This window comes from Paenibacillus sp. J31R122 (assembly GCF_056269185.1).
In genome coordinates this window covers 1-115,343 of record NZ_JBWDNM010000013.1, presented here as the reverse complement: position 1 = coordinate 115,343, position 115,343 = coordinate 1, and the positions used below count along the sequence as shown (strand labels likewise).

At 45.2% G+C, this 115,343-nt stretch carries 104 protein-coding genes, 1 tRNA gene, 2 pseudogenes and 2 other annotated features (1 of these 109 running past the window's edge); of the genes and pseudogenes, 19 read left to right on the top strand and 88 right to left on the bottom strand.

Features of this window, described 5'->3' with window-relative positions:
- The 4 genes from AC0YN7_RS20880 to AC0YN7_RS20865 form a co-directional block, all read right to left on the bottom strand.
- A protein-coding gene (locus AC0YN7_RS20880; protein ID WP_475811962.1) for a cation diffusion facilitator family transporter crosses the window boundary here: on the bottom strand, positions 1 to 639 show its 5' portion. The gene continues 279 nt to the left of window position 1, outside the view; 639 of the gene's 918 nt are visible here — the first part of the coding sequence; its start codon is at positions 637 to 639; its stop codon lies off the left edge, out of view.
- A 98-nt stretch (positions 640 to 737) separates the two neighbouring features.
- Positions 738 to 1,652 carry a protein translocase subunit SecF gene (gene secF / locus AC0YN7_RS20875; protein ID WP_475811961.1) on the bottom strand — a complete coding sequence of 305 codons (915 nt, stop codon included), beginning with the start codon at positions 1,650 to 1,652 and terminating at the stop codon, positions 738 to 740.
- Positions 1,642 to 2,892 carry a protein translocase subunit SecD gene (secD, locus tag AC0YN7_RS20870; RefSeq protein ID WP_475811960.1) on the bottom strand — a complete coding sequence of 417 codons (1,251 nt, stop codon included), beginning with the start codon at positions 2,890 to 2,892 and terminating at the stop codon, positions 1,642 to 1,644. The genes secF and secD overlap by 11 nt, the downstream gene beginning before the upstream one ends.
- 82 nt (positions 2,893 to 2,974) lie before the next feature.
- A complete protein-coding gene (locus tag AC0YN7_RS20865; protein ID WP_475811959.1) occupies positions 2,975 to 3,214 on the bottom strand; it encodes a post-transcriptional regulator in 240 nt (79 codons plus the stop codon).
- Between the two features lie 253 nt (positions 3,215 to 3,467).
- Here AC0YN7_RS20865 and spoVB point away from each other — a divergent pair, with 253 nt between their 5' ends.
- A complete protein-coding gene (gene spoVB / locus AC0YN7_RS20860) occupies positions 3,468 to 5,024 on the top strand; it encodes a stage V sporulation protein B (protein ID WP_475811958.1) in 1,557 nt (518 codons plus the stop codon).
- Positions 5,025 to 5,073: 49 nt separating this feature from the next.
- Here the strand turns inward: spoVB and AC0YN7_RS20855 are convergent, their stop codons facing one another.
- Positions 5,074 to 5,865, bottom strand: coding sequence for a YetF domain-containing protein (locus AC0YN7_RS20855; protein ID WP_475811957.1), 792 nt, complete (start codon positions 5,863 to 5,865; stop codon positions 5,074 to 5,076).
- Positions 5,866 to 6,045: 180 nt separating this feature from the next.
- Between AC0YN7_RS20855 and AC0YN7_RS20850 the strand changes: the two genes are divergently transcribed.
- Entirely contained in the window at positions 6,046 to 6,450 is a 405-nt protein-coding gene (locus tag AC0YN7_RS20850; protein ID WP_475811956.1) for a TIGR04086 family membrane protein, read from the top strand.
- A gap of 45 nt (positions 6,451 to 6,495) precedes the next feature.
- On the opposite strand, the gene yajC is transcribed toward AC0YN7_RS20850, so the two are convergent.
- From yajC to AC0YN7_RS20690, 32 genes and pseudogenes are all read right to left on the bottom strand, one after another.
- The gene (yajC, locus tag AC0YN7_RS20845) at positions 6,496 to 6,816 is read right to left on the bottom strand and encodes a preprotein translocase subunit YajC (protein ID WP_475811955.1); all 321 of its coding nucleotides are present in this window, start codon (positions 6,814 to 6,816) and stop codon (positions 6,496 to 6,498) included.
- 15 nt (positions 6,817 to 6,831) lie between these two features.
- A complete protein-coding gene (gene tgt, locus AC0YN7_RS20840; protein WP_475811954.1) occupies positions 6,832 to 7,965 on the bottom strand; it encodes a tRNA guanosine(34) transglycosylase Tgt in 1,134 nt (377 codons plus the stop codon).
- A 22-nt stretch (positions 7,966 to 7,987) separates the two neighbouring features.
- A complete protein-coding gene (gene queA, locus AC0YN7_RS20835; RefSeq protein WP_475811953.1) occupies positions 7,988 to 9,034 on the bottom strand; it encodes a tRNA preQ1(34) S-adenosylmethionine ribosyltransferase-isomerase QueA in 1,047 nt (348 codons plus the stop codon).
- Between the two features lie 10 nt (positions 9,035 to 9,044).
- On the bottom strand, positions 9,045 to 11,165 hold the full coding sequence (locus tag AC0YN7_RS20830) for a SpoIID/LytB domain-containing protein (protein ID WP_475811952.1): 2,121 nt from the start codon (positions 11,163 to 11,165) through the stop codon (positions 9,045 to 9,047).
- Between the two features lie 54 nt (positions 11,166 to 11,219).
- Positions 11,220 to 12,221, bottom strand: a complete 1,002-nt coding sequence (ruvB, locus tag AC0YN7_RS20825) for a Holliday junction branch migration DNA helicase RuvB (RefSeq protein ID WP_475811951.1) — start codon at positions 12,219 to 12,221, stop codon at positions 11,220 to 11,222.
- A 19-nt stretch (positions 12,222 to 12,240) separates the two neighbouring features.
- A complete protein-coding gene (ruvA, locus tag AC0YN7_RS20820; protein WP_475811950.1) occupies positions 12,241 to 12,876 on the bottom strand; it encodes a Holliday junction branch migration protein RuvA in 636 nt (211 codons plus the stop codon).
- A complete protein-coding gene (gene ruvC / locus AC0YN7_RS20815; protein WP_475811949.1) occupies positions 12,873 to 13,376 on the bottom strand; it encodes a crossover junction endodeoxyribonuclease RuvC in 504 nt (167 codons plus the stop codon). Before ruvC ends, ruvA begins: the two co-directional genes overlap by 4 nt.
- Positions 13,377 to 13,680: 304 nt before the next feature.
- Complete coding sequence (locus AC0YN7_RS20810) at positions 13,681 to 14,319, bottom strand: BofC C-terminal domain-containing protein (RefSeq protein ID WP_475811948.1); 639 nt, start codon at positions 14,317 to 14,319, stop codon at positions 13,681 to 13,683.
- A 203-nt stretch (positions 14,320 to 14,522) separates the two neighbouring features.
- Positions 14,523 to 16,463, bottom strand: coding sequence for a LysM peptidoglycan-binding domain-containing protein (locus AC0YN7_RS20805; protein ID WP_475811947.1), 1,941 nt, complete (start codon positions 16,461 to 16,463; stop codon positions 14,523 to 14,525).
- 193 nt (positions 16,464 to 16,656) lie between these two features.
- Positions 16,657 to 16,809: pseudogene (locus AC0YN7_RS20800) on the bottom strand (aminotransferase class IV); the annotation flags it as partial.
- Positions 16,810 to 16,826: 17 nt separating this feature from the next.
- A complete protein-coding gene (gene pheA / locus AC0YN7_RS20795) occupies positions 16,827 to 17,699 on the bottom strand; it encodes a prephenate dehydratase (protein ID WP_475811946.1) in 873 nt (290 codons plus the stop codon).
- Positions 17,696 to 18,673: a homoserine kinase gene (gene thrB / locus AC0YN7_RS20790; RefSeq protein ID WP_475811945.1), complete on the bottom strand. Its 978-nt coding sequence runs from the start codon at positions 18,671 to 18,673 to the stop codon at positions 17,696 to 17,698. Before thrB ends, pheA begins: the two co-directional genes overlap by 4 nt.
- A gap of 5 nt (positions 18,674 to 18,678) precedes the next feature.
- Positions 18,679 to 19,965, bottom strand: a complete 1,287-nt coding sequence (locus tag AC0YN7_RS20785; RefSeq protein WP_475811944.1) for a homoserine dehydrogenase — start codon at positions 19,963 to 19,965, stop codon at positions 18,679 to 18,681.
- A 24-nt stretch (positions 19,966 to 19,989) separates the two neighbouring features.
- A complete protein-coding gene (locus tag AC0YN7_RS20780) occupies positions 19,990 to 20,427 on the bottom strand; it encodes an ACT domain-containing protein (RefSeq protein ID WP_475812078.1) in 438 nt (145 codons plus the stop codon).
- Between the two features lie 168 nt (positions 20,428 to 20,595).
- Positions 20,596 to 21,921, bottom strand: coding sequence for a GTPase ObgE (gene obgE / locus AC0YN7_RS20775; RefSeq protein WP_475811943.1), 1,326 nt, complete (start codon positions 21,919 to 21,921; stop codon positions 20,596 to 20,598).
- 13 nt (positions 21,922 to 21,934) lie between these two features.
- The gene (locus tag AC0YN7_RS20770) at positions 21,935 to 22,672 is read right to left on the bottom strand and encodes a Spo0B domain-containing protein (RefSeq protein WP_475811942.1); all 738 of its coding nucleotides are present in this window, start codon (positions 22,670 to 22,672) and stop codon (positions 21,935 to 21,937) included.
- Between the two features lie 222 nt (positions 22,673 to 22,894).
- Positions 22,895 to 23,191, bottom strand: a complete 297-nt coding sequence (gene rpmA, locus AC0YN7_RS20765; RefSeq protein ID WP_475811941.1) for a 50S ribosomal protein L27 — start codon at positions 23,189 to 23,191, stop codon at positions 22,895 to 22,897.
- A 154-nt stretch (positions 23,192 to 23,345) separates the two neighbouring features.
- On the bottom strand, positions 23,346 to 23,681 hold the full coding sequence (locus AC0YN7_RS20760; protein WP_475811940.1) for a ribosomal-processing cysteine protease Prp: 336 nt from the start codon (positions 23,679 to 23,681) through the stop codon (positions 23,346 to 23,348).
- 12 nt (positions 23,682 to 23,693) lie between these two features.
- On the bottom strand, positions 23,694 to 24,005 hold the full coding sequence (rplU, locus tag AC0YN7_RS20755; RefSeq protein ID WP_475811939.1) for a 50S ribosomal protein L21: 312 nt from the start codon (positions 24,003 to 24,005) through the stop codon (positions 23,694 to 23,696).
- Positions 24,006 to 24,020: 15 nt separating this feature from the next.
- Positions 24,021 to 24,109, bottom strand: a sequence feature (ribosomal protein L21 leader region).
- A 79-nt stretch (positions 24,110 to 24,188) separates the two neighbouring features.
- A complete protein-coding gene (locus AC0YN7_RS20750) occupies positions 24,189 to 25,424 on the bottom strand; it encodes an Rne/Rng family ribonuclease (RefSeq protein ID WP_475811938.1) in 1,236 nt (411 codons plus the stop codon).
- 37 nt (positions 25,425 to 25,461) lie between these two features.
- Positions 25,462 to 26,343, bottom strand: coding sequence for a M50 family metallopeptidase (locus AC0YN7_RS20745; RefSeq protein ID WP_475811937.1), 882 nt, complete (start codon positions 26,341 to 26,343; stop codon positions 25,462 to 25,464).
- Entirely contained in the window at positions 26,336 to 27,247 is a 912-nt protein-coding gene (locus AC0YN7_RS20740) for a peptidoglycan DD-metalloendopeptidase family protein (protein ID WP_475811936.1), read from the bottom strand. Before AC0YN7_RS20740 ends, AC0YN7_RS20745 begins: the two co-directional genes overlap by 8 nt.
- Positions 27,248 to 27,377: 130 nt before the next feature.
- Positions 27,378 to 28,526 (bottom strand): FtsW/RodA/SpoVE family cell cycle protein, encoded by a 1,149-nt coding sequence (locus AC0YN7_RS20735; protein ID WP_475811935.1) that lies wholly within the window; start codon positions 28,524 to 28,526, stop codon positions 27,378 to 27,380.
- A 7-nt stretch (positions 28,527 to 28,533) separates the two neighbouring features.
- Positions 28,534 to 29,325, bottom strand: coding sequence for a septum site-determining protein MinD (gene minD, locus AC0YN7_RS20730; RefSeq protein ID WP_475811934.1), 792 nt, complete (start codon positions 29,323 to 29,325; stop codon positions 28,534 to 28,536).
- A gap of 3 nt (positions 29,326 to 29,328) precedes the next feature.
- Positions 29,329 to 29,994 (bottom strand): septum site-determining protein MinC, encoded by a 666-nt coding sequence (locus AC0YN7_RS20725; RefSeq protein WP_475811933.1) that lies wholly within the window; start codon positions 29,992 to 29,994, stop codon positions 29,329 to 29,331.
- A gap of 65 nt (positions 29,995 to 30,059) precedes the next feature.
- The gene (gene mreD, locus AC0YN7_RS20720) at positions 30,060 to 30,584 is read right to left on the bottom strand and encodes a rod shape-determining protein MreD (RefSeq protein ID WP_475811932.1); all 525 of its coding nucleotides are present in this window, start codon (positions 30,582 to 30,584) and stop codon (positions 30,060 to 30,062) included.
- Positions 30,581 to 31,444 carry a rod shape-determining protein MreC gene (gene mreC, locus AC0YN7_RS20715; RefSeq protein WP_475811931.1) on the bottom strand — a complete coding sequence of 288 codons (864 nt, stop codon included), beginning with the start codon at positions 31,442 to 31,444 and terminating at the stop codon, positions 30,581 to 30,583. Before mreC ends, mreD begins: the two co-directional genes overlap by 4 nt.
- 58 nt (positions 31,445 to 31,502) lie before the next feature.
- On the bottom strand, positions 31,503 to 32,531 hold the full coding sequence (locus AC0YN7_RS20710) for a rod shape-determining protein (RefSeq protein WP_475811930.1): 1,029 nt from the start codon (positions 32,529 to 32,531) through the stop codon (positions 31,503 to 31,505).
- 40 nt (positions 32,532 to 32,571) lie between these two features.
- On the bottom strand, positions 32,572 to 33,261 hold the full coding sequence (radC, locus tag AC0YN7_RS20705; RefSeq protein ID WP_475811929.1) for a RadC family protein: 690 nt from the start codon (positions 33,259 to 33,261) through the stop codon (positions 32,572 to 32,574).
- 54 nt (positions 33,262 to 33,315) lie between these two features.
- Positions 33,316 to 33,945: a Maf family protein gene (locus AC0YN7_RS20700; protein WP_475811928.1), complete on the bottom strand. Its 630-nt coding sequence runs from the start codon at positions 33,943 to 33,945 to the stop codon at positions 33,316 to 33,318.
- Between the two features lie 52 nt (positions 33,946 to 33,997).
- On the bottom strand, positions 33,998 to 34,240 hold the full coding sequence (locus tag AC0YN7_RS20695; RefSeq protein WP_475811927.1) for a DUF4321 domain-containing protein: 243 nt from the start codon (positions 34,238 to 34,240) through the stop codon (positions 33,998 to 34,000).
- A gap of 61 nt (positions 34,241 to 34,301) precedes the next feature.
- A complete protein-coding gene (locus AC0YN7_RS20690; protein ID WP_475811926.1) occupies positions 34,302 to 35,846 on the bottom strand; it encodes an SPOR domain-containing protein in 1,545 nt (514 codons plus the stop codon).
- A 1,735-nt stretch (positions 35,847 to 37,581) separates the two neighbouring features.
- Between AC0YN7_RS20690 and AC0YN7_RS20685 the strand changes: the two genes are divergently transcribed.
- A complete protein-coding gene (locus AC0YN7_RS20685; protein WP_475811925.1) occupies positions 37,582 to 37,938 on the top strand; it encodes a VOC family protein in 357 nt (118 codons plus the stop codon).
- 25 nt (positions 37,939 to 37,963) lie between these two features.
- Positions 37,964 to 38,719 (top strand): class I SAM-dependent methyltransferase, encoded by a 756-nt coding sequence (locus AC0YN7_RS20680; RefSeq protein WP_475811924.1) that lies wholly within the window; start codon positions 37,964 to 37,966, stop codon positions 38,717 to 38,719.
- 187 nt (positions 38,720 to 38,906) lie between these two features.
- On the opposite strand, the gene murC is transcribed toward AC0YN7_RS20680, so the two are convergent.
- From murC to AC0YN7_RS20610, 14 genes and pseudogenes are all read right to left on the bottom strand, one after another.
- The gene (gene murC, locus AC0YN7_RS20675; protein ID WP_475811923.1) at positions 38,907 to 40,301 is read right to left on the bottom strand and encodes a UDP-N-acetylmuramate--L-alanine ligase; all 1,395 of its coding nucleotides are present in this window, start codon (positions 40,299 to 40,301) and stop codon (positions 38,907 to 38,909) included.
- A 7-nt stretch (positions 40,302 to 40,308) separates the two neighbouring features.
- Positions 40,309 to 41,691: a bifunctional folylpolyglutamate synthase/dihydrofolate synthase gene (locus AC0YN7_RS20670; RefSeq protein ID WP_475812077.1), complete on the bottom strand. Its 1,383-nt coding sequence runs from the start codon at positions 41,689 to 41,691 to the stop codon at positions 40,309 to 40,311.
- Between the two features lie 33 nt (positions 41,692 to 41,724).
- On the bottom strand, positions 41,725 to 44,367 hold the full coding sequence (locus AC0YN7_RS20665; RefSeq protein WP_475811922.1) for a valine--tRNA ligase: 2,643 nt from the start codon (positions 44,365 to 44,367) through the stop codon (positions 41,725 to 41,727).
- 55 nt (positions 44,368 to 44,422) lie between these two features.
- Positions 44,423 to 44,661 (bottom strand) — a binding site (T-box leader).
- A gap of 213 nt (positions 44,662 to 44,874) precedes the next feature.
- Entirely contained in the window at positions 44,875 to 46,278 is a 1,404-nt protein-coding gene (locus AC0YN7_RS20660; RefSeq protein WP_475811921.1) for a LysM peptidoglycan-binding domain-containing protein, read from the bottom strand.
- A gap of 105 nt (positions 46,279 to 46,383) precedes the next feature.
- Positions 46,384 to 47,370 carry an RluA family pseudouridine synthase gene (locus AC0YN7_RS20655; protein ID WP_475811920.1) on the bottom strand — a complete coding sequence of 329 codons (987 nt, stop codon included), beginning with the start codon at positions 47,368 to 47,370 and terminating at the stop codon, positions 46,384 to 46,386.
- Positions 47,371 to 47,418: 48 nt separating this feature from the next.
- Positions 47,419 to 48,723, bottom strand: coding sequence for a glutamate-1-semialdehyde 2,1-aminomutase (hemL, locus tag AC0YN7_RS20650; protein WP_475811919.1), 1,305 nt, complete (start codon positions 48,721 to 48,723; stop codon positions 47,419 to 47,421).
- Positions 48,724 to 48,727: 4 nt separating this feature from the next.
- Positions 48,728 to 49,726, bottom strand: a complete 999-nt coding sequence (gene hemB, locus AC0YN7_RS20645; RefSeq protein ID WP_475811918.1) for a porphobilinogen synthase — start codon at positions 49,724 to 49,726, stop codon at positions 48,728 to 48,730.
- 16 nt (positions 49,727 to 49,742) lie between these two features.
- On the bottom strand, positions 49,743 to 51,296 hold the full coding sequence (gene cobA, locus AC0YN7_RS20640; RefSeq protein ID WP_475811917.1) for a uroporphyrinogen-III C-methyltransferase: 1,554 nt from the start codon (positions 51,294 to 51,296) through the stop codon (positions 49,743 to 49,745).
- Between the two features lie 4 nt (positions 51,297 to 51,300).
- Positions 51,301 to 52,272, bottom strand: coding sequence for a hydroxymethylbilane synthase (gene hemC, locus AC0YN7_RS20635; protein WP_475811916.1), 972 nt, complete (start codon positions 52,270 to 52,272; stop codon positions 51,301 to 51,303).
- Positions 52,272 to 52,916 carry a precorrin-2 dehydrogenase/sirohydrochlorin ferrochelatase family protein gene (locus AC0YN7_RS20630; RefSeq protein WP_475811915.1) on the bottom strand — a complete coding sequence of 215 codons (645 nt, stop codon included), beginning with the start codon at positions 52,914 to 52,916 and terminating at the stop codon, positions 52,272 to 52,274. Before AC0YN7_RS20630 ends, hemC begins: the two co-directional genes overlap by 1 nt.
- Before the next feature lie 32 nt (positions 52,917 to 52,948).
- Positions 52,949 to 53,761 (bottom strand): cytochrome c biogenesis protein CcsA, encoded by an 813-nt coding sequence (ccsA, locus tag AC0YN7_RS20625; RefSeq protein ID WP_475811914.1) that lies wholly within the window; start codon positions 53,759 to 53,761, stop codon positions 52,949 to 52,951.
- Between the two features lie 34 nt (positions 53,762 to 53,795).
- Positions 53,796 to 55,178 carry a glutamyl-tRNA reductase gene (hemA, locus tag AC0YN7_RS20620; RefSeq protein WP_475811913.1) on the bottom strand — a complete coding sequence of 461 codons (1,383 nt, stop codon included), beginning with the start codon at positions 55,176 to 55,178 and terminating at the stop codon, positions 53,796 to 53,798.
- Between the two features lie 198 nt (positions 55,179 to 55,376).
- Positions 55,377 to 55,775 (bottom strand): adenosylmethionine decarboxylase, encoded by a 399-nt coding sequence (gene speD, locus AC0YN7_RS20615; RefSeq protein ID WP_076339082.1) that lies wholly within the window; start codon positions 55,773 to 55,775, stop codon positions 55,377 to 55,379.
- A gap of 312 nt (positions 55,776 to 56,087) precedes the next feature.
- Positions 56,088 to 56,201: pseudogene (locus tag AC0YN7_RS20610) on the bottom strand (DUF4309 domain-containing protein); the annotation flags it as partial.
- Between AC0YN7_RS20610 and AC0YN7_RS20605 the strand changes: the two are divergent.
- Complete coding sequence (locus AC0YN7_RS20605) at positions 56,176 to 56,412, top strand: hypothetical protein (protein WP_475812084.1); 237 nt, start codon at positions 56,176 to 56,178, stop codon at positions 56,410 to 56,412. The pseudogene AC0YN7_RS20610 and the gene AC0YN7_RS20605 sit on opposite strands and share 26 nt — an antisense overlap.
- Positions 56,413 to 56,822: 410 nt before the next feature.
- Here the strand turns inward: AC0YN7_RS20605 and AC0YN7_RS20600 are convergent, their stop codons facing one another.
- From AC0YN7_RS20600 to AC0YN7_RS20560, 9 genes are all read right to left on the bottom strand, one after another.
- Positions 56,823 to 57,413, bottom strand: coding sequence for a non-ribosomal peptide synthetase module (locus tag AC0YN7_RS20600; RefSeq protein WP_475811912.1), 591 nt, complete (start codon positions 57,411 to 57,413; stop codon positions 56,823 to 56,825).
- A gap of 211 nt (positions 57,414 to 57,624) precedes the next feature.
- Positions 57,625 to 58,212 carry a ribosome biogenesis GTP-binding protein YihA/YsxC gene (yihA, locus tag AC0YN7_RS20595; protein WP_475811911.1) on the bottom strand — a complete coding sequence of 196 codons (588 nt, stop codon included), beginning with the start codon at positions 58,210 to 58,212 and terminating at the stop codon, positions 57,625 to 57,627.
- A 29-nt stretch (positions 58,213 to 58,241) separates the two neighbouring features.
- Entirely contained in the window at positions 58,242 to 60,578 is a 2,337-nt protein-coding gene (gene lon / locus AC0YN7_RS20590; RefSeq protein ID WP_475811910.1) for an endopeptidase La, read from the bottom strand.
- Between the two features lie 37 nt (positions 60,579 to 60,615).
- Complete coding sequence (gene lonB / locus AC0YN7_RS20585) at positions 60,616 to 62,319, bottom strand: ATP-dependent protease LonB (protein WP_475811909.1); 1,704 nt, start codon at positions 62,317 to 62,319, stop codon at positions 60,616 to 60,618.
- A gap of 273 nt (positions 62,320 to 62,592) precedes the next feature.
- Complete coding sequence (ispG, locus tag AC0YN7_RS20580; RefSeq protein WP_475811908.1) at positions 62,593 to 63,702, bottom strand: flavodoxin-dependent (E)-4-hydroxy-3-methylbut-2-enyl-diphosphate synthase; 1,110 nt, start codon at positions 63,700 to 63,702, stop codon at positions 62,593 to 62,595.
- 93 nt (positions 63,703 to 63,795) lie between these two features.
- Positions 63,796 to 65,052 carry an ATP-dependent protease ATP-binding subunit ClpX gene (clpX, locus tag AC0YN7_RS20575; RefSeq protein WP_475811907.1) on the bottom strand — a complete coding sequence of 419 codons (1,257 nt, stop codon included), beginning with the start codon at positions 65,050 to 65,052 and terminating at the stop codon, positions 63,796 to 63,798.
- Positions 65,053 to 65,068: 16 nt separating this feature from the next.
- Positions 65,069 to 65,662 carry an ATP-dependent Clp endopeptidase proteolytic subunit ClpP gene (gene clpP, locus AC0YN7_RS20570; protein ID WP_475811906.1) on the bottom strand — a complete coding sequence of 198 codons (594 nt, stop codon included), beginning with the start codon at positions 65,660 to 65,662 and terminating at the stop codon, positions 65,069 to 65,071.
- Positions 65,663 to 65,990: 328 nt separating this feature from the next.
- Entirely contained in the window at positions 65,991 to 67,286 is a 1,296-nt protein-coding gene (gene tig, locus AC0YN7_RS20565) for a trigger factor (protein ID WP_475811905.1), read from the bottom strand.
- 88 nt (positions 67,287 to 67,374) lie between these two features.
- Positions 67,375 to 68,280, bottom strand: coding sequence for a hypothetical protein (locus AC0YN7_RS20560; RefSeq protein WP_475811904.1), 906 nt, complete (start codon positions 68,278 to 68,280; stop codon positions 67,375 to 67,377).
- 240 nt (positions 68,281 to 68,520) lie between these two features.
- Here AC0YN7_RS20560 and AC0YN7_RS20555 point away from each other — a divergent pair.
- Positions 68,521 to 68,597, top strand: a tRNA-Arg gene (locus AC0YN7_RS20555).
- 241 nt (positions 68,598 to 68,838) lie between these two features.
- On the opposite strand, the gene AC0YN7_RS20550 is transcribed toward AC0YN7_RS20555, so the two are convergent.
- From AC0YN7_RS20550 to AC0YN7_RS20540, 3 genes are all read right to left on the bottom strand, one after another.
- On the bottom strand, positions 68,839 to 69,528 hold the full coding sequence (locus tag AC0YN7_RS20550) for a phage tail spike protein (protein WP_475811903.1): 690 nt from the start codon (positions 69,526 to 69,528) through the stop codon (positions 68,839 to 68,841).
- A gap of 51 nt (positions 69,529 to 69,579) precedes the next feature.
- Positions 69,580 to 70,140 (bottom strand): acyltransferase, encoded by a 561-nt coding sequence (locus AC0YN7_RS20545; RefSeq protein WP_475811902.1) that lies wholly within the window; start codon positions 70,138 to 70,140, stop codon positions 69,580 to 69,582.
- A 1,042-nt stretch (positions 70,141 to 71,182) separates the two neighbouring features.
- Positions 71,183 to 71,791 (bottom strand): P-loop nucleotide/nucleoside kinase family protein, encoded by a 609-nt coding sequence (locus tag AC0YN7_RS20540; protein ID WP_475811901.1) that lies wholly within the window; start codon positions 71,789 to 71,791, stop codon positions 71,183 to 71,185.
- A 287-nt stretch (positions 71,792 to 72,078) separates the two neighbouring features.
- Between AC0YN7_RS20540 and asnB the strand changes: the two genes are divergently transcribed.
- Positions 72,079 to 73,923: an asparagine synthase (glutamine-hydrolyzing) gene (gene asnB, locus AC0YN7_RS20535; RefSeq protein WP_475812076.1), complete on the top strand. Its 1,845-nt coding sequence runs from the start codon at positions 72,079 to 72,081 to the stop codon at positions 73,921 to 73,923.
- A 101-nt stretch (positions 73,924 to 74,024) separates the two neighbouring features.
- Here asnB and rdgB read toward each other — a convergent pair whose 3' ends face one another.
- The 3 genes from rdgB to AC0YN7_RS20520 all read right to left on the bottom strand — a co-directional run bounded on the left by rdgB (position 74,025) and on the right by AC0YN7_RS20520 (position 76,630).
- Positions 74,025 to 74,681 carry an RdgB/HAM1 family non-canonical purine NTP pyrophosphatase gene (gene rdgB, locus AC0YN7_RS20530; protein ID WP_475811900.1) on the bottom strand — a complete coding sequence of 219 codons (657 nt, stop codon included), beginning with the start codon at positions 74,679 to 74,681 and terminating at the stop codon, positions 74,025 to 74,027.
- Between the two features lie 5 nt (positions 74,682 to 74,686).
- Positions 74,687 to 75,424 (bottom strand): ribonuclease PH, encoded by a 738-nt coding sequence (gene rph / locus AC0YN7_RS20525; RefSeq protein ID WP_475811899.1) that lies wholly within the window; start codon positions 75,422 to 75,424, stop codon positions 74,687 to 74,689.
- Between the two features lie 153 nt (positions 75,425 to 75,577).
- On the bottom strand, positions 75,578 to 76,630 hold the full coding sequence (locus AC0YN7_RS20520; RefSeq protein ID WP_475811898.1) for a GerMN domain-containing protein: 1,053 nt from the start codon (positions 76,628 to 76,630) through the stop codon (positions 75,578 to 75,580).
- A gap of 131 nt (positions 76,631 to 76,761) precedes the next feature.
- Here AC0YN7_RS20520 and AC0YN7_RS20515 point away from each other — a divergent pair, with 131 nt between their 5' ends.
- Both AC0YN7_RS20515 and AC0YN7_RS20510 read left to right on the top strand, forming a co-directional pair.
- Complete coding sequence (locus AC0YN7_RS20515) at positions 76,762 to 77,301, top strand: phosphatidylglycerophosphatase A family protein (RefSeq protein WP_475811897.1); 540 nt, start codon at positions 76,762 to 76,764, stop codon at positions 77,299 to 77,301.
- Between the two features lie 137 nt (positions 77,302 to 77,438).
- Entirely contained in the window at positions 77,439 to 78,119 is a 681-nt protein-coding gene (locus tag AC0YN7_RS20510) for a TIGR00266 family protein (protein ID WP_475811896.1), read from the top strand.
- 383 nt (positions 78,120 to 78,502) lie between these two features.
- Here AC0YN7_RS20510 and glpX read toward each other — a convergent pair whose 3' ends face one another.
- The 3 genes from glpX to AC0YN7_RS20495 all read right to left on the bottom strand — a co-directional run bounded on the left by glpX (position 78,503) and on the right by AC0YN7_RS20495 (position 81,499).
- Positions 78,503 to 79,471 (bottom strand): class II fructose-bisphosphatase, encoded by a 969-nt coding sequence (glpX, locus tag AC0YN7_RS20505; protein ID WP_475811895.1) that lies wholly within the window; start codon positions 79,469 to 79,471, stop codon positions 78,503 to 78,505.
- Between the two features lie 280 nt (positions 79,472 to 79,751).
- Positions 79,752 to 80,753, bottom strand: a complete 1,002-nt coding sequence (locus AC0YN7_RS20500) for an MBL fold metallo-hydrolase (RefSeq protein WP_475811894.1) — start codon at positions 80,751 to 80,753, stop codon at positions 79,752 to 79,754.
- Complete coding sequence (locus AC0YN7_RS20495) at positions 80,750 to 81,499, bottom strand: class I SAM-dependent methyltransferase (RefSeq protein ID WP_475811893.1); 750 nt, start codon at positions 81,497 to 81,499, stop codon at positions 80,750 to 80,752. Before AC0YN7_RS20495 ends, AC0YN7_RS20500 begins: the two co-directional genes overlap by 4 nt.
- Before the next feature lie 190 nt (positions 81,500 to 81,689).
- Here AC0YN7_RS20495 and AC0YN7_RS20490 point away from each other — a divergent pair, with 190 nt between their 5' ends.
- From AC0YN7_RS20490 to AC0YN7_RS20480, 3 genes are read left to right on the top strand one after another with little or no spacing between them, the layout of a single operon-like run.
- A complete protein-coding gene (locus AC0YN7_RS20490; RefSeq protein WP_475811892.1) occupies positions 81,690 to 83,015 on the top strand; it encodes a spore germination protein in 1,326 nt (441 codons plus the stop codon).
- Between the two features lie 2 nt (positions 83,016 to 83,017).
- Positions 83,018 to 84,118 (top strand): GerAB/ArcD/ProY family transporter, encoded by a 1,101-nt coding sequence (locus tag AC0YN7_RS20485; RefSeq protein WP_475811891.1) that lies wholly within the window; start codon positions 83,018 to 83,020, stop codon positions 84,116 to 84,118.
- Positions 84,115 to 85,209 (top strand): Ger(x)C family spore germination protein, encoded by a 1,095-nt coding sequence (locus AC0YN7_RS20480; protein WP_475811890.1) that lies wholly within the window; start codon positions 84,115 to 84,117, stop codon positions 85,207 to 85,209. The genes AC0YN7_RS20485 and AC0YN7_RS20480 overlap by 4 nt, the downstream gene beginning before the upstream one ends.
- 48 nt (positions 85,210 to 85,257) lie before the next feature.
- On the opposite strand, the gene fni is transcribed toward AC0YN7_RS20480, so the two are convergent.
- Positions 85,258 to 86,319: a type 2 isopentenyl-diphosphate Delta-isomerase gene (fni, locus tag AC0YN7_RS20475; protein ID WP_475811889.1), complete on the bottom strand. Its 1,062-nt coding sequence runs from the start codon at positions 86,317 to 86,319 to the stop codon at positions 85,258 to 85,260.
- Positions 86,320 to 86,568: 249 nt separating this feature from the next.
- Here fni and nagB point away from each other — a divergent pair, with 249 nt between their 5' ends.
- Together nagB and nagA are read left to right on the top strand one after the other, a co-directional pair.
- Positions 86,569 to 87,294: a glucosamine-6-phosphate deaminase gene (gene nagB, locus AC0YN7_RS20470; RefSeq protein ID WP_475811888.1), complete on the top strand. Its 726-nt coding sequence runs from the start codon at positions 86,569 to 86,571 to the stop codon at positions 87,292 to 87,294.
- Positions 87,295 to 88,485 (top strand): N-acetylglucosamine-6-phosphate deacetylase, encoded by a 1,191-nt coding sequence (gene nagA, locus AC0YN7_RS20465; protein ID WP_475811887.1) that lies wholly within the window; start codon positions 87,295 to 87,297, stop codon positions 88,483 to 88,485.
- A 77-nt stretch (positions 88,486 to 88,562) separates the two neighbouring features.
- Here the strand turns inward: nagA and AC0YN7_RS20460 are convergent, their stop codons facing one another.
- The 7 genes from AC0YN7_RS20460 to citZ form a co-directional block, all read right to left on the bottom strand.
- Positions 88,563 to 89,345 (bottom strand): DeoR/GlpR family DNA-binding transcription regulator, encoded by a 783-nt coding sequence (locus AC0YN7_RS20460; RefSeq protein WP_475812075.1) that lies wholly within the window; start codon positions 89,343 to 89,345, stop codon positions 88,563 to 88,565.
- 2 nt (positions 89,346 to 89,347) lie between these two features.
- Positions 89,348 to 90,304 carry a sugar kinase gene (locus tag AC0YN7_RS20455; protein ID WP_475811886.1) on the bottom strand — a complete coding sequence of 319 codons (957 nt, stop codon included), beginning with the start codon at positions 90,302 to 90,304 and terminating at the stop codon, positions 89,348 to 89,350.
- A 30-nt stretch (positions 90,305 to 90,334) separates the two neighbouring features.
- Positions 90,335 to 90,766, bottom strand: coding sequence for a hypothetical protein (locus AC0YN7_RS20450; protein WP_475811885.1), 432 nt, complete (start codon positions 90,764 to 90,766; stop codon positions 90,335 to 90,337).
- 192 nt (positions 90,767 to 90,958) lie between these two features.
- Positions 90,959 to 93,118 (bottom strand): DNA helicase RecQ, encoded by a 2,160-nt coding sequence (gene recQ / locus AC0YN7_RS20445; RefSeq protein ID WP_475811884.1) that lies wholly within the window; start codon positions 93,116 to 93,118, stop codon positions 90,959 to 90,961.
- 115 nt (positions 93,119 to 93,233) lie between these two features.
- Positions 93,234 to 94,178 (bottom strand): malate dehydrogenase, encoded by a 945-nt coding sequence (mdh, locus tag AC0YN7_RS20440; protein ID WP_475811883.1) that lies wholly within the window; start codon positions 94,176 to 94,178, stop codon positions 93,234 to 93,236.
- Positions 94,179 to 94,754: 576 nt separating this feature from the next.
- Positions 94,755 to 96,050, bottom strand: coding sequence for an NADP-dependent isocitrate dehydrogenase (gene icd / locus AC0YN7_RS20435; RefSeq protein WP_475811882.1), 1,296 nt, complete (start codon positions 96,048 to 96,050; stop codon positions 94,755 to 94,757).
- Between the two features lie 137 nt (positions 96,051 to 96,187).
- Positions 96,188 to 97,300, bottom strand: coding sequence for a citrate synthase (gene citZ, locus AC0YN7_RS20430; protein WP_475811881.1), 1,113 nt, complete (start codon positions 97,298 to 97,300; stop codon positions 96,188 to 96,190).
- 306 nt (positions 97,301 to 97,606) lie between these two features.
- On the opposite strand from citZ, the gene AC0YN7_RS20425 reads away from it, so the two are divergent.
- Complete coding sequence (locus AC0YN7_RS20425; protein WP_475811880.1) at positions 97,607 to 99,154, top strand: Ppx/GppA phosphatase family protein; 1,548 nt, start codon at positions 97,607 to 97,609, stop codon at positions 99,152 to 99,154.
- On the opposite strand, the gene ppk1 is transcribed toward AC0YN7_RS20425, so the two are convergent.
- From ppk1 to AC0YN7_RS20380, 9 genes are all read right to left on the bottom strand, one after another.
- Complete coding sequence (gene ppk1, locus AC0YN7_RS20420; RefSeq protein WP_475811879.1) at positions 99,126 to 101,189, bottom strand: polyphosphate kinase 1; 2,064 nt, start codon at positions 101,187 to 101,189, stop codon at positions 99,126 to 99,128. The two genes, AC0YN7_RS20425 and ppk1, sit on opposite strands and share 29 nt — an antisense overlap.
- Before the next feature lie 147 nt (positions 101,190 to 101,336).
- Positions 101,337 to 101,729 carry an FxsA family protein gene (locus AC0YN7_RS20415; RefSeq protein WP_475811878.1) on the bottom strand — a complete coding sequence of 131 codons (393 nt, stop codon included), beginning with the start codon at positions 101,727 to 101,729 and terminating at the stop codon, positions 101,337 to 101,339.
- Positions 101,730 to 101,882: 153 nt separating this feature from the next.
- Positions 101,883 to 102,347, bottom strand: coding sequence for an acyl-CoA thioesterase (locus AC0YN7_RS20410; RefSeq protein ID WP_475811877.1), 465 nt, complete (start codon positions 102,345 to 102,347; stop codon positions 101,883 to 101,885).
- A 120-nt stretch (positions 102,348 to 102,467) separates the two neighbouring features.
- On the bottom strand, positions 102,468 to 104,222 hold the full coding sequence (gene pyk / locus AC0YN7_RS20405) for a pyruvate kinase (protein ID WP_475811876.1): 1,755 nt from the start codon (positions 104,220 to 104,222) through the stop codon (positions 102,468 to 102,470).
- Between the two features lie 101 nt (positions 104,223 to 104,323).
- Complete coding sequence (locus tag AC0YN7_RS20400) at positions 104,324 to 105,397, bottom strand: acetyl-CoA carboxylase carboxyltransferase subunit alpha (protein WP_475811875.1); 1,074 nt, start codon at positions 105,395 to 105,397, stop codon at positions 104,324 to 104,326.
- Positions 105,387 to 106,253 (bottom strand): acetyl-CoA carboxylase, carboxyltransferase subunit beta, encoded by an 867-nt coding sequence (gene accD, locus AC0YN7_RS20395; protein ID WP_475811874.1) that lies wholly within the window; start codon positions 106,251 to 106,253, stop codon positions 105,387 to 105,389. The genes AC0YN7_RS20400 and accD overlap by 11 nt, the downstream gene beginning before the upstream one ends.
- 40 nt (positions 106,254 to 106,293) lie before the next feature.
- Positions 106,294 to 106,482 carry a glutamate decarboxylase gene (locus AC0YN7_RS20390; protein WP_475811873.1) on the bottom strand — a complete coding sequence of 63 codons (189 nt, stop codon included), beginning with the start codon at positions 106,480 to 106,482 and terminating at the stop codon, positions 106,294 to 106,296.
- Between the two features lie 97 nt (positions 106,483 to 106,579).
- Positions 106,580 to 107,074, bottom strand: coding sequence for a phosphatidylglycerophosphatase A family protein (locus tag AC0YN7_RS20385; protein WP_475811872.1), 495 nt, complete (start codon positions 107,072 to 107,074; stop codon positions 106,580 to 106,582).
- Positions 107,075 to 107,303: 229 nt separating this feature from the next.
- Positions 107,304 to 110,921 (bottom strand): DNA polymerase III subunit alpha, encoded by a 3,618-nt coding sequence (locus AC0YN7_RS20380; RefSeq protein ID WP_475811871.1) that lies wholly within the window; start codon positions 110,919 to 110,921, stop codon positions 107,304 to 107,306.
- Positions 110,922 to 111,400: 479 nt separating this feature from the next.
- On the opposite strand from AC0YN7_RS20380, the gene AC0YN7_RS20375 reads away from it, so the two are divergent.
- The 3 genes from AC0YN7_RS20375 to AC0YN7_RS20365 all read left to right on the top strand — a co-directional run bounded on the left by AC0YN7_RS20375 (position 111,401) and on the right by AC0YN7_RS20365 (position 112,634).
- Complete coding sequence (locus tag AC0YN7_RS20375) at positions 111,401 to 111,727, top strand: YtrH family sporulation protein (protein WP_475811870.1); 327 nt, start codon at positions 111,401 to 111,403, stop codon at positions 111,725 to 111,727.
- 3 nt (positions 111,728 to 111,730) lie between these two features.
- Entirely contained in the window at positions 111,731 to 112,246 is a 516-nt protein-coding gene (locus tag AC0YN7_RS20370; RefSeq protein WP_475811869.1) for a sporulation membrane protein YtrI, read from the top strand.
- Between the two features lie 85 nt (positions 112,247 to 112,331).
- Positions 112,332 to 112,634 (top strand): YtpI family protein, encoded by a 303-nt coding sequence (locus tag AC0YN7_RS20365; protein WP_475811868.1) that lies wholly within the window; start codon positions 112,332 to 112,334, stop codon positions 112,632 to 112,634.
- Positions 112,635 to 112,642: 8 nt separating this feature from the next.
- Here the strand turns inward: AC0YN7_RS20365 and AC0YN7_RS20360 are convergent, their stop codons facing one another.
- On the bottom strand, positions 112,643 to 113,947 hold the full coding sequence (locus AC0YN7_RS20360; RefSeq protein WP_475812074.1) for a DRTGG domain-containing protein: 1,305 nt from the start codon (positions 113,945 to 113,947) through the stop codon (positions 112,643 to 112,645).
- A gap of 142 nt (positions 113,948 to 114,089) precedes the next feature.
- Positions 114,090 to 114,563 carry a hypothetical protein gene (locus AC0YN7_RS20355; protein WP_475811867.1) on the bottom strand — a complete coding sequence of 158 codons (474 nt, stop codon included), beginning with the start codon at positions 114,561 to 114,563 and terminating at the stop codon, positions 114,090 to 114,092.
- A gap of 246 nt (positions 114,564 to 114,809) precedes the next feature.
- Here AC0YN7_RS20355 and AC0YN7_RS20350 point away from each other — a divergent pair, with 246 nt between their 5' ends.
- Complete coding sequence (locus tag AC0YN7_RS20350) at positions 114,810 to 115,157, top strand: helix-turn-helix domain-containing protein (protein ID WP_475811866.1); 348 nt, start codon at positions 114,810 to 114,812, stop codon at positions 115,155 to 115,157.
- Positions 115,158 to 115,343: the final 186 nt, after the last annotated feature.

The window sequence follows — 115,343 nt, the reverse complement described above, 5'->3', positions numbered from 1 at the left end:
AAGTTCTTCAGAGTCTTCTTCCTGTGAAAAAGCCTTGCCGTCGTTAAGACTCGCTTTCATTGCGGTGAAATAGCCGTTGTACATGATGATTACTGCAATAACCAGTGCTGCAGCCGGATCAAAATAATAAAGCGAAGGTATCGTCAGCAGCTTGCCGATGATAGCTCCACCCGCTCCGATCAATGCTGCCATCGAGCAGTATATCCCGGAAATACGTTCTTTTGAAGGGAAAAAGATTTCCTTTACGATGAGTCCCGCCACGATGCCTACTAACGATCCCCAATGAGGAGCATCTGTAATACCATTTGCAATATCTCGAACTGCTGAAATTCCGATTTCTAGCCCGATTAAAAGGAGGACGACTGCTACCAGAATGGTTGCTGCCGCTTCACCTCTCTTATTTTCGATTTCTGCTATTTGGTACGGTTTACTCGTTTTCTGGCGATTGCTTACACGAAGTCCAGACAAAGCGGCGAAGCCAGCTGCCGTTTCCGCCGCAGAGCGGAAAGCATCAGCTAGCAAGGCCTTGCTCCCGGACAGCCAACCTACAACACCCTTGAATAATGCCAGCAGTATGTTTCCCCATAAGCCAGCCCAGCTTGCGGACTCCGCTTTCGCATATCGCTGTGCGGTTGACATGATAACCCTCCTAAAAGGTTTTGCGAATGCAAAACCTACTTCATAAGCATGTACTTAGGTTTTGCGAATGCAATTCGTAAGCATGTTGATATAAATGACTATGCCGTTGCTTTAGCAACTTCCTTAGTCTTTTGTTTTCCTTTAAGAAGCAGCCAAAGCGGACTTGCGATACAGATTGAAGAATAAGCACCGCTCGACAAGCCGATAATTTTAGCCAATGCGAACAGCTTGATTGACTCGCTTCCGAAAAGGAATAGGCAAACCGCAACTATTAATACTGCCAAAACGGTATAAATATTACGTGCCATGGTCTGCCAGATACTCGCGTTTACCATTTCTGCCAATTGGTCACGATTTTTGAATTTACCGAAGCGGAGATTTTCTCGAATTCGGTCAAAAATAACGATCTTATCATTGATCGAATATCCAATCGTCGTTAGAACAGCCGCTATGAACGGTAGATCCACCTCCAAGCGGAATATCGAAAAGATCGCTACTACGACAAACGCATCATATAAAATCGCAATGTTTGCCGCTAGCGCGAACCGCCATTCAAAGCGGATCATTACATAAATCATAATCGCTACGCTCGCAATCAAAATTGCCCAAATCGTTTTGATACCAAGCTCCTGTGCCATATCGGGCGACACTACATTGACTTCTGCCGATACTTGGTCACCAAACTGTGCTTTGAACGCATTTTGAATTTCAACAATTTCAGGTTGAGTCAGTACCTCGTCGAACCTTGCGGTTACACGGTCATTATTGCTGCCGCCAACCGTAGGCGTAATGTCTGAGATACCTGTTTTTTCAATAATATCTTTCGCTTCCTGCTGGGTTATTTTCTTACCAACTGAAATATCCATATTCGTTCCTGCCTTGAAATCAACCCCAAAGTTAAGACTGAAAATAAGGAGCGACAGAATACCTGCTATAGTTAACGCGATAGAGAACAGAAAGAACTTATTTCGGTTTCCTACAAAGTCATAACGAATTTTAGTATTAAAGTTCACGAATTTCTGCCTCCTTCACACCGAAATAACTAGGTTTATTAAATAAGTTACTGCGAATAATCAGCATGATTAAAAATCTGGATAAGAAAATATTCGTAATCATACTAACTAGAATACTAAAGATCATCGTAAGCGCAAAGCCGCGAATCGCACCGTTGCCGATGTAGTACAACACGACGCTTGCAATAATATTAGTAATATTCGCATCCATAATGGTACGGAATGAATTTTTGGAGCCCGCTTTTAGGGAGGACATCAAGCTCTTACCACTTCTAATTTCTTCCTTAACCCGTTCATACATAATAATATTCGCATCTACCGCCATACCGATTCCGAGCACAAAGGCCGCGATACCAGGCAGCGTCAGAGTAGCATTCATTAAATTAAACACAACTAATAGCAACCACGTGTACGTTACAACGGTAATTGCCGCGATAACACCCGGAAGCCGGAACAAAATAATGAGGAAGATTAGTATGATCGACGTACCGATAATACCAGCCTCAACCGTATCCTTCAGTGATGCTAGTCCAAGCTTTGCGCCTACGCTTTGCGTATATTTCTCAACTAACTTCAGTGGCAGTGAACCAAGGTTGATCGTATCTCTCAGCTCTTTTGCCTCATCATTAGTGTAATTACCCGAGATCTGAGCTGATCCTCCAGCAATTGCGTAGTTTACACTTGGTCTAGATAATTCCACTTCGTCCAGATAAATAGCCAAATATCGATCTTCTATATTCGGAAGCTGGCTCAATCTGCCTGTTACCTCTTCGAATTTCTTCGGATCTTTTAATTCGATCGTAACAAACGGCTTGCCTAAATTATCATAGCCAACGCCAGCGCCATTTTGTTTGAAATCACCGCCATCAAGCTCAATCTTGCCGTCTGGTCCGCGGAATGTGAGATGAATTGGCTTAGCAAGAAGCTTTCTAACCTCATCCTCATTCTCCACTCCTGCAAGCCTCAGACGAATTCTGTTTGTTCCTTCAGTTGTAATTTCAGGTTCAACAATACCGAAATCATCAATACGCTTCTCAAGACTTCTAGCCGTTTCTTTTAACGACTCAGGGGTAACTGCTACTCCGCCCTCAAGCGGTTCCGCTTCGTACAAAACCTCAAATCCGCCTTTTAAATCAAGGCCTAGCCTAACATCTTTCACTAGTGATGGGCCTGTCCAAGCGATAACGCCAAACATAACGACAACGATCGCAAGAAAGGCAACTATTCTCTTCCCGAACATACGTATTAATCCTCCTTATGATCTCAATATTCCTATTATACAGACGCAGTAAAAACGAGTCAAAAAAAAAGAAACCCGCAGCCTAAAATTGGGTTCCTTTATATGCGCTTATTGTCATGAAATTCATAAATCCCATAGCCTTCAGCGATAAAATATCGTTCACCAATTGATGCAGCTCAGGCTGACCCGACTTCTTATACTTCGCACTAACGCATTCCCAAACTTCTTCCCCGGTTACATGCTCATATCCGATGAGCTGAAATTCCTCCGCCTTGCTGTTGCATAGCTCCTCGATCATACCGCTGAAGTCCTCGTCTGCCATGCTGCTTGTTCCCCCTAAAAGTTTTACATCGTAAAACTCGCTTTGTAAGCTTAATCATTTTCCACTACTTACAACTATTCGATGTACTTATGTGCTATTCCTGCTCCTTTCATTCAGATACCGTAAAATTGGCAGACATGGAACTGGACATGCCGCGCATAAAGATGAGTATACCTGCCTGTCTCATAGCTTCGTCTTTTAGCATAGGTAAGGATTGATTTGTTATTCTAAGAAAGAGAAGAGGGCAATCATAATGACGAAGCAAACGTTCATCAAAGGTGCTATGATATTGCTGGCCGCTGGAATAATTAATCGCATGCTTGGGTTTGTCCCCCGCATCATGCTGCCGAGAATCATTGGAGCAGAGGGGGTTGGTATTTACCAGCTCGTTTATCCATTTCTAACTGTTGTGCTTACCATAATAATCGGAGGCATTCCGTTAGCCGTTGCGAAATGGATTGCAGAGGCGGATACAAAAGGCGATTCCGCTCGCGTAAAATACATATTCAGAGCTGCGATGGGTATTGTCGTTATGATTGGAGTCGTTATAACAGCTATTATGCTGCTGTTCGCTTCTTGGATTACACAGCATGTGCTGCCTGACGCTCGTGTGTATCATACGTTTCTTGCCATGACGCCGCTCCCACTTATTATTGGGATATCATCGGTTTATCGCGGTTATTTTCAAGGGAAACAAAATATGGTTCCGAGCGCTTTATCGCAAATTATTGAAACCGTACTGCGTATATTCGCTTCATTGTCTTTTGCCTACCTCTTGCTGCCACTAGGTCTGGAGTGGGCAGCCGCTGGCGCGATGCTCGGTGCTGTTGTCGGTGAGCTAGGCGGCTTAGCTGTCCTACTCTGGAAATACTATTTCAATAAAAGCAGCAAGAAGCAAGCTATCAACGCCATACCCGCAACAAGCTCCAACAAAGAACCCGTTTTAAGACGCTTATTAAATATTTCCATACCTGTTACAGCAAGCAAGATGGTAGGCTCTTTGTCTTATTTGCTGGAATCGATTTTCACTGTACGCAGCCTTGTTGTAGCTGGAATCGCCACAGGCACGGCAACCGCTCAATACGGCGCGTTGCAGGGAATGATTATTCCGCTTCTGCTGCTACCTACAGCGCTGACCTATTCGCTTGCTGTTTCATTGGTACCTTCCTTATCAGAAGCTGCAGCCAAGGGAGATAAATCATTAATTCATAAACGGCTTCACCAGTCTATGCGTCTATCCCTAGTATCCGGTGCTCCATTCATTGTCGTAATGGCTTTATTCGCCGATCCAATATGCAGATTGCTATACAATCACGCTGATATTGCCCCTATGCTGCAGCTAATGGCGCCGATAGGTGTATTCATTTATTTACAAGCTCCTCTGCAAGCTGCTCTCCAGGCTTTAGATAAGCCAGGTACAGCACTAATGAATACATCAATTGGAGCTATTGTAAAACTTGTTCTTATAATACAGCTTGCCTCCGACCCCGATTTTGGCATTTACGGCGCGCTGATCGCAATTAATGTAAATATTATTCTCGTTACCTTATTACATGGCATTAGTGTCCTTCGCTTTATTGGCTTCCGTATGAATTTTTACGACTTCCTCAAAGTAGGCGCCGCCATGGTTATTATGGGAGCCGCAGCTAGATGGACCATGAAACAAGAGCCACTCTCCGCAGAATGGATTAATTTGCTGCTCGCTTGTGCAGCTAGCGTTATCATTTATTTAGTTCTTATGGTTGTGATGAAAATTATTGATCGTCATGATATGGCGCGTATCCCCCTATTGGGCAGATGGTTTGAATAAAATTAGGTTTAAATAAAAAAACCGTGTTCTAAAAGAGGGCTTCCCCTCTTTAGAATCGCGGTTTTCTGTTTTTCACATCTACAAACAACTTTCCTCTATGGTCTATCGTACAAAAGAATACATCTTTGAAATCATTAACGCCTTCATCTTGCAGCACGTTTTTGAGCCAAAACCTTGTTTTCTCAAGTTTTTCTAGACTTTCATTCTGAACCTTACCATCCATAATAAGCGGAATAGGCAAAATTTCAAAGCGATATCCAGGTGGAATTATTTTTTTCTTACTATCCTGTTTTTCCATTTTCCTCAAGCCTGATGGACTGCCGCCTAAATTGTTATTTTCTTCTTCATCACTTTCATTTGATGTCCCGGCGTCTTCCTTTGAAATGACGGATAGCTTTCCGCTCGTTTCCAAAATCGCAAATTCTACGTCGGAAACCGAGCTAATTCGATTTTCACGAAGCTGAAGCATTAGATCATCTAAATTGTACCTTTGCTTGTGCATGACTTCACTGTTTATTTTTCCTTTGTCAATAATAACGCTTGGTTTACCATCAAACAAAAGTCTTAGCTTACGATTTTTCATCGTCATAAATGCACTGCTAATTTGAATGAGCAACAAGGTGACCATAGGAAGAATCCCTTCCCACATCGCTCGTTTCGAATCCTCAACCACTATAACGGCAATTTCAGCGATCATTACAGAAATGACGAGATCGAACACGGATAGCTTGCCAATCTCCCGCTTCCCCATAAATCTAATGATCAGAAATACGACGAAATAAATGATCACCGTCCGGACCAACAGGCTCCAAAACTCCAGTGGAAACCGCCTCCTCGACATTGTCATGCCAGCTGATGTCAACTGTATTTGTACGTACAGCTATTCTGACCTACAGGTACAGACATCATACGAGAGAAGATACACGAATTTATGGCAATCGCTGATTTCATGAAGTTGTACTAATCCGACCAGCTTGACCATATGGATTAGTAATACGTTCATAACGAATGGGGGAATACGATGAGTTCGGTCAAAAGCTCGGTCAAACATGCTCCTAAACCACCTCTAATTACTTCACCATTACTTGCTGGGGTGCTTTTTTCAATGATATGGCTTGCAGTCGGGGCACTGCTGTTGTCTCTGCTTTTACACTTTTCGAGTATGAAGGAAGGAGATCTGCCTTCCTATGCACTTGCAATTCATGCCTTTTCTTCATTTGTAGGAGGTTTAACTTCTGGAAAGCGTTCTGAGAAAAAAGGCTGGTATAATGGCTCTTTGCTCGGATTATTATACGGGTTGATCGTATTAATAATTAGCTTCCTAGCGTCTAACGCATCGCTATCCTGGTATAGCGCTCTTCTACTGGGAGCCGTGCTTGCAGCTGGTGCTTTCGGAGGGATGATCGGGGTAAACCTAAAAAAATGAAATAAAAACGGCGGACATGGAAAATGTCAGCCGTTTTTTGATTCATTATTCTTTTTCAAGAGAAGTTGTCGGAGCAGAATTAATTATCGTACTCACTGCACTACGCTCATAAGTCATTTTTGTTGTATCATTAACGCGAAGCACAACAGTGTCATCCGTCAACTCTACAACAGTACCATGCAAACCGCCAATTGTCGAAATTTTATCGCCTTTTTTCAATTGGTTTAGCAAAGCAGTACGCTGCTTTTGTTTCTTCTGCTGAGGACGAATGAGAAGAAAATAAAACACCGCAAACATAAGAATAAACGGCCAAATCATATTAAAAATATTACCTGTGCCTGTACCCGCATCAGCTGCTAGCCACATCGAAATCCCCCCCTTCTAAAAACCTTTCTCATTATCGAACAGTCCGTAGCTTGTGAAGAAGGAGTCACGGAAATCAAGCAACCGATCTTCCATAATCGCTTCGCGAACGTCCCGCATGAGCTGTAGTAAGAAATGCAAATTGTGAGTAGTCGTTAATCTCATTCCGAATGTCTCATCCGCTTTGATTAAATGACGTATGTACGCTCTAGAATAGTTCGTGCATGTGTAGCATGAACAGTTCGGGTCAAGAGGACCAAAATCTTCAGCGTATTTCGCATTCCGAATGACAAGTCTTCCTTCGCTTGTCATGGTTGTCCCATTTCTAGCAATACGAGTCGGGAGAACGCAATCGAACATGTCGATACCACGAATGGAGCCTTCAATTAAAGCATCCGGTGAGCCAACTCCCATTAAATAACGCGGCTTATTAGCAGGTAAAACGGGAACCGTATAATCAAGCACCTCATACATCAGATGCTTAGGCTCTCCTACGCTCAGTCCACCAATAGCATACCCCGGGAAATCCATGGAAGTCAAATCCGTTGCGCTCTGAATACGCAAATCTTTGTGCATTCCACCCTGAACGATAGCGAATAAGCCTTGATCATGCGGTCTTGCATGTGCTTCCAGGCAACGCTCCGCCCAACGCGTCGTACGTTCAAGCGATTTTTTTACATAATCGTATTCCGCTGGGAAAGGCGGACATTCATCGAACGCCATCATAATATCCGAGCCCAGTGCGTTTTGAATTTCCATCGCCACTTCCGGCGATAGAAACTTTTTATCTCCGTTTAAATGAGAACGAAAATGTACGCCCTCTTCCGTTATTTTACGCATCTCACTCAAGCTAAACACCTGAAAGCCGCCGCTATCCGTTAGAATGGGTCTGTCCCAATTCATAAACTTATGGAGTCCGCCTGCCCGCTTTATAATGTCATGTCCCGGACGCAAAAATAAGTGGTAGGTGTTGCTCAAAATAATTTGAGCCTCCATTGACTTGAGCTCTTCCGGACTCATTGTTTTAACAGTAGCTTGTGTTCCAACCGGCATAAAGGTCGGTGTCTCGATAATGCCATGCGGTGTATGGACACGTCCAAGCCGAGCTCCCGATTGCTTGCATTGTTTAATTAATTCATATTTTACAGCCACAATTCACGCTTCCTATCCTTAATTAGTAAATGAACATCGCATCGCCGAAGCTGAAGAATCGATATTCGCACGCAATCGCTTCTTCATAGGCATGCATGACGGCATCGCGTCCAGCGAGCGCGCTCACTAGCATAACGAGTGTTGATTTTGGTAAATGAAAATTGGTGAGTAACGCATTAACAAGTTTAAATGAATACCCTGGAAAAATAAAGATCGAAGTCCAACCGCTGCATGCCGTAATAGGTTTATCCTCGAAGCGAGCCGCTACCGTCTCAAGCGTTCTGGACGATGTTGTCCCGACCGCAATAATACGAGCTCCACTCTCTTTCGCTGCTTGAATAATTTGTGCATTATGCTCGTCCAGCTCGTAATATTCTTCATGCATAGCATGATCCTCAACTAAATCAACTGACATAGGACGGAATGTGCCTAAACCAACATGCAGCGTAACATAGGCAAGCTTAACACCCTTTTCTTGCAGCTTTTGAAGAAAGTCTTCAGTAAAATGCAATCCTGCAGTCGGCGCTGCTGCTGAGCCTGCATGCCGAGAATAAACCGTTTGATAACGTTCCCGTTCCTCAAGTCTTTCTTTAATATATGGCGGCAACGGCATCTCGCCCAGACGGTCTAGCAGTTCTTGAAAGATTCCTTTATATTCAAAGCGAATCGTACGTCCACCCATCTCACCCTCTTGCTCGATGACCGCGCGAAGCAGTGGATTTCCGTTACCATCATCACCAAAGGAGAGCTCTGTTCCTACTTTTAGACGTTTGGCTGGCTTGCCTAACGTTTCCCAGCGATCTTCGCCCAGCTGTTTCAACAGCAGCAGCTCGATTTTTGCGCCAGTGTCACTTTTTATGCCTGTAAGCCTCGCGGGAATAACTCTCGTATCATTTAATACAAGCACATCCCCAGCTTCTACATATTGCTCTAAATCAGTAAATGCACGATGTGCAATTTCACCAGTTTGCCGGTTTAAGGTTAGCAGTCTAGATGCCGTCCGATCAAGGAGCGGTGTCTGGGCTATTAAATGCTCTGGTAATTCAAAATCAAACCAATCTACATTCATATCGTATCCATCATTCCTTAGCTATAGTTACATCTTTATAGTAGTATTTCAAAATATATTGATAGTCATACCCTTGCTGTGCCAGGCTAAGCGCTCCATACTGTGATAAGCCAAGTCCATGTCCATTTCCTCTGCCTACAAAACGGAAGGAAGGTTCCTTTGTCGCTGCGCGAAGTTGTCCGTTTGAGCTTAGTATGAATAAGTTGGCATTATTCGATTCTGAAACTTTGTCGCCAGCTCCAATCGTATATATCGTCTGAGTACTTGCTGTTTTTGTTTTTGCTGCTTGTCCTGCGCCAAGCATGCTGACTTTAGCCGTTTCTTCTATTTGGAACAATGTGCTTGGAAGTGAACCTTGCACACCTAACGTTGCACGAAAGGCGTCAGGATATTTCACATCCAGCAGCTGCCCGTTGACTGTTATTGCAGTGGCACGGCCAGATGGTCCGCGCTCGCTTACTTCCATTGTGACGGGAGGACTAGTAAGTTTAGTTATCGCGCGCGCATTAATTGCAGCATACATTTCCTGAGAGGTGTATGGCCCACGGACCCAATTCATCTGATTCGATTCAATCGTTTTCTCCAGTTCAATAACGGATTCACCACGGTTTAGTTGAGCAATTAACGGAATGCTGTCTTGGACCATTGGATGCTTACGAACCATAGTTCCATCCGCGTTTACCTTCATAATTCGGCTTCCCGCAGCTGTAATCTGACCGCTGTCGTCGAGCAGATCCTCGCGGATATACCCGATATCTCCACTCTCCAGTACTACCCTATACCAGCTATGAAGACCTGCCTCTGATGATTGATCCGGGCTGCTAATAGGCTTAAAATAGGAGACGGAGTTATTCCATATCTCCTTAGCGTCTGCCGTAATGCCGCCGCTGCTTGAGGAGAATAGCGCTTCAATGACCTTACCGTTATATAAAGCTACTTCTCCTGCTGTTTGATCTACCGCAGCAATGGTCGATGGACGTTCCCAGCTAGTTCCATAATAAGCTTGGCTTAAGACTGTATCTACTACATGCGCAATTTGAAATCCGAATCCTTTATTTAATGCGTATGTCCGCGCGGCTACCGCTTGAGCCTTCAACGCTTCCTCCGGCCATGAAGAAAACATCTCTGCCCCCGTAACCGAATATAAATACTGTTCAAACGGAAGCTCATTTACAACCGCCATACGGCCGTTCAGCACACTAAGCTCGAACACACCACGGTAAGTTCGGTTGCTGCGCTCATTTAGCTTGATGAAATCAGCAGTAATCGGTGAAACCATAATTTTCGTATCGGTTCCGGTATACGAATACAGCTCAGTGCTGTTTACGGCTTTGCTAATTGAATGCTCGTTGCGGATAAGTAAATATGGGGCCCCCGCATCGGCTGCCTTCAAACTGCTTCCATTAGGCGCTTTAGACGCCGCTGCCTTAATAATTTGCAGCTCCGCTTCTGTTGCCGCGGAGCCAACCATTACCGAATAGCTGACCGTATCCTTCTGCGAAGAGCGCATTGCAATGAAAGCGTCCAGTCCGATATTTCCAAACGAGTTTGCGGCTTCAGCCGCAGCAGCCTTGCTTGCAAACGGCGCGGTCTCAAGATGAAGCGGCCCTTGAATCAACGCTTTAAAACCACCAACCAGTTTTTTCAGCTCTGCGTCAGCAGCCCATTTATTTATGCCGGCAGTTGCCTCAGCGGCCGTCTTATAAGTGCCTTCTGTTACTTGATAAGTAATGACTCCTTTTTTGGACAATGATGTTATGTAACCGGAGCCCTTTGCTGCTTGCACTCTTTGATAAACAGCAAGAGCAGAAGCAAACTTATCCGATTCAAACAATTTTATTTTGTAGTCGTCTACAGTGAACCGACTTTGCTCATTCGCGGGAATTTTGAACCAATTATTAATACCGTCCGGCAGCCTTGTACCGATCTGCAAACCTCCAGCAGATGAAAAAGTTGCTGTTGCAGTCGTATCATTGAAGTTTTTCGCTGGCAATTGAGCAAATAACGCAACACGAATATTATCCAGCTTCGGTACTGCCGCTTGTGACGGCCAAGCTGTCCAAGCAGATACTAGCAATATACCTGCAAGGGTCAGTATACTTAGACGTTTCATCGACCAATTATTTGACATGATTGTTGTTCTCTCCTCTGTCTGGCTGTCACATGGCAACCACTCATCTAATTGCTACTTTCCGGGCATTGGAAGACCTAGATGTCGATAGGCGCTATCGGTCGCGATTCGACCGCGGGGTGTACGCTGCAAAAAACCAATTTGCATCAAATAAGGCTCATACACATCTTCAATCGTCTGGCTTTCCTCGCCTATGGTAGCAGCGATAGTATCCAAGCCCACCGGTCTGCCAGCAAAGGTTGTCATCATGGCATACAGCATTTTGTGGTCAATACTATCGAGTCCCATCGGATCCACTTGAAGCAGCTCCAGCGCTGATCTTGCGATCTCGTGCGTAATGACTCCGTCGCCGCGAACCTGTGCAAAATCACGCACTCGCTTTAGCAGGCGGTTCGCAATACGCGGTGTCCCGCGTGAACGCATCGCTATCTCCGAGGCGGCCTCCCCTACGATGCTGGCGCCCAAAATCTCGGATGTGCGAGATACTATAAACGAAAGCTCATCAATCGTATAGAACTCAAGTCGACTAACGACACCGAATCGATCGCGCAGCGGCGCTGATAGCAGGCCTGCCCTTGTTGTCGCCCCGATTAATGTAAAGGGTGGCAAATCCAGTCTCACCGAGCGGGCACTTGGGCCCTTTCCAATCATAATATCTAGCGCAAAGTCTTCCATCGCCGGATACAGTACTTCTTCTACCGTACGATGCAGCCGATGAATCTCATCAATAAACAGCACATCGCCCTCTTGCAGATTCGTTAATAACGCAGCAAGATCACCAGGCCGTTCAATTGCAGGTCCCGATGTTGTGCGAAGATTAACACCTAGCTCATTTGCAATAATATTGGATAACGTTGTTTTACCTAACCCCGGCGGTCCATATAAAAGCACATGATCAAGCGCTTCTTTGCGCATTTTTGCCGCTTCTATATAAATTTTCAAGTTTTCTTTGGCCTTTGTTTGCCCGATATACTCAGCTAAATAACGCGGGCGCAAACTAAGCTCTACCGTTTCCTCTTCCATCATTAGGTTTGCAGAAATGATTCTATCATCCACACTCGTTCAGCTCCTTCCGTCAGCCTTTAAAGAGCTGTTGCAAAGCCCGTTTCATCAATTTATCAACCGGTTCATCCGCCGTCACAGAATCCTGCAGACCGTTCCACGCTTGGTCAAGCTCTGCTGCGGTATAGCCAAGAGCCGACAATGCCTCACGCGCCTCTTTCCATGCTGTTCCAGCGCCTTGAGTACCTCCGCTGCCAACTTTAGAATCAGGATCAAGAACATTCGTCGCAAATAACCCTACTTCTGATCCAAGCCCCACAAGCTTGTCTTTTAAATCAAGAATCATACGCTGTGCTGTTTTTTTACCGATCCCCGGCAGCTTCGTTAAATACACAATATTTTCTTGTTGAACAGCGTTAATTACCGCATCAGGACTGCCAGCAGATAATATACCTAAGGCTACACGTGGCCCGATTCCAGAAACATCTAGCAGCTTCCGAAATAAAGTTTGCTGCTCTCTCGTTTCAAACCCAAACAATAATATAGCATCCTCGCGAACATGATGGTGGATGAATACAGTAACGGGCTCATCTTTGCCAGCGAACGCATAAGGACTCGGCGTAAACACTCGGTAGCCTATATCTCTAACATCTAGAACGATATATTCTGAATCTAAATGAACGACAGGGCCTCTTAAAAAATCAATCACGTACGCTTCACCTCATTAATTTTCTGAGTCATAACAGCGGAATGGGCATGACAAATGGCCACTGCAAGCGCATCAGCTACATCGTCGGGCTTTGGTACAGCCGAAAGCTTCAGAAATATTTTGACCATCTCTTGCACTTGCTTTTTCTCCGCTTTCCCGTAACCAACAACCGCCTGCTTCACCTGCAGAGGCGTATATTCTCCTATCATTAAACCGCGTTGCGCGGCAGCTAGTATAATGACACCTCTCGCTTGTGCAACATCAAAAGCCGTCGTTACATTCCGGTTAAAGAACAGCTTCTCAACCGCAACAGCATCCGGTTTATATTTATCCATTAGAGAGATTGCAGATTCATAGACTTGCAGCAAACGCTCCTCTGGCGGCGTATGTGCCTTTGTCTGAATAGCTCCGTATTGAACGGGTACGAGCTTATGCCCTATTTTATCGATAAAACCAAATCCTACAATTGCTATACCCGGGTCTATTCCAAGAACGCGCAAAATTCCAACTCCCCAAAAGTTTTACGAAGTAAAACTTACTTCGTAAGCATTACCTTAAGTTTTACGAAGTAAAACTTGCTTCGTAAGCATTACCTTAAGTTTTACGAAGTAAAACTTGCTTCGTAAGCATTACCTTAAGTTTTACGAAGTAAATCTTGCTTCGTAAGCATTCGCTTTGTTTGCTCCATTCATTATAGCAAAAGTTGGCGTGAATGAGAACGCGCGTTTGATATTTCAACTGCAATGGACTGTAAACACAATAAAGAGAGCATCCTTTCGGACGCCCTCTTCCTCTAATAAATGGCTAATAGGTTGGTTTCATTACCTTTTCATTCAGCTCTTTCGCATAGTCGCTATACGTAGATAGAATACTGTTGTATTCATCGATATCACTGATTCGTATTCCCTTTGCCAGCTCATCAAGCTTGTCCTGCGGCAAACTGCTTTCCATATAACTGACATCTAACTGAAAAAACGTACGAACGACCTTCTCCTTTTTTGGCACACCGTCATAGAGAGTTAAATTACCCGCTTTGTCCATGCCCATATAGGCATTTAACTTACAGTGCTGCGATAAATCATCAACGTGCTGCTCCAAAAGAACAGTATCCTTATGCTTGTCCAGAACTGCTGTCCAATCCGGGTGACCTTGTAGAAGCTGAGCGAGTTGGCTCGACATCATTCGTCCCATCGGCTTATACTCTTCGCCGCATACATAGACAATGTGCAAATTAACTGACAACGGTTCCTTCTGACCCTGTAGTGTTTCAATAATGCTCTGGTGATGCTCCTCCGGTCCCGCCGATGCGTGTACACTGTCAGTCTGCTTCAAGCTATGTCCGAATATGAACATCAACAGCACGATACTGCCTAACATCCAGTGTGGTCGACGATTTCGACGGAGACGTTTTTTTATCTGCTTCCAGAGGCTGAATTCCATCATGAGGAAGACCCCTTTTATTATATTTTTTGATAGTATGACTCCACGATTACTTATTTATGCAAATGATTTCTAACTCATCCATACAGATACAAAACCTCGAAGTCGGAGAATACTTGCAAGCAGTAAACAGCACAACAAAAAGCTTCTGTCTCTCCGCCGCGCAGAGGAGAAAACAGAAGCTTTTTGGTCCTACATTGAGCTCATTAACGATTTATCCAAGGAAGGCTACGATGGCTTTTCCTTTGTTTTGGCCGCGATGTTACTGTTCGGATAATCGCTTTTTTTGTGTTTTTTCTCGGAGCTGCCGCTTTAGCTGCTTTTGGCGCTCCATCTTCTGAGCGTATATTTGATTTTTGAGTAACACGGCTTCCTTTACAGCCGCAATCATCTTGATTCGCGCCTGCTGTTTGCGGCCACGTTGGGTAAGGCGGGTATGGTGGATATGGCGGGAAAGAAGCTACTGGATATCCATAGCCATGCTCCGATTCTTGATGCGCGCTTGCATGTGCAACTCCGTATCCGTGTCCAGGTTGTATGCTCTCTGGCGATACGTTCGGGTTGCCATATCCATAACCGAAGCCCTGTTCAGGCTGCATACTCGAAGGAGATACCCAGCTTTGATTCGGACCCATCGACATTGGGGATACCATTCCTTGGTTCGGACCCATCGACATCGGGGATACCATACTTTGATTTGGCCCCATCGACATCGGGGATACCATACTTTGATTTGGTCCCATCGACATCGGGGATACCATACTTTGATTTGGCCCCATCGACATCGGGGATACCATACTTTGATTTGGCCCCATCGACATCGGGGATACCATACTTTGATTTGGCCCCATCGACATCGGGGATACCATACTTGGATTTGGCCCCATCGACATTGGGGATACCATACTTTGATTTGGCCCCATCGACATTGGGGATACCATTCCTTGGTTCGGACTCATCGCGAGCGGGGATACCATAGGCTGATTTGGCATAGCCGATGCACCAGCTGTCCAATTTCCGTTATTTTCCATTGCGCCTTGCTGCATGGTGTTCATCATAGGCATACCGTATTCCCCGCCCATTCCCGCTTCTAGCGGCATATTAGATGGAGAATGGTAGCCTCCGACGTAAACCATTCCTGGTGGGCATTCAAATGGATCAACAGCTCCTTGACTTAGCGGACTGATCGCATTTTCATAAGGCATCGGCTGCTGCCAAGCACCATAGCCGTGACCGGTATGCGCTGGCAAGGTCATAGACTGCGTATAGCCGTAACTACCGTAAGTAATCTGCTGCAAATTTGGAGATACCGCTTCAGGCGCTTTTGGTAAATCATACAATGACATTGCTTCAGTAGCCGGAACGCCGTATTGCTTAAACAAGTCAACGTTAGGCTTATATTCAGAATGAATCGGATGAAGCTTTTTCTCCACTGGCTTTTCAATTGGCAGTGCCTTTTTCGCTGCAGGCTCAACCTCAACAGGCTTCGGAGCAGGTGCCGCTTTAGGAGCAACTGGCTTTACGACTGGTGCTTTCGGTTTGACTATTGGTGCTGTTGGCTTTTTTTCTTCAACAGGAGCTGTCGGTGCTACGGGAGCAACAGGAACAACGGGAGCTGCAGGTACTTCAGGAGCTATTGGCGCTGTGGGTGTCTTGCCTGTTATTGGACCCGTCGGTGTCTTTCCAATTATAGGAGCTGTCGACAACTTTCCGACCCAACCCTGTACTCCCTGCATAATGGAGGTTGGGTGAAGTGCATGATGGCCATTATTACCTTCCGTATTGTTCGGCATAGCAGTCGAAGGTGGAATAGTTCCGCCAGCCTTCGGAATGTTAACTATTTCTCCAGTAAGTAAAACATTAGGATTTTTCAGCTGCGGATTCGCTTTAATCATATCCGCTAGCGGCACACCCCACGCCTTGGATAGCTTCCATAGCGTATCCCCTTGCTTAACAATATGCTGATGCATGATGTCCATTCCTCCAGAACCACTTTGGCTAGATGGAATTTTTAACTTTGTTCCAACCTCGATGGCATCCGGATTCGTGATTCCCGGATTCAGCTTCAAAATTTCTTCCAGCGATACGTTATACTTTTGGCCGATAAAGTACAATGTATCTCCTTTTTTTACCATATGAATTTTCACTCGCTGAAAACCTCCTGTCACGTTCTGAGTAACCAGGCACAACATGCGCCTGCTATCATTCCTTACATCCTATGCAGAACATGGGCAGGTGTCTCCACTTTCACAAAAAAAATAGTAAAGCCGAGCACACTTTTTATCGTGTACCCGGCTTTACTTGTTTTATATGGCTATTCGTATACTTTAACCCCGTCAACACATCATGCAGCGTGAAAGGCTCCTCCTTGATCTTATAACCGTTGCAGCACATAATTCCATATTAGCACCCCGAGTAATGCCCTCAAGGGCGCCTACATAGCACAGAGGCGTAAACACGGTACCTTTTTTTGATAATGAATATGTTATCGCTTAAGGGCATCTGGAACGTTATGAAAGCTGCGCTTCAGTAAAGCTCGGATAGCTTCCAAGTACACGAGTTTGGCATCCAATTGCTTCAATTTCTTGCAGAGCTGCAGGAAGCAGCACTGTATCAAGAGCCATATCGATATCGATATAGAAATAGTAATTGCCAAGCTTCTTCTTCGTAGGACGGGATTCTATACGCGAAAGGTTAATTTTCCGCCAAGCGAACGCTGAAAGCATTTGATGAAGACCACCCGGATAATCCTCAGGCAGCGTAACTAATATACTTGTCTTGATTAGATCGGAATGGCGCGCAGTATAAGGCTCTGAACCAACAAGCAAGAAGCGAGTGTAATTGTTATCATGATCCGTAATTGCATGATTCAACACATCCAAGTTTTCATTAGCTGCAGCAGTCATCGTTCCGATTGCGGCCCAACCAGCATCCGGGTTATTTTGCACAATCCGCACGCCTTCGGCAGTGCTGCTGACATGCTCCGTGATCGCGTGCGGCAAATGAGTCCGCAAAAATTGCAGACACTGCGCGATTGCTACTGGATGACTAAATACTTTATTAATTCGTGAATAATCAATCTGACCGGAATGGTCCATCAGCTCAGTCTGTCTGCCAATTAGATTCTGAATTGACGGGTATACCCACTCAGCTTGAATGGGGAGATCAACCTCATGCACCAGCCAGTCCATATGGAGGCTAACCGAGCCTTCTATTGTATTCTCGATAGGAATAACGCTATAATCACTGACCCCGTTGACCGTAGACAAGAACACGTCTGATATAAGACGATGATGCTTCCAACTTACTTCTTCGCCACGAAACAAATGTCTCGCCGCTTCATCCGATACGGAGCCGGCTGGCAATACCGCTATCGTCTTCATCCTACCAATTCTCCTTTAATCCTATCCAATAACGGAATGGCGGCATGCTCCGCTTTATGTTCAATCGTAATTTGCGGTCCATCACCGCATGGCGCTAGCCATAACATATTAACTGCAAGTCCTTCCTGCTTCAATGTATTTACAAAAAAGCTTTCCAAAGCTGCTTTATCCGCGCAATCCGCCGCAACAAATGCTATCAGTGTCGGTCCAGCCCCACTAAGCGCTGCTCCGAGCGCGCCGTGCTCAGATGCTTGCTCTAATATGGTCGTCATGCCTGGAATCAAAGCTGCACGATAAGGCTGATGCAGACGATCCTTCATCGCGTGACGAATGATTCCCAGCTCGCCAGTTGCAAGCGCAGCGACAAGCAAAGAGCTGCGGCTGACGTTAAATACAGCGTCTGCCATACTTAACTGTGCTGGCAGCGCAGTTCTTGCCTTCTCGGTGGAAAGCTGAAACGATGGGATAGCTACCAATGTCTGCAGCATCGGATGAGGATCAATACGCACATAATCGGCACGTTCTCCATCCCACGCCGATACAACAATTCCGCCGAATAGCGAAGCGCCAACATTATCAGGATGACCTTCCAACTTAGTTGCCATTTGAAACAATTTATCGTTAGATAGCGGACTGCCTATCAATGCATTTGCGGCAACAAGCGCCCCAATTATCGCCGAAGCGCTGCTTCCAAGTCCGCGTGTAAGCGGAATATCGCTGTACATTGAAATAAAAAGCTCAGGAACGGACACTCCCGCTTCCTCGAAGACAAGCTGCGCCACTTTATAGATTAGATTTGTTTTATCCTTAGGCAACCCTTTCATCTGATCGCCGTGAAGCTGAAATTCAGTTTGATCCGACGCGCTCATTTCAATCCATGAATATAAGGACAGTGCCATTCCGAGCGTATCGAAGCCTGGTCCAAGATTTGCCGTACTCGCCGGTACTTTAACGATGACTCTGCGATTATCCATACGGGTTACCCTTCTACGCGGTATACGCTCTTCACTTTGTGAACCACATCAAGTGATTCGAACGTTGCAAGTACCTTCTGAATAGCTGCTTTATTGGCATCATGAGTAATGACGATAATCTCAGCATCCGGATTCATAGGGGTAGGCTGTTGCAATACCGATTCCAGACTAACCTCAAAGTCAGCAAATACTTGTGTGATGCGTGATAGAACGCCAGCACGATCAGCTACCTTAAGAAGCAAGAAGTATTTGGAAGATATTTGCTCATCTGTCTTCAGCTTCTTTTCTTTGTAGGATAGGCTGCCCTGTCTGCCGTTCACACCGAGCTTCAAGTTTTTCGCAACGGCCACTAGATCGGATACAATTGACGTAGCAGTAGGAAGCTCCCCGGCTCCAGCACCGTAGAACATGGTTTCTCCAACGGCCTCACCGTACACATAAACCGCGTTAAATACGCCATTTACCGATGCTATTGGATGAGATTGCTTCACCATCGTAGGTTGTACGCTTATGCTGATTAGATCATCTTGACTCTCTGCGATACCGAGCAGCTTAACTTCATAGCCAAGACGCTTGGCATACAAAATATCTTCTTTACTTACAGATGAAATACCTTGAACCGACACATCCTCAAGCGCTACATTCGCTCGGAAGCCGATCGTTGCAAGAATTGTCATTTTGCGCGCGGCATCGAGACCTTCGACATCAGATGTCGGATCCGACTCCGCGTAGCCAAGCTCCTGCGCTTCCTTCAGTACGTCTAGATAGGAAGCTCCTTCTTGACTCATCTTAGTCAAAATAAAGTTAGTCGTACCATTCACAATACCCATAATCTTCGTAATACGATCAGAGGCGAAGCCTTCAACAAGCGTACGAATAATTGGAATACCACCTGCTACGCTTGCTTCATAAAGCACATCGCAATGATTTTCCTTTGCTTTTTCCAAAATCTCTGGCCCGTGAAGCGCCATTAGATCTTTATTTGCCGTAACGATATGCTTGCCTAGGGACAGTGCTTCTAAAATATATTCCTTCGTAAGCGCAATACCGCCCATTACTTCAACAATAACATCTATGTCCGGATGACGAATGATTTCCCATGGATCCTCTGTCAGCTTATTCGCATCAACAGAGATATTACGTGCCTTTTCTTTATTTTGGACAAGCACCTTTTCAATTACGATCGGTGAACCAACCTGACTTTGCAAATCAGATTGATGTCCCTCTACTATGCGAACAACACCTGTTCCTACAGTTCCTAAACCTAACAAACCAACTTTAACCGGCTTCATATATACCCTCCATTGTTGTAACTTTTATCCTTGTCCTATAACTGATGCTTTACGTACACCAGTCAGACTGCGAAGCAATTCGACCAGCGATGACAGATCCCCGGAAAGCTGCGAAATATCGACGGAAATGACGACGTTGGCAAAGCCCTGCAGCGGTATCGTCTGATTCATCGTCAGAACATTCCCCTCTAGACTAGCCACCGTGCTGAGCACTTTAGACAACACACCGGATCGATGCTCCAAATCCATGGAGATCGTCGCGATTCGTTCTCGTTTCAATTCATTAAGTGCATATATGCCATCCTTATACTTATAAAAAGCGCTTCGGCTGAGACCTACGCGTTCAACCGCTTCATGAACCGTAACCGCGTCGCCTCGACTTAGCATCTCTTTCACTTGTATCGTCTTCATAATGGCTTCCGGCAAAATATCCTCCCGAACGACATAATAGCGATTATCCAGGATTTATGTCCTCCTCAAAAAGACAATTGTTCATGTATAGTGGACATTATATCGAAATATTCAATAGGTGGCAATAGGTAATATGATTATATAACAAGCGTAAAAATTCATAAACCAAAAAAGACGGCTTGCGCCGCCTCTCCTTCAACCCTTATGTTTTGCGATGTCCTAGCCGTTCGGGTTGTAATCATTTCCTTCAAAAAATTCGAATGCGAAGTCACCGATCTGTACCATGTCGCCATCCTTTGCACCTAGCTTACGCAAGGCAGCATCGACACCCATCTTCCGCATAACACGCGCAAATCGCATAACCGCGTCATACGAAGTCAGGTTCGTCCGCTTCATGAACTTCTCGATACCCGCGCTTACAACGACATAAACCTCATCTTCTTTATGAATGGTAAACGTTGTATCCTCACGTTTCTCGTACGTATATACTTTACGTTCTGAAACATCCTTCACATCTTCTATTTCAACCTGCTCAGATACCGTATCGAGTATATCAGCCGCTTTATAAAGCAATTCTTGAATGCCTTGCTTTGTCAGTGAGGAGATCGGTACGATCTGATACTCACGTTCGCCGCGCACGGCATCAAGCTGCTCCTTAAATAGCTCCAGCTGCTCTTCCGCGCCTGGCATATCCATTTTGTTAGCCGCAATAATCTGCGGACGATCAGCAAGCTTCTCATTGTAAAGCACAAGCTCAGCATTAATTTTAACCCAATCATCGAATGGGTCACGTCCTTCAGACGCTGACATATCGATAACGTGAATAATTACCCGCGTCCGTTCAACATGCCGCAAAAATTCATGACCGAGACCTACACCTTCGTGAGCGCCTTCGATTAGTCCAGGCAAATCCGCCATAACGAAGCTTCTGCCCTCGCCAACGTCAACAACGCCTAAGTTAGGAGTAATCGTTGTGAAATGATAGGCGCCAATCTTTGGCTTTGCTCCTGAAACGACAGAAAGCAATGTCGATTTACCGACACTTGGAAAACCAACAAGCCCAACATCCGCCATAACCTTAAGCTCAAGTACGACCCAGCGCTCTTGACCTTCCTCGCCGTTCTCCGAAATATATGGAGCAGGGTTGCTTTGAGAAGCAAAACGAATGTTGCCTCGACCGCCGCGTCCACCCTTGGCAATAACGATCTTCTGTCCGTGTCGAGTCATATCCGCAATAATTTCCTGAGTATCATCATCGATTATGATTGTACCCGGCGGTATACGTACCGTCGTATCTTCAGCACCCGCGCCATGCATGCTTTTTACTTTGCCGCGTTCACCGCGATTCGCCTTAAAATGCTTCTGATAGCGGAAATCCATTAAAGTGCGAAGCCCTTCATCCACTTGGAATATTAAGTCGCCTCCGCGTCCGCCATCTCCGCCTGCAGGTCCACCCTGCTCTACATACTTCTCACGACGAAACGAAACGATACCATCGCCGCCGTCGCCGCCTTTTACATATATCTTAGCTTTATCAACAAACATGTTGTGCCCCCGTTCATACGCGCATTTCCGCCTTCAGCAGCACTTTTGTATAAGACTGCTCGAAGTTAATCGGCTGCATTAGCGCGCCTTCCAACTGCTTTTGTATTTTTTGCTTCCATTGCTGTTCATTCATTAGCTCGCCTTGGTAATAAAATGCCGCATATAGCGCTTCATCATCCAGTGAAAGCTCCAGCCTTAGAACAGCTGTATCACCATAGCCAGGCTTCACTGCGAACCGATAGGCGTTAATCGTATGAATGAGCGTTTCGGCTATCTGATCGGCTTCTGCCGTTATTTCATTTAATTGAATTTCGCCGTGTATGACAACTTGAAGCTCAAGCGAATTCGTAATCGTGCGAAACGATTGAATAAAGCTTATCAATGAAGGAACACCGAGCTTCGCGATACTGCTCTCCGCACTCATTCGTACACTTATCTTCTCCACATATTGGACTGCTTTATCCATGTTTTTAAGTCTAATGTAACCATATACCACTTGTAAGTCGTTCATCCAGTCATGACGATGATGATTGAGCGTTCGTATTGCCGATGTCTGCAACGATTGAATCGTACGTGTTGTCTGATTCGTATGCTCTTTCCGTTCCGCCTGTATCCAGTAAAACGCTGCAGCTATAAGCCAGACGAAAGAGACAGCAGTTAACCACACTTTAGAAGGCCAAATAAATACAGCAGCACAAGGCAACACGACAGTTGCCGCTACGTAATATTTCGCCGCTGTTAAGCGCCCCATCGATTAAACCTACCTTCATCTTATTTCCTAGCTTATCCATTATAGCATGCGTCAAACTCCTGGTCATCTGCACTCTGAATAAAAAAAGCCCGGCCTAACAATGCAGGCCGGGGCTGGTGAGTATGTAAGAATGCAAAAGGTTAACCTTGTACGTTCATTAATAGCTCACCGCGTAAATGATGCTGAACCGCCAGAAGACGGCATTCGCCGTTTACGCTTTTATTATGCTTCTACTGCTGCAGCAGCAGGGTATACGCTCACTTTTTTGCGTTCGCGTCCCATACGTTCGAACTTCACAACGCCTTCAACTGTTGCATAAAGCGTATCGTCTTTCCCGATGCCTACGTTTGTTCCTGGGTGAATTTTAGTTCCGCGTTGGCGGAACAAAATGCTACCAGCAGTTACGGTTTGACCGTCAGCACGTTTCGCCCCAAGGCGTTTCGACTGCGAGTCACGTCCGTTTCTAGTGGAACCAACACCTTTCTTCGAAGCGAAAAGCTGAAGATTCAGTTTCAACATAGTTATTCCCTCCTTTTCAAAGGTTTGTGAAGCAAACCGGCTTCTTCAAGCTTTCACCAAGCGTAAACGGCTGTCGCCGAACTTGCGGCAAAAGCACGTTTCGCGGTGAATTATAAGCCTATTATAAGTGTGTAACTTATAAAGTCTTATAATTTTAAAGAAGCTCTTCATGAATTACGACATGCTTGCCGTAAGATTGTGCAATAGTATCCAACATGACCGCCATCGATTCGAGCAGCAATTGCATCCGACCATCTGTTTCTTCGTCCGTCAGCACCGGAATATCCGATGAAAGCCAGCCGTTCTTCATTTTGGCAGGAAGCGCTGCACCAGCCAAAGCTTCGATTGCATTAACAGTACCGACCGAAACGGCAGATACTCCTGCGCATACGATATCTTTGCCTGGCTTCGCATATTTAGCATGTCCTTCGACAGCAAAAGCTACGATTCGTCTATCAGCGGCTTTTCGTACAAACGTCACTTTTATCATTGAAAATACAGCTTACGCTTGAATTTTCTCGATTGTTACTTTTGTGTACGGTTGACGATGACCTTGCTTACGTCTGTAGTTCTTTTTGGCTTTGTATTTGTAAACGATGATCTTTTGGCCTTTTCCTTGTTTTTCGACTTTACCTGTTACAGTAGCGCCGGAAACAACCGGAGTTCCAGTTACAAGACCGTCACCCTTGGATACTGCCAAAACACGATCAAACGTTACGCTATCGCCTGCGTCTGAGTCCAGTTTCTCGATGTAGATTACATCGCCTTCTTGAACTTTGTACTGCTTACCGCCAGTTACAATAATTGCGAACATTGTTGGTGCACCTCCTTATTTTCGAAGACTCGCCTAATTCAGGTGGCTTACGGCAGAAGCCGCAGCACTTGCTAACCCAATCGGAGCGGTACTTGTACATCTCATTCCTCACTGAGGTACGAGACACACACCCAAACAGTTTATCATACTATGCAAGCTTAAATCAACCTGTTTCATCAAAACTTACTTTTGCTTAATAACTGCCCCGCACGATACGCACTTTTCCCTCAGCTGATGAACAGCATTTTCCCGAGCTTTTTGGCGTGTCAGCTCTAGCAGCCCAAGTCTCGTCCAGCCTAATATCGAACATTTCGTCTGGTCCCTGCGGGATTTCTCCATCAATCGCTGCATAACCTGCTCCCGGTTTTCTTCATGCTCCATATCAATAAAATCAATAATTATAATGCCCCCGACATCGCGTAACCGAAGCAGCCTTGCTATCTCATCAGCTGCCTCCATATTCGTGCGAAAAACCGTATCCTCCAAATCAGATGTTCCAATAAACTTGCCGGTATTCACATCTATGACCGTGAGCGCTTCTGTCTCTTCCCATATGAGATAGCCTCCGTTATTCAGTGGAATACGTGACCCGAAAGCCGTTGCAACTTGTCCATTCACGCGGTACGCATCAAATAAAGGCAAGCTTGACTCTCTCTCATATAACTTTATACGATCCTTTAGCTTCGGCGTCATCTCCTGCAGCAACGCTGCTGCTTCGTGGAATCGATTCGCGTCATCAATCCAAATTTCGTCCATATCAACCGTTAAAGTGTCACGAACAATACGGCGCATCAGGCCCGCTTCATGGTGGAGCTCAGCGGGCGCTTTGGCCCCCAAGCTGCGACTTTCTATCCCTTCCCATAGTTCCCTTAGCTGTGAAACGTCTGTAGATAAAGACTGTTCACTTTCACCGCTTGCCGCTGTACGTAAAATAATGCCTTCCTCCCGCTGCTTCTGATGTTCCCCAATAATGCGTAAGCGTGATCGCTCCTGCTCGCTGCTGATCTTCTTGGAGACGCCCACGTAGTCGGCGTTAGGCATATATACGAGAAATCGGCCAGGAAGTGTAAAATGAGTCGTCACTCTCGCTCCTTTTCCGCCAAGCGGTTCTTTCATCACTTGTACGAGAAGCTCCTGCCCCGGTCTAATTAGCTCCTGGATATGCGGCTTTTGTTCTGGCTGTTTGTCCAAATGTGGATGCAGCAGCTCATCAATATACAAATAAGCATTTTTGGATAGACCAATATCAACAAATGCCGCCTGCATGCCAGGCAACACATTTACAACACGGCCTTTGTATACATTGCCCACAAGACCGCTTATCTTTGATCGCTCCATGAAAAAATCAACTAAAACGCCATTCTGCAAGACAGCAGTCTGCAGCATTTCACCATGAACATGCATCAACATTTGCTTCATACCCGAACATCACCTGCCAGTACGCTTTTCATCTATTTTAACTGAAAAGCTCCTTTACTGCACGGTTTGGATTATTGTTTGACAAGCAACCTTCGACAATTTGCTGTTCAGGTAATACTTTCACCACTTTGCTGTGCGGTTCGACCATATAAATGAGATGATATTGTTCTCTTCGAAATAATCTTGCGACATTTAAAATGGATTGCCTGCCATTTACGATAATGGGGCTGGCGTGATGACCCTTAGTCATTCCACGAACAGCAATTCGCCCCCGGTGCATTAAAAATCGATAAAATAAATAAGGGACATTGCGATGATAAGTCCAGTTCGTCAGCAATAAAAAGATACCAACAATTAATAGGTTTAACTGTATCCCGTCTCCATCAATCAAAATTGGAAGGAAGGCGCTTAAAACCATCAGCATGCTCAGCACAATACTTATTCGAGCAGACCAAACGAGCATTTTATAATAATTGACCGCATAACTTAATGCAGCTTGCAGCAGCTTCCCGCCGTCCAACGGATAAATGGGAAGCAAATTAAACAAGCCAATCATCAAGTTCGCTTGACACACATACTGCGACCAAACTGAATCCCACCAACCGAGCTCGCCGCATAACCATGCAGCAAGCCACATCCATAGGTTTTGCAGAGGGCCGGCAATCGCTACCAGCGCTTCCTCAGCTGCCGGAACGCCTCCTGCTTCGTCTACCTCTACCACCCCGCCAAACGGAAGGAGCTTCACCTCGCGAATTGTCCATCCGAAACTTCGTGCGACAAGGACATGTCCGAGTTCATGCACCAATACGAGCAGAAAAAGAGTCAAAAGCTCGGCGAAGTAACCTGTAAGGAAAGATCCCAGCATAATAATGACAAACAACGGATGGATCGACCATACGATTCCTTTCCATTTAATCAATCGGTATCACGCCCACGGGATCTATGTAGCGATCATTTTGCTTTACGGCAAAAAAGAGCAAGCTTGGCTCCGTACCATTCGACTCCAAAAGCTTGCCAATCGGATCGCCAGCCTCTACCCAGTCGTTCACCTTCACCTCTGTCTGGCCAAGCATTCCGTACACCGTTATTCTTTGATTAGCATGCTGAATGACGATGGTAGAGCCGTCCCCTTCTTCTTCGGTCAAATGCATCACACGTCCGGTTTCAACTGCGACCACCTGCTCCTGCGATAATCCCGCAAGCTCTATTCCATTGAGCATTTCAGCAAATGTTCGAACGAGCGAGCCGTTCTCTAAGGGGGTTACAATCGGCAACCTCACGACTCCTTCCGCTCCTACTACATTTTGAGAGTTATCTTTGAAAATCGGGATAAAGGACGGAGCGCCCGCGAACGTATTTCTATACCATGCTGACGCCGCATCAAAGTTGATTTCATCAGTCAGCGCCTGCTTAACAAGTGCTTGTCCCTTCAATGTCCATTCCGTATCGTAACGAAACATTCCCCACAGCACAGCGAACAACAGGAAAGAAATAGCCAGCTTCCACAGAAATTCTTTACGAAAATTGTTTCCGCCCCGGTTTGGTAATTCCTCGTCCTTATGGGATACAGGTCCATTGACGAAGCTTCGTTTGCCGTATAAACCTTTTTCCTTCTCCCAGCTTGCCCAGGGATTCGGATTGGTCTTCCATGCGACCTCAGGATCGAGTTCGTCTATTGTATCGTTATAAATCGTATTGCGACCGTAAGTCGTCTCGAGCTGTTCCTCGTAAATAGGGTCTACATGGCTCGTTGTCCGTTTACTTTCCATTAACGATTTTATCTTTTGCTCTCTGCGCTGCTTCACACCATCCTTCATTCTCATCCCGCATCCCTCCGTTTATACATAAATATGAGAGGAGTGAGACAAGTATGCGGACATAGTTTGCACAAAAAAAAGCTGAGCCTGAAAGGAATAACTTCCGTTTCAAGGGCAGCTTTTTATACAATCGATTTTAATTAGCCATTTCATATTTCTCTTGATGCGCTTTAATACTGAACACAAGACCTATCGACAACATATTGAGAATAAGTGACGTACCGCCATAACTTACAAATGGCAACGTTATACCAGTAATTGGCATAATACCAATCATCATTCCAATGTTTTGGAATACCTGGAACACATACATCGATACAATACCTATAACGATATACGAGGCTCTCAGGTCATAGCACTGGAAGGCGATCACGATCATCCTATATATCAGCAAAAAGTACAGCAGCAGCAATATAGCAGAGCCTTGGAACCCGAATTCCTCTCCAATTACAACAAAGATGGAGTCAGAGTACGGATACGGTATAAATCCACCTTTCTTCATATCGCCTTTTAAATAGCCGTCTCCGGTCAGGCCACCGGAACCTATCGCAATTTTTGCATTTTCCGATTGATGCCGGGCATCCGCAGAAGCCTCTTCTGGGTTAATAAATGTATTTATCCGTTCATGCCAATGTTTCTTGTCATGAGCATACAAATAATCGTAAATTTCTTGGTTGAACATATTAAACAAGGTCACGAAAGCAATCAAACCAGCAATAACGACGGCTAATCCTATCACCACATGCGTGTATTTAACGTTACCTATCCATAGCATACCAAGAACGATAACTAGGTATATAATCGCATTGCCAAGATCGGGTTGAATCATCACAAGCATGAATGGCAAAAAGGTAAACGCGCCTATCGGTAACAAGTCATTCGTAAACGTTAAAGGATCACCCTGCCGGCGTCCCATGAGAAAGGCAATTCCGATAATTAACACAATTTTCATCATTTCAGCAGGTTGAAAAGAGAAAAGTCCGCCTGGGAGTTTAAACCAACCACGTGCTCCGTTTATTTCCACACCCAAGAAAAAAACGAGAATAAGAAGAATAACACCGATCCCGTATATTACATACCAGCTCTTCAACACCAATCGATAATCGAACAGAGTAGCTGCAATAGCGACAAAAAAACCGATACCATAAAAGATTAGCTGCTTTATTTCTGAACCCGCATATTTAGTATTGGCTGTAGCGCTGTGAACAATTATTACACTAATAATCATGAGGAACACGAGAATCAACAATATTCCCCAATCCAATTTTTTCAGCTTGTTAAGCAAAAGGCAATCATCCTATTCCCAGAAACTTACGAAAACGTTTGAACGCTCCAGCCTTCTCATCCAGCAGCATAAGCGGCACCATATCTCCAAGAATACGACGCGCGATGTTCCGGTAAGCGATCGCGGCACGCGATGTCGGGTTCATGACAGTCGGTTCACCATTGTTCGCAGCGGTTATAACCTTCTCGTCATCTGGAACAATCCCAACTAAATCAATCGCCAGCACCTGACAAATTTCATCTATATCCAGCATTTCCCCGCTCTTCATCATATTTTGACGAATACGATTAATTATTAGCTTCGAAGGAATTTTTTCCTGTTCAAGAAGTCCGATAACACGGTCTGCATCCCGTACCGCTGCATTCTCAGGAGTTGTTACTACGATTGCACAGTCAGCCCCAGCTATCGCTGTACGAAAACCGTGCTCAATACCAGCAGGACAGTCGATAATTATATAATCATATTCCTTCTTCAGCTCCAAAATCATGTCGCGCACTTGTTCCGGCGTAACTGCATCCTTGTCCTTTGTTTGTGCTGCCGGCAGCATGTATAGCTCATCAAACCGTTTATCTTTTACTAGCGCTTGATTTAAGCGGCATCGGCCCTCTGCAACATCAACTAAATCATAAATAATTCTATTTTCCAGACCCATAACAACGTCTAGATTACGAAGTCCAATGTCCGTGTCGACCATACATACCTTTTTGCCAAGCAGGGCTAGTGCCGTTCCCAAGTTTGCCGAGGTGGTCGTCTTACCCACACCACCCTTGCCCGATGTAACAACAATCGCTTCTCCCATGTTCTACACTCCTTTAAACATAATAGGATTATGACGTATGCGGTGTAACTGTGATATCTTATCGATCTGCATTTGTCCTTCGCTTAAAAACGCGAATTCCATTGTCGCATCGCCGGTCATCCATTCCTCCGGCGGTCTGCTGATCACATCCGCTATGCGAAGCTGTGTAGGCCGCATGAGTGAAGTCGCAATGATAACGTCGGTTCGGCCATCAATGCCTGCATGTGCAATACCGCGTAATGCACCTAGTACATAAATGTCTCCCGTACACAAAATTGTACCGCCCGGATTCAAATCCCCTATTAGAAGTAAATCACCATCATGCTCAAAGGTTTGACCTGAGCGAATAAGTGTCGTAAGCACTAGAGGGCGTAACTGCTGATTTAGCTGAGAATCCACCGGAGGCGTATCCGAATCAACGGTTTGAACCATTAAGTTGCCTTGTGCTCGAATGACATTTTTTATACGATCTTTATCTTCTTCATTCACTTGCCTCGCACCAAGCTTAACGTGGACGTGGACTAATGGACCCGTTAGTAGTTGTTGATGCGTCTTCTCAAGCTTATATTGCAGTTCATCCAGAAGTGTCGCGAATTCACACTTATCGTCGAGAAGGAACACGAGACCTTCCTTGACGCCTTTAATTATAATATGCTGCTTCTCGGTCACGTTCGTCCCTCCCCAACCTAATGGATTCTTGCTTAACGGTCCAAATTCCTGCTTATAGTCTTTAATTATTCCTCATCCTTCTCTTGGTTGGCCGACGTTTGTGACTCAAACATTTTTCGAACGGGAATATAAACAGCAAGCGCGAAGGCAAGCTGCAAAAATAAGCTTGGTAAAATATGATCAAGCAACGCCCATGCATAGGCTTCATTTGTTATTCGAAATACTTTATAAATAAAAAATAAGAGACTGTCGTACAGAAGATAAGCAAAGCCTATAACGGCGATTGCCATCATAATCGTTGCGCGGCGTCGTTCAAACAAAACTCCCGTAAAGTATCCGATAAGCCCCATAATGAATGCATGTAAGCCTAATAAATGACCAAAGTAGACGATATCTTGAAGCAGGCCGAAGCTTGCGCCTAGCAGCAATGCACGATGACGCCCGCTATAAAGCGCAGAGAAAATAACAATAATAAAAATAAAATGCGGAATTAATCGATCCCCGAAGTTTCCAGGAATGATCCACGGCATGACAGCTCCTTCAAATATGAACAAGAGCAGCATCAGCAGTATGATTCGGTTCGTGCTCATTCCAAAGCATCCTCCGCTTCAGGATTTTGCACGACGAACACTTCCGTTAAATGATCAAAGCTTGCCGCGAGCTTAACAGAAGCAGTATACGTTAGTCCGTAATCACCGACCTGCTTCGACTCTACCGACCCGATAACTAATCCGCGTGGGTATACATTGCCAAGTCCTGAAGTAATAACGGTATCAGAAATACTCATTTTATCATTTTCAGCAATTTTCGTCATAAGCAAGCGGTTTGTTTCCGAGTTATAGCTGCTTAATATACCGAACGATTCATTCTCACGACCCATGATGGTTACCGCGATTGAATTGAATGTCGGAGAAGCTTCATCTAGCTCTGTAATTGGAGTTACAGTAGCCGAGTACGGCGTTACGGTACTCACTAGTCCGATCAATCCATCTACCGTTGTAACTGCCATATTCGGTTTAACACCATTTTTAGAGCCTAAATTTATGTTCATAGACCGGTTATTCGCATCGTTGCTGATAGAAACGACCTGTGCAATTAAATAATTATAATTATACATTTGCTTTTGCCGTTCGGTGAAAGATAACTCGGCCTTCAAACGCTCATTTTCTTTTGATTCGAAGTTATACGTAATCTTATCTCGAGCATAAGCTGCAGCCATTAATCGCAACTGCTCGTTTTCTTCATGGATAGTACGAAGATCGCCAATTTCCTCAAAGAAACCCGCTATTAAACCAGCGGGCTTGTAAAACCATTGCTGCACGTATGCGGTGGTATCCTTCACAAACTTTTCCGGCCAGGTTAATTCCTTGCGGTCACTCAGCGAGAAGCCAATGACCGCTATTAATAGAATAAACCCGAACATAAGCATGAACATACGCTTATTTCGCATTAGCTTAAACAGCTCAATCACCTGCCCATTTCATGTCCATTTCCCCTTTGGGCGCTAATTATCGTTTCGAGCGGGAACTGCCTCTAGATTTGAACAAATGGATATGGTCAAGTGAACGTCCAGTCCCGATTGCTACGCAATCCAGTGGATTTTCTGCTACTATGACCGGCATTCCCGTCTCACGCTGCAAAAGCTTGTCCAGATTGCGCAGCAGCGCCCCGCCGCCTGTCAGTACGATACCTCTATCCATAATATCAGCGGAAAGCTCCGGAGGACATTTCTCGAGAGTGACTTTAACAGCATCCACAATCGCGTTTACCGTATCCGTCAATGCTTCTGTAATTTCATCGGATGTAATAGCGAGCGTCTTCGGCAGACCAGAGACAAGATCACGGCCACGAATTTCAATCGTTTCTGGACGTTCCAATTGCAGAGCCGATCCAATATCCATCTTCAACTGTTCAGACGTTCTTTCACCGATCATTAAATTGTATTGACGTTTAATGTATTGGATGACAGATTCATCCATCTCATCACCAGCAACGCGAATTGACCGGCTTGTAACAATTCCACCAAGCGATATAACGGCTACTTCTGTCGTACCGCCGCCAATATCAACAACCATACTGCCTGTTGGCTCCCAAACAGGCAAATCCGCGCCAATTGCCGCAGCGAACGGTTCTTCAATTGTATAAGCCTCGCGTGCTCCAGCTTGTTTTGCCGCATCCTCAACGGCGCGTTTCTCAACAGCCGTAATCCCTGACGGAACGCAAATCATAACGTTTGGGTGATGCGGAAATAGAGAACGCTGCTTTTGTGCTGAGCGCATAAAGTATTTAATCATTGTAGCTGTCGTCTCAAAGTCAGCAATAACGCCATCCTTCATTGGACGAACCGCACGAATGTTTCCGGGTGTTCTACCGATCATTTTTTTGGCTTGCTCGCCTACTGCTTCAATTGTTTTTGTATCAGTACGAATGGCAACCACCGAAGGCTCCCTTACGACGATTCCTTTTCCTTTGACAAATACGAGTGTATTAGCAGTACCTAAATCAATTCCTAAATCTTTCGAAAAACCACCAAACATGTTGTTGCTCCCTTCTAATTGCGCCAATCACTTTATTATATTACATATAACCTTGTTCCTTCAAACTGACAAAACGACCGTCACCTATTACCAAATGGTCCAATACCTCAATCCCCATTATTTGGCCTGCCTCTACCAAACGCTTTGTTAGCGTGATGTCCTCTGGACTTGGCGTCGGATCTCCGCTTGGGTGATTATGGACACATATAATGGATGCGCTGCTTTTTTGAATAGCTGCTTTAAATACTTCACGCGGATGTACAAGCGATGCGTTTAAGGTTCCCATCGACAATGTTTCCCGGGCAATAATGTGGTTTTTAGTGTTTAAAAACAAGCATACAAAGTGCTCCTTCTTCAAATAACGGAGTTCTTCCATCACATATTCCGCTGCATCCTGCGGCTTACGAACAGTCACTACTTCACCTAATTGGCTGCGTGTTATTCGTCTACCAAGCTCAATACCTGCACGTAATTGAGTAGCTTTAGCGGGTCCAATACCTCGAATAGCGGTCATTTCTTCCATGCTCATATCCATTAGATTGCGTAAACTTCCGCACTGCTTTAATAACGCGCCTGCTAAATGCACCGCAGATTGTTTCTCCGAGCCTGTACGTAACAATATTGCAAGCAACTCAGTATGACTAAGTGCTTCTGCCCCATATCGCATCATGCGCTCTCTTGGACGTTCTTCATGGGGGACATCACGCAAAACCATATACTGCGGTTCCATGTCCCAATCCCGCCTTCACCTATATTATAGTTCATTGATATATTGCCTTATTTTTCAAAAAACATGAATGTCATATTGAGTTAACATGTCAGAAAGCAGCGATAAAGGTAATCCGACAACATTGAAATAACAGCCGTCGATTCGATCAACAATCGTCGCGCCAAGTCCTTGAATACCGTAGGATCCGGCTTTATCGCGAGGCTCCCCTGTTGCTACGTAACGAACAATTTGCTGTTCACTAAGCGGCTTCATTTGAACTTTCGTCATTCGGTGAGCAACAAGCGCTTCACCGTTAGCAGATTGAACGCAGGCAACTCCAGTGTACACCTCATGTGTACGGCCTTGCAGACGTCTGAGCATCGCTTTTGCCTCTTCATCATGAGCCGGCTTGCCAAGCACGTCTCCATCTAATACAACGATCGTATCAGCACCAATAATGAGAGAGGAATGCTTATCCTCCTGCTGCTTCAGCATACTTATAGCCGCTCGAGCTTTCCTTAAACTGAGTTCCTCGACTACCTGAGCCGGCGTCCATCCTGCCTCGAACGATTCATCTGTATCTGTAGACAAAATATAAACCGGCAAGGAAAGGTTCAGCGATGCGACCAGTTCCTTCCGGCGCGGTGACGAAGAAGCCAGAACAAGCTGACTTATCGGTTCTTTGCGTAATTGAAAAGTCTCCATATAACGATTACTGTGCTCCTTCATTCATACTGCTGATCTTATACTTTGCGACTTACATTTTGCGGTACAACCATATCGCTATAATTGCTCCTATTAAACTAAACAAACTAAATTGAAGATTAATCGACAAATTAAAGTTTAGTACGTACAAATCCATAGCAGGAGACCAAGAGGCTTCAATAGGCTTCGTCAAAAAAGAGAGGCCTGGAACTGGAGCCAGCCAGCGCGCTACTAAAGCACCCGCCAATAAACCCAGCACGATGAAAATTAATAGGATCCAGCTGTTTTTCTTCATCTTTCAACGCCTCTCGCCACGAAATGACATCTAATACTATTATACGCAGGAAGTTAGGTGTTTACAATGCGCTGATGGACTCAAACCACTGTTTTTGTGTAATGATAGCTTCCATGATAGCGGTTTGCGTTGACCACAAATGTGCGCGAGACGGTTTTTTATCATATTCAAGCAGTGATTTGGCTGCTGTATTCATAGATTGAATCACTTTATCCAAATAGGTTTTACTAGCAGCATCATTCGTTCCAGTCCGCATGGTTGCTGCATTTTTCGTCCATTGCTGATACTCCTGCTGCCAAGCTTCTGCCGCCGATTTGCCAACTGGTGAAAGAGTAGGCTGCTCAAGCTGCGCCAACACTAGCTCATCCAACATTTGGACTAGTTTATTCGTTTGTTCAAAGAAGGATTGCGCATTTGCTGCATTTCCACTAAATGGTATTTTATTCGGAGTGATAATATTCATCTCTTTAATATAAAGATCTTTATCTGACAACTGTGCGCGAATAAGCGCAGCCTCGCTTCGATCGCCAGCCATTCCAGCGTATACACGGTAGTCCTCCGTTGTCTTCATAGAAGCTGCCGCCAAGCCTTGTTCGGACAGTTGAGCTAATGCGAGATCTCGCCCCTCCGTATTGCTAAATACACCAAACTGTAAAAAATAGTACGTTTTATCCAGTCCCTCTAAAGTAACCATCGGAGCATCGGACGAAGCTCCATCCTTGCTATTTAAATCAGGGGTGGGAAGCATGACAGCATCATCTTCATTTGTAGTCTCATTCGATTTTGTTGCGGGTTCCTTTTCAGTCACTCCATCATTTAACACCGGACTTGAAGCTACTTTATCATTTGATCCGCCAGGCCAAATAGTCGCACCTGTAAATAAAGAGAGCAGTAAATAACCAAATAACGCCCCAGTCGCGAGCGCGCCAGCTACAGATAAAAACACATTAAACCATGAAGGCCCTCTCGATGATCTTCTCATATGAGATGCCTTATACACCTTCGGTTCCAAATCTGTAAATACCAAATTACCCTGATGGGGTTGATTCAGCTCATCAAATTCTATTAGGGGATCTTGTATCGTTTTTTTTGGTGAATCTGGAATGTAATCTAAGGTGTGATCTATATTGTGTTCAGTTGTATATTCATTACTACGACTTGTAGTATGCTGCTGCTCTGTATCGCTCATTGTTGACTGTGACATAATCGAATTATTGAGCTTCCTGTTATATGATCGTATAGTTCGTCTAGCATCGCTCCATTCTTGATCCGTATTTTCCGCTCTCTTATCATTCGCATTTGTTTGTTCGTACTCCTCAACAGCTTTCTTAGTATCAGTATCACGAATTAGTTGCTCCAGCGCACCGATGTCCTCTTGAAACGGACTGTTCCATGGATTTACCTCACTGAGAGTATGATGATCCTTATTATTATACAACTGCACGACGTTTAAATGGGGTCGCATGAGTGAATTCTCATTTGCAGATTTGTGAGACTCTGCCTCCTTGGAGCTATTCCCCTTCTGTATCTCAACCTCGCGGCTCTCTTCATTAATGGACCTTCCTGTACGATCAAAACGATACGTAATTCGATTTTTTGAATTCATGTCATTCGCTCCTTGTCCCGTTCTTCTATTAATAATCTATGAGACTTTTAAGAGATTTATGACGGCGGGAAACCCAAACCCTTTATTTGAAGAGCTTCTACCAAACCTTCAAAGGCTTCTATCCAAACCTTCAAAGGCTTTTATCCAAACCTTCAAAGGCTTTACGAACCCACCCAAACCCTCCCTTCCAAGGGAGGGCCCCGAGGGGCTGCTGCCCTCTGGACACCCGCGAATGGATTAACGTAAGAGTTTCAGAGATGGTAGTGAGTTACGTTTGCGGGGGATCACTTTCGTCCCTGCGGGACACGCTTTACTTTTGGTTCTCTTGGGTTACCTGAACACCTGAGTAACATGTGAGGGGCAGTGAGGGTTGAGAGTTACGTTTGCGGTGGCTCGCTTTCGTCCCTGTGGGACACGCTTTACTTTTGGTGCTCTTGGGTTACCTGAACACCTGAGTAACGTGTGAGGGGCAGTGCGGGGTGGGAGTTACGTTCGCGGGTGGCTCGCTTTCGTCCCTGCGGGACACGCTTTACGATTGGTTCTCTTGGATACTTGAATACCTGAGTAACGTGAGAGGGGCAGTGCGGGGTGGGAGTTACGTTCGCGGGTGGCTCGCTTTCGTCCCTACGGGACACGCTTTACTTTTGGTGCTCTTGGGTTACCTGAACACCTGAGTAACGTGTGAGGGGCAGTGTAGGGTTGAGAGTTACGTTTGCGAAGGAGCGCGCTTCCGTCCCTGCGGGACACGCTTTACTTTTGGTGCTCTTGGGTTACCTGAACACCTGAGTAACGTGTGAGGGGTGGTGAGGGTTGAGAGTTACGTTTGCGAAGGAGCGCGCTTTCGTCCCTGCGGGACGCTCTTTACTTTTGGTGCTCTTGGATACTTGAATACCTAAGTAACGTGAGAGGGGCAGTGCGGGGTGGGAGTTACGTTCGCGGGTGGCTCACTTTCGTCCTTGTGGGATCACTTTACTTTTGGTGCGCTCGGGCAACCTGAACATATGAGTAACGTTGTGGCTTGAGAGATGGTGGTGAGTTACGTTTGTTTGTCGGGGATCGCTTTCGTCCTTGCTGGATGCACTTTCCTATTTGATTTCTTTCCTGAGCTGACGGGATTGTGAATCAAAGAAGAGAGAACGGGGATGGCTTGTAATAGAGTGATTTTTTATCGTCCCTTATTATCCTTTCACTTCAGGACAGGTTGAAAAATGGCTCAACCTAAAAATAGGGTTTGGCAGAATGTGAGATCAGTATACTCTACTGTACTGTACTCTTCTCTTCTCTTCTCTTCTCTTCTCTTCTCTTCTCTTCTCTTCTCTTCTCTTCTGTTATCTTATTTGACTGTATTTTATACAATCAAATCCACTTCAAAAACGTTGTATTTGTCCCAGACTGTATTTCATACAAGCTAATCGCCTGTTGCGTAGATAAGAGCTTCTAACTACCTATTTGATTGTATCTTTTCCATTCAAACGCGTTAAAACATGTAATACATGCTGTTAGAATGTACACTATCCATTCTAATCGTCCACCTCTATACATACCTCGAAATATAGAGATGTTAGAGGATGCCCTGCACCATCAGCATAGGGTTTCATGAAATCAAGCACTGATTTTGAGATGGAATCCATGAAAAATTAACTGGATATTAATTTCATTATTCTGTAAAATATATTTATTAAATGAAACTTAGTTGCATCTGGTGGAACGAAAATGACGTAAGGAGAATGCTGCGATGTCTTTTCAATTTTTAGGGATTGATCATGTCCAGCTTGCCGCACCTGAAGGATGCGAGACGGAAGCACGACACTTTTTTGGCAAATTGCTCGGATGGAATGAAATTCAGAAGCCTGAAAATCTGCTCAAACGTGGTGGCGTATGGTTCCAATGTGGCGTTCATCAAGTTCATGTTGGGGTGCAAATGCCATTTATTGCAGCAACTAAAGCTCATCCAGCCTTCCATGTTAAAGAGATCGAAGCCTTGAGAAATCATTTGATTCAAAACCATCTAATCGTAATTGATGATGACCATCGTGATACTGAAGGTATCACACGTTTTTTCACAAATGACCCGTTTGGGAATCGCTTATAGTTTATCGAATCGGAGGGTGATCGCATTGAATAGTAAAGAGAGGTTTACAAACCGGGTTGATACGTATGTAAAATATCGTCCACGCTATCCAGAGGAAGCAATCGATTATTTATATAGTACCGTTGGACTTACAGCATCAAGCCTAATAGCTGACGTTGGTGCGGGGACCGGTATTTTCTCCGAGCAGCTATTGGCACGTGGAAGTCATGTTGTTGCGGTTGAACCTAATAAAGCAATGCGTGAAGCCGCCATACAAGCTATAGGCGATAATCCAATGTATGAATTCAGTGTCGGCTCGGCGGAAGCCACTGGCCTACAAGATCATTCCATAGAATTCATTACATGTGCGCAATCTTTTCATTGGTTTGACCGACCAGCAGCCCAAGCTGAGTTTCAACGTATTTTAAAACCGGATGGTAAGGTTATATTAATTTGGAATTCACGGCTGACATCAGGCTCGCTTTTTCTGGAGCAGTATGATCAATTGCTTCGGATGCTTGGGTCAGATTATGAGAAAATCAATCATAAAAACATTGATAAATCAATGCTGCTTTCTTTCTTTAAGGAAGGCCAATTACAGGAGGCTCGCTTTACGAATCGACAAGCATTTGATTACGATGGACTCCTCGGGCGTCTGTTATCCTCCTCTTACACACCAACAGCGGAAAACCCGCTCTATGAGCCGATGATTGCTGAATTGCGTAAAATCTTTGAGCGAAACGAGCAGAACGGCACTGTTTTTTTCGATTATGAGACGGAGGTCTTTTGGGGAGAGGTTTAAGCGTAAGCGACTGACGACATGAGCACGTTTCACTGTGAAATAACAAATGCCCGATGATTCCAACTAGGAACCATCGGGCATTATTTAAAAATCTAGGAATGCATAAGTTTCAAGCTTAAACTCTCCCTATATTTCATCGCGAAACGAGCTTATACCGCCAGAGGACGGCGATAGCCGTTTACGCTTGCTACTGCGCTGATTTCAGTGATTTCGCTAAAGCATCGGCTACTTTCCAAATATCGCCCGCTCCCATCGTGATAACAAGATCACCTGGAGACAGCCGCCCAGTTAGATAGCTGATAACTTCTTCCTTAGTTGCAATGTACTCAGTATTAGCATTGCTGTTGCTCTTGATCAGCTCAACAAGCTTCCGTGAATTCACGCCTTCGATCTGCAGCTCACCTGCTGGCGAGTAAATGTCGGTAATGATGACTTCATCGGCTTCAGGGAAAGCGCGGCTAAACTGCTCGAACAAGAAGAACGTTCTTGAATAGCGTTGAGGCTGGAATACCGCGACAATTCGTTTTCCTGTTGCTTTGGCTGCGGTAATCGTCGCTCTAATTTCAGTTGGGTGATGAGCATAGTCATCGACAACTAAAATGTCATTGACCTCTCCAATGACTTGGAAGCGACGCTTCGCACCTCTGAACAAGTGAATTGCAGCTGCTATCTCAGCGAAGGAAAGGCCTGATTCTAGACAAGTAATTACGCTTGCCATTGCATTGTACACATTGTAGCGACCTGGAACAGATAGCTCTATTTCCCCAAGAAACGATCCATTATATGTCATTGTAAATGAAGCTCTGCGATCACCAAGTACAATATTCTCTGCTTTGTAAAGAGCGTCTCCATCGATTCCATAAGTTATTAGCTGTGAAGAACTCGACTCACCTTCATAAATCCGAGGAATCAGTTCACTAACCGTCTTATCATCCGCACAAACAATCGCTTTGCCGTCCGATTTCACCTGACGCAAAAATTGTACATAAGCCGCCTTCAGCTTTTCGAAATCGCCGTCATAATTTTCGAGATGATCCGGCTCTATATTCGTCACAATAGCTAACGTTGGGTGATAATGAAGAAAGGAACCATCACTCTCATCCGCTTCGGCAACAACATACTCGCCTTTTCCTGCTTTCGCATTCGTGCCAACGTTAACAATCTCGCCCCCGATAATATAGGTCGGATCTGCATTACACGATTCCATAACAAGCGCTATCATCGAAGACGTTGTTGTTTTCCCATGCGCGCCTGCTACAGCGATTCCTTTACCCGCATTCATTAATTTTGCCAGCATTTGTGACCGATGCAGAACCGGGATATTTAATGCCTCTGCTGCAACTCGTTCAACATTATCTTTGGAAAGAGCTGTGGAGTAAACGACCAAATCGGCTCCTCTTACATGCTCAGGCTGGTGTCCGATAAAAATGCTAGCGCCATTAGCAGCAAGCTTTTCTGTTAATTCTTGACGCGCAACATCGGATCCAGTAACTTTATAGCCCATTTCCAGCATGACGCGGGCAATGGCACTCATTCCGTAACCGCCGATTCCGATGAAATGAACATGTTCTGCCGTATTCAAAGACGGTTCACCAACCTTTTTCAGATTCCGAGTTGAACAATATGCTGGAGCGAACATCAGCTATTAAATAAAGCGTGCCTGTTACGACCCCAAGGTCATTCTCCCCGGTTAACTGTTGTAGTTTTTTTAACGCCGTATGCCAATCCTCTTCAACCACTAGCTCGAAAGAATGCTCATTTGGCTGTTGCTGCCGCATTTCCCGTACCAAATCAGCCAAAGCGTTTGCTTCTTTTTTCATTCGATAATCAGGCTCGGTCAAAATTAGCGTATCCACTATGGGTAGTATATGCTTGAGCACATCACGATGATTCTTATTCTCCAGCATACCCATCATAAGATGTAAACGATCATACTTATAAGTATTTTTTAAAGCGGCAACGAGCATTTCTGCTCCTTCCGGATTATGAGCTCCATCTAGCAAAATACGTGGTGCGTCTGCCACCATCTCAAGCCTTCCCGGCCAAGTGGCAGTACGCAGTCCCTCCGCGAGCATATCATCTTCAACGACAAGCGCGTTATATTGGCGAAGCACCTCAAGCGTCATAACTGCAACCGCGGCATTTGTCCGTTGATGCTCGCCGTTTAGCGTAATCGTTAAAGGCTCGATCGTGCGAAACAAATTATCGAAGCGGAAGGTTTGCTCATCCTCGCGAACAGTCAGCTCCGTTTCATGGAACTGTTCACCGAGCAAATAAAGCGAGCTACGTTTCTCCGCTGCTACTCTCTTGATTACTTCTACTGCTTCAGGCTGCGTTACCCCGCTTACGACAGGAACGGCCGCTTTAATAATGCCCGCCTTCTCGTTTGCGACAGCTGCGAGCGTATCTCCCAGACGATCCATATGGTCATGTCCAATATTCGTAATAACGGAGATGACCGGCTGCACGATATTCGTCACATCAAGCCGCCCGCCAAGCCCAGTCTCCCATACAACATAATCTGGATAAGTGACTCTCGCGTAAAAAAGTATAGCTAGCGCTGTCGACACCTCAAACATCGTCGGTGAACCTAGCTCTGTCTCGGCAATAGCTTCCACATGCGGCTTCAACTCATTTGCTAGCTTCAGAAGCGTCTCTTCTTCAATATCTACTCCATTATACTGGAAACGATTCGTAAACTTCGTAATATACGGCGATGTAAATGTACCAACATCATAACCGCTGCGTACAAGCACGTTAGTTAAATAAGCACAGGTCGAGCCTTTGCCGTTCGTACCAGCTACATGAATAAATTTTAGTCTACGATGCGGATTGTCGAGCAGCATCATAAGCTGCTCGATCCGATCTAAGCCTGGGCGAATACCAAATGGGATAAGCCCATTAATCCAATTAACAGCATCGCCATAGGAATGCAGCGGCTCACTTGGCCGCTGCTCTATATGTTGTTCCATCATACTATTCGTACCTTCTTCCGTTTTTGCAGCCTATCCGCGTAATTCTGCAATCCTCGCAAGTACCTTATCGCGTTTTTCTGCATAATCATTCATTTTACCGCGTTCCTCTTCAATGACCTTTGCAGGCGCCTTTGCTACAAACCCTTCGTTGCTAAGCTTCTTCTCAACTCGCTCAACCTCTGTGTTCAAGTGCTGATGTTCCTTCTCAAGACGCGCAATTTCCTGTGCAATGTCGATTAGGCCAGCAAGCGGCAAATAAAGATCGGCGCCCGTTATGATTGCTGTCATTGCCTTGTCCGGCGCACTAATATGCATACCTGCCTCTAGCACGGATGTTCCGCAGAATCGTTTAATAAACTCTTCGTTACGGGCGAATATAGCGGATTCCGCTTCACCCGATGGCTTGATAAGAAGCTCGATTTTCTTACTCATAGGCACGTTAACTTCCGCGCGGATATTGCGTACCGCTCGAATGATATCCATAAGCAGTTCCATCTCTTTTACCGCATCAGGAGCTTCCAGAGCCGCATCATAAACTGGCCATTCTGCCAGCGTAATTGTTTCTCCTTCATGCGGCAAGTGCTGCCATATCTCTTCGCTGATAAACGGCATGAATGGATGAATTAACCGCTGCGTACGATCAAGTACATAAGCGAGCACCGATTGAGTCGCCTTCTTCGCCGCTTCATCCGTGCCATACAAGCTAAGCTTAGCAAATTCGATATACCAATCGCAAAGATCGTCCCAAATGAAGTTATTGAGCAAGCGTCCAGTCTCACCAAATTCGTAACTGTCAATTAAACGAGTTACATCACGAACCGTTTCGTTTAAGCGGTGCAAAATCCAACGATCAGCCGTTCCAAGCTGAACCGTTATATCAATATCTTTGGCTTCTACACCTTCAAGATTCATAAGCGCAAAGCGCGATGCATTCCATATCTTGTTGGCAAAGTTACGAGCCTGTTCAACCTTCTCGTAGCGGAAGCGCAAATCTTGTCCAGGCGTGCTGCTAGTGGATATCATATAGCGCATAGCATCAGCACCATACTGATCGATAACCTCTAATGGATCAACGCCGTTGCCTTTTGATTTAGACATTTTTTGTCCTTCGGAGTCGCGAACGAGACCATGGAACAATACGTCTTTGAAAGGCGGCTGCTCGGTAAATTCAAGCGCAGTAAAGATCATGCGGGCAACCCAGAAATAAATGATGTCATATCCGGTTACGAGCACATCCGTTGGATAGTATCGCTTCAGGTCTTCCGTTTGATCCGGCCAGCCTAGAGTCGAGAACGGCCAGAGCGCGGAGCTGAACCAAGTATCGAGCACGTCATTATCTTGATGCAGATTTTCACCAGTCATATCGTCACGGGAAACATGCATTTCACCGGTTGCATCGTCATACCAGGTCGGAATACGGTGTCCCCACCAAAGCTGCCTTGAAATACACCAGTCACGTACATTTTCAATCCAGTTAAAGTATATTTTCTCAAACCGTTCCGGTACAAAATTAACGCCATTGCCCGCCTTCTGAGCAGCAATCGCAGCATCGGCTAAAGGCTTCATGGCAACGAACCATTGCGTCGACAAATACGGCTCTACAACCGCGCCGCTTCGCTCGCTGTGTCCAACCTGATGCACATGGTCTTCGATTTCAACACATACGCCCTGCTCTTGCAAATCCTTCACAATCTGCTTCCGGCAATCTGCGCGATCAAGTCCTTGGTAAGGCCCCGCCTCTGCGTTCATTGTACCTGTTTCATCCATTACAATGATTTGCGGCAGGCTGTGACGCTCACCGACTTCAAAGTCATTAGGGTCGTGAGCAGGTGTAATTTTAACAGCACCAGAACCAAATTCCTTATCTACATAATCGTCAGCAATAATCGGGATTTCTCGTCCAATTATTGGAAGAGCAATAAACTGACCAATTAAATGCTTATAACGATCATCCTCAGGATGAACGGCAACCGCAGTATCGCCAAGCATGGTCTCGGGACGAGTCGTCGCTACCGTAATAAATCCGGAGCCATCCTTTAATGGGTATTTCAAGTGATATAGATGTCCATTCAGCTCCTTGTAATCCACCTCGATATCCGAAAGTGCAGTACGTGCTGCTGGATCCCAGTTAATTATTTTTTTGCCGCGATAAATAAGACCTTTCTCATAAAGACGAACGAATACTTCGCGAACAGCTTTGGATAGTCCCTCATCCAGCGTGAATCGCTCTCTCGAATAATCAAGTGAAAGCCCCATCTTTGCCCACTGATCTCGAATTGTATTCGCATACTCATCCTTCCACTCCCAGACCTTCTCTAGAAACGCTTCTCTTCCTAGGTCATAACGGGATATGCCTTGCTCACGCAGCTTCTGCTCGACTCTCGTTTGCGTTGCAATACCAGCATGGTCTGTGCCTGGCAGCCAAAGCGCATCATAACCCTGCATACGCTTCGTACGAATTAGGATATCCTGCAAGGTAAAGTCAAGCGCATGCCCGATATGGAGCATACCCGTAACATTAGGAGGCGGTATAACAATCGTATACGGCTTTGCATCCGGACGTTTGCCTGCCTCGAAAAATTTTCCCTGAGTCCAGAAATCGTACCATTTCTGCTCCGCTGCCTTCGGATCATATGTCGTTGGCATTGCATTTGTCGTTTGATTTTCTGACATTCATTCCATCCTCCACAAATCGATGTAAAAATACAAAAAACCTTCCGCCCTTATCATAAAGGACGAAAGGTTTAGCTTCCGTGGTACCACCTTTGTTTCACGCGAAAAATACCGCATGACACTCAAACAGATAACGGCTGCGGCCGGCCTGACTTGAACCGAGCATAATTGCTCTAGCTTCGTTCAGGCAACTCCGGGGCGACCCGTAGCAGTCACATCCTGCAGAACCTCTCAGCGTTACGGTTCCGCTCTCTGAAGGCTTCACTGCGTACTATTCCCCTTCAACGTTTTTGTTGCACATATATGTTTAATCATACCTTTGTTGCGCTTCTGAGTCAACCCAGGCATACGCGGCTATCAGGCTTTCCTGAAACAGAAAGGTGCTGAAAGCTTGGAGATCAAGCTTTCAGCTCTCAAACTAATCAAAAAAGTAGCTGTATGCACCGAAACGATGCTTACAGCTACTGCCGAGCAAGTATTACGATCCAGTCCTGTTCCGTACGATCATTATGGAATGTAAAGAAGCTGACCTTCTGTTATAGAAGACTCATCTAAGCGGTTGTGCAATAATAAATCCCTCGGCTTCATGCTGTATCGCAACGCGATAAGCTCTAATGTTTCGTCCCTCTGAACGATACATACCCGAATTTTACGGAAATCATTATCTTCCGTCTGCCTGCCCAGAAATAAATTTTGCCATTCAATTTCATCTCCAGAGGCTTGCACGCGCGCCTTTTCATCCGCAAGCTGTTTAGCTACTACCTGCTCTGCTGCTTGGCGCGTTGCTTGCTCACGCCTGCTCGATTGAAGCAATGTCATTATCCCGACATTCGGTGCCGAACCGCTATTGCTCTCAGGCTGCTTGCCAGAAAAGGCAATACGCAGCTCCTGCTTTTCCTGCTCAGGAGGCTGTTCAACAATTTGCTCTGGCTCGCGATACTGTTCCTGTCCAAACTCTCTTTCCTGCTCTTCCTTCAGATCATGCTCCAGTTCCTGCACTAATTCCTGTCCCTGCTCTTGCTCCAGCTCTTGCTCTTGCTGCTGCTGATACAACGCTTGCGCGTTTGCTATTCGCTCTGCTTGTTCCCATCCTGCGAACAGATTTTGCTCTTGACGTCCTGGTTCTGATTCGACAGTCTCAACATACTGAGAGGATGAGGCAAGCCAGCCTTCATCACTCGTTATTTGAGAGCTGTACGTAATCTCCCTTGCATTCTCTTCCGATTCCTGATGCGATTCCGTTTCTGCCTCCACTTCAGGAATTTGGGCATTTGGAGCAAAAAACTGTGCGGACGACCATCCGGAGTCGGTTGTTGACGAAGATATCGTAACCGTAGCTTCAGAATTATCCGCCCACTCTTGCTGCTTCTCGTAAACGACATCTGTTTCTGACTCCAGTACCTCTTCCTCCGATATGTACGACTGTTCAGCGCTTCCCGCTTCCGCGGCAAACTCCTCCTCTAGCCGTTCATCATATGGTTGTCGTTGATGGACGACGGTGAACGGTTCTTCTCTCCATGCGTTTTCCTGTTGATCCACTATAGGTTGAGCAGAAATACCTCGCAAGGATAAGACGCCTGTAACATTCAGCGTCCGAGCTGATAGCAAATCGACATCAAAGTTATCGATCTCAATCGAGATATCATCCAGCCGCGTAATACGGTTCATCGGCAGCGTAATTTCGACTGGAATCCAATGCTCGAGCGTAAGTGGAACATCAGAATCATTTTGACTCCGATATATGCCGCTTAAGAGCAACTGTCCTTTTAGAACAGCATGATCCCCCTGATCTATGACTTGAATGCGGGGAACAAGCTCAATTTCCTCCAGCTCGTCTATTGCCGCAACATCATCGGGCAAATGGACGCGCTCATACACATCAAAGCGTAACCCGTTTGTATGATCCGACACGTCTAAGTCCTCCCTTCTTGTACTGAATGCTTGGGCTAACGTTACATTCACTACTTATCTATATGGCAGGGCAGGCTGTAGCATGACTATCAATTTGAACGGGAATTAAATTTTCGAAGCTAGCTTCGTCAACCATTCCGGCCAGACCGCATGTACCTCAATTCGCTGATCAGACCATGGATGAGGGAAAATTAATCTTTCACCATGCAACGCTTGATGAGGCAACAATTTTTTATCGCCGCCATATAAAACATCTCCAAGAAGAGGATGACCGATATGACTCATATGAACACGAATTTGATGCGTTCGGCCTGTCTCCAGCTTCACTCGCACGATTGATGCCCAAGATCCAGCCTCGGCCACTTCATAGTGAGTAATTGCCTGATCACCGTTATCCGTTACTCGCCGCCTCGCACGATGATGTCTATCCTTGCCGATTGGCAGGTTTATTGTGCCCGAGGCTTTCGTGACACGCCCATGGACTACTGCGATATACTGCCTGTCGATTTCCTTGCTGCGCATCGCTTCATCCAGCTTCCATTGCGCCAAATCATTTTTTGCATACAAAACTGGCCCAGAGGTTTCGTCATCTAGTCGGTGGATGTGGCGAATTTGGAGCGGATCGCCTTGTTTTAACGCATGCCTAGCAGCTGCTTCGTCTAAGGTTCCAATTTGGCCAGGGGTAGACTCATGCACAGGCATACCTGCAGGCTTATGAAATACTATGCAAAAATCGTCCTCATACAACACAGTAGGTGCCTCTACCTTAGAAGCTGTTAATGCTTTGCGATATATAGGATCCTTTTGCGGATCGATCGGAGTGTAAGCGAGCAGCTGAAGCGTATTACCTCTCCAACCAATACCTCCAACTGAAAATAATCTATTTATCCACTTAGCCGGAAAAAAGGAACGAGCCAGCAGCCACTGCCGCACATCGTGCGGATGACTGCCAGCTCGCGGCTGCGAAGGGACAGGCGTTGCTGCCGTCCCGTTTTCCGTATGGATTTCAGTATCAGAAACAGTACAAGTACCGAGCTCCGTCCAATCCAGCTCCAGCCATTGTCCATTTCGTCTCGCATTCTGAAATGTCATGTAATTTGCAACCTCCATTGCTTGCGATTGCTTACTTGCTTCTTAAGCCTAATTCAAGCGGCCTAACGCGATATCATGAGCAGCTATCGTCGCGTCGATATCCTCATTCGTATGAACAGCTGAAACGAACATTCCCTCGAATTGAGATGGCGCTATGCTTACTCCCAGATCGAGCATTGCGGCAAAGTACGCCTTAAACCTTTCAAGGTCCGATGTTTTGGCCGTTTCAAAATTAATAACAAAGGTATCGGTGAAAAACGGACAAACCATGGAGCCTACACGATTAATCGTGTTTGCGATGCCATGCTTGCGTGCATTCGCTTCAAACCCTAGCTGAAGTCTGACTGCTTGCCTCTCCAATAGCTCATAAGTTTCGTGCGTCAGCAAGCTTAACGTTGTATAACCCGCTGCCATAGCGAGTGGATTACCTGATAATGTACCCGCTTGGTAGATCGGACCGCTTGGCGCGATCATTTCCATCAGTTCGCGTTTACCGCCATATGCCCCTACTGGAAGTCCGCCGCCGATTACTTTACCGAAGCAGGATAGATCCGGCATGATGCCATATAGGCCTTGCGCACAGCTATAACCAACCCGAAAGCCTGTCATAACCTCATCGAAAATAAGGACGCTGCCGTATCGTGTCGTTATATCGCGAAGTCCTTGCAGAAAACCTGGGAGAGGCGGTACTACACCCATATTGCCGGCAATTGGCTCTACAATAACACAAGCGATCTCTTCGCCAAATTTCTCAAACGCCAATTTAACGGATTCGATATCATTGTAAGGCACAGTGATGGTATGTGATGCTACATGCTCGGGAACGCCTGGACTATCTGGCAAACCAAGTGTAGCTACACCTGATCCTGCTTTAATAAGCAAGCTATCCGCATGACCATGATAGGAGCCTTCGAATTTCAAAATTTTACTGCGCTTCGTATATCCACGCGCAAGACGCAGCGCGCTCATCGTTGCTTCTGTACCTGAATTAACCATCCGCACCACATCAACCGATGGAACTCGCTCGCATACCAGCTCAGCCATCAACGTCTCCAGCTCGGTCGGAGCGCCAAAGCTCGTCCCTTTCTCAGCTGTACGTTTAATCGCTTCGATAACTTCGGGATGGGCGTGGCCCATAATTAACGGACCCCAAGACGCAACATAATCGATATAGCTGTTGCCATCAATATCGTAGATATAGCTTCCTTGTCCTCGCTCCATATAAGCAGGATTTAAGCCGACTGATTTGAATGCACGAACCGGGCTATTCACACCGCCAGGCATAACCTTCTTTGCTCTTGCAAATGCTTCTACTGAACGCTCGTTATTTTTCAATCGTGAATTTTCGCTCATCTGCTTACTCTCCTCCTCTAAGCCAATTTGCCGCATCCTTCGCATGGTACGTGATGATAATATCCGCTCCCGCACGCTTCATCCCTGTCAGCGTTTCGAGCACAATGGATCGTTCATCAATCCAACCATTAGCGGCGGCCGCCTTTACCATCGAATATTCTCCGCTTACGTTATAAGCAACAACAGGCAGATCGAAATTATCCTTCAACAGCTTGATAACATCAAGGTAGGCTGAAGCAGGCTTTACCATTAGCATATCCGCGCCCTCCGCCACATCTGTTTCCGCTTCTCGGAGCGCTTCACGCAGGTTAGCCGGGTCCATTTGGTAGGTTTTGCGGTCACCGAATTGCGGCGCTGAATGGGCTGCCTCACGGAAAGGACCGTAGAACGCCGAAGAATATTTAACGGAATATGATAATATCGGAATGTCACTAAAGCCCGCTTCATCCAAGCCCTGACGAATAGCTTGTACAAATCCGTCCATCATATTGGAAGGTGCGATTACATCGGCCCCAGCTTTCGCTTGTGATACAGCAGTACGGACAAGCATCTCTAACGAAGTATCATTATCTACTACAGCGGTGCCCGTCGCTTTGTTAACATGCACGATGCCGCAATGGCCATGATCGGTAAATTGACACAAGCAAGTATCAGCCATTACTAGCAGCTCAGGCGCCCACTCTTTTACCGCTCTTATAGCTTCTTGAACGATACCGTTCGGGTCATATGCTGATGATCCAACCGCGTCCTTATGCTCAGGAATACCGAACAGCATTACCGATTGGATGCCCGCTGCCACAACCTCGCGAATTTCTTCTTCAAGACGATCCATGGAAAAATGGTAAACACCCGGCATGGAGCTAATCTCATCTTTAATATTTTCACCATAGGTTACGAAAATAGGATAGATGAAATCATTCGCGCTAAGCACTGTTTCTCTTACCAAGCTGCGTAATGCTGACGTTCTGCGTAATCTGCGATTTCTGACAATTGGAAAGCTCATAATTCAGTATTCCCCCTTACAATATGGATACATTATCGTGCTGATAATCTACTATCGCTTGCAATAAGCTGTCCAGTGTTGAATCTTCAGGCTCAATGGAAACTTCTAAGCCAGCAGCAATAACGGTCTGGGTCGTCAGCGGGCCTATACTTGCGATTGGTATTCCTGATAAAAGCTCCACTGGATTCGGTATTCCTTTTTGTTTCAACAATTCTAATAGGTTCGTTACAGTAGATGAGCTTGTAAAAGTAATCATATGAATTTCTTTATTACGAATCCAATCTAGAGCCAGCTCATCCTGGTTATCTACAAGCATCGTCTCGTAGACATCAATCTCTACGGGCACAAGCCCCATTGCCATCAACTCTCGAGGCAATACCTCTCTAGCTAAGTCTCCGCGCGGCAGCAGGACTCGTTCACCTGACACCAGCTTTTCTTCAAGACTCTCTAACAGCCCTTCCGCATGAAACTTTTGCGGCAGCTCCTCCACGGTTAGACCACGCTGCTCGAGCGCCTCAGCCGTCTTCGGGCCGACCGCCGCGATTTTTGCGTTATGAAATCTTCTAATATCAATATTGAACTTACGCAGCCAGCGAAAAAAATAATCTACCCCATTCACGCTCGTGAACATAAGCCATTGATATTGCTCAGCTTGCTGAAGCTGCTCGCTAAGATAGCTAATTGCTGCCGGTTCACTAGGCTCTCGTGTCTCGATTACAGGGAATTCGCAAGGCTCACCGCCTAGCGCCTCGATATGATCCGCAAGCTCGCTAGCCTGCGCCCTGGCACGTGTGACAAGTACTCTAACGCCGAACAACGGTTTGCGTTCATACCACATCAGCTTCTCGCGCTGCAGCACCACCTCACCGACAACAATGACAGCTGGAGGCTTAAAATTGGCCTCATGTACAATTCCTTCGATGGTAGCAAGGGTTCCCACAACCGTCTGCTGCTCAACCCTTGTTCCCCAGCGAATAAGTGCTACCGGCGTTTCAGGCGATTTACCGTGTTTGATTAGCTGATCCGATATATACCCAATTTTTGCAACACCCATTAGAAATATAAGCGTTCCAGTCGCATTGGTTACCTTATCCCAATGAATACTCCGATCAAGCTTATCGGGGCTTTCATGTCCAGTAATAATAGAAAGGGAAGAGGCTAAATCGCGATGTGTAACAGGAATTCCCGCATACGCAGGAACGGCAATTGCCGACGTGATTCCCGGTACAATTTCAAATTCGATGCCATTATCATAGAGAAGCTCCGCTTCTTCGCCAACTCGACCAAATATGGTCGGATCTCCGCCTTTTAAACGAGTGACCGTTTTACCTTGAAGCGCAAGGTCAACGAGCAGTTGATTAATTTCTTCCTGCTTCATCGTATGGCGATCAGGAAGCTTCCCGACATATATTTGTTCCGTTCCAGGTTTCACATGCCGCAGAAGTCTTGGACTAGCCAAGCGATCATATACTACAACATCACACAGCTCCAAGCATTGCAGCCCGCGCAGCGTAATCAGCTTCGGATCACCAGGTCCAGCGCCAACCAAATAAACTTTCCCCTTGTTCACCAGTTTATCCCCCAATTTCAGCTAAGATACGGTCTGCTCCACGCGCAATGAGCGCAGCTGCGACATCTTTTCCAAGCTGCTCGGGATCTGTACCTTGCTTAATATCTTTAAGCAATATTGCACCGTCAGGCGATCCGACTATTCCTGTCATCTCAAGCAGTCTCCGGCCCCCCTCGCCTTCGACAGCAGCGCCAACAACGCAGTATGCACCGATCGGCACCTGACAGCCTCCGTTCAGAGAGCCAAGAAAGCTGCGCTCCGCACGTACAGCCAGCTCCGTTTCATGATCATTAAGCAAATCAAGCAGCTGCCTTATTTGGTCATCGTTCTCACGACACTCTATACCGAGCGCCCCTTGGCCAACCGCAGGTACACATACATCTGTAGGCACAGTAGCGGAAATTCGATCTTCCCAGCCCATTCTAGTAAGACCAGCAGCAGCAAGCACAACAGCATCAAAGCCTTCTGTCTCGAGCTTGCGCATACGAGAATCAATATTGCCTCGGATAGATTCCAGCTTCAAGTCTGGTCTTGCATTCTTGAGCTGGCATGAGCGTCTCAAGCTGCTTGTACCTACACGCGCACCAATTGGAAGGTCAGCTAAGCTCGTTCCTTCACGCATAACCAAACAATCTCGTGGGTCTATTCGTTTTGGAATAGCGCCATTCATAAGTCCTTCGGGAAGCTCGTACGGCATATCTTTCATACTGTGAACAGCCAGATCAATATCACCGTCAATTAAAGCCTGTTCAATTTCCTTCACAAACAAGCCTTTTCCGCCTACTTTGGATAGAGTAACATCCAAAATACGATCACCCTTCGTGATGATCTTTTTCACCTCAAACGTATAATCAAAACCATTCGTTTCACTAATTTGCTTCAATTGATCGATAACCTGTCCTGTTTGTGTAAGAGCGAGCGCGCTCTGTCTTGTCCCTACAACAATTACCCGTTTTCCATCATTAGATATTGCCACTATGTATGCCCCCTGTCCATTCGATGAAGTAAGCTGTGCAGCCATTCATCGCAATCAAAGTTGATTCGCGCATGCTCTGCTGCTTCTTCCGCTGCAAGCTTCAATACCATTTGCCTAGCTTGTCCATCTAGTATCTGCTCGTACACCAGCTCACGCAGGCTTCGTAATTTTGCCGTAATTTCCGCATATCGTGCTCCATACTGAACCTCAAGCTCCTGTTTGATATGTTTTGACAACGCTGGGCTCGCGCCCGATGCGGTAACCGCAAGCAGCAGATCGCCTCTCCTCACCACAGCTGGTGAAATAAATGAGCTGTTATTTTGTTCATCTGCTTGATTTACCAGCTTACCTAGCCGCTGTCCTTCAGCCGTAATGGTATCATTAAGTCGCTTATCATTCGTCGCCGCAAATATAAGCCAGGCCTCAAAAGCATCCTTTTCCTTATATTCTCGCCGTTCGAGGCGAACCTTGCCAGCAGCAGCTAACGCTTCAATCTTACTAGTAACCTGTGGGCTGATGAGCATGACATCATCAGCCCCCGCTTCAAGCAGACCTAGCAGCTTACGCTCTGCAATCAGCCCGCCGCCAACTACGACACAACGCTTTCCCTTAAGCTGTATAACGATTGGATAATAGCCATTCATACGTTGTCCTCCACATCAGCTTTTCCTCGACCTTAGTGAAAAGAAGAGAAATAATTGGACAGCAGGTTCAAAATCAATATGCCAAAAGAAATGATATAAAGCCTGGCAAGCTGTGATCCAGGACGATTCAGCATAGCTCTTTGATACACATAAACAATATACATAATCAGCACAGCGAACGAAGAGAGTACTTTAAAGTCGAGCAGCAGTTCAGCACGGCCTTCTACGAGCAAGGAAGTAACTGCGATGGCAAGTGACATCGCAAACAGCGGAACTCCAATAATAACCGCCCTGTCACCGTAACGCTCGATCATATCTAGACTAGGGAGTCTTCGCATGAATTTAGACCATCGCTTGCGTTTTAATTGATTATGCAAGAACAAATACATGCCAGCGAATAATGCCCCTATTGTCAAAGCAGCGTACGCGCACAACACAAGGCTGATATGCACATATAATAACTCTCTGGTCGTTTCCCATAGTCCTAATGATTGCCCATTACCTAAGCTGCTGTATAAATTAAGTGCTAATACGGCAAAACCGACCACATTCACGAAAAAAACGATAAAATCAATTTTAAAAAATCGATTGCTGACTAATGATACCGTAACCATGAGCCATGAAAATCCTAACCAATATTCAAACGGGGTTATTACCGTCATTTGCAGATGGGACATAATTCTCATAATCAAGTAACCAGTCTGCAATACCCAAACAAAAATAAGCAGCCCTGTACCCATCCGTTTCGCTCTTCGACTCGCATTCATGAAGTCGGAGAAATAAAACAGCAGGCTCAGGGCGTAAATATAAAGTATAGCGTCATATAACAAGTTAGGTATCACCATTGTTCCTCCACACTGCGGCTCATATAGCTGCCCTCTATCTGACAATGGGCGCAAATGCAACAGCAGCTGTATGAGTTTGAACGTTTTTCTTCTTCGTGGAAGCCGCAGTCTCCGCTTCAGCGACTAGCTCTGCTTGTTTGGTCTTCTTCAGCTCATCCTCCAGCGCAAAAAGCTTAACGAACATATCCATCGCTTCGTCCGCCCGCTTTTCACCGGCCATTTCTTTAATTCTCAAAATAGGATCCTGCATCATTTGGTTCACAATGCTCTTCGTCAGCTTACGAATCACTTTAAGCTCATGCTCACCAAGATCAGGCAATTTATTAGTCAGACTATTCATCGTCTCCTCATGAACGTCTGCCGCTTTCGTCTGTAATGCTCTTATTAGCGGTACTACACCCAGAGTCTTGTACCATTGCTCAAACAGTTCTATTTCTTCACTAATCATAGCTTCGATTTTGGCAGCCTCTTGACGACGATGCTCCAGATTACTTTCCACAATACCCTCCAGGTCATCGATATCGTACAAGAATACATTATCAACCGCAGCAATCGATGGATCTAAATCCCGGGGCACTGCTATATCAATCATGAACAATGGCTTCGCTTTACGGCGCTGCATTGCTAGAGCTACTTGTTGACGGGTTAAAACGTAGCCGTCCGCCCCTGTGGAGCTAATGATTATGTCCGCTTCGTGAAGCTTTTGAGCGGCATCCTCCATCGACCAAGCTACTCCGTTAAATTTATCTGCCAGCTGCGCCGCGCGATCATATGTCCGGTTCACTACGATAACCTTATCCGCACCATTCGCGTACAAATGCTTAGCAGTCAATTCACTTGTTTCGCCTGCGCCAATGACCATTACCGTCTTTTTGTTAAATTGTCCGAATATCCTTTTTCCGAGCTCAACCGCAGCGTAACTAACCGATACAGCTGATTCACCGATCGTAGTGTCAGTATGCGCGCGCTTTGCCATTGTGAGCGACTGCTTGAACAGCATATTAAACAACGTACCCGTCGTTTTTTGCTGCTGTGCTAACAGAAAAGCACTCTTCACTTGACCTAAAATTTGTGTCTCTCCGATAATCATAGAATCAAGTCCACTGGTGACCCGAAATAGATGATCGATTGCTTTTTCATCCTCATACATATATAAATGGTTTGTAAATTGACTTCTAGGCAATTTAAACCATTTTTCCATAAAGCTGCGTATATAATGCCCGCACAAATGATGTCTGTCTACCACTGCATAAATCTCTGTACGATTGCAGGTCGCTACAATGACACATTCCATTATGCTTTTCGTTTGAATGAGCTGTCTGAGCGCTTCTGGTAAGTCCCGTTCCGCGAACGCAAACTGTTCTCTGACTTCTACGGGAGCTGTTCTATAATTCAATCCTACTGCGATAATGTGCATGCGCGGTCGCCTGCCTCCTTCTCTATTGCGTTTAGAGCAATCATATTAACGCTAAGTATACCATAGTTCGATATTCAGATAATGTTCATTTATGAATAATATTTGAAAAATACAGACTCATTATACCCTATTCTTACAAAGAAATAACCATGGATAAGATCCATGGCCATTTCAATATGTCTGTTTAATTAAAAGCTCTTATACGAGCTCAGTTTGTTTCATTTTTGGCTCTTCCACTTGCAGTTCACCCATACCGCGTACAAGCTTCTTCGCATAAGTAGCTTTTGGCTTCAGTACAGCTAGCATGTAGTCGATCGCAAGCTGAGGATCAACAGTTTCACCGCAGGTATAACAGTCAAGCGCGGCAAAGCCTCTCTCAGGATACGTATGAATCGAGAGGTGACTCTCCGACAGCAGCACGAGCACAGTTGCGCCTTGAGGATCGAATTGTTTCGCTTGAACCGACATTACAGTAGCTCCGCAAGCCTCAGCAGCTTCTACCATATGAGATTGCAAAAATTCAGCGCTGTTTAGTAGATCAAAATCTACACCCCAAGTATCAACAGCAACGTGTCTTCCGAAAGTTGAGTACTCCATCCTTCGGTTCCCCCTTCCTAGGAATAAAATGTTTGAAAAATTTCATCCGCTAGGACCTACGTCATTCACTTCTCGAGGGATAAATCTCTCGCAACATAACTATGTCCTGAGTGAATCCTGGTTCCTATTATTGTGTTTTCAACGAGAATAAAAATAACATCTATTCGGGATAATTGCAACTATTATTTTTTCAATAATTACAACTGCATACACGAAAACACCCTGATCTCAATGTATGTGAAGCAAGCTTATCCTGCAACAAAGCTTTATTCATAATCATCCCGCCATATTGTTTTTCGCGTCCTGCGAGCTTTAAACCGATATATGATCAACCCTGCCCGTTGATTTTGCGATTACAAACTTTAACTGAAATTGGTCATTCACATCGTACGTGTAGATTTTGTCAGAACCGTTAACAGAAATAGATCCTTCCGTCACAACTGCCGCATTATCAACAGTTTCTGTTCCCAGACTTTCGCCTTTATCCGTATTGCTTGGCTTCGCTGTTGGCGTGTTAAACTTGTTTGTATCCGTACTTGGGGTCTCTACAGCCCCTACAGGCGCTTCACCGTCACCTTCGTTGCCAGTCCCAATAGATTGGTCTGTAGGCGGTGTAGTGACTACAGGCGGCGTTTGAGTCGTATTAACGTCACTATTGGTACTTAACTACTTAAAAGTAAAATATGTTGCACTTGGAGCTAATAAACGAGGCTCAAACTCAAAATCAGCGGTTGACAGAAAGTAATAAGAGCCTGCTCTTCATTTGTCGTATTTGACTGTATTTCATACAATTAATTCCACAACAAATACGATGTATTTGTTCCAAACTGTATTTCATCCAAGCTAATCGTCGGTTTAGCAAATAATAAGCTTCTAAATACCTATTAGATTGTATCATTTCCATTCAAACAGATCAGGACATGGAATTATCAGCTGTTTGAATGGACAAAATCCATTCAAATTTCCTACCTAACTGATTTTGGGGTTGAGGCATAAATAATAAAAAAAGAACCGCAGTTGCGGTTCTCTTCTCGTTATCCGTATAGGTTAAGCTTCTAAAACAAACAGCTTGTGAGTCAGATCAGACAATTTCTCGTCAATACTGCGAATCTCAGCTGCATCCTTCGTTTGATTGCGTAAATCAAGCAATTCATTGACCGCGTTATTAATCATACCGATTTCCCGCTCAATCAGGCGACTGATGAATACTCGTTCTAGCTGTCCGAGCGTATCCTTAAATTCGAACACGACACGATCTCCAGTTGCTGAGAGTTCAACAATTTTGATAACGGAGCCGTTCATATAGTGATAGACCATCGTATAATGACTGTAAATTCGGTTGACGATCGCGTTGCCGCGGAAAGCAGATACCGCTTTGCGCATTGCATTTGTCAGCCTTGGACCTACAAGGCGGCAAGAAAGTACACATACGTAAAAGTCTTGTTGACGTTCAAAGGTCAGTCGGACTTCTTCCCTCCCTGCTACGTCTTCGAGAACAAGCTCCTGACTTCCGTTATCGAGCACCAACACCTGAAGGTGAACTTGCTGCTCTTCAAACAAACGGATAAATTGGACCATCTCTTCATTCGTTAACTGCAGTTTGGCATTGACATACTCCGTGGCTAGCCGCTTAGCCATAAAAATCTCCCCAATTCTTTGGACTTGCGCTTGGTTATTGCGTTGTGTTTACGTTTTGCTAAGTATATTATACGTGATCAGCGAATTTTATTCCTGTCGTCCATTCCCGAAATTCTCGCATATTCCAGAAAAAAACGGTGGATTCCACGAGGAATGCCGACTTATTCACTGTATCCTCTGCTTTATATAACAACTTACTGCTCTTGCTACCTTATGTGGCAATCGCTTTCGAAATGACGTCCCAAAGTTCCTCACGGCCAAGCCCAGTTTCTGAAGAAAATAAAACGAGTGAATCTCGCGGATCCGCCTCTATTGTTGTTTTGATCATTTTAATATGCTTGTCCCATTTCGACTTAGGGATTTTATCCGCTTTCGTCGCTACGATGCAAGTTGGAATCTCGTAGTGCTTCAGCCATTTGTACATAAGCTTATCCTGCGCGGACGGCTCATGCCGAATATCAATAACCAACAACTGCAGCTTGAGCGGCTCACGATCTCTTATATAACGTTCGATCATTTCACCAAATTGCTCGCGCTGCGTCTTCGACACCTTAGCATATCCATAACCCGGAAAATCGACTAAATAGACCATTTCATTGACAAGATAATAGTTGAGCTGCTGCGTCTTGCCTGGCTGCGAGCTCGTTCTTGCCAGGTTTTTGCGTAAAATTAATTTATTAATCAATGATGATTTTCCCACATTCGAACGCCCTGCCAGAGCTACCTCTGGCAAAGCGTCCTCCGGGTATTGGTGAGGCTTTACTGCGCTAATAATGAATTGTGCTTGTGTAATTTTCATAAAATCGATGTACCTGCTCTCTAATCCGTTTAAACCGGAAGCAGCGCATGCTGCAGCACTTCATCCATATGACTGACCGGAATAAATTCCATATCATTGCGTACGCTGTCGGGAATGTCCCGCAAATCACGTTCATTGTCTTTCGGCAGCAATACCTTTCGAATCCCCGCTCGATGAGCTGCAAGTGATTTTTCTTTTAGACCGCCAATCGGCAGTACACGGCCTCTCAAAGTTATTTCACCTGTCATCGCAACTTCCTTCGATACGTACCGATTTGTCAGAGCCGAAATAAGTGCTGTTGCAATTGTAATGCCTGCGGATGGCCCATCCTTTGGAATGGCTCCTTCCGGTATATGAATATGAATATCGTTTTTCTCATGGAACACGGGATCTATGCCAAGCGCGGTCGCTTTCGAGCGTGTATAGCTGAAAGCAGCTTGCGCTGACTCCTTCATGACATCACCCAGTTTTCCTGTTAACGATAGTTTACCACTTCCCGGCATAACTGTAACCTCTATTACAAGGGTATCGCCGCCTACCTCTGTCCATGCGAGACCGGTAACTGCTCCAATCTGATCCTCACTCTCGGCAAGCCCATGGCGGAACTTAGCGGGTCCAAGCCATTCTATGAGCTGTTCACCCGTAAGGACAAGCGGCTCAAGAGCTTCTTCTTGCTCACTAGCAACAAAATGCTTTGCCGCTTTCCGACATACGGCTGCAATTTGCTGCTCAAGGTTGCGCACGCCTGATTCGCGCGTATAATCACGAATAAGCTGCAGCAAAATTTCATCTGATATAATCAGCTGCTCTTCCTTTATGCCATGCTCCTTCTTCTGCTTCGGCAGCAAATAACGAGTGCCGATTTGCAGCTTCTCGAGCTCTGTATAGCCTGGGATATACAGAACCTCCATCCGATCTAGCAGAGGGCGGGGAATATTATGCATAGCATTCGCTGTCGTTACAAACATAACCTTCGATAAATCAAAAGGTATTTCTACGAAATGATCGCTGAACGTATTGTTCTGTTCAGGGTCAAGCACCTCTAACAGTGCCGATGCCGGATCTCCACGGAAGTCCATTGCCATTTTATCAATTTCATCAAGCAGGAAGACTGGGTTTGATGATCCGGCCGTTTTCATGCCTTGAATGATCCGGCCAGGCATAGCGCCTACATACGTACGGCGATGACCACGAATTTCCGCTTCGTCGCGCACCCCGCCAAGAGAGATGCGTACAAACTTGCGTCCAAGCGATTTTGCAATGGAACGAGCAAGCGAAGTTTTCCCAACGCCTGGGGGGCCAACTAAGCAAAGGATCGGTCCTTTCAGCTGTTTGACGAGCTTCTGCACCGCTAAATATTCGAGGACACGTTCCTTCGGTTTTTCTAGACCATAGTGATCGTCATTCAGAATTGCTTCGGCGTTGCTCAAGCTAAGATCATCATCCGTAAGCTTGTTCCAAGGCAGTGTTAGAAGCCAGTCGATGTAGTTGCGAATGACGCCGCCTTCTGCTGATGTAGACGGCATCTTCTCAAGACGGTCAATCTCCTTCTCAATCTTCTCCTTAACTACATCCGGCACGACGATTTCAGCAAGCTGATTGCGCAGCTCCTCAACTTCGCCGGCGCGGCCTTCCTTCTCGCCGAGCTCCTTCTGAATGGCCTTCATTTGCTCGCGCAAATAATATTCCTTTTGCGTCTTCTCCATCTGCTTCTTCACGCGTTGGTTTATTTTGCGTTCCAGCTCAAGCACTTCACGTTCGTTGTTCAAAATATCAAGCAGCTTCTCAAGGCGCTCCGAAACATCGATCGTTTCAAGAATATCTTGCTTATCCTTGATTTTAAGCGATAGATGACTCGTAATGACATCGGCAAGTCGGCCCGGCTCATCAATATCTGAAACAGCAGCATACGTTTCGGGCGTTACTTTTTTGGACAAAGAAATATAATGCTCGAACTGATTCAAGACAGAACGCATGAGCGCATCCACCTCGGGATCGTCACCTTCCTGCTCAGGCAGCTCCTTGACCGATACTTCATAAAACTGGTCATTCGGCAAATAGTCCACAATTTCAGCACGAATGACACCTTCTACCAATACGCGTATCGTTCCGTTTGGCAGCTTCAGCATTTGCCGAACCTTTGCAATCGTTCCGACTTTATATATATCTTCCTCAGTCGGCTCCTCAATGTTCACTTCAGACTGTGAACAAAGCAATATCATTTGATCCTCGACCATCGAGCGCTCTAGTGCGCGTACCGATTTGTCCCTACCCACATCAAGATGGAGCACCATGCTGGGATAAACGAGCAGCCCTCTTAGTGGAAGCAAGGGAAGCCGACGACCTTTCGATTTACTAGGACCCACACCAGCACCTCCAAATGTTAAAATCTAACTCATTTTATCACTCTACTGAATCAGCCTGCAAATAGGGAACGCTCGATGCAATAAAAAGATCTGCTCCAAACGGAGTTTCCACCCGATTTGGGACCGCAACCGCTTCTGGAAAAACATGTTTAAACACCTCTTCTACCCGCTCGACCGGAATAACCTGAAGTCCTTCTAGGTCTGCGAATATCGCTTGCCAATTCTCTCTTGGAATAATAACCTGTGTCGCGCCTGCTTGGAATGCAGCCTCAACCTTTGCGAGCACACCGCCAACAGGCTTGACATTGCCATGAATACCAACCTCGCCAGTCATCGCGAGCTTGTTATCGATTGGAATGCCCTTAATAGCCGAAGTTATCGCTGTCGCCATTGCAATGCCGGCAGAAGGCCCGTCAATCGGTGTTCCGCCAGGAAAATTAATATGCAAGTCGTAATCCTGCGGATTTAGTCCAATTCGTCGCAAAACAGTAATGACATTTTCCACAGAGCCCTTAGCCATACTTTTGCGTCGCAATGTCCGCGAGCCGCCGCCTAGCTCTTCCTCCTCAACAACGCCGGTAATCGTAAACTGACCGCTTCCTGCGGCAGCAGGTATTGCGCTCACTTCAATCTCAAGCAATGTCCCCATATTCGGCCCATACACAGCTAAGCCGTTGACGAAGCCGATCTGCGGAGCATCTGGTATTTTACGATCGGGACGAGGCGGAATTTGACTGCTGTTAACGACCCATTCAATATCTCCCGCCGTAATGCTATCGCGTTTCTCCGATAGCGCCACGCCAGCTGCTAGCTGAATGACATTGACAGCCTCGCGGCCGTTCGTCGCATATTTTTTGACCACATTAATCGCATCAGGACACGGTGAAAAACCGATTTTTTTCACTGCATTCTCCGCTATTAAACCGATCTCATCAGCAAGCAGCGGGCGGAAAAAAACCTCCATGCAGCGCGACCGAATAGCGGGCGGTATTTCCTGAGGCGAGCGTGTTGTAGCGCCAACAAGACGAAAATCCGCAGGCAAGCCATTTTGGAAAATATCATGAATATACAGCGGAATATTCGCATCCTCTGAATTGTAATAGGCACTCTCTAGAAATACTTTGCGATCTTCAAGCACCTTTAACAATTTATTCATTTGCACCGGATGCAATTCACCAATTTCATCAATAAACAAAATACCGCCATGCGCCTTCGTAACGGCACCTGGCTTAGGCTGCGGAATACCCGCTACGCCCATCGCCCCAGCACCTTGATAGATCGGATCATGTACAGACCCTATCAGCGGATCGGCGATGCCTCTCTCATCGAAACGAGCAGTCGTCGCGTCGATTTCCGTAAACTTGGCCTCCGGCAAAAACGGCGACGTTGGATTCTTTTTGGCTTCCTCCAACACGACCCGTGCCGCCGCAGTCTTACCTACGCCTGGGGGGCCATATATAATCACATGCTGCGGGTTCGCGCTGCAAAGCGCCGCCTTTAAAGCGCGCAGACCATCGAGTTGTCCGACGATGTCCTGCATCGCCTGAGGTCTTGTTTTCTCAGACAGCGGTTTTGTCAATGATATGCTTCTCAGCTTCCGAAGCTTATCCATCTCTTTGCGTGATTCCCGATCGACCGCAGAGCGGTTAGTCTTCTGATTACGCAATAAATTCCAAAAATACAAACCAATTACCACAGCAAAAAACACTTGAATCAACATCAAAACAAAACTCAAACTCATTATTTCCGCCCCTCTCAAGCGTATATAGCCAACGCTGTCATATGACAACGCAGCTTACGTTTTCAGCAAACTATCCGTCGTAAGCATCCTTATAGGATAGTATTGCCTCTTAGATGTGGGAATAATCGTTTGAGCTGTTAATTTCATTGTTTCATTTGTGTTTTGCTGCTCTTAAAAAAAAGAAAGGACCAAGCGTTAGCAACGCCTGATCCTTTCTTCTGGCATAGATCGCGCCCTACGCTCAGTCCCGATTACTTGAAAGCATCCTGCGATTTAAGCCGGTGTATGATGCTTACGTCCAGGAATTTCACCAGTGGCTTCAAACACTCGAACGATTTCGTCGATTTCCTTCTTCAGCTCATTCAGCAGCTCTGCTTCCGGCACTTTACGAATCATCTCTCCATAACGGAACAGCATGCCTTCGCCCCTTGCGCCAGCGATACCGATATCAGCCTCGCGAGCTTCACCTGGACCGTTCACCGCACAGCCTAGGACAGATACCTTGATCGGCACTTTTATCTTCGAAATGTATTCTTCAACCTCATTTGCGATAGAAAATAAATCGATATCCAAACGACCGCATGTCGGACAGGATACTAAAGTAGCTGCATTAGTTATTAGTCCAAACGTTTTGAGCAACTCACGCGCAACCTTAACCTCTTCAACCGGATCTGCGCTTAAGCTGATTCGAACTGTATTGCCTATACCTAGCGCAAGAAGCGCGCCGATACCAGCAGAGCTCTTAATCGTGCCTGTGTGAAGCGTGCCAGCCTCCGTAATGCCTAAATGAAGGGGATACTTGATTTTCTCGGCAGCCATCGAATATGCAGCTATAGCCATAGGCACATCAGACGCTTTGAGTGACACAATAATGTCGTGGAAATCAAGCTCTTCTAAAATACCGATATGGAACAGCGCGCTCTCTACCATTGCCTCAGGAGTCGGATAACCGTATTTCTCCAGCAAATGATTTTCAAGCGAGCCTGCGTTGACACCTATCCGAATAGGAATGCCTCGCTCCTTACAGGCCTTCACAACCGCCTCTACCTTCTCACGACGTCCGATATTGCCCGGATTGATCCGGACCTTATCTACACCGTTTTCGATGGCGGCAAGCGCTAGACGATAATCGAAATGAATATCCGCGACAAGTGGAATATGAATGCGCTTCTTAATTTCTTTTATGGCGTCAGCAGCTTCCTTGTTGTTGACGGTAACCCGAACAACCTGGCAGCCTGCTTCCTCCAGACGTAATATTTCCGCAACAGTCGCTTCCACATCAGCCGTTTTGGTAGTGCACATGCTTTGTATGATAACTTCATTGCTGCCGCCAATCGTAAGATCGCCGACTTTAACCGCTACCGTATCTTGACGTAAGTACATAAGGTTATCTCTCCCATGAACGTCAAAGTCCACCCCATGACTAGCGACAAAATCGCATGAGGGGTGGAAACAATGACGGTTTATGAACGTTGATTAGGCGCTTTCATCCTTTTTCTTGCTTTTTTTAGCGGTAATCTCCGGCATTACTTTGTCCAATACAGACTGCTCGGTAATGAGACAGCTGCTCATATCTTCACGCGAAGGTACTTCATACATAACTTCGAGCATGATTCCCTCAATAATTGCGCGCAAGCCACGAGCGCCGGTATTGCGCTTAATAGCTTCCTTCGCAATGGCATCAAGTGCTGCAGGCTCGAAATCAAGCGTTACATTATCCATTTCAAGCAACTTCTGGTATTGCTTAACTAGCGCGTTTTTAGGTTCGGACAAAATACGAACCAATGCTGGCTCATCCAGAGGCTCAAGCGTTGAAATGACCGGCAGACGTCCAACAAATTCAGGGATCAACCCGAATTTCAGCAAGTCTTCAGGCAATACCATAGTTAAATACTCGCCTGGCTTCAAATCCTTCTGCATCTCGCCAGTGGAGTTAAAACCAATAACTTTCTTACCAATACGACGTTTGATCAATGACTCAAGACCATCAAACGCACCTCCGCAAATGAACAATATGTTCGTCGTATCAATTTGAATAAATTCTTGGTGCGGATGCTTGCGCCCGCCTTGTGGCGGAACAGATGCAACCGTGCCTTCTAAAATTTTCAGAAGCGCTTGTTGAACGCCTTCACCCGAAACGTCGCGCGTAATGGATGGATTCTCTGATTTGCGGGCTACTTTATCAATTTCATCGATATAAATAATGCCGCGCTCCGCTTTCTCAACATCGTAGTCAGCGGCTTGAATAAGCTTAAGCAGGATGTTTTCAACATCTTCACCGACATAACCCGCTTCCGTAAGCGAGGTTGCGTCCGCAATTGCAAAAGGAACATTCAAAATTCTCGCCATTGTTTGCGCAAGCAATGTTTTACCAGAGCCTGTAGGACCTAATAGCAAAATATTACTCTTCTGCAGTTCGACGTCTTCGATTTTGCTGCCGGAATTGATACGTTTGTAATGGTTATATACCGCTACAGACAGCGATTTCTTAGCAGACTCCTGACCAATAACATAAGAGTCAAGAATTGCTCTTATATCTTTCGGTTTCGGAATGTCCTTCAGATCAAGCTCTTCCTCGTTGCCGAGCTCTTCCTCAACAATTTCCGTACACAGCTCAATACACTCATCGCATATATAGACGCCAGGACCAGCAACCAATTTACGTACTTGATCCTGCGATTTCCCGCAGAACGAACATTTTAGTTGGCCTTTTTCGTCGTTGAATTTAAACATGTAATCACCCCTTTGATTAAATCGTTGATACCGGCGTTGTTATTACTTTGTCTATCAAACCGTAAGCAAGAGCCTCTTCCGCGCTCATGAAATTGTCACGGTCGGTATCACGGTCGATTTTGTCATAAGGCTGTCCGGTACGATCTACGTATATTTGGTTGAGCTTAGCTTTCGTTTTCAAAATCCAATCTGCATGAATTTTGATATCCGAAGCTTGACCTCGCACGCCGCCAAGCGGCTGATGAATCATCACTTCAGCGTTAGGCAGCGCAAAACGTTTACCCTTTGCTCCAGCTGTTAAGAGAAGTGAGCCCATACTAGCGGCCATACCCATACAAATCGTAGACACCTCTGGCTTAATATATTGCATCGTATCAAAAATACCCATTCCCGCAGTTACCGAACCGCCAGGTGAGTTAATGTACAGATGGATGTCTTTCTCAGGATCGTCGGCCGCCAGAAACAGCAGCTGTGCAATGACGGAGTTTGCTACGTCATCATCAATTGCGCTCCCTAAGAAGATAATGCGGTCCTTCAGCAAACGAGAGTAAATATCGTAAGAACGTTCCCCACGGTTTGTTTGTTCGACTACTATCGGTACCAGATTCATGCGACCAACCTCTTTTCGTTTAAGACTTAGAGTACTTACTTAATTATTGTAACACGTCATCGTAGTGATGTCATTTTTCCAGGATAATACAGTATACGGCGACTGTCGTTCGATATGTACGGAGATTTGCCTCCAAAACAAGCACAATTTCTTATGTAGGGTCAAAATAAGGCACGTATCAATGACGTGCCTTATCTTGGATAACCCGTTTATTCAGTTTCAATCGATAATTTCTTAAAATATAGGAACGTATACGTTTCACACTTATACCAATGCCTATATTTCACCGCGAAACGAGCTATTACCGCCAGAGGACGGCGACAGCCGTTTACGCTTGAACGATTTTGCTGCTTTCAAGCAATAGCTTGATTGTTTTGCGAATTGCAATATCTTCTTTCAAGTTTGCGATGTTGCCATTTTTCGTGAAAATATCACGAATCTCTTCTGCAGGACGGTTGTAAGATTTGGACAGGTTTTCAAGCTCTTCAGACAAGTCCTCTTCAGTTGCTGCAATACCTTCTGCTTTAGCAATAGCATCAAGTACAAGGTTATTGCGAACGCGTTTTTCTGCATCTGAGCGCATTTGATCACGAAGTACCGTTTCATTTTGGCCGGAGAACTGGTAGTAAAGATCCATGTTCATTCCTTGCATTTTAAGACGGTTTTCGAAATCCTTGATCATGTAGTCTGTTTCAGTAACGACCATTGCCTCTGGAATTTCAACTTCTGCAGCTGCAGTAGCTTTATCGACAACCGCTACTTCACGAGCTTGCTCAGCTTCTTTGTTCTTGTTTTCTTTCAATTTGCTAGTCAAGTCTTGCTTATATTCGTCAATAGTATCGAACTCACTAACGTCTTTAGCAAACTCATCATCCAATGCTGGAAGGTTTTTGCGTTTGATTTCATGCAATTTCACTTTGAACACGGCTTGTTTGCCCGCAAGGTTTTCTGCATGGTAGCTCTCAGGGAACGTTACTTCTACGTCCTTGAAATCGCCGATTTGCATGCCAACCACTTGTGCTTCGAAGCCTGGGATGAAGGAATTTGAACCGAGCTCAAGTGAATAACGCTCGCTTTGTCCGCCTTCAAACTGCTCTCCGTCTACATAGCCATCGAAATCGATAACCGTAATATCGCCGTTCAGAGCTGCGCCTTCTTCTACAACCGCAAGCTCAGCATGACGTTGCTGCAAACGCTCTAGCTCTGCTGCAAGCTCCTCATCCGAAACCTCGGAATCAACAGCCGCAACCTCCAAGCCTTTGTATTCGCCAAGCGTTACTTCAGGCTTAACGATAACTTTTGCTTTGAATTTGAACGTTTCGCCTTTTGCGAATTGCTCAACATCAATCTCAGGACGGTCAACCGGCTCAAGATTATGTTCTTTCACTGCTGAGGAATAAGCTTCTGGCAACAAGATGTCAATTGCATCCTGGTACAAGCTCTCAATTCCAAAACGGGATTCGAAAATGCCGCGCGGCACTTTACCTTTACGGAATCCTGGTACGTTAACCTGTTGTGCTACTTTCTTAAATGCTTGATCAAGAGCTTGTGCGACCTGTTCCGCTTCTACCTCCACGTTGATCGACACGACGTTCTTGTCTATTTTTTCCCAAGTTGCTTTCATTTTATGCCTTCCCCTCCGAAAATGCGCATGCATCGCTAGTTTTCACGTATCATAAACCATTCTATTATAAACAAGATGGACGAGCTTTTCAAGGCTGAGGTTCATCTTCCCCAGATTGCTGCAATACAGCAACCTGCCTGAGCGCTCTGCACGCTTGTTCATAACAGAACCTTAAGCCTTCTGTAATACCATATGTATCGCGAATATCATCGTCATTTGCCGAGCCGTAAACGGTGAGCAACAACGTTAAGTGCAAAGCAGCGGCAAAACAGTCTACCGTGCCTTCGTCTTCTCTCAGTATCCAATGATAAGCTACAGTACCATATAAAAATTGTAAACTTTCCTTCCAAAGCTCTCTGGAAAAATGCGGCAGCGTTGGGTCATCGACTTCAACAACCTGCTCCGTCCGTTCTAAAACACGGTTAACAGCAGGCGGGAAATCATCCATGGAAAGCGGCGTAATATCAAGCTCAAGCTCTACCGTCTCTCCGAGCCGCTCTATCGTAATCGATCCAGAGGCTCCGCGCTTCCGCAGGCATTGCAAAGCTTTAAATTGAACGACCGGATGTACTTGCTGCGTTACTAACCAATTGATTATGGTTGCGTTAATATCGGCTGATTGAATGTATGATGCCCGCTCAAGCGCCAATATTTGCTGATCAATCATGGGATGGTTCTGCATGATGTAGAGCACTTGATTGACATAAGCCTCGTCTTGCTCAGGCGGATTCAATAATTGCTCGCGAAAGGTTGCTTCATCCTCTTCCTCAACCTGCTTTGCAATGACAAGCCCTGTTCCATTTTCATTGCTACCTTCTTCAGGAAAAGCCATGTCGAGCCATGTTAAAAGACTTTCCCACTCTTCATAGTGGTGCTCGTCCTCACCTTGGCATTGCAGCAAAAATCGCAGTAACTCCTTGGCCTCCCCATATTGCTCCCCTTCAAGCATACGAGTTAACTGAATCTGATATTGATCCAGCATACTTGGGAACAAATATACGTTATCCTTGTTGTCGCCTTCATGGTCATTGGGAGTCGTAATGGTAACACCGCCTTATGGTTACGCTGTTTGTTCATTCGTCCAATCTTGCGTACGATTATACCATGTACCGTCAAAAGAAAAAACAAATGATGTATTTGGCTTCAGATATTTAGCAGCATTTACCGATTACAAAAACTTTTTTTAAAATATAGCTTGCAATAAAACACTCATCTGTGGTAAATTATTTCTTGTGTCCTGGTAGCTCAGCTGGATAGAGCAACGCCCTTCTAAGGCGTCGGTCGGGGGTTCGAATCCCTCCCAGGACGCCATAACAATAACTTTAATCACGTTTAGTGATAACCATAAACCCTCAAAACCCTTGATTTTACTGGGATTTGAGCGTTTTTCTTTATTCAGCTAATACCATGAGAATACGATTAGATACGATAGGTTTGAAAAATTCGGTACACATTTGGTACACACTGATTATGATCGGCATCTAATCTGTTTTTTAATACAACAAAAAAACCCGTAACTTTTACGGAGCTTTTATTCTTCCTCGTTATAAGATTATCCGGCTGACTGCACCTTCATGATATCCATGAACGGCACTTTCATTATATTACCCTTCCAAGACACATGAACCAACTTTGTGCGAGAATTCATCTCTACGATCTGCCCGTGCACCGGCTCAGAATTCCAAACCGTAAGCAGTAGATTCGATCCTTCTTCCTTCGCTTCTACCAGTCGTTCACCCAACTCTTCTAATTCAAACATATATTCTTCTAAAAATGGTTTCGGCATACTGAATAATGCAGCAAGTAAATTTTCGTTTTCCCAAGTATATTCAAATAGGTGAGTGAAGCCAACGTTACCGAGCCGCCAGCGCGGAATCGTCTGCCTTGCTAAAAGATAACGCATTGAGTCATCGGTGTACGTCCCTAGATTTCCAACTGTGTGAAATTGAAACAACACATCTTCAATTAGAGTGGCTAGAACGTGTTCGCACTCGTATGTTATTGTCTGTCCATCAGATGACCGCCTAATAGAACTTGGCTTTATCCGAAACAAATCAACCCTTGTGTCGCCATCAAACACTTCAACGTAACGAAGAGGTAGACACTCAGCATTTATATCATCATTAGCCGGCAAAGAAAAAGACGCCCTCCACAAGCTGTTGAGAGGCGTCTCGTATCTGATTGCAAATACATTTTCGAGGAAAGCGACAAGCTGTAGTGATTGGCTATAGACCTTAATCAAATACATCACTTCCTTATTTTTAAATACAAAAAAAGCGCCTTAGTGAGCGCTCTAGGTCCTAATCCAACCATCAGACATGCTAAGTTCCTTAATTACTTTTGCAGGTGTTCCGCCTGCCAACACATTTGATGGTATGTCTTTATTTACAACGCTGCCTGTTGCTATAACAGAATTCCTACCTATCCTTACTCCTGGAAGTATAGTACACCTTGTACCGATCCAAACATTATCTTCTATAATTATTGGTCTTCTTAATTGATCTTTATCTATATCTTCGTCTAGCAGATGGTAGTCGCTATCTAATATACTTGATCTTGGTCCGACTTTTACATTATTTCCAATACTTATCTCTCTAGTCGCTGCAATACCACACCCTGCATTAATAAAAACATTATCTCCAATTGTGAGGGATGCTCCTTTTTCTACCGTTAATTGAGTAGACCAAGGCAGCGAAACAATTGCGAGGTTTTTACCGATATTAAGTTTACCTATTTTATTAATATACATTTTTCCTTTTATTGAAGGACAAGTTTTAATAGAATAATTATAATTATTTACTCCAAATTTAGTAATTCCTCTCAACTTTCGAAAAACACTTATTATTTTCCCCATTATTCCACCTTTCTTATTCCTTTTTAGCGAATAATACACTTGATTCTATGGGATGTAAATTTTCACCCTACAATAGCGGATTGCCGAATGTATAGCTCTAGGGAAAGATGCCGTAGCTTGGATGAACAGTATCTCTCGTACCTTTGGCAATCATATAATATTAGTCTTTACTATGAAACAGAAATGAGTGAACTCTAATCTACCTTAATTTTTTCTAATTGGCATTACACGCGCTAATTAAGTACCATAAGTACATAACCTTTTTTTCTGCTCCTCTAAAGCGGTTGGATAACCGCTCTAGGGGCGCCTTTCAATTATTGAAGTTGCTTCCCTAGGTATGTGTGCAGACGACTTTGCAATCCTACGAGATACTATTTAAGCAAACCAAAATACTTGCTCCTCCTCCAGCAAGCTGTCGACTGTCTGTTGATTTGTGACCCTCCCATGTATTTCAGTATTCAGTAAATGTTCGTCACTGCTGGCATGTCGTAATCAACATTCCAAACCAATTGATACCCCTACCAATAGTCAGATACATACCGATACTCATTGAAAAAAAGAGTGTTGTATTTTTCAGAAGAAAATCCATGGCAACCCTTAAATCAAAGAATATTCACGCCAATAAAATTGAAATGATTAGAGAAAATCATAAATATCTTGAAGATTTTCTTCACTTCCCGCCGATCAAAATCCCTAGATTTATTGAAATTGAAATTTATATACCTACAAATTTCGAAATAATTGACACATTAGCTATGGTTACGGAAAATGAGGGAATTAGGAAACTGTCCAATAAGTAATGTTCTATTAACCGATCCAGTGTCTGTAAGCTTCATTTGCTTTGATGCTGTGAAACTTTTATAACCTAACTGTTTAAGTACATTTTCTTTTCGTAAGTACACGCTCTTTTCGTATAAACTCAAGCCAAGTCCATGCATTCTCCTAACACTCCTAAATATTCACAATAAAAAATTGTATTATTAAATAAAAAAAACCGCTCCCTTCGAACGGGAACGGTCAACAAAGAACTACACCAACTAATCTACATCGACAAAGTCGGCTGCTTGTCATTTACGAATTGGTAAAGCTGCTCCGACTTCTCGTCGGTTAGCTCACCAGAATTGTCGAATATAAGGATAGATGAGGAAGGAATATCCCAATTAATTTGTGGAACAAAGTCGATTCGTTTCTCAAAGTCGCCCCAGTTATCCAGCTTCCATTGGTCGCGATCCGTCTGACGATCAATAATCCGTTGCTTCTGCAAAGTCATATCCTGAAGTGTAACGACGACTACCTTGATGTCAACAAGCTCTTTCGTCAAGCCCGCGGCGCTAATTACATCTTCAATCCAATGCTTGCTTTTCAGCTCGGCTGTGAATGGCGAGACCATAAAAACGTTCTGACACGCGGCAAGGTTTTCGATACAAACATCCTTCGCTGTGTCGTACTCTAAGTCACGTAAATTTTGTTTATAAAAGTCAGAATCACGATCTCTTTTATCAAGACCTTGCAGCTCCAGCATCGCCTCTACGAATCTCCCGCCTATCGTATCACGATCGAGAAAAGCTGCCGGTATGCGATCTGCAAGCTTTCTTGCTACGGTCGTCTTACCCGTTCCTGCCACTCCTACGAAAAATACCAACTTTTGCAAAACGGTAAACCTCCACTATTTTTTGTAGAATTATATCATTAAACAAACTAATTTAATAGAATCTACACTTGGTTATGTATATAAAATCAATAGAATTCCAGATATTTGAAGATTCTATCTACACAAAAAGAAACTGCACCAAAAGGACATCCCCCCCCTTTTTTGAACAGAATCGTTTTTCAAGCCGTCTCTAGCATCCCCTTTTGGACAGACATTTTATCCCTTTTTTCAGCATATAACTGTTATTATCGCTACGAGAAAGCAATTAAAAGAGAGGAATGAGTTCGATGTGTGGAATTACCGGCTGGATCGATTGGACCCGTGATCTGACTAAGCACAGTGAAAGCTTAGAGAAGATGACCGACACCCTAGCACCGCGCGGTCCCGATGCTTCCAGCACGTGGATATCAGCGCACTGCGCCTTAGGCCATAGGCGTTTATCTGTTATTGATCCCGAAAATGGAGCACAACCGATGATTCGCCATACCGGCGATGACAAATATGTCGTTGTGTATAACGGTGAACTATATAACGCGCTAGAGCTTCGCAAGGAACTAGAGGGCAGAGGAAGATCGTTTACAACGAATTGTGATACGGAAGTGCTGCTTGTTGCTTATATGGAATGGGGAAAAGCATGCTTAGAGCGCTTTAACGGTATATTTGCTTTCGCGATATGGGATGTAGCCGAGCAGGAGCTGTTTTTGGCGCGTGACCGACTTGGGGTGAAGCCGTTATTTTACAGCAGGCAGGATGGACTATTTATTTTCGGTTCGGAGCAAAAATGTATTTTGGCGCATCCGGCTGTAAAGCCCGAGGTTGGCGCGGAAGGCTTAGCTGAAATATTCATTCTCGGACCTGCCCGCACCCCAGGTCATGGCGTTTACAAACAAATCAACGAGCTTCGCCCTGGACAATGCATGTCTGTGACCCGTGCTGGCGTCAGAACCATTACGTATTGGAAGCTGGAGAGCAGTCCACACGCGCACAACACAGAAGAAACAGCTGAGCATGTACGCGAGCTCCTCAAGGACACCGTAGAACGCCAGCTTGTTTCGGATGTGCCCGTATGCACGCTGCTGTCAGGCGGACTCGACTCAAGTGCGTTAACTTCACTCGCTGTCAGCTATTACAACGAGAATGGGCAAGGAAATGTTCATACGTATTCTGTCGATTACACGGATAACGACAAACATTTTCAAGCACACGCTTTTCAACCAAATAGTGATGCCCCATGGATCGAAAGGATGACCTCACATTTAGGTACAATTCATCATCCGGTCCAATTTGATACTCCAGAGCTTGTTGGCGCATTGAGTGCCGCAACCTACGCGCGCGACCTGCCCGGCATGGCCGACGTCGACGCGTCGCTGCTGCTGTTCTGCCATGAAATCAAAAGGGACGCGACCGTTGCTATTTCCGGTGAAGCGGCCGATGAAATTTTCGGCGGATACCCATGGTTTCACCGTGAAGACGCTCTGAATGCTAATACCTTCCCGTGGTCATTAGCATCAGCGATGCGCGCCGATCTGCTCGCTCCAGACGTAATCGAATGGATCAAGCCGCTCGATTACATTGGTGATCGATATGCTCAGGCCATAGCGGAGGTTCCTCATTTAGATGGAGAGAATGAACAGCTTCGTAAAATGCGCCAGATGTCTTATTTGAACATTACCCGCTTCATGCCTACCTTGCTTGATCGCAAAGACCGCATGAGCATGGCTGCTGGTCTGGAAGTAAGGGTTCCATTTTGCGACCACCGGTTAGTTGATTATGTGTGGAACATCCCTTGGGAAATTAAGGCTTCGGGTGATCGGGAAAAAGGGATTTTGCGTAAAGCATTACGAGGTGTTCTGCCTGATGATGTTCTGACTCGCAAGAAAAGTCCTTATCCGAAAACACATAACCCAAACTATTTATCCTCGGTCAAAACGTTACTGCTCGATGTTCTGAATGATCAAACCTCTCCACTCCTGCCGCTTATTAATGTGCAGAAGGTCCGAGCGCTGGCGGAATCAGACTCCGCTAAATCAAACATCCCTTGGTTCGGCCAGCTCATGTCCGGCCCTCAGCTTTTCGCTTATTTGTATCAGGTCAACTTGTGGCTCAAGCATTATAAAGTCGTTATTGGTTAAAAATAAAGCATACCTGTAAATGATCTCACTCAAAAAAATCCCGTATGCATTGTGCCATCAGGCATTACGCATACGGGATTTTCACTACACGAAGCTTATGTTTATGTGAGCATAGGTATAAGTAATTTCAGCGCTTCACCACGATGGCTGATTTGCTGCTTCTCTTCCTTAGTAAGCTCAGCCATTCCTCGCTCAAGACTTGGCAGCCAGAACAATGGGTCGTAGCCAAAACCGCCCGATCCATGCGGACGATCTGTAATGAAGCCGTCCACAGTCCCTTCTGTTTCCAGAAATGTTCCACTTGCCGGATCATACAGAGCTAGCGCGCAAACAAACTGCGCCTTGCTAAGTATTTGCGAGCCGTCAGGCAGCCGAGACTTCCCATCATTAACTTGATTCTCTTTGAGGAGCTGAAGCTCCTTTATAAGCTTCTCATTATTGTCGCTATCCGTAGCCCCTTCGCCTGCATAACGAGCGGAATAGACACCAGGTTCACCATTTAGGGCAGCTACTCTAAGGCCGGAATCATCAGCCAATACCGGTATGCCTAGCGTGTCACCTGTTGTCTTTGCTTTGATCCGCGCGTTCTCCGCAAATGTAACGCCGTCTTCGATAATTTCTGGAATTTGCGGATAGTCAATTAAGCTTGTAGTCGTTTTGCCAAGCTTAAGCAGCGCATGAGCAAATTCCTTTACCTTGCCGGGATTGGTCGTCGCTATTACGATTACATCTTCGGATAAAATAGAATGATTCGTCATAACGACTACCCTCCGATTTGATCTGCCAATGGTCCAAGCACTTCACGCTGCTTGTTAATCAGCTCCGTGATGCCCTCTTCTCCAAGAGCAAGCAGTTGATTAAGTTCGTCACGCGAGAAAGGCGCTTCTTCGCCTGTACCCTGCACTTCGACAAACTTGCCGCTGCCAGTCATAACCACGTTCATATCTACCTTCGCTTTAGAATCCTCATCATAGTTAAGATCAAGCAAAGCTTTCTCCTGAATAACACCGACGCTCACCGAAGCTAGGAAATCAGTAATCGGATATTTAGAGAATTTAGCTGTCTTGGATATTTTATTAACCGCTATGGTAAGCGCGATAAATGCTCCTGTTATAGAAGTAGTACGTGTTCCTCCATCGGCCTGAATTACATCGCAATCCAGCGTAATAGTACGCTCACCTAACGCCTGTAAATCAACCACCGAGCGCAGTGCGCGGCCGATTAGACGTTGAATTTCCATCGTTCTTCCTGTCAGCTTGCCCTTCGCCGCTTCACGAATATTACGTGTATGCGTTGCGCGAGGAAGCATAGCATATTCCGCATTGATCCAGCCCTTGCCCTGACCTTTCATAAAAGGCGGTACGCGTTCTTCCACACTAGCTGTGCATAACACCTTTGTATCTCCGACCTCTATAAGGACAGAGCCCTCCGCATATTTATTCACGCCTGTTGTTATTGTTACCGGCCGAAGCTGGTTCGTTTGCCGTCCGTCTTTCCGCATGCCTTATATGCCTCCTGAATAATTCGATTAGCGATTTGAATCCACTCTGCAATCTTTCCTATTTTACCAAAGTACTATACGAAATGCATCTGCTCCCCCGAAATAAAAAAGGAGAGACGATTGTCTCCCCTTTTAATCTGATTGTCTTTGCTATTATGATTTTATCGCGTTGACATAGCTTGGTCTGCCAACTGGTTCACTGTAGGATTTATCTTTGTCATCCACAACATTCGCTTCCCCATTGACATGGATTTGAACGGTGTCTGCTCCTGTATTTTCAGTAATGGATAAGACGAGCGCTTGCAGCATTGCAGCAGGCAGCTTTTGTCCTTCTTGGTAGGCCTCATCCTGCAGGTCAACCGTAACGATTTCATCCTTCTGCTCGATGCTTTTCACCTTAACATCCGGCAAAATAACACCCGTTAATTCTTTCTTATTAAGCGGACCCACGATAAGCTGCTCTACTGCTGCTTGGGCCGCTGATTCCGATCGGTTAACGAGTCGCGTAACTGGTACATAATACTGCTCGTCTTTAAGTGTTTGTGCCGAGAAATATAAAGTTACAGGTGTAGATTGTGAGTAATTGACGCCTTCAGCAGCCTCGATGTTAATACCTACTGACCGGGTAAGCTTCTCATCAAGCGGGAAGCCGTCAACTGGCATTTCCATCAATTTAGCGCCCTCATGCAAAATTTCAACACCTTCAATTCCTGTCATTGCAGTCAATGTCCAAGTGATTGCTTCAACAATCTTACGCTCATCCTGCACGACATAATCGTTAAAAGACTCCGAGAAATCAACAATGGCAACCTTCTGCTCTTTATCATATTTATAAGACTTAATTTGCGTTCCCTGTGGGATGAGTGCGCGGAAACCCTCTGGAATTTGATCAGCGTAAGTACCGTTTTCTACCATCATCTCTAATGCCTTTTGACCTGGTTCTTCAGTAGGTCCAATCGTGGTTGGTATCGATATAGGCGCCAAATATCCATTGTGATCCTGCAAATATACAGTTAATTGATTGCCTTGGTTCCCCTTGACAGCCTGTCCGGTTACACTGCCGTCTACCCCATTTTTAATTTCAACCTGCGGCGGGTCAATTGACTTGTTTGTATTCTGTGAAAAAATTCCGCATCCTGCCGTCAGGATGGGAAGCACTAGTACACCAGTAAGAGCAGTATGGCGAATCCATCTTTTTTGAATCATGTTAACCTTTCCTCCCTAATCATTTTTTGCATGGCGGCTTTGTACAATTCCTTATTTGTAGTACTATGTATACGAGCCCTTCCCCAATTTAGACCAGTTTTGTCCATAAATTCATAAGGAGGAACAGAAACATGTCCAATCCTGAAATTTACAGCCTTAACAGCCGCAAAGTTGCGGAAGCAACAGACGAATGGCTTACCAAGCGGGGTGTAACAAAAATGGCGATCGCTGAGCTCGTTCACTTTTTGCAGAAAGACTATTTCCCCGGATTAACACCAGAGGATTGTATCGTGCACGTCAATGCCGTTCTATCAAAGCGTGAGGTTCAAAACGCGGTATTAACAGGCATACAACTCGATATTCTTGCGGAGGAAGGCAAGCTTATAGCACCACTGCAAGATATGATTAAGCATGACGAAAGTTTGTACGGATGTGATGAGATTTTGGCGCTGTCTATTGTAAATGTTTACGGAAGCATCGGCTTTACTAACTTTGGTTATATCGATAAGCTGAAGCCAGGTATTTTAGTGAAATTAAATGACAAAAGCGATGGAGATGTCCATACGTTTCTAGATGATATCGTAGGGGCGATTGCCGCATCCGCCGCAAGCCGAATTGCTCATCGAATGCAAGCGGAACGTGAAGGCGTCACGCAGCCTCCACTCGATTAACGAAGCTCATGCTTTCGATGTTGGATTTGCTAACGCAAACCTGAGCTCATGCTTTCGATGTTGGATTTGCTAACGCAAACCTAAGCTCATGCTTTCGATGTTGGATTTGCTAACGCAAACCTGAAGGAGGACAAGCGATGAATTATGAGATTTTATATAAAGGCGCATTTGCCATGTTGAAGGTGAAGATTAACCCTGGCGAGAGCGTCAAGGCTGAAATGGGTGCAATGGTCTCCATGTCGCCAAGCGTTGATCTTAAGGGGACCGTCGATGGTGGAATAATGCGTGGTTTAGGAAGAATGTTTAGCGGGGAAACCTTCTTCTTCCAAGAAATGACGGCAGCTAGGGGACAAGGCGAGGTAATGCTTTCTCCCCCCTCCCTCGGGGATATAGAGGCGATTGAGCTTGATGGCTCCTATAAGCTATACGTTCAGAAGGATGGATTTTTAGCAGGCACTAGCGGCATTGAAGTCAATACGAAGATGCAAAATCTTGGTAAGGGGCTTTTGTCGGGCGAAGGCTTCTTTATCGTGGAAATCAGCGGGAAAGGTACCGTATTCCTATCCTCTTATGGAGCGATACATGCCATTAATTTAAGTGCCGGTGAAGAGGTCGTCATTGATAATGGTCACTTGGTTGCTTGGCCGGGGTATATGAATTATAGCATTGAAAAAGCTTCGAAGGGCTGGATCTCCAGCTTAACTAGCGGTGAAGGACTTGTTTGCAGATTCCGAGGAGAAGGCGTCGTTCTGATTCAAACTCGAAGCCCGGCAAGCTTCGGAACTTGGCTGAAGAAGTTCATTCCAGGCGGTCAATAGCAATAATTGTTCATACAGTGGTGACCCGTAAGACAGAAACGCTAGAAAGCGACTGTCCTACGGGTCATTTTTTTTGAAAGATATGTTCACATTTTTCTTTTTAGAGAAACTATATATTCGTCTTTGATTGCTCGTATCTGGTTGCTCAGAGGCAATGTGCAATTAGTTCAAAATGTGAAACTAAAGTGATTTATTAAAGAAATAGAGACAATTTAATTTCAGAAATTGAATCTAAATCACCTAAAAGATACAGCCAATCAAGCTAACCTAGCAATTAAGTTCATCCCCTGACACTAAATCGCAGCTCAACCTCTCACACTCTCATTTAACTGCAAAAATCGAAACTATCCGAGCATAGCATATAAGGGAGCGGACAGAAGTGTCTAGATATCATTCAAAAATTCCTTATTCGGTAAATAGTGCAAAGCGCGAACGAAACGAATCGTTTTTGTCTTCGCGCGCATGACGATCGAATGTGTCTCAGCTCGCTGGTCCGGGAAATATTGCACTCCCCCGAGAAACTCGCCAGGCGTGACACCTGTTGCCGCGAAATAAACATCGCCAGTCCCAATCATATCTTCCATCGTAAGTACCCGATATGGATCTTCAATCCCCATCTGGACGCAACGATTATATTCATTGCCGTCAGCCGGCATCAGCCTCGCTTGTAATTCACCGCCCAGACACTTCAATGCTGCGGCCGCCAGCACGCCTTCTGGCGCTCCGCCAGAGCCAACATATAGATCAATACCCGCTTCTGCAAATGCCGGCGCCATAGCTCCAGCTACATCGCCGTCAGATAAAAATTTAATTCGCACTCCTACCTTCCGCAGCACTTTTACAAGCGACTCATGTCTCACGCGATCTAAAATCATAACCGTTAAATCTGAAACTTTTTTATTCAAAGCTACCGCCGCCTTCTGGAGTGTCAGCTCCATCGGATCAGTGATGCTTAATTTCCCTACGAGAGCAGGACCAAATGAGAGCTTCTCCATGTACATATCGGGTGCATGCAGCAATTGCCCCTTACCTGCCACCGCAAGTACTGACATCGCATTATTTAACCCCTTTGCTACAATTTCTGTACCTTCTAATGGATCGACCGCTACATCAACCTCTGGACCATTCAAGCTGCCAACTTCCTCCCCGATATAAAGCATCGGCGCTTCGTCCATCTCCCCTTCGCCGATTACGACCGTTCCGCGGATCGATACAGAATCAAACATCGACCGCATCGCCGAAGTAGCCGCGCCATCAGCACTGTTCTTATCTCCTCGCCCCATCCAGGGCGCCGATGCCAATGCTGCCAATTCCGTAACGCGTACAAGCTCAAGTGCCAATTCTCTCTCCATATTATCCAGTCTCCTTCTGCTCTCTTATGGTCGAATATTCTATTAGTATATACAATCAAATCATTTCCGCTCTCTAATATGTATCATATATTTATATATGTCGCAATATATAATTGGAATCTTCATCAAAATATCATCATTAGGAGACATATATAATCACCGATCTGGATATAAGCATCATATAAAACAAAAAAAGAGCATACCCCGGCAGGAATAACCTGCAAGAGTACACTCTAATGTAGCCCAACTGCCACTAGAATATGCAGCTTCGTTATGATCATTAAGGCGACAGCACGGAATAATAATAAACACCATCAATTTTGACCGATGTAATTCGCAGATTACGCTCCAAATAGACCAGATGCGCCAGCGTTTCTGACATCGCAAATCTTAAATTATGAGCATTTCCACTTATACGTGTTCCGAATAAAACTTCACACATGCCAAAAGCATTGAGAGCTTCTTTCTCGAGCAAGTCGTGCATCCTATCAAGCCTGCGTACATGATGCTGCTGCAGCTCTGAAATGCGATCCGCAAAATCATTAAATGGATCGCGATGGCCTGGAAAAGCAAGCGTAACCTCGAAACCTTTCAGCTGTTCTAGGCTTTGGAGGAAGTCTTCCAAAGGATCGTCAGATTCACCTGGAACTACGCTAACATTAGGAGTGATACGCGGCAGCACCTGATCTCCACATAACATCCAGCCATGCGACTGTTCATAGAAGCAAAGTTGTCCATACGCATGACCAGGTGCATCAATCAGCAGCCACTCTAAGCCCCCGATTACGATCACACTGTCTGCGTCTATGTAAGTTACATCGGGCTGAGGCGACACCATCGCAACAAAGCTTTTCAGATTTTCTCCGATAGCTTCATTAAGCTCTATTGGCATACCATGCTCCGCGTAGAGTAACTGCAATTGCTCCGTGAATGAGTTGTCCCCTCCCCATAACCTTATCGCATAGGCATGTGAAGGTCTCGACATCAATACCGGCGCGTGGCTTCTCTCTTGTATATAGCCGGCTAGTCCATAATGATCCGGATGCTGATGTGTAAGTATAACGCGTTTAATGTCAGACCACTGCAAGCTAAGCTCTTGCAACGTCAAATTCCACACTTGTATCGCTTCGTCCGTTCTAAGACCAGGATCAATAACCGTATAACCGTCTTCCTCTGGAATAAGATAGCTGTTCACCCATTTCAGAGAGAAAGGCAACGGAACCTTTATCTGAAACCAGCCGTTATCCAATTGCACTATAAGGTTTTGTTCATGTAATGTCATATTGTTGTCCCTACCATGATCATTCTCGGCGATACGCATTCATCAAATGCTGATCCGTCATAATTGCCATACAATTGCTCCAGCTCGAGACCACATACAGCCAGATGCCGCACAAACCAGTCAAGGGTAAGCAGGTGAACTCGCTCTAGATATTGTCTAGAGACTTCCCTTTGGCTGAGATCGTATATTGTAATTTCTTTCTGTACATAACCGTTCTGAATTGATCGGACCTCTTCAATCCGAAGCCCGTGATCCGATTCAATACGCTCTGAACGCGGGATTAGACTTTGTTCAACAAACACCGGATTTAGGAAATCAATGAGAAAAGCTCCACCCGGCCGAAGTACTCTTCTAATATTCCGCATCACATTAATATTATCTTCTTCAATCGAGAAATAGCCAAAGGAGGTGAATAAATTCACGGTCGCATCAAAGCGTTCATCCCCGAATGGCAGGCTGCGCATATCCCCTTGAACCCACTCTATAGATTGACCTTTATCATGCTGGCGAGCTTCCTCCAGCAAAATATCCGATAAATCAACGCCCGTTACTTTATAGCCGATTTCAGATAATGCCAAGGCATGCCGACCCATGCCACAGCCTATATCAAGCACTCTAGAGCCTCTAGGCAGCTTTAACCAATCTGCCATTTGCCGAACTTCTTTAATCGCATTTTCCCAATTGCGATGTTTATAAACAATCATATAATCATTGCCAAAGCTTTGTTCGTACCAAGGTTTGATCATCGTATACTCCTTCATTACGGCGCATTCGCTCTATATCTATAAATCCAATTGTACTTGAAATACAAGATGCTCGCAAAACAGAAACAAAAGGCATAATTTATGGCTTCTTGCGCAAACTATAGCAAACTGTACAAGCCTCTACAGATGATGTTTGTTTAGTTTTAAATAATCGAATCAAGGAGGAATCGAAATGTTAGAAAGGCTGCGGTTATTATTTGCGGAAGCCATCGATATTAAATTGGAAGATCTGCAGAACAGTGAGATGAAAATAGAGTTGGCATACATTTGCTCATTATGCGATGAAAAGATGATCAGCCGGTTCATAAAGGTGCCCTTTACGAAAGAAGAGCAATCCTTCAGAGATCATATAAATACTATTCCCGAATATTTAGAGGTAGAGGATATTTCGAAGTGGCAGGATCTGCTTCTTCGCGGAAATGCGCTTATCAAAGTTGACGATATCGTTTATTCCTTTCTTGCAAGTCGAGTTATTGCTACACAAGCTGCCCAAATCAAAGTAGAAAATGCTATTCAAGGTCCACAAATTTCACTTAGTGAAGACTTAGAAGATTCAATGAACCTTATACGCAGCATGTATCCTTCTCCAAACTTATTTGTTGAAGAACACACTCTTGGTTCTTTATCTAAAACAGTCACCCTGCTTATGTTTGATCAAAGACTCGTCGATCCCACAGTATTAGGTAACGTCCGCAAGAAGCTGATCACTATTCAATCTAAAATGGTTCATGCTGCAGGTGAAGTAGAAAAGCTAATTGTCGGCACTCGCAAGCATTTGTTTCCAACTGTGCTTATTACAGAGCGGCCAGACCGTATAACTAAAGCGATATCAGGCGGGAAAATCGTCTTACTGATTAAAGGCAGCGTATTCGCGCTTATTTTACCTGTCACTTTTTTCGACTTCATGCATGCTGTGGAAGATAATTATGAGGCGTATTGGACAACACGATTTCTTATTTTACTTCGCTACGCCTCTATCTTCCTGACGACTACGCTGCCTGCATTATATATTTCTATCGTCTCGTACAATCCGGAGTTATTTCGAGTCCAATTGGCCTTTACGATCGCCGGGAGTCGTTCTGCCGTCCCTTACCCCTCGTTCATCGAAGTATTTATAATGCTGTTTATGATCGAAGCACTAATTGAAGCGAGCATCAGGCTTCCAATCTTTATAGGATCTACAGCAACGACTGTAGGCGGTCTAATTTTAGGACAAGCCGCACAGCAAGCGGGTTTGGTTAGCAGCATAATGATTATCGTCACATCTGTCGTCGCCATTTCCAATTTTGTTATTCCTATCAATTCACTATCGACTGCTGTTCGTTTCCTGAAATATCCGCTTATTATCATTTCCATGTTTTTTGGTATTTCTGGAGTTGCGGTCGGTATGTTCATTTATTTGACTTACTTATGCAACCTTCGGAGCTTTGGCAAGCCGTATTTTCGTATATTGGGTAAATTAAAACCAGTTGAAGGCGATATTGGGCAGGTGAATTAATAATGAATCGATATTTTTTGTACAACTATATATTGGTCAGTTTGATTAATTTAATGCTCTATGTTCCACATATTCTCATTCAGTATCGTTACACGGGTGCGGTATCCTCTATCATTATCGGTACCGTTATCGGCAGTGTGCTCATCTATGCATATACAAGCGCCATTACGAAGTTTCCGGGAAAAGGCATGCCAGAAATATTGAAAATGTACTTCCCCCAGTGGGTAGTCACGATCAACATGCTGCTAGTTACTATGATGTGGCTATTCGCGTCAATTATCGTTATTATCGCTTATGCTTTATTAATAAATCGGTACCTAAACCCTGATATCAACCCTATTATTATTATAATTATGCTTGTTATTGCTTGTGGCTATGCAGCTACTCGCTCCACGTTAACGGTCATATTTATGATAGAAATCGGAGTTCTCATCAATGTACCCTTCATTGCTTTCTTTCTCTTCAAAGCTTCGCGCAGCCCACATTTAAATTGGGATGCCATACGAGTTGTTGCCAATTATGTAACGGAGATGCCGAATCTTACCTCGATTGCCGCAGCATCGTTTATCTTCACTGGTTATTTGAATCTCTCGCTATTTAATCGGCTTATTTCAGCTAATTTCCGATTTAAACACCGTTGGATTTATCCGATTACAGGCTTCACCATATTGCTTATCACTTTTTTTATACCGATTGGCTTTCATGGAACAGAGGAAGTAAATCAATACATCTACATATGGACTGTAACCGCTGACTCTATGCTCATGAAGTATGGTTTCATCGAACGCGTTTTGTTTCTATTTTTAGTTATCTATTTGAATCTCTCATTAGTCTATACAATGTCCATATGGCATCAAGCGATGGAGTTTATTAAGAGCTGTTTCCCAAAAAAAGAACCCTTAACTGATAGTCCCGAAACTCCACTATCCAATTATGTGATCATCACATCGTTTGCTATTCTGACTATCCTGTATGCTTTAGTTGCGGATGAACAGAAGAATATGTTTATTACCTCATATTGGTTAAGTTTACGTTTATTTCTTGAAATATTTATTGTCCTTTGGATGTTCATACTTAGTCGAAGGAGGTCAAAATCCTCATGAAAACGGCTAATTCGCCGCTCATTATACTGCTTGTCTTAGTCAGCTTGCTAAGCGGGTGCGGCTTCAAAGATATTGACAAACGTTTCTTTGTCGTTGTGGCTGCTATTGATTCTTCGGGAAACGAGGAAAAACCATACCGAATTACCCTGCAGCTTGCTGCACCATCAACGAAAATCGAACCAGGAGCAGCAAAAACAATCATTCAAACGATAGACTCCGTGAGCATAGCTGAAGGTGTCCGCATGTTGAAAGCACATATCGATAAAGAGCTAGATTTTGGACACTGTAAATTGTTTCTGATTGGAGAACAGCTTGCAAACAGTCAATATCAAGAAGTGCTTAACTGGATGTCTCGAAGAAGAGATTTCCAAAGTGTATCCGACGTCGCGATTGGTAAGCCTGATGCATTATCCATACTTAAAGTAAAGCCGTTGTCGGAACAGTATCCAGGCAACGCGCTATATCTCAGTTTTAGTTCGAATGGTACGGAGTCTCCGTATACCTTTTCAGAGACACTATTCGATTTTGCAAGGCGAGCTACGGAAAAAGGTTTAGACCCTCTGCTGCCAGTTATTACGAAGGATAGCAACGAGAGCTTCGTCATCGATCAGATAGCTTTGTTAGATAAGAAAAATGTTAAACTCATACTCACAGCATCAGAATCACAAATTTATAATCAGCTGGCCAAAGAATTTGTGAGGTCATCGGTACACGTTATGTTCGAAAAAGTTCCTTTAGTGGCCTTTGCCACTGATATTCGTACGAAATACAAAATAACCAAACAAAACAATGATGATTTAATTACAATGAATGTAAAAATGAAGGTCATATTTGAGGAAGCTCCAACCGGGTTATTTAATCAGCAATGGTCGAAAATTGAGCAGCATTTAAACACGGACTATGAAAAATCATGCGAAGAGCTGCTACGTAAAATTCAAAAAGCAAACGTTGATCCATTCGGCTTCGGTTTACGCTACCGAGCAACACACCCTGGCGACAACTCATGGGAAGAGTGGAAGTCCATTTATCCAAATGTAAAATTTGTTGTTCAAGCAAAAATAAAGATCGTAGGTACGGGGATTATCAAATAGAGGAATTAATGGAGCGTCCTTCAATAAGAGCGCTCCATTACGGCACGGCTATACTATTTTTAGAATTATTCGATTTGTATTTCGAAGCTCGCTAACTGAGCCAGCGCCAATACCAAACATCGCAGTTCGCAATTCAAATTCAATTCGTTTGAATTGTTGTAGCAGCTGTTCAATCGAAACATCGCTGTCGCCATTAGCTGCACCAGGCAAAAGCACTCGGCCATATCCTGCCATGTTGGCACCCAAAGCGATCGCTTTAGCTGCATCTACACCATTTAGCAGACCGCCGCTTGCAATAATAGTAGAGTCTGGCAGCTGCTTTCGGATCTCAACAATACTTTCAGCGGTTGGTATACCCCAATCCGCAAATGCTTCAGCTGCTTGCTTGCGGAGAGGCTCCTGCATCCGATATTTTTCAACTTGACTCCAAGACGTCCCACCCGCGCCAGCCGCATCTATAAATGAGACACCAACCTGGTCAAGCAATGCCGCTGTTTCCGCATCGATTCCCCAGCCAACCTCTTTCACACCGACTGGCACATGCAGTGATTTACACACTGCCTCTATTCGTGACAGCAATTGTCCAAAGTCAGTATTGCCCTCAGGCTGAAATACTTCCTGCATACTGTTCAAATGCAAGACGAGCGCGTCCGCCTCGGCAATGTCGACCGCTTTTCTACAGGATTCTATTCCGAAGCCATAGTTAAGTTGCACCGCTCCGATATTGGCAATGACGGGAACTGTCGGCGCTTCTTTACGTATGGAAAATGATGCAGCTAGCTCTTCATTCTCGATCGCGGCGCGCATCGAGCCAAGCCCAATCGCCCAACCCCTTTCTTCTGCGGCGACAGCCAACCTTCGGTTTATAGCACCAGCCTCATCTGTGCCACCAGTCATGGAGCTAACGAGCAGCGGAGCGCGAAGCTGTTTTCCAAGCCATTGTGTATCCAGCTTTATTTCCTCGAAAGAAAGCTCAGGCAGTGCATTATGTCTAAACCTATATCTCTCCAAGCCGGTTTCGATTCCGACACTATTTACCTGCTCCTGTAAGCAAATTCGTATATGCTCACCCTTTCGCCTTGCTGTAGCTGCCTGTTGTTCGACTGTCATGCTTGTTCCTCCCGAACCTCGCACCGCAATGCGCCTACTTTTCTCGTTCAATTTACATTCATTTAAGCATATCATAATTTCCCGGTTCTGGCTCTTGGCTTATGAAATTAGGCGCAGTTCCAATTGACCAGCAATTATAAATTAATGATCTTTTTATTCATAATTTTGAAGTTTTCAATCATAAATCATTGTCAATTTATGACCATTCATTTAAAATAGAAGCATACAAACCATCAGGGAGGCAATTATATGAATATTATTGTTTTTGATAGCCAACAAGAATTAGACGCTCATGCTGCCGAGCTTATCGTAAATGTTGTTAACCAAAAATCTAATGCCGTTTTAGGACTTGCAACAGGATCGACACCAATCGGAATTTATGACAAAATGGTAGCATTGTATAAGGACAATAAAGTTAGCTTCAGCGACGTCACCACCTATAATCTTGACGAATATGTAGGACTGCCGGCACAGAATGATCAGAGCTACTCGCATTATATGAATCAGCACTTATTCTCACATATCGATTTGCCTGCTGATCAAATCCATCTGCCAAACGGAATGGCTGAGGACATCGATGCAGAATGCGCGCGTTACGATTCAATGCTTGAAGCTCAGCCAGTCGACATTCAATTGCTTGGTCTAGGCCACAATGGCCATATTGGCTTCAACGAGCCTGATAAACATTTATCTGGAGGCACACATGCTGTAAAATTAAAAGAAGAAACTCGTGAAGCAAATGCTCGTTTCTTCGATTCTATGGATGAGGTGCCAAACACCGCCATTACGATGGGTGTAGGTTCGATTTTGAAAGCTAACACTATCTTATTAGTCGTTCGCGGGGCAGATAAAGCTGAAATAGTCAGACAAGCGCTAACAGGTCCTATAACAACTGAAGTGCCAGCCTCATTACTTCAAACACATGCTCGCGTAATCGTCTTACTCGATCGCGAGGCAGGAAGGTTGTTGGGTTAAATGAATACGAGCTCCTCAAACTGGCTCATTAATAATTTGAAAATAGTACTAGAGGATCGAGTGATAACAGGCAGCGTCGTTGTTCAGAATGGTCGGATTGCACAGATTATTTCGGACGACAATCCAGACGAAGTAGTAAACTCGGGTATTGTTGAATCGATTGACGGACAAGGCGGATGGCTGTTGCCCGGCTTCATTGATATTCACGTGCACGGTGGCTTTGGTGCTGACTTTATGGATGCAAACAGTGAGAGCTATCGCGCGATTACTAAATTTCATGCTTCCAAAGGAACTACAGGGATGCTGGCAACAACAGTTACAGCCTCCAAAGAAGCGATTGAAGCCGTTCTTCAAGCAACAGCACAATTCCGTTCAGCAGATATGCCTTACACAGCTCTTTACGGTGTACATTTGGAAGGTCCTTTCATTAGTGAGAAATGGCCTGGCGCTCAAAATCCAGCCTATATTGCGGAGCCTCAGCTTGAATGGCTGAAGAAATGGAACTCTGAATATCCTGGACTAATCCGTCAGCTTACACTAGCACCAGAGAAAAAGGGTGCAATTGAGTTGATTACTTGGTTGAATGAGCAAAATATTATTGCGGCATGCGGCCATACGGATGCTGTATATGCTGAAATGGAAGCAGCGGCAAATGCCGGACTTTCACAAGCCGTACATACGTATAACGCGATGCGTGGTTTGCATCACCGTGAGCCTGGTACGCTTGGGGCTGTTTTAACGGATGATCGCATTTATGCAGAGCTGATTGCCGATGGAGAGCATGTGCACCCTGTTGCGATTCGCTTGCTCCTTGCCGCAAAGTCTTTGGACAAGGTCATCCTTATTACTGACGCTGTAGCCGCAGCTGGAATGCCTGATGGCGACTACTCACTTGGCGGATTGCCTGTCGTAGTTAAGCAAGGCGTAGCACGTCTCCGTGAAGGAAACGCACTTGCAGGCAGCAGCTTGACGATGATTGAAGCCTTCCAGTTCATGCTCAAGCATACGAATTTGAGTGTTCCTGAGATAAGTCGTATTGCTAGCGGTAATGCTGCAAAGCAACTAGGCATAGACGAGCTTACCGGATCTATTTCCGTAGGCAAGCAAGCCGATCTAGTCTGGACCGACGCGCAGTTTAACGTTTGTCAGACATGGGTACAAGGCCGTTCGGTTTATGAGCACACCTCCTAAATCTCTATCAACAAACAAAACAGACGATATCCTCTCTTCTCCAAGAGAATATCGTCTGTTTTGTTTTAACTGGCTTATTAGCCAGTGACATGAACCGAAATATTATGCTGTTCCATTTGAGCAGTAAGCTCAGTCGAGAGGGGGACATCAGTAATAACCCCGCTCAGCTCTGATAGTGACGCGATAGAAAATAAAGAAGCGCGGTCTGTCTTTGTATGATCGAATACAGCATAAGTAGCTTGCGATCGTTTAATGAGTGCTTTAGCAATTTGCGCCTCTTGTTCGGAGTAGGTTGTAATGCCACCTGTTGCAGAAATGCCATCGATACCGATGAACATTTTACCGATATGCAAATGCGCAACCATTCCTTCTCCTAACGGACCGCATAGCTCGAAGCTATTATGACGCATAATTCCGCCAGTAACTACTACTTGAATTTGGCTGCCCGCTAACTCCATTGCAATGTTAACCGCATTCGTTACGACCGTAATGCCTTTACGAGACTTCAATGTCTTTGCTATTAGAAAGTTGGTTGTACCGCCTGATAATCCGATTACATCCCCCTCGGCAATTAAAGAAGCTGCTAGCTCCGCTATATGCTCCTTCTCCAAAATGGACAGCCCTTCCTTCTCAGCAAAAGGCAAATCGCGTACCGTATGCATTCCGTCATACATCGCTCCGCCTATAGTTCGAATTACTGGAAAGTCCGCCTCCATCTGCTCAAGGTCTCTTCGCGCGGTCGCTTCCGAGCACCCAAATCGTTCTACCATTTCCGTAATCGTAACGCGTCCTCGCTGCTTCAACAGCTGCAGAACGGCATCACGTCGACGCTGTCCCTTGGACACGTTTAGATCGGCCATTATCAGCGCTCCACCCATGCTTTGGAAGACATCCGCTGCTCCACGATATTCCATTCCGGAAGTGCTTCCCAATCACCGCGCATTTGCACTACTAATGAGCCGTTAATGCTCGCTAACCGCACCGCTTCAACCGGAGACATTCCCTTCATAATACCAGCCAAGAAGCCGGCACAGAAGCCATCACCTGCACCAACCGTATCTACTACCTGCTCAGCTGGATAGAACGGTACGCTCGCTTCCTTGCCTTGTTCCAAGACAATCGTAGAATCGCCTTTTCCTTTTACGATACTAATAGCTTTAAGCTGCGCTAGTTGATCTTTGATATATTCGTAATCATTCGTATCGTAAAGGAGCTTCAGCTCGTCCCAGCCCGGCAAGAAATAATCCGCATCGGCAGCTAGCGGCAGCAACACTTCACGCGCTTGCTCGATGGACCACAGCTTAAGACGCAAATTTGGGTCAAAGCTGACAAGAACACCTGCATCCTTGGCAATATCAACAGCACGGCGCAGTGTTTTACGACAATCTTCACTTAGTGCAGCGGTGATACCGGTTACATGTAACAACTTCGCATTTTGTATATATTGCTCATCAAGCTGATCAGGCTGCATCCGACTTGCAGCCGAATGCTTTCTGAAATAATGTACAGCTAGTCTGCCCGCAACATGCTCTCGAAACATCATGCCCGTTGGAGCACTTGAATCAAGACGAGCTCGCGAAACATCAACACCTTCTCCGCGCAGCGTCTTCATAATGATTTTGCCGAACGGATCGTCACCAAGCGCTCCGAACCATCCAACAGAGGCTCCTAAACGAGCAAGTCCTATGGCAACATTACTTTCTGCTCCGCCAAAACCTTGCTCAAGCGTCGCTGCCCGTTCGATCGATTTATGTTCCTGAGGCATAAACAATGCCATTGATTCTCCAAACGTTACAATATGCGGTGATGATTCACGCATGCTGCAGTCCCCCTATACCGTTCTAAGCTCTTACATATCTTTTAAGATTGGAAATTTCATAAAGTAAACGATGACAATATAAAGCACAAGTACGATTAAGCTCAGTACACGCGCTTTATTGATATGCGCAGTAGCACTCTTGCCATCTTGAATGGACGATACGATAAGCTTGAGCGGCTTCGATACGATACCGCCTAGTGCCGCAATTCCAAGGAACAACAGCGTAATAATAATCATCCATGCAACTGAATATTCACCTTGAGACATCAAATATCCACCTGTTAATAGCTGTAGAACGAGGAAATACTGCGCGATTCGGTTTGCGGATAGCAACCCGTCAGCAAGCCCGCCTTGCCCAACTCCAGCAAGCTTGGAAGCTCGTCCGACCATTACTGGAAGTACGACATAAAATCCCATTCCCATTGCACCTAACAAGTGCAAAAATACCATTGCATTATACATTTTCAAACTCCTCCTGTTTGGCAAAGCATTATGAATCTCATACTTTATCCAAAATCATATCTTATATTTAGTTTATCAGAAATGAGATATATTTCAAATGACTACGCATTTTATTCGTTACAGCAGCCTTCTTTTTCTACACTCAATTCCAAATCGTTCCCCAAATATTCACACTTTGCTTTACATGTTTATCTACATTGTTTTAAAACCATATTTGCTCATAACGCCATGAATAGCAAAATAGGGGACCTCATCCGGCAACGCGTCTTTAATTGGCCTCAGTTTATCTGGCCCAAGCTCGCCAATAACTTGTACGATCTGCTGCTCATACTCAGCTGGGATAACCCGGCTCCAATCTAACACATGACCTTCATCGCTACTACGAATCAAGTGCCCTTCAACCGTAACTTTACTTAATCCACGATTCTTAGCGATATCCTCAGGCTCTTGGCCTGCTTGAAAAAGCTCCAACGTAATCAAATAACTCGGCTGCTCATCGCCTGGCGACACCCGCTTAGGTAAAGCAGTCGGCTGCCTCGGAACAGTCAGCCCCTTCTCTGCCGATCGTTCATCTCCGCCGAAGGAACGAATGATATCAATCAGTCCTTCACCGTATTTATCTGCTTTCGCCGCGCCAATCCCCTTGACTCCCAATAGCTGATCAATCGTTTGCGGCTGGGCGTTTGCGATCTCCCGAAGTGTCGCGTCAAAAAACAGCATAAATGGCGGTACACCTTCTGCTGCTGCTTTCTCCTTGCGCCATTGCTTAAGCGCTTCGAACATCGGGGAAGCTCCTCCTCCATCCTTGCTGGAGGATTGATTCACTGTAGCTCGTACCCGCTGCATAATCGCTTCTCGCCCTTCAAGCACAGGAAGGGCGCTCGCAGTTAGCGATACGACTGGATATTGCCCCTCACTTAGTCTTAAATAGCCTTCAGCAACTAACCAGTATAACCAATCAGCGATTTCTTTCTCCGGCAGATGGCGCATCAATCCATACGTGGATAAACGATCAAGTCCAAATTCAAGGAGACGCTTATCACGGGATCCTTTTAACACCTTTGCAGCCATAGTAACGCCGAAGCGCCCTTTCATTCGACCAACACAGGAAAGTGCCATCTTAGCTTCATCTGTACGATTAACCGGCTCACTCTTATCCAGACAGCTGCTGCATTTTCCGCAAGCCTCAACACCTGTCTCTCCGAAATAATCAACGATAAACTGCTGCAAGCAGCGCTGAGTCCGACTAAAATTCATCATCGTATGAAGCTTGGAAAGCTGGATCGATTTTCGATCGCTATCTCCCGTTCCTTGTTCAATTAAAAAGCGCTGAACCTGCATATCCGCTGGCTCGAACAACAGGATGCATTCACTTTCCTCACCATCTCGACCAGCACGGCCAGCTTCTTGGTAGTAGGATTCAATATCGCTAGTCATTTGCCAATGAAGCACGTAACGAACGTTTGGTTTATCAATTCCCATACCGAAGGCGTTCGTTGCAACCATGACGCGAATATCGTCAAAACGGAATTTTTCTTGCGTTTCAGCACGCTCGATATCCGTCAAGCCCCCGTGGTATTTGCCAGCTTGAATGCCGCTGTGCGTAAGCTGCTCATATACATTTTCGACTTCTTTTCTCGTAGCGGCATAAATAATGCCCGATTGCTCTTTGCGTTCACCTATAAAGCGCGCAAGAAATTTCTTCTTATCTACACCAGTAACGACAGAAAGCGAAAGATTAGGTCTAGCAAAGCCCGTTACAAATACACTTGGATTTCGGAGCTTTAACATATCAGCAATATCATTAGCTACCTCATTAGTCGCGGTAGCAGTGAAGCCTGCGACGAGAGGTCGATTCGACATTCGACCGATCCAGCCTGCGAGCTGTCGATAGCTGGGACGGAAATCATGACCCCACTGGGAAACACAGTGTGCTTCGTCAATAGCAATAAGCGGTATTGTCAACTGCTCTGACAACGACTGAAACATAGGCGCATCAAGACGCTCAGGCGCAACATAAAGCAGCTTGTATTCGCCTTGCATGGCACTTCGCATGATCTCGCGATACTCCGCCGCGCCAAGCGAGCTATTCAGGTATGCGGCTGACACACCAACACGTCGCAGCGCATCCACCTGATCCTTCATTAGCGATATTAATGGGGATATTACAAGTGTTGTACCTGGCAGCAGCATTGCCGGAATTTGATAACAGACGGATTTTCCGCCGCCCGTAGGCAATATAGCCAGCGTATCACGACCGTTTAATATGCCAGATATAATATCCTCTTGCCCCTTGCGAAATGAATCATAGCCATATATTCGTTTCAGAGCTTGTCTAGCCTGTTCTATCAACCTGCATCCCTCCTAAAAATTCATGCGAAACAAATAAACAAGAGGACCCTGGCAGTATTCTGTCAGGGTCCTCCCAAACGCATCTTCTTTATATAATGCAAGGTCTATAGTTTACTTAACCCGCTGTTACAATTTTAATAACATTGCGAACGGAGTGAGCCGATTTATCAAGTGCAGCTTTCTCTTCAGCAGTAAGATCCAGTTCAATAATCTTCTCAATACCGCTGCCGCCAATGATTGTAGGTACGCCCATGAACAGATTGTCATAGCCATATTCGCCTTCAAGCAATGCGATAACAGGAATGATACGTTTTTTGTCCTTCAAAATTGCTTCTGTCATTTGTACAAGCGATGCTGCAGGAGCATAATATGCGCTGCCGTTTCCAAGCAGGTTAACGATTTCGCCGCCGCCAACGCGCGCGCGTTGAACAATTGCTTCAATACGATCTGCTGGGATCAGCTTCTCAATTGGAATACCGCCAACATTCGAATATCGAACGAGTGGTACCATATCGTCGCCATGTCCGCCAAGTACAAAGCCGCGAACATCTTCAACCGATACATTAAGCTCTTGAGCAATAAATGTACAGTAACGAGCTGTATCAAGTACGCCGGATTGACCAATAACACGGTTTTTAGGGAAACCTAGAGTTTCGAATGCCGCGTAAGTCATAGCATCAACTGGGTTGCTAAGAATGATAACGATCGAGTTAGGGCTAGTCGCTTTTACGTTTTCACATACGGACTTTACGATTCCCGCGTTTGTGTTAACAAGGTCATCACGGCTCATGCCTGGTTTACGAGCAATACCAGCAGTGATAATTACAACATCAGAATCTTTTGTATCATCATAGTTAGATGTACCGATGATGTTAGCATCTACGCCAAGTACTGGCGTTGCTTCCAGCATGTCAAGAGCTTTACCCTTTGTTGGGTTTTCCAGAGGCGCGATGTCAACAAGAACGATATCACCCAATTCTTTTTGTGCAAGCATTAATGCAGTAGTAGCACCTGTGAAACCAGCACCTACAACTGTGATTTTATTACGCTTAATAGCCATCTTGTATAAATCCTCCTTAGCCTTGCTTATTTTTTAAGGGGAGACCCCTTTGACCCCCGATTTACAGCCTAAGTAACTTTAAAGCGTAGCCCCTTAAGGGCGTTTCGAACCCTCCTAAGTCCTCCCTTCCAAGGGAGGATTCCGAGGCGCTACGCCCTCTGGACACCCGCCAATTGGAAGAACGAAGAAGTTACACAGACGGGCCTGTGTAACTTTCCTGTAGGAGTCGCTTTCGTCCCTTCGGGACACGCTTTACGTTGGTGGTTAGGCGGTGGAATTGTCCCTGCGTGACACCATTCCATGCAGTGCTACGGAATTGTCCCTGCGGGACGCCATTCCGTGTAGTGCAGAGGAATTGTCCCTGCGGGACGCCATTCCGTGTAGTGCGGAGGAATGGTCCCTGCGGGACGCTATTCCGTGTAGTGCAGAGGAATGGTCCCTGGAGGGACGACATTCCTGTGCAGTGCGATGGAATTTGTCCCTAAAGGGACACCATTCCTCAGGGACATTAGACCACCTTTTTGTAATCGGTTCGGGCTAGGTGCTCCCTTTTGAAAGATTTATCAAGATGCCAGACTACATATTTTTGATGATTTCGTCTGCGAAGGCAGAGCATTTTACTTCTGTTGCGCCTTCCATTAGGCGTGCAAAGTCATATGTTACTGTTTTGTTATTGATGGATTTTTCCATACCTTTATAGATAAGGTCAGCCGCTTCTTGCCAGCCTAGATGCTCAAGCATCATAACGCCGGATAGAATTACGGAACCTGGATTTACTACGTCAAGGTCAGCATATTTAGGAGCTGTTCCGTGAGTTGCTTCGAAGATAGCATGTCCAGTTAGGTAGTTGATGTTTGCTCCTGGAGCAATACCGATACCGCCAACTTGTGCTGCAAGAGCATCGGACAGGTAGTCACCGTTCAGGTTCAATGTTGCGATAACATCAAAGTCAGTAGGACGAGTCAATACTTGTTGCAATGCGATATCCGCAATAGCATCTTTAACGATCAACTTGCCAGCTGCTTCAGCGTCTTTTTGAGCTTTGTTTGCTGCGTCTGTACCTTGAGCTTCTTTGATACGATCGTACTCGCCCCATGTAAAGGTTTCGTTAGCGAATTCTTGCTCAGCCACTTCGTAGCCCCAGTTTTTGAACGCGCCTTCTGTATATTTCATGATATTGCCTTTGTGTACAAGTGTAACTGATTTTTTGCCGTGTTTGATTGCATATTCAATTGCTGCGCGAACCAAACGCTTAGAGCCTTCTTTGGAAACTGGCTTAATACCGATACCTGAAGTTTCAGGGAAGCGGATTTTGTTAGCGCCCATTTCGTTTTGAAGGAATTCGATTACCTTTTTCACTTCTGCAGAACCTTCTTGGTACTCGATGCCTGCATAGATATCTTCTGTGTTTTCACGGAAAATGACCATATCTACTAGTTCAGGACGTTTAACTGGTGAAGGAACGCCAGTGAAATAACGAACAGGACGTAGGCAAGTATAAAGATCAAGCTCTTGACGAAGAGCAACGTTCAAAGAACGAATACCGCCGCCGATTGGTGTAGTCAATGGTCCTTTAATAGCAACGATATACTCGCGAATTGCTGTAAGCGTATCTGCTGGCAGCCACTCTCCGTATTCATTGAAAGCTTTCTCACCGGCAAATACTTCGTACCAAGCGATTTTCTTCTCGCCGTTGTAAGCTTTTTCTACAGCTGCATCAAGAGCGCGTTTGGAAGCTTTCCAAATGTCACGGCCTGTGCCGTCACCTTCGATGAAAGGTACGATCGGATTGTTAGGTACTTGAAGAACACCATTGTCGATAGTAATTTTTTCGCCTTCTGTTGGAAGTGCAAATTTTTCAAACTGAGCCATTATATAATTCCTCCTAAAAATTTTATGTGCAAAATGTACTTTATAATACTTTATAAGTATACACCTATACTTTTCGTAAGCAAAACTTACATTATAAGTGTCAGTAACTATTTATTTTTAAAATATGCCAGCTATTATTAGCGTTGGTCGATCGGAACGTATTTCACATTAACCGGACCAACATAGTCAGCACGCGGGCGGATCAAGCGATTGTTTTGATATTGCTCAAGAATATGCGCGCTCCAACCGGATAGACGGCTAATAGCGAAGATAGGCGTAAACAAATCGCGTGGAATTTCAAGCGTCGTGTATACAGATGCGGAATAGAAGTCAACGTTTGGCTTCAAGCCCTTTTGACCCGTAACCATTTCTTCGATTTTAATTGACATTTCATAAAGCTCCATGTTTCCAGTCAGCTTACCAAGCTCACGGGACATTTTTTGCAAATGCTTTGCGCGCGGATCACCGTTTTTGTAAACGCGGTGTCCAAAGCCCATAATTTTTTCCTTGTTCGCAAGCGCGTTGTTGATAAAGCTTTCAACATTAGCTGTTGAACCGATTTCTTCAAGCATAACCATAACGGCTTCGTTCGCACCGCCGTGCAATGGACCCTTCAAAGCGCCAATCGCAGAGGTTACACCAGAATAAATGTCTGACAAAGTAGCAACCGTAACACGAGCTGCGAACGTCGAAGCGTTCAACTCATGATCCGCATGCAGAACTAGAGCTTGATCAAGCGCCTTAACTGCAACTTCAGCAGGTTCATTTCCAGTAAGCATGTATAAGAAGTTGTAAGCAATCGACACGCCTTGTTTAGGAGCTACAGGCTCCTTGCCTTCACGAATACGCGCGAAAGCGGCAATGATTGTCGGCAATTGCGCTTGCAATTTGATTGCTTTCAATTGATTCGATTCTGGAGACATATCGTTTGCAGAGCTGTCATACAAAGCAAGACTGGAAACAGCCGTGCGAAGTGCAGCCATCGAGTTTGTACCTTGAGGATAAAGCTTTATTTGATCAAGAACTCCCGTTGGTACTGCCGCATACTGATCCAGTTGCTTTTGCAGACCATCAAGTTCAGAACGATTAGGTAGTTTACCATACCAAAGCAGGTAGGCAACCTCTTCAAAAGTAGCATTTTCGGCAAGTACATCAATATCGATACCGCGATACGTCAATACGCCATCAATAATCGAGCTGATGGAGGACGCCGCTGCGACAATTCCTTCAAGGCCTTTAGTTGCTGTCATCGTTTTCTCTCCTTTAAGCTGGTGAATTTTACAATAAAAAAGATTCGTTTTGTGCCATGCTTTCTAATCATAAATGATTTTGACAGAAATGTGTACAAAATCGGACATAAAATTGCTTTATCGGCATCATTAATTATTTTTCTCTTTGATTTATCTCCTTACCGCAATGCTTGCTCCAGCAGCATTTTTCCCTATTCACGCCCATTTTAGACCACTTCTGAAAACTATTTTTATTGGAGTGAATATAGTGGTAAAATGTCCAAAGAAGATACATTAACTCTAAATTTGCCGGATCGGAGGCGCTACATGACTGGACAACGCATCGGAATAATAGACATTGGCTCCAACTCCGTCAGACTCGTTGTTTACGAACGGACGTCAAATGGCGCTCACCGCGTTGCAGACAGCAGCAAAAGTTCTGCTAGGCTAAGCGAGCGAGTTGACGATGAAGGTAAACTATCTAACGAAGCGATTGATGAACTTATAGAGACGTTGCTACACTTCACACTAATCTGCGCTCATAATTATACAGAACAAATTCGTGCGGTTGCAACTGCAGCCATTCGCAATGCTAACAATCGAACTGAGATATTGAATCGAATAGAAGCAGCTACCGGGCTTGTCATAGAACTATTGTCCGGAGAAGAAGAAGCTTCTTACGGCTTTCTCGGCATGATTAACTCTCTTAACATTCGCGACGGCTACCTCATCGATATTGGTGGCGGCAGCACCGAGCTCTCGTTGTTCCGCAATCGTTCGCTTATCCACACAATTTCACTCCCTTTCGGGTGCGTAAGCTTTAACAAACGCTTCGGGACGAAAGGAATGCTTAGTGACGAGGAGCTTAGGACGTTAGAAGCGCTGGTATTGGATGCTATTCGTCATGAAGCTTGGATTGGCACTACGCCTGGTCTTCCGCTTGTCGGCGTCGGAGGTACGGTCAGAGGCCTCGGAAAAATGCATCAAGCTATACACAAATATCCTTTCCCGCAAACCCATAATTATCCGATCACCGGCGAACAAGCTGATGAGCTCTTCGAGCAAATACGCAAGCTTCCAATTGACAAAAGGCGTAAGCTTCCGGGCTTGTCCAAAGATCGTGCCGATGTCGTGGTTCCCGGTGTAGCGATACTCCGTGTATTGTTCCGCGCGACCAAAGCTACGCATTACCGTATTTGCGGAGCTGGTTTGCGCGATGGTCTATTCCATGCAACTAGATTCGCTAATCATCCGAAGCTCGACAATGCTCTTACCTACAGCTTGAACAACTTGATTGCGTTGCATCCGGAATCGCCGAGAGCGCATGTCATGCAAGTGAATCGATTGGCGCTTGAGCTCTATGATGCATTAAATTACGTTTACACATTAGATTCTCATTCCCGAACATTATTGGATACTGCTTCGCAGCTTTTCCGAATCGGAGCATCCATTGACTATTACGAATACGCCAGACATTCCTTTTATCTAATCATTAACTCACAATTGAACGGATTGACGCATCGAGAAATCATTATGACAGCTGCAATTGCTTCCTTCAAAAGTAAAAGCCGTGTACGCAATCAAGTTTCACCATACAGAGAGCTGCTGAACGATTTCGATCTTGACACCATTTACAAGCTTGGCATCTTACTGCAGTTGTCTGCTGCTCTAGATCGTACCGAAACGCAAGCCATTGGCCAGATTAACATTCAAGCATTAGGGACACAGCTGCTGCTGTGCCCACTACATCCTAAAAGCTCGCTTGCTGTTGAACGCCGGGAAGTCGAGGAGCTTAGTTCGGAATTTAAAAAGCTCTGGGGAACCGTTCCAACGCTAGATCTTCCTGCTAACCCAGACCCTTCCATGATTCAATAGCTCTCGCTTCAAATTGACTTCGGAATGATTTACTATCACTGACCACATGCTCATATATACCGCTCGATTTTAGCTCTCTAGCTTTTACATTGTCTTTAATATTAAGCTTAAGCATTTTGATCAGTATTTGGCGTAAATTAACGTCAAATACTGGACAAATTAGCTCAATGCGCCTTGTTAAATTACGTGTCATCCAATCCGCGCTGGACAAATAAACTTCCTCTTCCCCGCCATTACAGAAATACATAATTCTCGAATGCTCCAAGAAACGGTCAACGATGCTAATCACTTGTATATTATCGCTTAGTCCTGCTACACCTGGTCTTAGGCAGCATACTCCGCGTACAATTAAAACAATTTTCACACCCGCTTGCGATGCTTCATAAAGCTTGTCAATCATGTCTTGATTCGATAATGAGTTCATCTTCGCGATAATACTAGCAGGCTTGCCGGCCAATGCGTTCACTCGCTCGCGATCAATGAGACGATGCAGCTTTTCTTTTAGATCCGATGGCGCAACACCAAACGCTTTCCATTCATAAGGCGAGGAATAACCTGTCACTTCATTAAATAATGCAGAGGCATCTGCCCCGATAATCGGATGAGACGTAAATAATCCAATATCCGTGTATAATGTGGCTGTGCTGTCATTATAATTGCCAGTGCCTACGTGTACGTAACGACGCAGTGTCCGCTGCTCACGACGTACGACCAGCAATATTTTGGCATGTGTTTTCAACCCTACTAAGCCATAGACAACATGACAGCCAGCTTTCTCAAGCTGTCGCGCCCACGCAATATTCCGTTCCTCGTCAAACCTCGCCTTCAGCTCGACTACGACAGTGACTTGCTTCCCTGCCTCTGCCGCCTTAGCAAGTGCTTGAACGAGCGCAGATTGCCCACTGACGCGATACAGTGTCATTTTTATTGCCAACACATCCGGATCATATGCGGCTTGCATCACAAAATCATTGACCGCATCAAATGATTCATACGGATGGTACATCAATACATCACGCTGACGGATGACCTCAAACATATCGTCTGTATCATCAAACTCACGCGGGTAGACCGGGTCCATCTTCTCATAACGGAGATTATCGTAGCCCGGCAATGAATTTACAAACTTCATTAAAAAGCTCAAATCGAGTGGACCGTCAATTTCAAACAAATTGTCTTCAATCTCGAGCTCTTCCCTGAGCATTTCGAGCGCATAAGGATGAATACCCTTAGCAACCTCGAGACGAACAGGAATGCCCCAGCGGCGACGTCGAAGTTCCTTTTCAATTTCCTCGAGCAGATCCTCCGCATCCTCTTCATTCAACATCAAATCCGCATCGCGCGTCAGTCGGAAGGGGTTAACTGAAAACGGAATATATCCGTTGAACAGCGTGTCAATAAACTTTTCAATCAAATCCTCCAGCAGTACAAACTCCGTTTTTTTACTATTCGTCCTACCTTGTACAGGAACAAAACGCGATAGTATCGAAGGAACTTGTACAATTGCAAAAAACGGCTCTTCCTCCTCGAGATCGCCTTCACGCCTTAACAGTACCGCCAAATACAGCTCCTTCGTATGTACGAGCGGGAAGGGTCTGCTCTGATCGACGGCCATAGGAGTCAGGACAGGAAATACGATTTCGTGAAAATATTCGGATACCGCTTTCGTTTGCGTTGCGTTCAGCTCATCAATAGAACGAATGAAAATGCCTTCACGGCTTAAGCTACGAAATACTTCCCTATATGTACGATATTGATCATTTACCATTTGTGTCGCGCGTTTGATAAGCCTTTTCCAAAGACCGGACGGGGTATATCCAGTAAAATCAGTTTTGGTAAATCCGGCTCTCATTTGAATTTGCATACCGGCTACCCTTACACTCATAAACTCATCCAGATTGCTTGTTACAATCGCCAAAAACTTGGCGCGCTCAAGCAGCGGATTATTGATATCCTGCGCTTCTTGAAGCACTCTGCGATTAAACTCAATCCAGCTTAAATCCCTATTTACATAGTGAGACAAATGCTTGTTCATTTACACGCCTCCTGAAAGGTTTACGACGAAATGAGCATTTGCTTTGGTTTCCTAGCAATTATGCTCGTTAAATACGCCCCTATACGTTCCTATTATGAAGCATGACTATTATAGCAATGTTAACCTTTTGTAAACATGACGTAAAGATTAGAATCTTCCGATTTTAAAATTACCGCTTTTCATTCGTTTCTCGAGCCATTGCAGTAAAATTTGACGATAAAACAGTCGAGTCACCGGAATCAACAGCGTAATCCCTACAATATCAGATAAGAAACCAGGTATTAGGAGCAGAATACCGCCTGCAAGTACACATAAGCCATCCAACAGCATTCGACCAGGTATTTGTCCAAGCTGCATTTGACGCTGTGCTTCCATCCATACCTTGCGTCCTTCCGCTTGGGCTAAAAACGCACCTACAAACCCGGTAATGATCAATATAAAAAAGGTTGTCCAGCCGCCTAACCAAGCGCCGACCTGCAGTATTCCCCAAAGCTCCACAAAAGGTATCAAAATTAATACAGCAAGCAACCATCTGTTCATTGTTTTATCCTCCTAAAAAGTTTTGCGAAGCAAAACTTACTTCGTAAGCATAGGCTTGGTTTTGCGAAGCAAAACTTACTTCGTAAGCATAGACTTGGTTTTGCGAAGCAAAACTTACTTCGTAAGCATAGACTTGGTTTTGCGTAGCAAAACTTACTTCGTTAACAACTCATATAAGTCAGGAAGTACTTTGTTTAAACGCGAAGGCTGCCACTCAGCATTTACCCATACATGCTTCGTTCCACCCTCCACAAGCAGCTCTCCAGGCAGCTGCTGTCCTTCTTGTAGCTCAGCGGCGTGAAAATCAGACATCTCCACCCTTCTTATTTGCGATTCGAAGGAAAGCCGTACAGGCGAGTAATCAGAAATCCGCGTACATACAAGAACGGTATCATCATAACGAGCTGGTATCAAGTAACGGCATTGCAGATCGACAACCGGCAGAAGCAAACCGTGCTCCTCAATCGTTTTGTAATCATAACCCGCATTCCTTATCCATTCTGTACGTCCAACTTCAAACCAGGTTACATAATTACCATGAAATACGACACCCATTTGGTCAGTTTCCTGATAACGGACACGAATAGGATGCATAAACCATTTCGAATTTGATTCCATTAGACCCCTCCTACAACAACTTCATAACGTTATACTTCGCAGAGCAATGATTAACAAAAAGCGACGGTGAGATCACCATCGCTTTTTGTTTCGTTATATTTGTTTAAATAGGCTGCCCTATTATAGTACTTTTGATTGGCCGTGATAAATAACGCCAGTTTCAGCGTAAATCGTTACTTCCATACCATCTTGAAGCAATTCAGTTGCATTCTGTACTCCAAGAATTACAGGGATTCCAAGGTTTAGACCTACAACTGCAGCATGGCTAGTAATTCCGCCTTGCACGGTAATAACCGCTCCCGCTTTTTCAAATGCAGGCATATAATCTTTGTCTGTAGATACAGTAACTAGAATAGAGCCTTTAGTTGTTTTAGCGATAGCTTCCTGAGGTGTAGTCGCCACTACAATTTTACCTGTAGCCGTTTGGCTGCCGATACCTTGTCCCTGTGCCAAAAGCTCGCCGATATGGTGAATTTTGATAAGGTTAGTAGTTCCTGAGCGGCCAACTGGAACGCCTGCTGTAATAACAACAGTATCCCCAAGGCTAAGCAGGCCAGTGCTCATGCCGCCTTTAACCGCGTTTTCGAACATTTCGTCAGTCGTGTCAGCGTCAGGTCCTAAAATAGCCTTTACGCCCCAAATAAGGGAAAGACGACGCATAACTCTCTCATCTGGAGTTACAGCAATGATCGGTGACTTAGGCTTATACTTCGATACCATACGAGCCGTAAAGCCACTTTGTGTCGATGTAATAATTGCTTTCACATTTAGATCAAGTGCTGAGTTAGCCACCGCTTGGCTGATTGCTTCCGTAACAGACGTTTGCTGAGCATTCACTTGTTTCATGAAAATTTCACGATACTCAAGTGATTCTTCCGCGCGCTCCGCAATACGAGCCATTGTTTGTACCGATTCTACTGGGTATCTTCCCGCAGCTGTTTCACCGGAAAGCATAATAGCATCTGTTCCGTCGAAAATAGCATTCGCTACGTCACTTGCTTCTGCGCGAGTTGGACGCGGGTTGCGTTGCATGGAATCAAGCATTTGTGTTGCTGTAATAACCGGCTTACCTACGCGGTTACCTTTTTTGATCATGTTCTTTTGAACGAGCGGCACTTCTTCCGCAGGGATTTCAACACCCAGATCTCCACGAGCAACCATCAAACCGTCAGATACTTCAAGAATCTCATCAAGATTATCTACGCCTTCTTGATTTTCGATTTTGGAAATAATTTGTATGTGGCTTGCGTTATGACGCTCTAGAAGCTCACGAATTTCCAGCACATCGCTTGCTTTACGAACGAAAGAAGCTGCGATAAAGTCTACGCCTTGCTCGATACCGAACACAATATCGTTTGCATCTTTTTCTGTAATACCAGGCAATGAAATTTTCACACCTGGAACGTTAACGCCTTTTTTACTTTTAATTTGACCACTGTTTACGATACGGCATATGATTTCAGTACCCTTTACTTCCTCAACAGTCAATCCGATCAAACCATCATCGATTAGAATCGTGGATCCGATGGTTACGTCCTTCGGAAGGTCAGTGTAAGTAATAGGCACACGATTGATATCTCCCAAAATCTCTTCTGTTGTCAAAGTCACAACATCGCCTTGTGTTAATTCGATCGGCTCTTCTTTCAACTTACCAAGACGAATTTCAGGTCCTTTCGTATCAAGCAGAACGGCTACCGAAGTACCCATCTCAGCATTTGCTATGCGAATGTTCTTGATGCGGTTACCGTGCTCTTCAAAATCACCATGAGAGAAGTTAAGACGAGCAACGTTCATTCCTGCATTAATTAATTTCTTTGTGTTTTCCAACGATTCGCTGGATGGTCCAATCGTACAAACAATTTTAGTTTTACGCATGTTAGGTTTCCTCCGTTTATTGCCTGAATATACTGAACTGCACTTATAATGACACGATTTCCCACTGCTTGTACAGTGAAAAAATCGATTGTACACGAATGTTAGTTTGCCGTTGGTGTCGCTTCGGCTGCTTGATCAGTCTCTACCGAAGCTTCCTTTGTTGCTTGAACACCAGCTGCAGCATGCTCTGAATCACTTTGCACTTCTATCGTTTGCTCCTCAGCAATATGATAAGGACCTATCTTTCTAAATTTATTGTAACGGTCCTCAATCAGCTGCTCAGGGCTTAACAACATCAGCTCTTGCAAATGAACCCACAGCTTTTCTTTGAGCTGTTCGGCTTGAAAAGCAAGGTCGCGATGAGCGCCGCCTCGCGGCTCTGGAACGATGTCTTCAATAACACCAAATTCCAATAAATCCTTTGCCGTTATTTTCATCGCTTCGGCAGCTAAATCAGCCTTTGAAGCATCCTTCCAAAGTATGGATGCAGCGCCATTTGGCGAAATAACGGAATATATCGCATTTTCCAGCATAAGCACACGGTTGCCGACACCTAAAGCTAAAGCGCCGCCGCTGCCGCCTTCTCCAATAACGATACAAATGATAGGCACACCGAAACCAGCCATTTCCCGCAGATTACGTGCAATCGCTTCCGATTGGCCTCGCTCCTCTGCAGTGTTGCCCGGGTATGCGCCCTTCGTATCGATAAACGTAATGATGGGACGCTTAAATTTGTTTGCTTGCTCCATAAATCTTAGCGCTTTGCGAAAGCCTTCGGGATGTGGACTTCCGAAGAAACGCGCGATGTTCTCACGAGTATCCTTGCCACGCTGATGTCCGATTACAGTAACAGGCACACCATTTATTTTGGCAAGACCGCCGACAATAGCTAGATCATCAGCAAAGAGACGATCTCCATGCAGCTCAATGAAATCGGTAAATACCGTTTGGATAAAATCAAGCGATGTTGGACGCTGATGATGCCGCGCCATATGCATTTTTTGAGCAGGAGTCAATTCACTGTACAGCTCGTCTTCCATTTGCTTGCACTTATGCTCCAAACGTAAAATTTCTTCGGAGAAGTCTATCCCCTTCTCCTCGCTTAGGCCTTTAAGTTCAGTAATCTTCTGCCGCAAATCGACCAACGGCTTCTCAAAAGGCAACTCACCCGCCATGGGATATTCCCTCCCTTACGCAATGCATATCGAGCAGCTTTGCCAACGTAGGCTTCATATCTTTGCGGTGCACCACTTTGTCCAACTGTCCATGCTGTAAATTAAACTCAGCAGTCTGGAAGTTTTCAGGCAGCTTCTGACGGATTGTCTGCTCAATGACAATGCGACCAGCAAAGCCAATAAGTGCGCCAGGCTCGGCCAAATTGTAATCGCCCAAGCTCGCAAAGCTAGCCGAAACACCGCCCATAGTAGGATCGGTAAAAATCGAAATAAACAAACCACCGGCACCTTGAAATTTTGACAATGCCGCGCTTGTTTTGGCCATTTGCATTAAACTCAAAATGCTTTCCTGCATCCGAGCACCGCCGGAAGTCGAGAAAATAAGAAGCGGCAGCTGTTTTTCGTGAGCCGCTTCAATTGCTCGAGTTATTTTCTCTCCAACTACAGAACCCATACTGCCACTGAAAAAATCAAAGCTCATGACCGCAACCACAACTGGAAAACCACCGATCATGCCTTCTCCAGTTATAACCGCGTCGCGCAGATTCGATTTACTCTTCTGCTGCACAAGCTTGCTTGCATAACCCGGAAAGGAAAGCGGATCGACGGATTCCATATAAGCGTCATATTCAATCAAGCTGCCTTCATCAAGTGTCATACCGATTCGTTCCCATGCATTCAATCGGTAATGATGTCCACATGATGAGCAGACCTTTAAATTCTTTTCTAGCTCTTTGCTGTACTGAATGGTGCCGCATTTGGAGCACTTATTCATTATGCCTTCCGGAATATCACGTTTACGCTCCGAAGGTATGGTCGCATATTTCTTCTTTGTAAATAAATCTTTTATCTGCACGTGTGACACCTCTCAAGGCGCAATAGTATAGAGCTAACCATCATGACCGCATAATGGAGTTGAAAACTTCCTGAACTTCCTCCAGCTCGCCAGACGGAACTAGTATCTCGTATTGCTGTTTAGACAGATTAACAGAACGGACCTTCACCAGAAAACCTTCCTCTGACAGCCGCTTCTTGATGTTATCTGCGATTTTTGCTGTTGGTGCGATATAAATGACCGTCCACATTATGGTACCTCCTGAAAACTTTGCAGCAGCAAAGCTCACTTCCTAAGCATAGCTATTTCCCGGTAACAGGCCATATGATCTCATAATGATACCATAGTCATGGCGAATCCGGCAAATCATACCGGACAGCTTTTGGGTCCTGATGAGCAATTCTCGCGGACGCTGCTGCGGCTAATCCCGCTACCAAGTCATCCAAAAACACGTGAATTCGTTCGCCCTTCATGTTCAGTTGACGAATAATGCCGGGTTTTACTTTATCTAAATATCCGAAACTCGTCAATCCAATCATTCCATAAACATTTGTAATTCCAAGCGCGAGCGTTTCGTCAACGCCATATAGTGACTCGTCATTTTCCATAATAGACTGCAGCGGTTCAGGCAACAAACGGCGCTCTGCGAGCTCATCAAGTGCTATGCCTGTATACATGACATATTGCACCTCTCTTTTCTCCAGTACCGTTCGCACGCTTTCCTCGCATTCCTCCATTGTTAAGTCGCCATTGTATGGACGCTGCAGCGTATATACAATCTCCGTCACATCAGCAACCGACACACCGCGTTTCAGAAGCCATTTCTCGATCCCTGTCATCATGCAAATCCCCTCCCGTAACTGCTTGTACGTTCATCTCAGAAACAGGGCGAACCGGCGGTGAGTAATCTCACTTTTGTATGCCGTTTTCGCTTGTATCTCTATACATATGCGCGTACAAGCTATTACGTGCCTGTCAAATAAAAACATTTTTCGGCAAGCGTAAACGGCTGTCACCGTATACTACGGAATTTATAAGAGACAGGTTTGCTTCAATGCTGCAAGGGATCAACTATTTTATAACAATCGCGCCTTCCCCGAACAGCTGTTCAACGGCGCTAACAAGCTGTGGAGATGGCTTCACCCGATAGTTATTACTAAGCGCTATGGACTTCTGTCCCTGCTCATAAAATAAAACCGTATCGAGCTGACCCGCATGAGTCGATAATAATTGCTTGAGCTTATCCAGCATATCCGGCTGTTCATGGGCCGCCGCGATCTTAATGTAAACGCGCTGCCGTTTTCTTTCTGCTGGCTGCTGACGTTCTGGAGCAGCTTGATCCGCTTGCTTCTGCGGCGTCTCCGATACTGTCCTATGTATTACTTTCTCGGCAGAGCTCGTACGCGATGCGCGAGCTTTCGCCTGCCGCTGCAAACGTCTCACCTGATCAGCCAGGTCAATGCCTGTAGAATTAAGAGGAACAATATCTTCGACAATCAGCTTAAAGTCATCATCCTGCTGCTGAACCGTTGCCTGGACGATTACTAGACCGCCCTTCTCAAGCTTGCTCTCGCACCGTTTCCAAACGGCCGGAAACACAACGGCTTCCACTCGCATAATGCGGTCCTCCAGCTCGAGAAAACCCATCGCGTTGCCTTTTTTATTCGTAAAAGGCTTGAGTGATACAATCATGACTCCGACAATTGCTATCGAACCATCCGGTGCGTCATTAAGCTCAACCAATCGATCGAGACCCAGCAATTCGAGCTGCTGCTCCGCGTCATCAAGCGGGTGGCCCGACAAATACAATCCTAGCAGTTCACGCTCGAATTCCAGCTTCTGAGAGATGGTGAACGGCCGTACATCCGGCAGCTCTACGTCCCAGTTTTGAACTTCCTCTAATCCAAACATCTCGATTTGCAGCTCTTCGCTTTCTTTGCGCCATTTGAGCGCGGCTTCAACTGTCTCCTCAAGCGCGGCTAAAAGCTGTGCCCGGTGACTTGGAAGAGAATCGCAAGCTCCTGCTTGAATAAGCGACTCCAGCACTCGTTTATTTACTATGCGTAAATCAACACGCCTGCATAGATCAAGCAAGCTATCAAATGGTCGTTCTCCGCGTTCCTTCTTCAGCGCTTCAATCGCCTGTGTGCCTACATTTTTGATAGCTGCCAATCCAAAACGAACTGCCTTTCCTACGGGCGTGAATGAAACGCTGCTTTCATTCACATCTGGCGGCAGCACCTCAATCCCCATCCTGCGGCATTCATCCACGTATTCCGCCGTCTTCCGTTGATTGCCATTTACAGAAGCGAGCATAGAAGCCATAAAAGGAACCGGATAGTGCGCCTTCAGCCACGCTGTTTGAAACGCTAGCACGCCATAAGCCGCTGCATGGGCACGAGGAAAGCCATAATCCGCAAAACGTACAATCATATCGTAGACATGATTCGCCTCTGCTTCCGAATAGCCTTGTCCCAAGCTGCCCTTTACAAAATGTCCTCGTTCCTCATCCAGCACCTCTCGCTTTTTCTTAGATACAGCTCGGCGCAGCAGATCTGCTTCTCCAAGCGAAAAGCCAGCCATCAACGAAGCAATTTGCATAATTTGTTCTTGATACACAATGATTCCGTAAGTATCAGCAAGCACCGTCTCAAGCGTAGGATGCGGGTACTCGACTGTAATTTGACCATGCTTGCCTTGAATGTATTTGGGTATAAACTCCATCGGTCCCGGGCGGTACAAAGCTAGTACCGAGACGATATCCTCAAATCCCGTAGGCTTCATTTCACGTAAAACACGCCGCACTCCCGCCGACTCCAGCTGAAAGATACCCGTTGTATCGCCGCGACCAAGCATCGCGTACGTATCAGGGTCTGCATCGCTTATCATACGAAAATCAATTTCTTTGCGGTAAAGCTCCTTCACCCAGTGCAGTGTGCGTTCTAAAATCGATAATGTACGAAGTCCGAGAAAGTCCATCTTGAGAAGACCGATTGCTTCTAAATGCTCCATTGAATATTGGGTTAGAGGTATCTTCTCGCTTCCCATCTGCAAGGGGGCATAATGTGTGAGCGGCTCCTGCGAAATGACAACACCTGCCGCATGCGTTGAAGCATGGCGAGGCATGCCCTCAACTTTCATGGCCATTTGAAGCATGGCATTCGTTTTGGGCTGACGCTCACAGGCTTCTCGCAAGTCCGTACTCATGCGAAGTGCTTCCTCAAGCGTAATTCCTAATTGATTTGGTATTAGCTTCGCCGCGCGATCTACCTCTTGAAAAGGTACATTCATCGCGCGGCCGACGTCCCGTACAGCAGCCTTCGCTGCCATAGTACCGAATGTGATGATTTGTGCTACATGATCGTCCCCGTATTTGGCTGCCACATAGGCAATTACTTCATCCCGCCGTTCATCATTGAAGTCGATATCAATATCGGGCATCGTAATTCGCTCCGGATTAAGAAAGCGTTCAAACAACAGCTTATATTTAAGGGGATCGACATCGGTTATTTTCAAAGTATAGGCAACCAAGCTGCCCGCAGATGAGCCCCTTCCGGGACCGGTGCGTATTCCCCGCTCATGTGCAAATCGAATGAAGTCCCATACGATCAAAAAGTAATCGCTAAAGCCCATTTTATCGATTACGGAAAGCTCATAATCCAGACGCTTCTCCGCCTGCTTGCGGTATTCCGCATCGTTGATCCACTCTGTTAATCCTCCATATCGAGCCATCAGCCCATCGCGGCAGAGCGTTATTAGATACTCCGATGAGCTCATACCTGCCGGAACTGGACTGAATACCGGAAGCGGCGCGCGGCCAAGCGTTAGCTCAAAGCTGCATTTATCGGCGATTTCCGCTGTATGAGCCAATGCTTCCGGAACATGGCGGAACAGCAATTCCATTTCGTCCGCTGATTTCATATAAAGCTGATTGGTAGGCATTCGCATTCGATCGGCGTCATCAACCGTTTTGCCTGTTCCGATGCAGAGCAGCACGTCCTGTACAGCAGCGTCTTCCTGTCTTAAGTAATGAACATCATTTGTCGCCGCTAGCTTGATACCAGTCTCACTCGCCAACTTGATCATCGCTATCGCGACTTTCTTCTGGTCGATCATTCCGTGATCCTGGAGCTCCAAATAGAAATCGTCCCCGAATATATCCTTATAGCGTAAAGCCGCATTACGCGCTTCATCATGTCGGTCATGAAGCAAATGCTGTGAAATCTCGCCGCCTAAACAGGCGCTTAAACAAACAAGCCCTTCCGAATATTCGCGAAGAACCTCCAAGTCCACCCTTGGCTTATAGTGGAAACCTTCTAAGTGTGCGATCGTGCTTAGCTTCATTAGGTTTCGATAGCCTGCTTCGTTTTTGGCTAATACGATCAAATGATAGGTGGGATTCTCTTTACGTGTGCCTTTCTCAAAGCGTGAGCCAGTCGTTAAATACAGCTCACACCCAATAATCGGCTTGATGCCGTGTGCTGTGCACGCTCGGTAAAACGGTACCGCTCCATACATAACGCCATGGTCGGTTAAGGCAAGCGCCTTCATGCCTAGCTCCGAGGCTCTCGCTGCTAGATCGCGGATTCTCGCGGCGCCATCGAGCAGGCTAAATTCGCTGTGAACGTGCAAATGCACGAAAGATTGTTTGTTGTCAGCTCTCATCGCAACCGTTCCTTTCCGCTTCATCCGAATTAGTTACTTCTATTTTATCATAATAGAGGTGGACACGCCCATAGAATGGTAGCAGTGAGTTTTGCTTCCGCAAAAATAGCCTCTCCGTATTGGATCTAGAAAGAATGTCATGTGGGAATGAGGGAAACTCAATTTTTAGTGAGGCTAATCTCATTAAAAACAAGCATGGAGAGTGCAGTGTTCTATATTGTGAGGAAAACCTCACTCCCCATGAGGGTAGCTTCATCGCTAGTGAGGTTTTCCTCACTAATACAAAAAATGAGAAACAGTTGCTTTTAATATAGTGAGGCTAACCTCCTACTTATTGAGATTTCCCTCACGTACCTACGAAACTCGTCCATAGTGGTTCGCCTGTCTAACATCAATTCATAATTAAAGTAGGAAGTAAGCTGTTTAGATGGCTCAAGGAAGTCCTTGTTCCATTTTACTCGGGGAATGCCGCAAGGCTATTAAACTTTAAGGAGGAGAAAATAATGAGCTATTTTTTGTCCAAGGCAGGACTTGATTTCTTCATTGCTTTCGGAGTTGTGATGGGTGGCTCGATGCTCGCGGGTATTGGATCCGTCTTTATGCTTCTCCCGCCAGGCACCACTATGCTGGATACTGCTGCAAGATTAAAAATATGGGCTATCGTTGCCGCTATCGGCGGGTCGATTGATCCGGTCAGAGTCATTGAGAGCAATATTATGGCCGGTCAGTTGTCCCCAGCTGTCCAGCAGATTTGTTATATTTTGATTGCTTTTCTTGGGGCTCATTTAGGAACGGAACTCGTTCGCTTAATATGCAAAGGAGTCGTATAGGCGATGCGAGTTCCGCCATTTGATCGTTATGTGAGAGGCTTGCAATTGATTGGGGTGCTGATGCTGGGCATCGTTATCGGGGCAATCCTTTATAATTCCATTTATGTCGCTCAGTTTGAAAAGCTGGTTTCTCTAAAGAGTGAGCTTGAGGTACAGCTTGACCAATATGAGCTGGATATTAAACAACTAAAAAAGTTCAAAAATCAGCATACGGTTATTAAAAGCATCCTTCCTCGTATTGAGGAGGAGGCCGGTCAAAATCCAAACAAACCAGACCTCGATAATGCAACAGAGGTCGAGCTTCTTAAACGTATCAAAGAGGATCTATCCAGCTTTTACGGTCAAAGCGTTTACGAAATTGATTCCAACGCGCTATTCGCCCGCAAAATACTAGAACGCAAAGTGTATACCGATGTGTATAACAAAGATTATATGATCGAAGTAAAGACCGTGCTTATTGCCGAAAACGTGCTCCATGTGTGGGTTAAGGTTCGAATCTACGCGAAGCCTCCGATCTAAAGCGCTCGGCAGCGTTTCGTGATACAATATAAGCTGTCTACTCACTATTTTAATGCTGCCATCACATTTAAGGAGCTGCTTCACAATGACAATGGACCAACTGATGCAATGGCTATTGGCGCCTGGTATATTCATTACCTTGATTCTTTCGGCTATATTCAGTTTCAAGTCACGGCGCTCAGCCGACGCAAGAAGTCGCGGTGTTTTCACTGCTAGAATGAACGTGAGCATGGGAATTATGCTGCTGCTCATTGCAGCCGTCCAGCTGTTTATGTCCGGCGAATCCACTCTCCGTATCGTAATCGGAGCTATATTCATGCTGCTCGGCGTGTTCAATCTATTTGCAGGATTGCGCAATCTTAGCGCTTACCGCGTGATGAAGGGTTAGTTCAGCTATTAGTAGGGATCAATCATCTGAGCCGTCAACATCGCTTTGGCGGCCAAACCTTTCATATCCTTCACTTCGATTTCAAGCTTCGTAAATTTCCGGCTCATCTCGAGCGCCCGAGGTATAATCGTAATTTCACTGTCAATTTGAACTGGTCTTACAAAATAAGTAGTCATACTCTCGAGCAAATAATCCCGCTTCGCCGTATCCCGAATCATTCTGCGAGCCGCTTGTGTCATTAATGTAGCAAGCAGTCCTTCCGAAACCATTCCTAGCGCGCCGGACATTTGCGGCGTAATTGTCCCTTTATAGGCAATTCCAAGCTCATCTTGACCTTGAAGCGTTGCATCTACGATAAAACCTGACCACATCAAGTCCTCAAACGTTTCTCCGGATTCGGGCTGTTTACCTGCGAATCGCATCGCGTCGAGCACCTCTTGTCTCGTAACAACGCCGAGCAGCTTACGATGTCTATCGACAATCGGCAGCAGATCAATCCCTTCCGCGGCCATCGTATGCGCGGCTGAGGTGACGGTAATATTCGGCGCTGCCGTAATGGGCTGCTTTGTCATAAGTCGATCAACAGATCCTTCACCCGGCGAGCCTACCGCGTCCTTAGCTGTCATCATACCTATAACCTTGCTTCGCTCGTCTACTACTGGAAATCGTGAATAACCGGTTTCTTTAGAGAGCTTATGAAAGTCGAGTATAGTATTGCTTGCATGCAAAACATCCGCCGGTCGACTAAACGTCACAATATCCTCAATCAGCATAATCTTCCGTTTAATAAGCCGATCATACATCGCGCGGTTAATCATTGACGCAACTGTAAATGTATCATGGCGGGAAGACAGAACAGGAAGTGCCCGCTCATTGGCTAGTTCAATCACTTCAGGACTCGGTTCGAAGCCACCGGTAATAAGCACACCCGCCCCTTCTTCCAGAGCACAGCGATGCGCATCGATTCGGTTACCGACAATAAGCAAACTCCCTTGGTCAATGTAGCGAAGCATCGCATCCAGCTCCATCGCGCCTATAACGAACTTATGAAGGGTTTTGTCTGAGCCTTCCGCGCCGCCAAAAAGTCGCCCTTCAACAATCTCAGCAACCTCGCCAAATGTAAGCTGATCAAGCGCCTCCCGGCGTTTGCGATCGATCCGAACGGTTCCGATACGCTCCTTCGTACTAACAAGACCCGAGCTTTCCGCTTCTTTAATCGCTTTGTATGCGGTACCTTCACTAACACCTAGATCTTTTGCGATTGCCCTCACCGATATTTTTGTTCCAATCTTCAAGCTTTGAATATAGTGCATGATTCGCTCATGCTTTGTACTCGTTTCGACTCCCGTTCCAATTAGATTCACCTTTATTCCTCCGTCCCACGTACTATCATCTCATCTCATTATAGGAGAAAGCGAGAAACAAGTCATGTTCCTGCAAGGACTGTACGGGAAATCATTTATACCACTGCAAAATTACCTTCTCTACTTTCAGCTTCCCATCGATAATTTGATCATGTTTGCCCTTTAGCTTCCATTTTTTGAATAGCTGCTGAATCGTTTGCACGTTTATCGCAATCTCAGCACCCTCCATAATAAATGCATGCCAATCGTATGCAATAGGTATTGGATAACGTAAGGATTGGATCAGAAGATTATCAAATTCAATGGTTTGCGGGGGAATTTCTTCATATACGTTAGAGAATAAAAATGAGCCTTGTTCACTGAAGGGTCTTGAGATGTATTCCGATTTAATATCTATTACATACTCTACGATTTGAGTATGCGGATTCACGCGACAGCTGAACGAACCTCGAGCCGTCACTGTTTTGCCAACACGATGGGATAATTGATAAGTCAATTGAACAAAAAAAGGGACATTGCAATAATACTCACGAACTTTACGAAAAAACTCAAATTCATCAACCATCAGTCTACCTCCTCACAGCATTCTGACTTGATCAGTTGAAATCGTCCTATTTCCCTATTACTTCCTATCCGGTAAATGGTAAAACGATCCTTTTAAGGTAATGACAATAATAGAATCATACTTTTTTACACAATTATAGTAAATAGTCCATCTATTAGTCAATGACTATAGTCATTAAAAATAATATACTCTATAGAATGTTGTTGGTGAGCTAGTAAAGCTCTATCGTTAGGCTGAGGTGACATAATGAGTGGGATTTCAGAGCTTATAGGAGAAAACATTCGGCTGCTGAGAAAAGAAAGAGGTCTCAGTCAGGAGCAATTGGCTCTACGCGCGGAAATAAACGCGTCATATATGGGGCAGGTCGAACGTGGAGAGAAAAATCCAACAATAGATGTGCTCAGCAAAATCGCGCAAGCGCTTAATAAGCCAATTGAACAAATCGTAAATGTGACAATTGACAGTCAATTAGCAAATCACGACAACAGCTATGCCGATAAAATCGCGCATCAATTAATCGGGCTTAGTGTGAAGGAACAAGAAGCCGTATACAAGTTTGTGAAACAGCTCGTACAATTTAAAGAGATAGAGTAAGCATAATCGGCAGTAGCCGTCCTTTATGGAAATAGCATGTATAGCTATGAAAAAAAGATGCAATGGCAATTAACGGAGGCCACTGAAAAAGTCTATATCTTATAAACAGGATACCCTTCCTCGATTTTTACGAGGAAGGGTATCCTGTTTTCCTATATAATTAAATTATTAATTTCAGGTGGTGTC

Excerpts from the sequence above, each read along its gene's own strand:
- secD (WP_475811960.1), bottom strand. The coding sequence starts at position 2,892 with ATGTTCGGGAAGAGAATAGTTGCCTTTCTTGCGATCGTTGTCGTTATG.
- AC0YN7_RS20865 (WP_475811959.1), bottom strand. The coding sequence starts at position 3,214 with ATGGCAGACGAGGACTTCAGCGGTATGATCGAGGAGCTATGCAACAGC.
- spoVB (WP_475811958.1), top strand. The coding sequence starts at position 3,468 with ATGACGAAGCAAACGTTCATCAAAGGTGCTATGATATTGCTGGCCGCT.
- AC0YN7_RS20855 (WP_475811957.1), bottom strand. The coding sequence starts at position 5,865 with ATGTCGAGGAGGCGGTTTCCACTGGAGTTTTGGAGCCTGTTGGTCCGG.
- AC0YN7_RS20850 (WP_475811956.1), top strand. The coding sequence starts at position 6,046 with ATGAGTTCGGTCAAAAGCTCGGTCAAACATGCTCCTAAACCACCTCTA.
- yajC (WP_475811955.1), bottom strand. The coding sequence starts at position 6,816 with ATGTGGCTAGCAGCTGATGCGGGTACAGGCACAGGTAATATTTTTAAT.
- queA (WP_475811953.1), bottom strand. The coding sequence starts at position 9,034 with ATGAATGTAGATTGGTTTGATTTTGAATTACCAGAGCATTTAATAGCC.
- AC0YN7_RS20830 (WP_475811952.1), bottom strand. The coding sequence starts at position 11,165 with ATGTCAAATAATTGGTCGATGAAACGTCTAAGTATACTGACCCTTGCA.
- AC0YN7_RS20810 (WP_475811948.1), bottom strand. The coding sequence starts at position 14,319 with ATGATGGAATTCAGCCTCTGGAAGCAGATAAAAAAACGTCTCCGTCGA.
- pheA (WP_475811946.1), bottom strand. The coding sequence starts at position 17,699 with ATGAAGACGATAGCGGTATTGCCAGCCGGCTCCGTATCGGATGAAGCG.
- thrB (WP_475811945.1), bottom strand. The coding sequence starts at position 18,673 with ATGGATAATCGCAGAGTCATCGTTAAAGTACCGGCGAGTACGGCAAAT.
- AC0YN7_RS20785 (WP_475811944.1), bottom strand. The coding sequence starts at position 19,965 with ATGAAGCCGGTTAAAGTTGGTTTGTTAGGTTTAGGAACTGTAGGAACA.
- obgE (WP_475811943.1), bottom strand. The coding sequence starts at position 21,921 with ATGTTTGTTGATAAAGCTAAGATATATGTAAAAGGCGGCGACGGCGGC.
- AC0YN7_RS20770 (WP_475811942.1), bottom strand. The coding sequence starts at position 22,672 with ATGGGGCGCTTAACAGCGGCGAAATATTACGTAGCGGCAACTGTCGTG.
- rpmA (WP_475811941.1), bottom strand. The coding sequence starts at position 23,191 with ATGTTGAAACTGAATCTTCAGCTTTTCGCTTCGAAGAAAGGTGTTGGT.
- AC0YN7_RS20760 (WP_475811940.1), bottom strand. The coding sequence starts at position 23,681 with ATGATAAAAGTGACGTTTGTACGAAAAGCCGCTGATAGACGAATCGTA.
- rplU (WP_475811939.1), bottom strand. The coding sequence starts at position 24,005 with ATGTTCGCAATTATTGTAACTGGCGGTAAGCAGTACAAAGTTCAAGAA.
- AC0YN7_RS20750 (WP_475811938.1), bottom strand. The coding sequence starts at position 25,424 with ATGAAGCAAATGTTGATGCATGTTCATGGTGAAATGCTGCAGACTGCT.
- AC0YN7_RS20740 (WP_475811936.1), bottom strand. The coding sequence starts at position 27,247 with ATGAGAATGAAGGATGGTGTGAAGCAGCGCAGAGAGCAAAAGATAAAA.
- minD (WP_475811934.1), bottom strand. The coding sequence starts at position 29,325 with ATGGGAGAAGCGATTGTTGTTACATCGGGCAAGGGTGGTGTGGGTAAG.
- mreD (WP_475811932.1), bottom strand. The coding sequence starts at position 30,584 with ATGAGCACGAACCGAATCATACTGCTGATGCTGCTCTTGTTCATATTT.
- mreC (WP_475811931.1), bottom strand. The coding sequence starts at position 31,444 with ATGCGAAATAAGCGTATGTTCATGCTTATGTTCGGGTTTATTCTATTA.
- AC0YN7_RS20710 (WP_475811930.1), bottom strand. The coding sequence starts at position 32,531 with ATGTTTGGTGGTTTTTCGAAAGATTTAGGAATTGATTTAGGTACTGCT.
- radC (WP_475811929.1), bottom strand. The coding sequence starts at position 33,261 with ATGGAACCGCAGTATATGGTTTTGCGTGATGTCCCCCATGAAGAACGT.
- AC0YN7_RS20700 (WP_475811928.1), bottom strand. The coding sequence starts at position 33,945 with ATGGAGACTTTTCAATTACGCAAAGAACCGATAAGTCAGCTTGTTCTG.
- AC0YN7_RS20695 (WP_475811927.1), bottom strand. The coding sequence starts at position 34,240 with ATGAAGAAAAACAGCTGGATCCTATTAATTTTCATCGTGCTGGGTTTA.
- AC0YN7_RS20690 (WP_475811926.1), bottom strand. The coding sequence starts at position 35,846 with ATGAATTCAAAAAATCGAATTACGTATCGTTTTGATCGTACAGGAAGG.
- AC0YN7_RS20685 (WP_475811925.1), top strand. The coding sequence starts at position 37,582 with ATGTCTTTTCAATTTTTAGGGATTGATCATGTCCAGCTTGCCGCACCT.
- AC0YN7_RS20670 (WP_475812077.1), bottom strand. The coding sequence starts at position 41,691 with ATGGAACAACATATAGAGCAGCGGCCAAGTGAGCCGCTGCATTCCTAT.
- AC0YN7_RS20665 (WP_475811922.1), bottom strand. The coding sequence starts at position 44,367 with ATGTCAGAAAATCAAACGACAAATGCAATGCCAACGACATATGATCCG.
- AC0YN7_RS20655 (WP_475811920.1), bottom strand. The coding sequence starts at position 47,370 with ATGACATTTCAGAATGCGAGACGAAATGGACAATGGCTGGAGCTGGAT.
- hemL (WP_475811919.1), bottom strand. The coding sequence starts at position 48,723 with ATGAGCGAAAATTCACGATTGAAAAATAACGAGCGTTCAGTAGAAGCA.
- hemB (WP_475811918.1), bottom strand. The coding sequence starts at position 49,726 with ATGAGCTTTCCAATTGTCAGAAATCGCAGATTACGCAGAACGTCAGCA.
- AC0YN7_RS20630 (WP_475811915.1), bottom strand. The coding sequence starts at position 52,916 with ATGAATGGCTATTATCCAATCGTTATACAGCTTAAGGGAAAGCGTTGT.
- ccsA (WP_475811914.1), bottom strand. The coding sequence starts at position 53,761 with ATGGTGATACCTAACTTGTTATATGACGCTATACTTTATATTTACGCC.
- hemA (WP_475811913.1), bottom strand. The coding sequence starts at position 55,178 with ATGCACATTATCGCAGTAGGATTGAATTATAGAACAGCTCCCGTAGAA.
- speD (WP_076339082.1), bottom strand. The coding sequence starts at position 55,775 with ATGGAGTACTCAACTTTCGGAAGACACGTTGCTGTTGATACTTGGGGT.
- AC0YN7_RS20600 (WP_475811912.1), bottom strand. The coding sequence starts at position 57,413 with ATGGCTAAGCGGCTAGCCACGGAGTATGTCAATGCCAAACTGCAGTTA.
- yihA (WP_475811911.1), bottom strand. The coding sequence starts at position 58,212 with ATGAAAATTACACAAGCACAATTCATTATTAGCGCAGTAAAGCCTCAC.
- lonB (WP_475811909.1), bottom strand. The coding sequence starts at position 62,319 with ATGAGTTTGAGTTTTGTTTTGATGTTGATTCAAGTGTTTTTTGCTGTG.
- ispG (WP_475811908.1), bottom strand. The coding sequence starts at position 63,702 with ATGTACTTACGTCAAGATACGGTAGCGGTTAAAGTCGGCGATCTTACG.
- clpX (WP_475811907.1), bottom strand. The coding sequence starts at position 65,052 with ATGTTTAAATTCAACGACGAAAAAGGCCAACTAAAATGTTCGTTCTGC.
- clpP (WP_475811906.1), bottom strand. The coding sequence starts at position 65,662 with ATGAATCTGGTACCGATAGTAGTCGAACAAACAAACCGTGGGGAACGT.
- tig (WP_475811905.1), bottom strand. The coding sequence starts at position 67,286 with ATGAAAGCAACTTGGGAAAAAATAGACAAGAACGTCGTGTCGATCAAC.
- AC0YN7_RS20545 (WP_475811902.1), bottom strand. The coding sequence starts at position 70,140 with ATGGGGAAAATAATAAGTGTTTTTCGAAAGTTGAGAGGAATTACTAAA.
- asnB (WP_475812076.1), top strand. The coding sequence starts at position 72,079 with ATGTGTGGAATTACCGGCTGGATCGATTGGACCCGTGATCTGACTAAG.
- rdgB (WP_475811900.1), bottom strand. The coding sequence starts at position 74,681 with ATGACGAATCATTCTATTTTATCCGAAGATGTAATCGTAATAGCGACG.
- rph (WP_475811899.1), bottom strand. The coding sequence starts at position 75,424 with ATGCGGAAAGACGGACGGCAAACGAACCAGCTTCGGCCGGTAACAATA.
- AC0YN7_RS20520 (WP_475811898.1), bottom strand. The coding sequence starts at position 76,630 with ATGATTCAAAAAAGATGGATTCGCCATACTGCTCTTACTGGTGTACTA.
- AC0YN7_RS20515 (WP_475811897.1), top strand. The coding sequence starts at position 76,762 with ATGTCCAATCCTGAAATTTACAGCCTTAACAGCCGCAAAGTTGCGGAA.
- AC0YN7_RS20510 (WP_475811896.1), top strand. The coding sequence starts at position 77,439 with ATGAATTATGAGATTTTATATAAAGGCGCATTTGCCATGTTGAAGGTG.
- glpX (WP_475811895.1), bottom strand. The coding sequence starts at position 79,471 with ATGGAGAGAGAATTGGCACTTGAGCTTGTACGCGTTACGGAATTGGCA.
- AC0YN7_RS20500 (WP_475811894.1), bottom strand. The coding sequence starts at position 80,753 with ATGACATTACATGAACAAAACCTTATAGTGCAATTGGATAACGGCTGG.
- AC0YN7_RS20495 (WP_475811893.1), bottom strand. The coding sequence starts at position 81,499 with ATGATCAAACCTTGGTACGAACAAAGCTTTGGCAATGATTATATGATT.
- AC0YN7_RS20490 (WP_475811892.1), top strand. The coding sequence starts at position 81,690 with ATGTTAGAAAGGCTGCGGTTATTATTTGCGGAAGCCATCGATATTAAA.
- AC0YN7_RS20485 (WP_475811891.1), top strand. The coding sequence starts at position 83,018 with ATGAATCGATATTTTTTGTACAACTATATATTGGTCAGTTTGATTAAT.
- AC0YN7_RS20480 (WP_475811890.1), top strand. The coding sequence starts at position 84,115 with ATGAAAACGGCTAATTCGCCGCTCATTATACTGCTTGTCTTAGTCAGC.
- fni (WP_475811889.1), bottom strand. The coding sequence starts at position 86,319 with ATGACAGTCGAACAACAGGCAGCTACAGCAAGGCGAAAGGGTGAGCAT.
- nagB (WP_475811888.1), top strand. The coding sequence starts at position 86,569 with ATGAATATTATTGTTTTTGATAGCCAACAAGAATTAGACGCTCATGCT.
- nagA (WP_475811887.1), top strand. The coding sequence starts at position 87,295 with ATGAATACGAGCTCCTCAAACTGGCTCATTAATAATTTGAAAATAGTA.
- AC0YN7_RS20460 (WP_475812075.1), bottom strand. The coding sequence starts at position 89,345 with ATGGCCGATCTAAACGTGTCCAAGGGACAGCGTCGACGTGATGCCGTT.
- AC0YN7_RS20455 (WP_475811886.1), bottom strand. The coding sequence starts at position 90,304 with ATGCGTGAATCATCACCGCATATTGTAACGTTTGGAGAATCAATGGCA.
- AC0YN7_RS20450 (WP_475811885.1), bottom strand. The coding sequence starts at position 90,766 with ATGTATAATGCAATGGTATTTTTGCACTTGTTAGGTGCAATGGGAATG.
- mdh (WP_475811883.1), bottom strand. The coding sequence starts at position 94,178 with ATGGCTATTAAGCGTAATAAAATCACAGTTGTAGGTGCTGGTTTCACA.
- icd (WP_475811882.1), bottom strand. The coding sequence starts at position 96,050 with ATGGCTCAGTTTGAAAAATTTGCACTTCCAACAGAAGGCGAAAAAATT.
- citZ (WP_475811881.1), bottom strand. The coding sequence starts at position 97,300 with ATGACAGCAACTAAAGGCCTTGAAGGAATTGTCGCAGCGGCGTCCTCC.
- AC0YN7_RS20425 (WP_475811880.1), top strand. The coding sequence starts at position 97,607 with ATGACTGGACAACGCATCGGAATAATAGACATTGGCTCCAACTCCGTC.
- ppk1 (WP_475811879.1), bottom strand. The coding sequence starts at position 101,189 with ATGAACAAGCATTTGTCTCACTATGTAAATAGGGATTTAAGCTGGATT.
- AC0YN7_RS20415 (WP_475811878.1), bottom strand. The coding sequence starts at position 101,729 with ATGAACAGATGGTTGCTTGCTGTATTAATTTTGATACCTTTTGTGGAG.
- AC0YN7_RS20410 (WP_475811877.1), bottom strand. The coding sequence starts at position 102,347 with ATGGAATCAAATTCGAAATGGTTTATGCATCCTATTCGTGTCCGTTAT.
- pyk (WP_475811876.1), bottom strand. The coding sequence starts at position 104,222 with ATGCGTAAAACTAAAATTGTTTGTACGATTGGACCATCCAGCGAATCG.
- AC0YN7_RS20400 (WP_475811875.1), bottom strand. The coding sequence starts at position 105,397 with ATGGCGGGTGAGTTGCCTTTTGAGAAGCCGTTGGTCGATTTGCGGCAG.
- AC0YN7_RS20390 (WP_475811873.1), bottom strand. The coding sequence starts at position 106,482 with ATGTGGACGGTCATTTATATCGCACCAACAGCAAAAATCGCAGATAAC.
- AC0YN7_RS20385 (WP_475811872.1), bottom strand. The coding sequence starts at position 107,074 with ATGATGACAGGGATCGAGAAATGGCTTCTGAAACGCGGTGTGTCGGTT.
- AC0YN7_RS20380 (WP_475811871.1), bottom strand. The coding sequence starts at position 110,921 with ATGAAGCGGAAAGGAACGGTTGCGATGAGAGCTGACAACAAACAATCT.
- AC0YN7_RS20375 (WP_475811870.1), top strand. The coding sequence starts at position 111,401 with ATGAGCTATTTTTTGTCCAAGGCAGGACTTGATTTCTTCATTGCTTTC.
- AC0YN7_RS20370 (WP_475811869.1), top strand. The coding sequence starts at position 111,731 with ATGCGAGTTCCGCCATTTGATCGTTATGTGAGAGGCTTGCAATTGATT.
- AC0YN7_RS20365 (WP_475811868.1), top strand. The coding sequence starts at position 112,332 with ATGACAATGGACCAACTGATGCAATGGCTATTGGCGCCTGGTATATTC.
- AC0YN7_RS20360 (WP_475812074.1), bottom strand. The coding sequence starts at position 113,947 with ATGCACTATATTCAAAGCTTGAAGATTGGAACAAAAATATCGGTGAGG.
- AC0YN7_RS20355 (WP_475811867.1), bottom strand. The coding sequence starts at position 114,563 with ATGGTTGATGAATTTGAGTTTTTTCGTAAAGTTCGTGAGTATTATTGC.
- AC0YN7_RS20350 (WP_475811866.1), top strand. The coding sequence starts at position 114,810 with ATGAGTGGGATTTCAGAGCTTATAGGAGAAAACATTCGGCTGCTGAGA.